Origin of the sequence: Sphingobacterium athyrii, from assembly GCF_003071065.1 — a bacterium.
GTDB lineage: Bacteria > Bacteroidota > Bacteroidia > Sphingobacteriales > Sphingobacteriaceae > Sphingobacterium > Sphingobacterium athyrii.
On sequence record NZ_QCXX01000001.1, the window covers coordinates 678,971 to 794,313 of the forward strand.

Sequence of the window (115,343 nt, forward strand, 5' to 3'; positions counted from 1 at the left end):
GCATCTTTTGAGTGACATCATCATTCTGTCGATCCTTGGTGTACTTTGTGGTGCTGAATCCTGGGATTCCATTGAGGCTTTCGGTAAAACCAAGCTTGGTTTTCTCAAAGGTTTTCTCAAACTGCCTCATGGGATTCCCTCACACGACACGATCAATCGTGTCTTCAGCGGTCTTCGGCCCAAGTTGTTTGAAAAAATGTTCGTAGAATGGGCAGGTAGCCTGAAGAATGAGTCGATCAAAAAGGAGGTCATCAGTATAGATGGGAAGAGCATTAGGGGTTCAAGGGATAGTTTTCATTCCCAGAGTCCAATACACATGGTGAGCGCATGGGCATCCAGTAATGAGCTGGTATTGGGACAATTGAAAGTCTCTGATAAGAGCAACGAGATCACCGCAATCCCCCTTTTATTGGAACTGCTGGACATAGAAGGGAGCATCGTGACCATAGATGCTATGGGTACCCAAGTCGATATTGCACAGAAGATCGTAGAGAACAAGGCGGATTATATCCTATCGGTCAAGGGAAACCAACAGGAACTATCGGATCAGATAAAGGGTCGATTTGAAAACCAGCTTCCAGCAGACGCAGATCTCGCCCAGGAGAAAGGGCACGGACGCATAGAAAGCCGTAAATGCGAGGTGATCACCGACCTTACCTTCATAGACAACAGTATTTCATGGGCTTCAATAAAATCGGTGGTACGCATAAGTTCCACAAGGGAGATAGGAAACAAGGTGACCACAGAACAGCGCTATTATATCAGCAGCTTGAGTGAAAAAGCGGCACATTTCAATAGTTATATCAGGTTACACTGGGGCGTGGAAAACAAGTTGCACTGGTCACTGGATATGATATTTAATGAGGACAGGCAAAGAAAGAGAACAAAGAATGCGGCCGACAACTTCTCATATATTAGAAAAATAGGACTTAATCTGCTCAAAAAGGATACATCAAAGGGCTCATTGGTCACAAAGAGACTCAAAGCGGGATGGGATGATAAGTATCTAATGCAAATTTTTAATCAAATTTAAATGCGTTGACCCTGTGAAAAAAACAGTTTAAATTGAGCGTATCATTAATATTTACTACCTTTGCAGACTCAAATTTTAACTATGTCGAATCAAGTACCAGAAGACGGAACACGATTACCTTTGATGGAAGAGTTCTACACCATCCAAGGGGAAGGTTTCCACACCGGGACTGCTGCTTATTTCATCAGATTGGGTGGCTGTGATGTGGGCTGCCATTGGTGCGATGTAAAAGAAAGCTGGGATGCATCTATCCATCCGCTTACAGCGGCAGATTCAATTATTGAAAATGCCAAGAAATATCCCGCTAAAACAGTTGTTATTACAGGTGGAGAGCCATTGATCTATAATTTGGATTACCTCACTAAGGGGCTGCATGCTGCCGGAATAAAAACTTTTATCGAAACATCCGGCGCATATCCTCTAAGTGGAGAATGGGATTGGATCTGCCTGTCTCCAAAAAAATTCAAAGCACCAAGAAAAGACGTACTTGATGCAGCCGGAGAGCTCAAAGTGATCGTTTTCAATAAAAGCGACTTTGCCTGGGGAGAAGAATATGCACAATTGGTCGGTCCGAATTGCAAATTATACCTTCAGCCGGAATGGTCCAAATCCAAAGAAATGACCCCGTCCATTATTGACTACGTCAAAGAAAATCCGAAATGGGACATCTCCCTACAGACACACAAATTTCTGAATATTCCTTAAACAGAATATAAAAATAGTGATTACAAAAAAAAGCATTCAATCATCGACATCGAATGCTTTTTTTGTCATAACTGACAGCTGTTTATCTCAATAAACTCTAAATTATTTCACATATTCTTTTATAAATGCATCAAATTCAAGCGTTTTTGTCTCCTCTCCTTCCTTATCCCGTACCAGAACTTTACCTGCACTGTCTACATCCAAAAACAACAGGTTAGGCTGAACAATAATTTTTCCATGCTCATCCAATAATCCTATTTTTCCTTCTTCTGAAAACATCAAATAATTACCCAAAAACTTGCTTATGTTTTCTTTTTTATCCAGTAAAACCTTCCCTTCTTGTGTAACGAGTCCAAAATTTCCATCTTTCTGAAAAATAGCCAATCTTTCCGTTGCCGGAGTGAGCCAGTCAAACCCTGTTTTGTTCACTTTGTTCCCCTTTTTATCCAGTAGCCAGAAGTAATTATCCTTATCTGAAACGATGGCAGTCTGATCATTAAAATAAGCCAAGGAAAAAAGTGAACAGGATAGCACTTCCTGTCCCGTTGTGCTCTTTATCCCATAATATTCATCATTCGTTTCCTTATCTTTCACCATGACCCATTTAAGCGATCTATCCAAAGGAAAAGTATCTTCAAATAAACTCACATCGTCGCCACCCTCCACAGGACCATCACCTGAAATATCAACAACTTTAATATCCTGAGGCAATCGGAAATCTTTTGTACCGGACACGTTAGCCACTTTAGTTGTCTCGAAACCCAAATCAGCATTTGCACCTAACGACAATTTTAGCACAGCGCCCGGAAGATCATTGACAAACGAAAAAGCGGTCATATAATAGGTAGGTACCGCTTCCGAATACCAAACGGTGGCTTCAGCCGAATCTGCCTGATTTTTGATAAATAATTTTGCTTTTTTACAGGTCACTCCAGCTACATTTTCAATCTCACCTAGATCTTGCATCCATACATAGGGACCTTCAGATTCTTTCAATCTATTGCTCACAATTTTATAGGATGGGTGATAAGATTCCGCCGTGACAATATCGTCCCCTGCCGAAAAAGAATATGTTTTTGCCAATTTTCTATTCAAAATAGCATGCTCCTTTTGATTAATCACAGCAGAAGAATAATCGGCATCGGCTAAGATCTCAACATTCTTATAAGCCATCTTTCCTTTTAGAAAAGGCTCATAAAACTCTTTCGCAAATTCAGGAATCTCATTTTCAAATTTTTCAGGAGAAATCTCCCCTTTAAACACCAACTCCATCTGCCATTGCTTATCCTGTCCATGTACTATAGGAATGGACAAGCCGAACAACAACGCTACTTTGAATAAATTCTGCATAAGACTGATAAATATGTAGCTAAATAACAAAAGATAGACCAAAAAGCCTATCCTTCCTTTATATTTTTTATTTATTTGTTTTTTATTCCGCTATTTTTTGCAAAAGGGGTAAAAAAAGAAATACACCTAAATGAAATGAAAACTATAATATTACCGTTTGCTGGGTTTTCACAGCCTCATCGCAAGCGAGCGCGATGCGTAAACTATTGATGGCGTCTTCCATGGAAGAAGACAGGTCAAGATCCGCTAAAATCGCCTGCTGAAAGAAGCGTTGCTCCCTGTTACACAATTCCTGATGATCTGGTTCATCAGACAAGTTTATCCATTCATCTCCTTTGATAAATTCATTGCGTTGATCTAAATCAGCATAATGCACCCTTAAACTTTCTGTTTGCGTATGCGATGCGACCGAATCCGATTTGCCTTCGTCACTAGCTTTGTTTGCTACAATGGACACCGATCCCCGGGGGCCGAAAACGTCTTTTACAAAAAATGCATTTTGGCTCACCATAGGGCCCCATCCAGCTTCGTACCAACCGACAGACCCGTCCTCAAAATGCAACTGGAGCTGACCATAATTATAGTTCCACGCCGGAATATCGTCAGTGAGTCGGGCACCTATCGCCGAAACACGTACCGGCTTAACGCCTGCCATCTGACACATCACATCAATGTAGTGAACACCACAGTCAACAATTGGACTCAGACTTGACATCAGATTGCGATGAACATTCCACATGTAACCATGGCTTTGTTGATTGAGGTTCATCCGCATGACCAAAGGTTTTCCCATAGTCTTTGCGACCTCGATAAACTTAATCCACGAGGGGTGGTAACGCAGAATATATCCTACCACCAGTTTTTTACCATATTTTATGGCAGCATTCACGACTTCTTCGGCTGAGCTTACATCCTCCGCCAAGGGCTTCTCAATGAAAACATGAGCGCCTGATTCGAAAGCCTTAATCGCGTAGTCCTTATGGGTATCCGGATAGGTCGCAATACAGACAGCATCAGGTTTTGTTTGTTCCAATGCGGACTCGTAGGATTCAAACAAAGGGTATTCGGAACCTAATTCTGCATTAAGTCTATTTTTGCTATCACCTCTAGCAACCAGACCAACGATCTCAAATCCTTCTAGATCATGATAAGCCTTGGCATGAGAAGCACCCATATTACCACAGCCCACCACCAATATTCTAATAACTTGCATCAATTATTCGTTTAAACAAATTTCTATTTTATTTTCTTAATCCATCCAATGCAAAAGCAGAGCCTGCTCCCAACACCGCACCAGCCAGTACATCTGTAGGATAATGCACACCCAAATACATTCTGGAATAGCCAACACTAGAAGCCCAGAGTAATGAAGGAGCAACAACATACCATTTTGAATAGGCACGGGATAATGCGGAAGCTGTCGCAAATGCTGATGAGGTGTGCCCGGAAGGGAAAGAATAGCCGCTGGCTGTGCGAACGGATATAAAGTTTGGATATTTTTTAAATGGCCGGCTCCGTTTGATCAAATGTTTTATTCCCACATTAACTAATGCCGTTACAGCGGTACTACTCGCTACGTAAAGTGCATTTTGACGCATTGCTTTGTCATTATTAATAGCTCCCGCAACTAATAGACCTACGGGTACAGCCACCTGCACATAGTTATTGATATCAGAAAGCACCTTAAAAGTTTGTGTCTGGGGCTCGGTTCTTGTTTCGGCAATAGACTCCAAAATACGGATATCTAATGTAGAAGCTGGCCTCTCCTGAGCCAGCGTAAAACCAGACAGACAGGTCATCCAGCTTACTAAAATAAATGCTATTCTTTTCATCTATACAGATTCTTTATTATACTTTACTTCATTTAACACAGTAAAACTATGCATGGCACTATAACTATTGAAGTCATCATATCGCTGATACTTGCGGTTCCTTACCCAGCTCGGCCTATAGGCAATGGAAACTTAAAAAGACTTCATTTGTTAAAAATAAGGAATTTTCTAAGAGTTGTCAGTCTATGTTTCAAACTTTATAGAAAACAGGCAGAAATTTTAGCGATTTAAACCGTCACAGCCTGGATCCTTAAACTTTTTAAAATGATATTTTTGTATTTCCCATTAATTTGCTATACATTTGCTATCAGTTATTAATACAAACATGGTCTATACCTACGTACATCATTTTCATTTGCATCATCGCCATTGTGGCGATATGTTAATTTAATGTGTTCTTACGTAGAATACCTTCCCTCTTGTTTGATTTCTTATTATTAATAATTTACTGCTAACATTTATAAAGCGTTGAAAAATCTTAAAATTGCTATCCAAAAATCGGGTAGGTTAAACGAAAAATCTGTTCAATTACTGAAAAACTGTGGTTTAGATTTCGAAAACTACAAAAGCTCCTTAATTACCACTGTGGGCAACTTCCCCCTAGAAATATTATTTCTCAGAGATGATGATATTCCGGGTTATGTCGAACAAGGAATAGCTGATCTTGGTATTGTAGGTGAAAATATCATTGATGAAACCGAATCAAAAGTAGAATATATTAAACGCCTTGGCTTCGGAAAATGCACCTTAAAACTAGCGATACCGAAAGATAGTTCCATTCAGGACATCAAAGACCTTAACGGCAAAGCAATCGCAACCTCTTACCCTAATATTCTTAAAAATTTTCTTGACGATTACAAAATCAACGCAGATATACGATTGATATCCGGATCTGTTGAAATTTCACCCGGTCTGGGGCTTAGCGACGCAATATGTGATATTGTTTCCACAGGTGGAACATTGAAAAGCAATGGTTTAAAACCTTTTGCAGATGTCAAAAATTCGGAAGCAATTTTAGTTGGACGAAAAGGACTCGAAGGAAACGAAATCCTGACCGAATTAGTTCAACGCATCGAATCAGTTCTGCTTGCCAAGGAGACCAAATATGTGGTTTTGAATGTAGAGAAGAAAAACCTTCCCGCAATCACTTCACTATTACATGGTGTAAAAAGTCCAACTGTAGTTCCATTGGCTGAAGAAGGCTGGGTAGCCGTACACACCGTTATTACGGAGGACGATTTTTGGGATAAAATCAACAAATTAAAAGCTGAGGGTGCGCAGGGTATTGTTGTGATGCCAATCGAAAAAATCATTCTTTAAACTTGACCGATTCTGACGACCATGTTAAAAAAATATGATTACCAATCTTTAAAAGAAGAGGAACGACAACAGCTGGTTGCCCGGAATACAGACCCGAACAACGCAATTCAGGATGTCGTCCAGGATATTATTCAAAAGGTACGCATACAAGGTGACACTGTACTTCGTGAGTATGCCGAAAAATTTGACAAAGTACAGCTTGACAAACTCTTTTTGGATGCGGATGACATAGATGAGCTAGCGGCAACCATACAGCGCGACCAACAGCGCGCTTTGGAAATCGCATTCCAGAATATCCACCGATTCCATAGCACGCAGCTTAAAAGAGAACGCACGGTCGAGACAATGCCGGGCGTAAAATGCTGGCGGGAAATACGTCCAATTGAAAAAGTAGGCCTGTATATCCCCGGAGGTTCTGCAGTATTGCCGAGCACATTATTGATGCTGGGTATCCCGGCTCGCATCGCGGGATGTAAGGAAATCGTAGTTTGTTCACCGCCACAATCCAATGGAAAGATTAATGGATTTGTCGCTTATTGTTTGAAATTACTCAATATAAAGCGGATCTACCTTGTTGGTGGCGCGCAGGCGGTGGCAGCCATGGCGTTCGGTACGCAATCTATTCCGAAAGTCGACAAAATCTTTGGCCCTGGCAATCAGTTTGTCACCAAGGCAAAGTCAATCATACAAGGATTAACGAATGTTAGTATAGATATGCCTGCCGGCCCATCTGAGGTACTTGTCATTGCTGACGAATCCGCCAACCCCGCATTCGTAGCGGCGGACCTCCTCGCACAGGCAGAGCACGGAGCAGACAGTCAGGCCGTATTAGTTGCGACTTCCACGGCTATAGTAGATGCCGTTAATACGCAAATCGAGACACAATTAACGGTTTTGCCACGCAAGGAACTTGCCTCAAGAGCAATTGAAAACTCCTATGCTGTCACGGTTGGCAACCTCCAGGAGGCCATTCAGTTTTCAAATGAATACGCTCCGGAGCACCTTATCCTTGAAACGGATCAATGGGAATCCCTGACACGTCATATCAGTAATGCAGGCTCGGTCTTCTTAGGACACCTTACCCCAGAAAGTGCCGGTGACTACGCATCAGGCACGAACCATACATTGCCGACATCCGGATACGCGCGGTCCTATTCCGGTGTTTCCGTGGATTCTTTTGTAAAAAAAATAACATTTCAGCATATCAATGAGACCGGACTTCAACAAATCGGATCTACGGTCGAAATACTTGCCGAGCTCGAAGGACTACAAGCACATAAAAATGCTGTTTCCATCCGCACCGAACAGGTATAATTTTGTGGAATTGAAAAAATAAAAAAAAGCGGCCGCACCTTGTACGACCGCTTTTTTACGCTTCTGAATCAGACATAAAATCCATAGGAAAATTACCTTCCGAACGTATCATAATTATCGGTCGCATACTTCTCAAATCTCGTGAGAAGAGCAATATTATCTTTTTCCAACGGACTCAGTTCCGCACTTACATCTTTCGAAACCGGCACGTACCAATCTACCGGATCAAAGAACTGACGAATAGAAGGTTTAGTAAATGCATAACCATGCCGTGCAAAAATCGTATTTCGGATAATCTCCAGATCTAATTTTTTTAAGTTTTTCAAGTCTTTCTCTGCCAATTTTTGTTTAGAGGCATTTATACTGAATACTGCCGGGGATGCAGACCGATAATATTCCATCACATAGGTATAAGTCGAATCACCGTCTTGATCTGTCGCTTCTTTCTTTTTCGAATTGATCCAATCGACCAAAGTTCCATATTCTTCATCTTGATTATTTAACATCAGATTGGGATTATAGGCAAACTGTTTCTTTAATAACTTGAAATTTCTTTTTTTAATTTTCACGCTCTGGTCATAGGCAACCCAGTTACCGATCAATGTATCATCCCTCAGTTTTATTTCAAAACGACCATCTGATTTTTTATCCCCAGGTTCATCTAACAGTAGCTGCATGGCATTCCCCTCGCCCTCAAGTTTCCCCGTCAGCGAACGTAGATTCCCTTTGACCACATTCTGACCAAAAACATTCCCTTTATCGGTAATTTTTTTTATGGTCAGGTTTATTTTTGGATTATAATCTGTCGTTGGAAGGCCCTCTCCATCTTCAAGTAAATTTTCATCGATCACAAAATCGCCCACCCAATTGCCATAAAGCTCCTGATGCGCTTCACGCTCGAGAACAACGGAATCTTTTGCTTTAGGCTCAAGGGCCTTCTTATTTGTTCTATCCTTACAACCGATCAGGGCAGAAAGCGCTAACAATAAATAAATATTCCTTTTCATTTTATTATAATTTGTTTTATTAAATAAATGAGTTCATGCCATTTATAAGTCGGGTAGACCATAATGGTTTTGTAAATTATGATTTTTTCGATAAATAATAAACTCTACAAGTAATAAATTAGGAACCCAGCCCAACCAGGCGATAATCTGATAAAGATCCATCGGATTGGGATGAAAGAGATAGACCAGAATCACCTTCCAAAAGCGTAATGTAAGTGCTGAACAGGTCAGGGCAAAACTCCGCAGCATAAAATCACGGTGAAGATTAATTTTTCTCTGAACTGCCAGACGCACTGCCTGCCATGTAAAATAGAACCATCCCAGTGCGAGCAACTCAAACGAAATGATTGCAAATACCCCGCCGTTGGCGACAGAGCCAATCAAAGCACCAGAAGGTGCTGCAAATCCCAAAATACTGACGACATACATGTAGCCGATCGTCCGGTGTAGTCGGGGGCGTTTCTTCAGTAAGCCTAAATTAAATTGGGTAAAACCAGCGGGCAAAGCAAGGATTGCGGTGCAGACATGGGTGTAAAAAGCATACTTGTACCACCAAAGCTCCTCAATTTCAGTTTGTTTGATCATGAGAAAATTTGCATCTAATGCAAAACTGTGGTAGCGCCAAGTAATTTCCGCCATCAGCGTACAGCTGTAAGCAAAAATCAAAAGCCAAAATCCATTCAATATCGAAATTTGGACTTTTTTTTCCATGACGAGTTTATTTACTACGAATTGCTTCGACAGGATCCAACCGCGAGGCCATTAAAGCCGGAACTATCCCTGATATTAGGCCAATAAAGGTCGAAAGAGAAACCGTAAGAATAACCATCTTTAAGCTGACAACAATGGCCACGCCAGTCGCCAATTGAACGATAAAAGCCAGAAAATAAACAACGACAAGACCTATCCCGCCCCCTAGTAAACAAAGCACGATAGACTCAATGAGAAACTGCGATAAGATGAAGAAGTTTTTAGCGCCTAATGCTTTTTGGATTCCAATAATATGTGTTCGTTCCTTGACGCTGACAAACATGATATTCGCGATACCAAAACCACCAACTAAAATAGAAAAAATACCAATGGAAAAACCAGCAAGATTGATGATACCAAAAAGCTGATCCAAAGCGCCCGTAATCATCGTTGTCTGGTTAATGGAAAAGTTTTCTTCACGTTGCGGGGCAATGCGACGGATCGAACGCATCAATGTTTTTGCTTCACTTTCCGCCTCCCCCAAGGTATAATTCGACTTGATCACCATGGCTATACTCGGCGAGAAATTATCATAATTGACAAGATTGCGGGCCAATTCAAAAGGAATAAAAGCCGTATCATCAGGCGATGTATTGATCAATACGCCGTTACCTTCTTTTTTTAACACACCGATAACCTGAATCTTCCTGCCCAACATACTGATATACTTCCCTACGGGCTCCTCATTTGGAAAAAGACCCTCTGCGATGTTGGCTCCTAATACCGTTACAAGAGCGCCACTTCTGGATTCACTTTCGGCAAAGTATCGACCGTCAACAATATTTAAGTTTTGGATATATAGATTTTCATAGGTAGCTGCATTTACGGAAGAGCCTTGGGCCGAATTGTTCTTATATTTAATCGTCGTATTGCCGATATTGATCATATACGCCATATACTCGGCCGTGGTCATACGACTTCTTAAATCCTGGTAATTATTATAGGTAGGTTCGGGCCTATTCAAATATTTCCACCAAGGGTAATTGGGACCGCCATCCCAGGGCCATTTTTCGATATAAAGCGTCTTACTGCCGATTTTCTTGACAGATTCCTCAATATTATTTCGTAAGGTATCTACCGCTGAAAACACACCTATAATGGTAAAAATACCGATGGTCACGCCCAGCAAGGAAAGCAAGGTACGTGTACGATTGTCCTTTAATGCCGAAAACGCAAACTGACAACTTTCCAATATTAATCGAAGGAATAACATAATTGCATTCTAAAATACAATATAGTTTTGATTTAATGTCAAAATCAATAAAAATATATGTATAAATTAGAAATAAGGCCTTTTGATACCCAAAAAAGTTATAACTTTGTATGCTTTTTGCAACCTAGTATTTAGTGCACTGTAATGCACTGAAAGGCAGACATTAATATATATATCATTAAAGATGAAGTTATCTCAATTTAAATTCAACTTACCAGAATCACTACTTGCTTCTGAACCTTCTGAAAATCGTGACGAATCGCGTTTGATGGTCTTACATCGGGATACTGGTAAAATTGAACACAAAATTTTCAAAGATGTATTGGACTATTTTGACGATAAAGACGTCATGATATTAAACAATACAAAAGTTTTTCCAGCGCGCCTATATGGTAATAAAGAAAAAACTGGAGCTACGATTGAAGTTTTCTTGTTACGCGAATTGAACAACGAGCTTCGTCTTTGGGATGTATTGGTTGATCCCGCACGTAAAATCCGTGTTGGCAACAAATTGTATTTCGGTGATGATGACCTATTGGTCGCCGAGGTTGTTGACAATACGACTTCACGTGGACGTACAATCAGATTCCTATTCGAGGGTACCGACGAAGAATTCCGTCGCAACATTGAGATTTTGGGTGAAACGCCACTTCCTAAATATATCAAACGTAAAGCAACTCCAGAGGACAAATTCCGTTACCAAACTATTTATGCCAAAAATGAAGGCGCTGTTGCAGCACCTACAGCCGGTCTTCACTTTTCCCGTGAATTAATGAAGCGTTTGGAACTTAAAGGTGTGGATTTCGCCGAAGTTACATTACATGTGGGTCTTGGCACCTTCCGTACTGTCGAAGTGGAAGATTTGACTAAACATAAAATGGATTCGGAGCAATTCATTATTACAGATGAAGCTGCAAAAGTAGTGAACAAGGCAATTGACAATAAACGTCGCGTATGTGCTGTTGGAACTACATCCATGCGTGCGATTGAATCCTCTGTGTCCGCAGATCATCACTTAAAGGCTGCTTCAGATTGGACAAGTAAGTTCATCTACCCTCCTTATGATTTCAGCATTGCAAATTCAATGATTACCAATTTCCATACACCGGAATCTACGTTATTGGTAATGATCGCAGCATTCGCGGGATATGAGAATGTAATGAATGCCTATGAGGTTGCTGTAAAAGAAAAATACAGATTCTACAGCTACGGGGATGCGATGTTGATCATCTAAACAGAATAGATTAAAAATAGCTTGAAACGTGGGTAGCTTGTAAACTATCCACGTTTTTTTAAATAAAAACACGCCATATCTGTCTATGAACTTTGTCATTATCGTTGCCGCCGGAACCGGAAGTCGTATGAACAGCGACTTACCGAAACAGTTTCTTGATTTAAACGGTGTACCGGTGATTATGCATACCATCGATCATTTTCATCAGTCATCAACGATTTCGGAGATTATCTTGGTCATCAGCAAAGAAATGGAGCAATTCTGGACAGATTTATGTCTAAAACAGCATTATCGCACGCCAGTTCATTTGGCTTTTGGCGGTGATACTCGTTTCGCAAGTGTAAAAAATGGCCTTGCATATATCCAGGAAAATTTTGAATTAGGAACAAATGATTATATTGCCGTCCATGACGGTGCCCGTCCCATTATCTCTAGTTCTTTAATTGCTCGGGCATTCCAGGGGGCATACGAACATCAAGCCATTGTCCTAGCGCAAAAGAGTATTGAATCGGTCCGGACCGGCAACAGTACATCAAATAATGCCGTCGATCGAAATCAGGTTTGGTTGGTACAGACCCCTCAGGTATTCCATGCTGACTTGCTAACACGAGCCTATTGCCAAAAAGAGGATCCTTTGTTTACGGATGATGCCTCAGTGGTCGAAAAACTGGGCAATCGCATTGCTATTGTTGAAGGCGATGCAAAAAATATTAAAATCACCTATCCACAAGATCTACAAATTGCCCAGTTTTATTTGAACCTGATTAAATAGTGAATTGATTATGCGTTACCCCGAATGACGCGCAACAGCACGACAATAATGGCAATGACCAAAAGGATGTGGATAATGTTGTTTCCGGCTGCATAACCTCCAAAAAAACTGATCGCCCAGATGATCACTAAAATAACGGCGATGATGTACAATAAGTTTCCCATTTCTTTATAATTTAATACCTTATTCTGTTTTATATAGGTATAACAACAAGAAATGCACTAAAGTTTTATATTAAATGGATTCGTCAAGATTGATCTGCAATCGATCGTAAGCGAGGTATATATTGGGCGGTAGTTCTTCCGACACCTCCGCATGTAACCCCATCCGATGCCCAATATGTGTAAAATAGGTCTTATCAGCATTAATATCCTCTGCAAATGTTATTGCCTCCTGCAGGGTTAGATGGGAAATATGGGATTCTTTTTGGAGTGCATTGACGACCAAAATTTTTACACCTTTCAGTAACTTCCTGGATTCTTCGGAGATAAATTTTGCATCGGTAATGTAGGCAAAATCATCTATCCTAAATCCAAGCACAGGCATTTTATAATGCAATACCTCGAGCGGCATAATCTCTTTTCCAAATAGAAATAATGGCTCCCCTGCTTTTATTTCTTCTAAATCCAATCGCGGAGCTCCGGGATATTTAATTTCAGTAAAGGCGTAGTAAAATTCACGTTTTAGGGCTTCATGAAGTGCTGCTGTCCCATAAATAGCAATGGAAGAATGCTGCTGATAATTAAACGCCCGTACATCATCCAGCCCGGCTATATGATCTTTGTGCGGATGTGTCATCAATACGGCATCCAGATGCAGTACTTTTTCACGCAACATCTGATAGCGAAAATCAGGACCGGTATCGACCACAAGCGTATGATCATTATATTCAATAAGAATAGAAGAACGTAATCGCTTATCATGTTTGTCCTGAGATTGACAGACCTGACATTGGCACGCAATAACGGGTACCCCTTGTGATGTTCCGGTTCCTAAAAATGTTATTCTCAAACTATTGTCTTTGATTTCAATACCTCTTCATAAATCGGGAAAAGTTTTTCAGAAATAACCTCTGAATCAATTTCCACTTCCAATAAAATATTCCATAAGGACTGGATTTTTATCTCCAGATTGGAAAACTTATTCACGACTACAACCTTTGTCGCCTGCAACATGCAGGCCCCGGTGCGGAATGAACCTTTTTCATACCTTACTTTAAAGCCCTGTTCTTTAAAAAACTCCTCTATCTTTGTTAAACTACTCTGTGTAAACGGCAACAAAATCTCTCCTTCTTTTTAGTTTTTTTCTCAGTATTCCAAACTTAGATAAATTTGCCTTTATATACAAATAAATTCACTTACACACATTTTTCAGGTGTTTAAAATGCGATTTCAAAAACAGCAATAGCACGGGATATTTTCGTTATTTCCGGGTATCAATCGACTAGTTTAAGAAGCTCATTTCCAAAGGTGTCCCAGCTATATTTTTTCTTTTCGTCTAGAATGTTTGTCCGGAATTGAGCTTCCTTATCGTGACGATAGAAAGATACGATTCCATTGACGATACTGCCCACATTGGGTTCAACGACATAACCTACGCTGCCGTCCTGTACCAGTTCGGGCAAACCGCCTACATTGCTCACGATCATGGGTAAATCAAAGTGATAGGCAACCTGCGTAATTCCACTTTGTGTTGCAGTTCGATAAGGCAACACAACACAATCAGCAGCCGAGAAATACCGGCCAACCTCCTGATTGGGAATAAAATCAGTATGCATGTAAATCACATCCTCCAAATGATATTTTTGGATAAGTGCCAAATAAGGTGTTGGGTCTCCGTAAAACTCCCCGGCCAATAGTAACTTGATATTTAGTTCCCGAACCCGAGGGTCCGCTAAGGCTTCCAGTAATAGATCCAGGCCCTTATATTGTCGAATAAACCCAAAAAATAGAATAACACGATCCTCCTGTTGAATATTGAGCAACTTGCGGGACTCAGCTTTACTCATGTGAAGACCATAATTATCATATAAAGGATGAGGTGTATAAACAGCTGGCATCTGTGGACTAAACATCTTTAAGTCAGCGAGTACACTTTTGCTCATGGTGACACAGGCATCCACAGATTTCAAAAAATAGCGGATCAGAAATTTATCTCCAAAACGCTGTTCATGCGGAATAATGTTATCCGCAATACAGACGATCTTGGTGTATTTATTTTTTCGCACCTGTCGTTGAATTGTACCTAAGCAGGGACCAAAAAACGGCATCCAAAAACGGACGATAAGTAGATCATATCGAGCCTGCCGGAGTTCCCTTCCTATCCTAAACCAGTTCAAAGGGTTGATCGAATTAACTTTCGTTTTAATATTCAGATCGGGTGGCGCCGGTTCATCGGAGAATTGGGATTTGCCCGGAAACAGAAAGTTGGGATATTGTAAAGTGAATGAGTAAATATCCACCTCATGCCCCAATTCTTGAAAGTGGGATGCCAGTCGTTCGTTAAAAGAAGCGATCCCTCCTCCCCTTAAAGGGTATGCGGACCCAAGAATCACAATGCGCATAGGAATTAAATGACTTTTTCGATTTGATACTCATTCCGGTCCGAACTACTTCTCGAAACCAGCTCGGCCAAAAATCCTGTCAAAAACAATTGGGTACCTAAAATGATCGCCGTCAGCGCAAAGAAAAATAATGGCTGATCGGTTATATCCCTAAAGGGTGTACCACTAGCTATACTCATCAATTTGTGGCAGATCAAATAGATTGAAATAAATAAACCTGCGAGGAAACTTATAACCCCCATAACGCCAAAAAAATGCATCGGCCGTTTGGCAAATTTTCCGACAAAGAATATCGACAGCAAGTCTAAAAAACCTTTAACAAAGCGTCCCGGTCCAAATTTTGTTGTACCGTATTTACGTGGATAATGTTGAACAATTTGTTCCTGAATATTCGTAAATCCTGCCCATTTTGCAATAACGGGAATATAGCGGTGCATTTCGCCGTAAACTTCGATATTCTTAACTACTTCTTTCTTATAAGCTTTGAGACCGCAGTTGAAATCATGTAGATTATGAATACCTGACATTGATCTGGTCACCCCATTGAATAGTTTGGTCGGAATTGTCTTTGTCAATGGATCATACCGCTTTTGTTTCCAACCCGAGACCAGATCGGCTCCCTTATTCATAATTCGGTCGTATAACTCCGGAATTTCATCGGGGCTATCCTGCAAGTCCGCATCCATGGTGATGACCACATCGCCCTGGGCTGCTGCAAATCCAACATTTAAAGCAGCGGATTTACCATAGTTACGTCTGAATTTAATGGCTGAAATATTGCCATTTTGTACTTTCAATTCTTCAATGATCTTCCAGGAATTATCCTTGCTCCCATCATCGACCAAAATAATTTCGTAAGAGAAGTGATTAGCCGTCATAACCCGGTCAATCCAGGCCGTCAATTCGGGCAAAGATTCTTCTTCATTAAATAATGGAACAACAACAGAAATATCCATGTGAATGTTAATCATGCTAAAAATGTACTATTTTAATACAAACAAAGGTATTACTTTTCTCAGCAATACCTTATGCACTATATTTTATTTTATAAAAATCTACTTGACAGGCTGAGCGAATACTGGTTTTTCTTTTTTTGAAAGCGCAGACAATAGCAATGCAAAAACAAATTGAAACAACAATGTAATGGCCAAGCCTTTAAAGATCTGACCCAAGGTTATCTTTCCAATGGCTTCGACTTGTTTTTCCAGCTCGGCTACCCTTGAATCAATCACGTTATCTGGAATATTATTCTTTTCCATATACTCAATGGTCAGATTAATGGTATGCGTTAACACTTTTTCCTGCAATTCTGTATTAACAAAATTAACATATATCTGTGTTCCAATGGTTGAAATAATAGTCGAAATAGCCAGCATCAAAAATATCGTTTTCAATGCTATTGAAAAGCTCCAGTAACCGCCGTTTGCTTTTCTTAAAGCGAAAGCAAACACCGCAGAGATAATCGCAAAGACACCTGTATTGACAACAAACTCCAGAGCCATAACTGACCAAAAGGAATCTAGCCTCGGCACAATATTCATAATGCCCAAGCCTAAAACAAAAGAAATCACGCCCAGAACGACGCCATAGATAATACTCTTTTTCTTGTCAATTACCGCGTCAAATCCGGCATTGCTGGGGTTAATTGAATCTGTCATAATTATTTATTATAATAAGTGCTAAGAACCTTATAAAGAGCCAAATCAAATGCTTTATTGTTCGATACCGCAGCGTATTCTTCAAATTGTTGATCATTTGGTTTTAACTCACTAAAGAAACTCATTATGGGATAGAACAGTTCATATACCTCACTTCGAGGATTAACTCCCTTGGCGACTTTGGCTATTTCGGCATACGGGCTATCCACTAGAATCTGATTTGCAATGATATCCTCATAGATTTCATGTTCATCCTGAAACTCATCTTCATCAACCAATAAAAACTCTTTTAAGAAATCATCCAATTCGGGTTCAATCTCGTCATCTTTACATTCACCTAAATATAGAAAAATATTCAATAATTCAGTTCCACGATCTATGGTCTCGTCTTCAATAGCTTCCCATTCTTCAGAATCCAGGTAGTCATCTTCCAGCTTGAGCACATCATTAGAAAAGAAATTCATCAATAGTAAGTCAACATAGACTTCACGAAGTTCATCAAACAAAGGATAATCGTCAAAAGACTGATCCAGAAGTTCCAATTTCTCCAGATAGGTAGCTTCAGTATTGAATACTTGAATGATTTTCGTCAGAAATTCTGGGGCCGTTTCAATCCCGTCAACTTTTCCATAATTTAAAATACCTGCTTCAACAGCAGCTTTTATGTTTGCTTCCATGGTTTAATCGTTTTTAATGATTTGATTATTATTGATGACCAATTCGACAGCCCCTTTTAATGTCTGTCCGAATAATGGGGAATTTTTTGATTTGGATTTATTTGTCTTTTCATCGAAATTCCAGGATTTCGCAGGGTCAAACAACACAAGGTTCGCCATAGCGCCTGCTTTAATTTGCGGGACAGCTAGGCCAAGAATTTGTCTTGGTCTAACAGCTAGGCTGTGTACAATTTGCTCCTCGTTTAATCCGGCACGAATTAACAAAGGTAATACAGTTTGCAATCCTATAATACCATTTTTTGCAATATGAAATTCCACATTTTTAAATTCTATTTCCTGTGGAGTATGCTGTGAAACCACTGCGTCTATGACACCATCCTTTAAACCTTTTATCAGCGCTTTCGCATCAGCTTTGGTTCGCAATGGCGGGCTCACTTTATAGTTACTGTCAAAACCAATGATATCCTCATCTGTAAATACCAATTGATGTGCTGCCACGTCACAAGTAACCCGAAGGCCTTTAGCTTTCGCTTTTTTAATTAGATCTACGGCTTCGGGCGTACTGATCGACGCAAAGTGGATCGGGGCTTCCGTATATTCCGCGAGATATAAATCACGGGAGACCATCAAGGATTCTGCAAGATTAGGAATTCCTTTCATTCCCAAATAAGTGCTCATTGCACCCTCATTCATTTTATTGCCACCCGCCATGGACTCATCTTCGGCATGCGAAAAAATCAGTCCTTCAAATCCTTTTGCATACAACAAAGCTCTACTCATCAGTCCAGCTTGTTGCACGCCCCTATTTCCATCACTGAAAGCAACAGCACCATTCTGTTTCATATCATAGAGTTCGGCCATTTCCTTACCTTCACGCTTCTTACTAATTGCGCCAATGGGATGTATATCGACAATATTTCCCTTTGCGGCATTGACCACGAGTGCCACTTCGGACCGGCTTTGGATAGCAGGCTCAGTATTGGGCATTACGGCCACGGCAGTGAAACCGCCGGCAGCGGCAGCAGCCGTTCCCGTCCGGATATCTTCTTTGGTCTCTAAACCCGGTTCCCCAAAATTGGCATGTAAATCGAAAAATCCAGGCGATAAAATCTTACCTGTTCCATCGATGGTCTCTACGTTTTTATCAGCTACTTTGATGGTATTTCCAATCTGTGCAATCTTCCCCTTTTCGATAAGTACATCAACAGTCTGCTGATGGTATTCGTTACCCGGTAAAATTACTTTAACAGAAGTAATCAATAAGCTTTTCATATATGAATGTGATTGAAATTAATAGGATACAAATTGTCTGTTGAAGCATGTAGCGTGTTCTCTAGCAACAAACAAAAAACGAATTTATCACTATAAATTGTATAGCCATAAACAGATTTTTCGCGTGATGCTTTTGATTGCTTCATTTCGAGAAACAAAGTTACAAAATACAATTTTATTATAGAACACTAAAAATAGATTTCAGTGAACATTCATTAGGAATTTTCTCCCCATTGATAATGCTTAAAATCAAATCCGGCTAAACTCAAAATCCGATCGACCACAGTCTCAGCCAACTCCTCCAAAGTTTTTGGTAAGCTATAGAAAGACGGAGAAGCCGGACAAATGATTCCGCCTGCTTCCGTAACCAGTTTCATGTTCTGAATATGAATAATACTTAATGGTGTCTCACGTGTAACTAAAATAAGCTTCCTTCGTTCCTTTAACATAACGTCCGCCGCACGGGTAGTAAGATCTGAAGAAATTCCATAGGCTATTCTGGACAAGGTTCCCATAGAACAGGGGCAGACAATCATGGTATCAAAACGCGCTGAACCCGATGCAAAAGGGGCAAAAAAGTCATTTTTATCGTAGAATTTGAAAGGTACGTCCTGGTAACTCTCATCCCCCAATTCAGCCCGCCATACATCCTTCGCATTATTTGACATCACAATACCCACCTCAGTAAGCTGAGATTTTAGCGAATTCAATTTTTCCAGCAGTAACTTCGCATATATAGAGCCACTCGCTCCCGTAATAGCAACAACAATCTTTCTTTTGGACATTTCTTTTAAATATAAAAACAAAGCTATAAAAAAAGGGTCGAAGTGAGAAACACTCGACCCTACATCTACCTATGAAAAACATGCCCTTGGGAGGGGCTTAACAAAAGTACATCTACTTTTTAATTTTCAAAAATATTATATGAATTACTACACATTTGTGTATATAAATTTTAACAAAATACCTTTTTTAGCCCTGATCTCATCCAAATTATTGTCTCGATTTATATCCCTTGCAATTTTTTAGGATTTTATGACAGCCTGATTTCGCAAATAAATTCGCTACTCAAACAGTTATTTTCATTAATAAAACCTATTTTAGTAGGAGAGTTATGCAATTACATTTGAAAATGAACCTTTCTGTTTTAGAACAATATATTGAAGAAGGCAAAAGTCACGACATCGACCTGCTATTGATTGGAAACCCTGAATTATTACAAGAGACGACCAGTCATGGAATTTCACCGTTGTTATTGGCATGTTACTACAATAAACCGCAAATTATCCGGATACTTCTTCAACATACCAAAACAATGACCATCCACGAGGCCTGTGCAGCGGGATTAACAGCATACGTAGAGGCGATTATCCAACAGGCTCCATCGGTTGTCAATGAGTGGTCTTCCCATGGTTTTACACCTTTGTTACTGGCAACCTATTTCAACAGAGTTGACATTGTCCGTCTATTGTTGTCCAAAAAGGTAAATCCTAATATAGCCAGCAGAAACGAACAACTCTGCTCCCCCCTACATATTGCAGCTTCAAATAATAATGAGGAAATCGGTAAAATGCTCATTGAAGCCGATGCCGATGTCAATGCGATTCAGGCTACAGGTGAGACTGCATTACATTTTGCGGCGCAACACGGCAATATTGACTTCATTGTTGTCTTGCTCGAATTCGGTGCCGATACAAAAATCTTCAACCTCGCAGGATTCAGTCCAGCGGACTTCGCTTTGGAAAAAGGATATAAGGAAATCGCCGAAATACTCGCAAATTAACCACTTCGCAAAATTTCGGCACCAATCCGACAATGAAGGCACTGTCTCTTATCGCAATACATGTTCTTCAATTGCAATATCGCCTGACTTTGGGCCGCGTTTTCGGCATGCCAGTCAAATTCTCCAAACCGTTTTATGATCGCATTTTTCTCAACAGGAAGCATTTCCAAAAAATCAATAGCCTTGTCAATATACCGCTCTATCCCATAATATTTGCCATAAGCAAAAAGAAATAGCACCACAACATTAACAATGAGAATATCAATGGTATCTTTCCCTATTCTTCCAGAATGCGCCATACGCCCCTTACCTCTAGGCAAAACACGAGATTTCCAGTACTCGCTTAACTGTTCAATACGAAACAAAGAACGTGCATCCTCTAAATTTTCCAGATCCAAAATCATTGAAAAACTTAATGACTTATCTGTAAATAAGGCTACCAACTGCGCTATCCGAAGTTCAGGAAAATTATAAGGTCGCATTCGCAGCTTTTTCCACACACCGCTCATGACCTCAATGCCATGAGCAAGCTGTTGATAAACAAACTCATGATACAGCAACTTAACATGTTCATCCTCCTCTTTACCGGACAAGAAACCAGCTGCTCCAAAAAAAATTGCTTCGATTTTCAAGGTATCCGAACGATATTTTTTCAATAACGATATAGGAAGTTTTTCTCCGAGTTCATGAAATGCCTCTGCATTCACTTTCAGTCCCATACACCTACACATCCAGATCCAAAATACCTTTTCCCAATCATTGTCATTATCAGCCAATAGACTAAAGATAGTCTGAACTTTCATCTCCAGGCGCTCATAAGATAATGCACCCAACCACATTGTCTTCTTTAGTACATCAACTGAACTGAGCTGCGACTGACAAGGAATCCAATTTGTCGTATTCATCATTGTCGAATACTGATCGAGCAAATGCTGATTTACGTACGCCGAAAGCAACATTGTTGGGATAACACTCCCATCATTGCGGTATATGACTTTATCATTTACCCAGACAACATGAAGTATAACATTATTATAAGCTGCATCATCCCGATGATGGTGCCGATCCCAATCCGATGAACGAATATGGAGCTCAATATTTCCATACCATTCTTTGTCTCCGAGTAAGATATGAGACATTAAAAAATCAGGTCCTGCATTCAGGTTATGCTGACCAAAGTTCATCAAAATCAACGGCTCTCCGTCCGTGGACCGCAATCCTATTGTATTGAATAGCCGTAGTTTCCAGATAAACTGCATTAAGTTTTCTGTCATCACCATAATTGTATACTAAGAAATTAAGCTAACCGGCTATGATTTATAATTTCTTAAATATACAATTTTATCTGCACTATTTCACATAAACCATCAGCAAATCACTGGAAATCATCCGTTTTTCCAAAATCCGTCCATTCAACTTTGGGGCGGAAACACCACGATGCAATTCCTTCTCCGATTGAAACACACGCGCTTCATCCCAAAGACCAGCGTCAATAAATGTTTGTAAAGTCTTCGCTCCCCCTTCAATGATAATGGACTGTACATCCATCAGGTACAATTGATAAAGGATACTTTGTGGTAAATACAGTCCATAATTTTCAAGTTCAATATGTTTAATATGCCCTTGCCAATCTGTTTTTTTTGCATTAAACACAATGGTATCGGCTTTTTCATCAAAAATCTTAGCTTCAGGAGAAATGACCAGATCCCGATCTATCAACACACGGATTGGATTTTTACCTTTCCAATGCCGAACAGTCAAACTAGGATTATCCAGTTGAGCAGTATGGGTTCCGACTAAAATTGCATCCTCTTCTGCGCGCCAACGATGAGTCAGTTGCTGGCTAGCGGCGTTACTGATCCACACCTGCTTATCCTGCTGACCTATCAATCCATCCTTAGATTGTGCCCATTTTAAAATAACATACGGTCGGTGCTGGCCGATTCGTGTAAAAAAACGGCGGTTGAGCCAGATTGCTTCCTTCTCCAAAAGCCCAATTTCAACCTCAATACCTGCCGCTCTCAGTATTTCAACACCTTTACCATTGACCTTTGCATAGGGATCCAGACAAGCTACAAAAACCTTCGATGGTTTTAAATCGGCGATCATATTGGCGCAGGGAGGTGTTTTACCATAGTGTGCACAAGGCTCAAGACTGACATAAAATGTACTTTCAGCCAGTAATTTTTTTGCTCTATCACCATACCGCTCCAGCACCTGGCTTACAGCATTAACTTCAGCATGAGGACCTCCGTAAGGAGAAGTGTACCCCTCTCCTATAATTTTGTCATCATGAACGATAACTGCACCCACCATGGGGTTTGGACTTACAGACCCTGCTCCTAGCTGAGCAAGATCCAAACAGCGTTGCATATATTGCCTGTGCATATTCATAATGCAAATCTATGAAAATCGTACCTTTGAAACATGAGAATACTTCAAGATTTCGAATTATCGTTTCAGCATGAATTAAAGTCCATATATGACAGTGACGAAATAAAATCCATATTTCTACTTGTGATCGAAGAATTATTGGGTATAAAAAGAATAGCATATCCTTTTAAAAAGGATATTATTGTTTCTGAAAACGAGGCTGCTCATTTCCAGAGGATTCTTCATGATCTCAAAAAAAGCAGACCGATCCAATATATTTTAAATAAAGCAGATTTTTACGGTGAGTTTTTCGAGGTGAATGAATCGGTTCTGATCCCGAGACAGGAGACGGAGGAACTCGTTGATCTGATAATAAAAACACATGCGGCCTCATCGCATCTAAAGGTGATTGATATCGGCACTGGTTCAGGTTGCATTCCCATTATTTTATCAAAATACTTAAATCAGGCGCAGGTAACTACGGTAGATATCTCTAAAGAAGCGATCCATACCGCCAGAAAAAATGCGCAAAGCTTGGGAGAACCCGTTCATTTCATCAATGCTGATATTTTAGAATGGGATTACGTCTTTTCAGATCAGCAATACGATATTATCGTTTCGAACCCGCCTTATATCACACCAAATGAAAAACAGCAAATGCAGCAAAATGTATTGGCCTATGAACCAGAACTCGCTTTATTTATTGAGGAGAGTGCACCACTGATCTTTTATGATGTCATTTCATCCTTTGCCTTAAAACATTTGGCACCAAACGGAGACCTTTATTTTGAAATTAATCAATATTTGGGACCTGAAACCAAGGATCTCATCGAGAAAAAGGGCTTCCGGCAAGTCCAGCTCATCAAAGACATCAACGGTGCCAACCGGATAATCCATGCAAAGAAAAGCATCTAGAAAAAATAATCTTTTTATTTACTAGACAGTTAACGTCGGTTAACCAAATTTTAGACCCAATTATTTGGAGCATATCGAAAGAAATTCTACCTTTGCATCACTTTCAAAAACAGAAAGGATTCCGTAGCTCAGCTGGTAGAGCAATACACTTTTAATGTATGGGTCCTGGGTTCGAATCCCAGCGGGATCACAGAGGAAAAGCTAATCGCAAGATTGGCTTTTCTTGTTTAAGGGGATTAGGATTCGAAAGAAGGGTCGGCCGGGTTCGATCCGTCGGAGGCTCAGGGATGTGCACGGGAATTGTGGGGCTGAGCCAATCCCAGCGGGATCACAGAGGAAAAGCTAATCGCAAGATTGGCTTTTCTTTTTTAAACGGTCTCAAATCTACAAAATGAGATTTATAAACCCCAGGGTATAATCGGCCAACTTTTCGGCAGAACAGAACTTTTTATTGCCGATTTTGACACCCAACAGCCAAAATCAGAAGAAAATATGGACCTAAACCCAATTAAAGCGCTATTTTAATGGTAAGCGAACACTTACCGTTGCTGAGGAGAGATGAACAAAACGTCCTCAACATTTGTTCATCTCTCCTCAACATTTCATCAAACGTCCTCAGCATTTCACCAAACGTCCTCAGCATTTCACCAAACGTCCTCAGCATTTCACCAAACGTCCTCAGCATTTCACCAAACGTCCTCAGCATTTTATCAAATGTCCCCAGCATTTCATCAAACGTCCTCAGCATTTCATCAAACGTCCTCAACATTTTATCAAACGTCCTCAGCATTTTATCAAACGTCCTCAGCATTTTATCAAACGTCCTCAGCATTTGACCAATCGTCCTTAGTATTTGACCAAATATCCTCGAGGAAACACCATCGTTGATATCATTTATACGAATGATTAGCGTATATCCATTGCTTTTGATACCAAAAGAATGAATGGAGAATTCGAATACGTAACCGATAAACGAAATATGCTTAGCGATAATATCATTCCAGGAGAATTACCTCGGAATAATACCGCTTTCCCTTGCTTTATTAACAGCAGTCAGAATATTTCCTGTTTCAAACTTGTGCAATAGTGTGGCCCGATGTGTTTTTACTGTAAGCGGGCTGATAAATAAATCCGCTGCTATTTCAGCAGATGTCTTACCTGCCGCCAATAATTGAAGTATCTGTTTCTCCCTTATGGTGAGCTCCGGAATTTCCTCTGGCTCGCTAAGCACGGCCATATCAAAATTCTCTTTCAGCTCACTGCTCAGGGTAATCTTTCCATTCAGCGCATCCTGCATACAGTTTAATATATCGCACGGATCTGCTGTCTTTAGCAGATAACCGCTGGCACCACTTTGCAGCATCTGCTTGATAATGCTCCGCTCACTCAGGTTGCTGAGCGCAATTATAACAAGATCCGGATAAGACTTCTTCAGTTCCTTGCAAATACTTATTCCGTTTCCGTCAGGTAGCGTGATATCCAGCAATACCAGGTCGACCTCGATCATCCCCAAACAATCCGATAGTGCCTTTGCGGAACCAAACTGCCCTACCAGCTCCAGCCCATCATTTCCCTGAATGACATTTTTAATTCCTTCGATAACCAGCGGATGGTCATCAACGATGATCACCCTGATATTTCTGCTATTGTCCCACATACAATTCTATATTAATATTGGTACCTCCATCTGAGCTGTCTATTTCCATTTTCCCGTTCAACAGATCCACACGGCTTTGAACATTTTTCAACCCACGGCCGTGTTTGGGGATACCATCAATCGAAAACCCCTTGCCGTTGTCTTCCACAGTAATAAAGAAATATTGGTCCGACTGGCTGCACTGCACAATAACTTTTGAAGCGTCAGCATGTTTCACTGCATTGTAAACAAGTTCCTGTATAATACGATAGATCATGACCTTCACTTGAGGAGCAAAATTTCCCTCCAAATCAAAAGCTTTGAAACTGATCCTAAGTCCGGGAAGCATCGCTTCATCACAGAGATCTTTCAACGCCACTGCAAGTCCCGATTGCAACAGGGACTCGGGCATCATATTCCTTGCGATCCGTCTCAGCTCATTTACCGAATGTCCCAAGCGGTCAATACTCTGGTCCAGATCCCTTCGCTCCAATTGTTTTTTTTGGGACATAAGCTGTGAAAGATTAAGTTTGATGGCGGCCAGCATACCACCAAGCCCATCATGAAGATCCCGCGCCAACCGGCCGCGTTCGTTCTCCTCTCCTTCTAGAAGAGCCTTACCAAGCTCAATACGCTGTTGCTGCTTCAGGTGCTCAATTTCTCTGGCAGTCCTCGCTTTTTTATTACGGAACCAGAAATAGAAAAAAAACAGTATAAAAATCAATGCCGATACTGTTATATATACAATGATCCGTTGTCGGTTTGTACGCTCCCGCACCAATATCAGTTCCTTTTCCTTTTGTACATAATTGTACCTCGCTTCCAGATCAGCTATTTTTGCTTTTGTTTCCTGTGCGTACATTTCCTCAGAAACATCCCTCTGCTTGCGCATCCATGTGTACGCTTCCCTGAAATTGCCCATAACTGCTTCTATTCCGGCCAGATCGTCAAAAAGAACCTTCTTATCTGTTATCAATTCTATAAAGCCGCCATTATACATGCCCAGCAATACTTCTTTGGCTTCTTTCCACTTGTGCTCTGCTTTGAAAAGCTCAGCCTTTTGATAAAGCAACAGCCTGATATCATAACGGTTTCTAAGTTTTTGTGCAATTTTCAATCCCTTTTCTATTGTCTGCCCAGCCTCATCCCATCGTTTGAGCCTTATCAAGTACATACTTTCAATCGCATGAAAGTTGGGCGCATAAAGTGACTGTGGATCCTGTTGTAAAGCGTTGGATGCGGCCCTAATATTGTTTCCTGCCTCTTCAAGCTTTCCCTCCAAGAGATAAACCTTTGCCAGATGGCAATAAACATCAACTTTTCTGAGATCCTTTGGCGCCAACCTTTCAAATATTTGTGCAGATTTTTTTAAATAGAGAATTGCCTTTTCATATTCGCCGTAATTCATGAAAGGCAGTGCCACATTCGTATATCCGTCAGCCACGCGTAGGCTATCACCTCCTTTTGCTGCAAGAGGAATTGCTTCGTTCAGAAATAGCTCAATATATCGCCTATTGTCCCCCTTTAATTGTGCCAGCACGCCTATATTCGCCCAAGAGCGGCTTTGGTAAATATAGGATTCCGAAGTGCGTACCTGTTCCAGTCGCTGTATAGCGGCGTTAAAGGCCTTTGCTGCATTTATCGGTGAGAAGTCCATATATACCCGACCCATGTAAAAATATCCTATGCCTTCCAGAAGCGGATCGCCCGAGGCATATTTCAGCCCCTGCCGGATGACTGTTATTGATCGTGCTGTATCGGAAACAGCGAGCTGATCACCCCATTCGTAAAGCAGTGTGGCTTTTTGCCTATCGGAGGTTGATTTTTCCAGCTGCTGACGGATCCTGTCCGCCTGAACAGAAGATTGCCCATGTAGCCGTACCCCAAAGACAAAAATTATGAACCAGAAAAATAAGCTCCTCAATGACATACGCATCAATAACAGTCTCCGTGTAATATTAATAAAATATTCAGATATCCAACCACCTGTAACTCAAAAATACTCCTTAAGGAGTATTGCTCCGAAAACAAATTGGAAATAATTTTGATTATAGAATATCTTTAGCGAATAAACCTTAAAAAGCATAGATATGGAAAAGAAATTTTTCGTTGTTTTATTGATGTTGATAGCTAGTCAAGTGGGAATTACACAGGTTTTTTCTGATCAGCTTATGTTTCTTCAAAGCCAAACGCAGTTTATGACGATTCAGAGCCAGATATATAGTGATATGTCTAGGCAGAATATCGAACGTGACGAAGCGAATAGAAAAAAAACGGGCACAAGCAGCTCCTCCAACGTTGATAGAAGCAAAAGCTTTTCTTACACAGGCAATAAGGCTATCGTTGATAGGGTGGAAAAGGAGATCATATCTCGACTGAACATAAAAAACCCTGTGTCCGGAAAAAACCTCGAAATAGCATTAAACGGTACCAAGCCATATTCCAAATATATTGCTGCATTTAAAGCGCTGGGGCTTGACCCTGAACACGACTATGCAGATGTATTCACAGGTTATATGTTAGGCATGTGGCGGATCGCAAAACGTATGTCGAATAATCCCACAAAAGAGCAGATCCTCGCTGTACGTAATCAGGTTGTCAACCACCTTGATATTTCGGGACTGAATAACCGGGAGCGACAGGAAAAAGCGGCCTACCTCATTTATGACCTGATTTTTGCTAATGAGGCATATGAAGGTTCAAGAAAGACAAATAATCGCAAGCTATTGCAACAGGATTCTGATGCGGTACAGCAGCGCTTCCTCCGGGAAAATAAACTCGACTTACGAAGCATGACCATATCCGCAAATGGATTAACGAATAAGAATTAGAACGATTAAAATTTATGGCTATGAAGAAGCTATTCTATATCGGGGCTGCAATTACATTTCTGTTGAGCACATGCAATAAAAGGGATCATACTCCAGAACCTGATGGAGGTGGTTCATAATCCCTGCCGATGGAATAGTTTACAAAGTTTGAACCGATCAAAAAAATAGATACCATGAAGACCAAAATTACAGCAATACTTATTGCAATCTTTTCCACCCTGTTCATAAGCAATAAAGCAACTGCACAGATAGGCAATCCGGGGCTTATGTATCAGGGCGCTTTTAACAATGCCATGTTCCTGACAACAAAAAGTGCTATAGAACGTGGCATGAAAAATAAACAGTACAATGATACCCCTGTAAAAAGTCGCCCGTCGGGTAAGGCTGCTTCCGGGATGAATTTTGTTTCATCTGCTACGGTACAGGAAAAGGTGCTAGGGCTCATCGCATCAATAACCGCCAATGGAGACAACAATAAGGCCAGGTCCGCAGCAAAGACGATAAAGGACGCAGACTTTATGGGGCAGTTCGAAACCATACTCCAGCCCTACGGGTTTAGCAGATACAATATACCGGATGTCTTCACCGCCTTCATTTTACTTTCCTGGCAGGCAACCAGTGGTAAGGAGATCGGAAATTACCGCCAAGGAATTGAGCTTTTCAGAAACCAGATACATGATGCTATGGGTAATAATACCAAGCTCGTGCAGCTCACCAATGACCAGAAACAAGAGATCGCAGAAATACTGTCCTATATGGCCATGTTTTTTACATACGCCGCCAAGGAACAATCTAAAAATGGTGATACTGCTTCTTTGCTGACAACCAGACAAAATATCAGGCAGGCTGTTATTCGTGTATCTGGAATAGATCTTTCACAATATACCTTTAACAATAATGGCCTAATTGAAAAATAGCTTATTATTTCTCTAAGCCAGTTAGCAGAATCGGGCGATTATAGGGCGTTTTCCAAGCTTATCTCCCTTACCAAATTATAGCTTCTACGGACGCTTTATAACAAATAAAATCTCCAAATGAAATTAAATCCTTTGGAGATTTCAAACCAAAATCTTTTTGATTTTACCTTTACATTTTTTTGTCAAGTGCTTTGTTCAAATCTCGATCGAATTGTATAGCTAATTTTTCGCGCTCGATGTCGAATGTTTGTATCCGTTCAGTATTTCAGTGGTATGGAAGTTTTTTTATCAATTCTTTGAGATTCCTAATGATTGTGAACTACGCATTTGCGACTAATTTTCTTATGCCCCGGATTTGAATTACCCCAGAAATATTTTTTTTTATCTTATCTTTATAATTTAATAATTCATCATCTGAATACAATTAGACCTGCAAAGCAGCATGCATAAAAACAATTCGATCTCTATTCCGTAGTGAATGGAGCGGGAACGATTATAAGAAACGGAGAGGAAAGAGAACATGAAAAGAGTCACCTTAAAAGAGATTGGAAAGCAATTAAACCTTTCACCGGGCACCATTTCCAAGGCGCTTAACGATAGTCATGAAATCAGTGCGGAAACAAAAAGAATGATCCTAGCTTACACCAAAAAGATTAACTATATACCAAACTTTTCTGCCAAAAGCCTGAAAACAGGACGTTCAAATACCTTGGCTATTATTGTCCCTTTTATTTCCAGCTCATTCTTCTTTGATTTTTATGAAGAAATCTCACTTATCTTATCACAAACAAATTACCAATTAATTTTATTACAGACCTTCAACGACGAGAAAAAGGAAAAAGAAGCATTGGAACTCTGTGTGCAGAATAATATTGATGGTATCATTATTTCTCCTGTAAAAAATGATTCCAGCCTATCGTTGTTAATGTACATCATGGACCAAATATGTCCGATCATTATATTTGACCGAATAAATCACCAACTTGATACCTTTAAGATCGGTATACAGAATAACAAAGTGATTTATCAGGCCACGGCGGAAATGATAAAAAACGGTCGCAAAAACATTATTCTGTTACTCTGTAAAGATATCGGAGGAAATGCCACTAGAATTAAAGGCTACAAAGATGCCCTTTTTAACAGCTCTATTCCCTACAACGAAGATAATATTGTTGAAATATCCTATTCAAGCCCTAAAGATGATATTGATGCGGAACTCGAACGAAAAATAAGCGCTTTATTAAGCAGCCCAGTCCCTCCAGAGGCACTTCTATCTACCACCGACACGCTATCATTAAAGGTCTTACATATTTTAAATAAACTTAAGGTAAAGATTCCTGAAAACATGAATTTAATCGGATTCAGCAACACGCCCTTTGCGAATAGCCTGAACCCGTCTTTGACAACGATTGCTCAGCCCACACGCCTCATGGCTGATAAATCAGTGGAACTGTTACTGGAAATGCTGAAAAAAAGAAACAAAAAAAATTATTTTGAGTTTGAGACTTATTTTTTGGACTGCCAAATAGAACACCGAAAATCAACCTCTGCATCCCGAGAATAAATAACAAGATTTTTACATCAATTGCATAAAACAGTCTTGTAACAAACACTTTATCTTATTATAATTATATTCATAACCATAAAATATAAAAATGTCACTTCATTCGGATAACCACCCAGAACACAATTCAAGAAGGTCCTTCCTGAAAAAATCCAGTATTATTGCGCTCGGAACTTCACTACCGACCTCTACCCTGCTATCTTTTACGGATCAATCCAAAGATCAGGTTATTAAAGTAGGATTAATAGGCTGTGGCGGCAGGGGTACCGGTGCAGCCATACAAGCTTTACAGGCCGACCCGAACTGCCAGATTACTGCAATGGCAGATGTTTTTCAGGATCGCATGGATGAATCTTACGCTGCTTTAATGGAAGTCCGTCCGAAACAGGTAAAAATAGACAAAGGAAACAAATTTTTGGGATTCGACGCATACGAAAAAGTCATCAATAGTGATGTGGATGTCGTCTTGCTAACCTCGCCCCCAGCATTTAGACCACTTCATTTAAAAGCTGCCGTTCAAGCAAAAAAACACATCTTCTGTGAAAAACCGATGGCGGTCGATATCCCCGGATTACACAGCGTCCAACAGTCGGTAAAAAAAGCTAAGGAATTAAATTTATCGCTTGTCTCTGGTTTTTGCTTCCGTTACGACCTCCCAAACCGGGCTACATTTACCAAGGTACTGGAAGGAGCGATAGGCCAGGTAAAATCAGTCAGCACATTTCGGTACGGTGGCGAAGCAACTTATATCGAACCTCGTCCGGAATGGAATAAAATGACACAGCAAATGAGAAATTGGTTTTATTACAACTGGCTTTCGGGTGATTTTATTGTAGAACAGGCGGTACATAGTCTAGACATGATGTCTTGGGCCATGGGCGATGTCATGCCCATCTCCGCAATGGGTACAGGAGGCCGACAAGTCCGCATAGATCCAAAGTATGGAAATATCTATGATCATTTTGCCATTGAATTTAAATATGCAAATGGCGCAATCGGAACGCACTTCTGTCGACAACAAGCCGGAACCACGCCAAGGAACTCGGTAAGTATGCTCGGAACCGAGGGTGTCGCTGAAGTCGTGATCGGCGGAAAGCATACCATATCCGGGAAAGTAGGCTGGGACTACACCGGCACAAAAAACAACATGTACCAGACACAACATGATGAGTTGTTTGCGTCAATACGAAGTAACAAACCAATCAACGATGGCGAATGGATGAGCAACAGCACCCTCTTGGCGATATGGGCGCGAATGGCCGGCTATACAGGCCAAAATTTGACTTTTGACCAAGTAATGAATTCAAAAGAAAACCTTGGTCCTGAATTAGCCTCCTATAATTGGGAACTCAATGTCGATGGTCCGCCAATTGCCATTCCGGGGAAGACGAAATTTAGTTAAGTAATAAAACCTGATGAAAAGACTCATTTATACTATTTTCAGCATCTTATTGCTTAACAATAGCAACCTCATAGCGCAAACCAAAACCTTATTCGATTTTGGTCAGGAAATCCAATGGGAAGATTGGATATCAAATAAGAAAAACTCAAAAACAATACATTGGATCAATGTCAATACGGATCCGGACACTTGGCTTATCAAGAAAGATCTGCTCATCTGCAAAGGAAAACCAATAGGTGTTATACGCTCCACAAAGCAGTATGAAAACTTTATGATTGAGGTTGAATGGAACCATCAGTATGCGGGCGGTAATTCAGGAATTTTCGTCTGGTCAGACGCAAAACCCGACCCGTCGGGTAGACTTCCCGGAGGCGTCGAAGTACAAATGCTCGAATTAGATTGGGTAAATCAAAACCTTATGGATGGAAAACAGGCACCGATCGCCTATGTACATGGCGAGCTTTTTGGCGTAGGCGGTGTCACAACAGTTCCGGACAATCCCAGAGGCACACGCAGCAAGTCCATTGAAAATAGAGCTAAGGGAAAAGGCGAATGGAACAAATACACCATTGTATGTATTGATGGCACCATTAAATTAGCGGTCAATGGAAAATTTGTCAATGGCCTACGTAATTCAACCATTAAAAAAGGCTACCTCTGTCTCGAATCTGAAGGATCAGAGATTCACTTCCGTAATTTCAAACTCATCGAACTGCCCCCCGGTGTCACAAGTGATCAGCAGGTTGTACCGAGCGTCAACCCATAATCGTTAATACAAAAAAGGTCAACATCCCCACGGAGGGAATGTTGACCTTTTTTACCAGATACCTACAACAAAATTAGAAAATCTTGCTATTTGATCAGACCCCGTAGCGCATGCACGGGCAAATCTATTTTCGTATCGTTTGATAGATTTCCTTGCAATGTGTTCCACTGCAAGCTATCCAGCCGAACAGAAGATACCCCTTCCGTCTTGATATCCAACACATCAACTTTGGACTTATCCCCCTTTCTATTGAAATAGATCTCCGAATTCTTAGCAAAAATATGAGCTGTCTTGTAATCAACACGTGGCAATCCCAGCATCGTATTCGTTGCCTCAACGAATAAATGATTGACAGGAGCCGTATTTTTGTCATCGCGGTATCCAAAATCTTCGATATGCGAGTTTGTCAAAATCAAATTAAGCGTATTTATCGCAGTTTCTCCGCTTAATGAAAGACTTTCAATGCTATCACCGACAATGGTAATTTTATCCAGCTTCGCCGAGAATTCATTCACACCGGTATTTTGCAATTTTAATAGGCTCAGATCCGGCGCAAAAACATAAACAGATTTGTAATATCGATCACCACCTTCCAAAAAATTCAGGGTAAGGAACCCGTCTCCATCCACCTTTGCCTTTACAAAATCAGCCTGGCTCTTATTGATCTTTACCAGAAACTTATCGCTTTTTACCAGGTACAGATTTATCCCCCTCGCATCCGAACCGAGTAGCTGAAGCTTGTCAAATTTCCCGACTGGGAAGGATCGAAAATAAACATCCTTTGCATCTGCGCTTGACACTTCTTTGTCCATCTCCGCATGATAGACGTTTGTATCTACCCGATTGGTCCTGACAATATAAGAGGCCACCAATGTTGGAACGGCAAAAAGGATTATTGCGAGCCCTATCAATAATTTAGTACTTAATTTCATGATTCATTTTGATTAAAATTCTGTTCAACAAACTGTCTGTAACGTTGCTCCAATTCACTTAGACCAATTTCCAATAAATAGATATTCCGAAAGAAAGGTGGAAGATCCTCTTCCAAAAAAATGGTCTTCCTGTAGGATTTAACCTTTTTGACAGAATCTTCGGTCAGGAAGAAACCGATCCCGCGTTTATTCGCGATAATCTCCTTCTGCTGCAGTAGATCGTATGTCCGCATAACGGTATTTGGGTTCACCTCCAGCTGAACGGCCAGTTCCCGTACGGATGGCACCTTGTCATTCGTTTTCCAGGTCTCCATTAAAATATGATCACATACATATTCCGCAATTTGTAGATAAATCGCTTTGTTGGCATTAAATTCCATATTAAATCTCCTTCTCTTTTAGCCTTAAAAAGGCAAGCCCCCAGAACATCACTGTGAGCACTATTCCTGCAGCGGTGATTAAACCAAAAATGTGATAGACATCTGACCAATAATTATCATCCATACGCTGCACGGTGTTCTCCGTTTGCGTTTTCATCAGGTACACAAAAAAGCATATCCAGATCACGCAGTAAAGAACGAGTGAGATGGCTGTTTTGATATATTGATAATTCTTAAAGACAATACCACCCAGTAAAAATACCCCATTCAACAAGAATGGTAAAAAACATAAATAAAAAACTCCTCTTGGGTAATCCATACTAAAATAATATGACCAAAAATCCACGGTAACCTGCTCACCAAGCGAATTTACCTCGGTTCTTATGGCTGGGCCAAAGCCACGTAAATAAGAGACAAAGGCCAAATCGATCAGGTAATAGATCAATAAGTAAGAACTGATGCTAACGACCACCGTATAGAAAATCCCCACCAGAAATTTTTCCAGTCGGGAGGCCGGTATCATCAATTCAAAAATTGCTTTTGTCTTGCTTCCGAGATCCGCAAAATAGCTACTCGAGATTACGGTCACAAAAAACATCCCTAAAACACAAAACAACGGTGATCTAAAGTTCAACACCGAATAAACTTGGACAGATTCAGTTTTTATATCATTATAATTTGCACCGATATTGAACGCATAAAAACAAAATATAATGCCTGCTATCACCCCAATTGCCATCAGATAAATTCGTCCAAAACCGATCCATTGCCTGCGGATCAGCGCAAAAAAACGGGCTGTATTAAATAGGTTTGACATATTCATCGACGTTAATAAGATTTGTAATTTTTTCCTTCTGCGCCAATACGGCATTGAACAGCAACTCCAGATCTAGTTTGGAATCCTCCCCCAGTGTATTTGGAAGAATCGCATTGAAACCTCCAAGCGCTTCTTCCGCATGGAGCACATCAAAAGACAGCTCTTTCATCTTTTTGAAACAGAGTTTATCAGTAATCAGGTTAATGGGTGCATTCAACGCAACCTTATGCTCATCAAGCAAAATGACCGCATCAATCAAGTTATCCAGATCACGCACCTGATGGGTCGAGATAATTACACAACGGTCGTCTGTAATAGCCGAAGCCATAATTTTACGAAATTGTGCCTTAGAGGGAATATCCAGACCATTTGTGGGCTCATCCATGATAATGATTTTCGTATTGGAAGCCAAACCAAAGGAAATAATGTATTTTTTCTTCTGGCCATAGCTCATCTCCGCCAATTTTTGTTCCACCGGAATTTCAAACTCATTGATCAGGCGATAAAAATATTCTCGGTCAAAATTTGGATAAAAACCAGCATTGGCTTTTAAAAATTGTTCCGACTTTACTGCGGGCAAATAAAACTCCTCGGGAATAAAACTGATCTCCCGCAACAGCGAAGGTTCCCGTCGATTTGGGTTATGCCCCAAGACCTCGACATGCCCCGAAACAGGAAACACCAGACCGGCCATGTTCTTAAGCAAAGTAGACTTGCCCGCCCCATTCTTTCCAAGTAATCCGTAAATATGCCCCTGCTCCAATGTGAGATCCATATGAAGAAAGAGTGGTCTGGATTTACTATAACTGAAATTTAGATTTTGGATAGTAATCATACTACTGTATTATTTAATTAATACACTAATATAGACACTAATTTCCCAAGTTTCCAAAAATTATTTTAAAAAAAATAACGCTTTCAAAGTTTAAGGGGATCGATGGCGTACTTCCTATAAAACCCAAACTCACGAAGAAAAAACAAAACAAATACTTTATATAAAACAATTTATAACAATGAATAATAATGTATTAAATATTAACATTGCGAAATTCATAATGAAAAAAATAGAATAATCACACTTGATTTGGCTTACGAGCTAAAGTACATTCATCGAAAAAAAACTCATATAAACCCCGTAGAAAGCGTTCGTATTTTTTTCAACAAAACACCCACATGCGTACTAAAAATAGCTTAAAACGCTTAAAAAGCACGTAAAACAGCCATAAACACCTCAACCCTGTCTCCTTAGTTACAATTTGAGATATTCAATAGGAATTTTGAGTCGAACCGTTCAATTTGCAAATACAAAAAACACATTTGTAAGCCAAAAAACGACATTAACCTTAAGTTAATAGGAGGCACTATTAAAATTTAAAAAATTAAAAATCAAATGAATAAAAAGATTATATAAACATAAAAATCACCATACATCTATCCTATTTACTTCCCTATTTCTTCGACCAATGTTAACACCGGACACACGCTTTATTTCTCAGACCGATCTATTTACCGCGGTTAAATTCGGACTACTGATGTGATTTTTTTCATTTTATACGCATCTTTGCCATGTGATGACTTCGATTTACCCTTTCATTTTGGCACTGCATTCCACCTGGCGATGGATTGTTTTGATTATTTTTATAAGTAGTTTACTACGTTTTACTTATCAAAAAAAGAACAAGCGTAGCTTCACCCCTACTGATAATCTCCTAAAAAATTCGGTTATTTTCACGTTTTATACACAGGCATTATTGGGTATCATACTCTACATATTAAGTCCGATCACACAGTATTTTCTGACTCATTTTAACACAGCCGTACACTTGAGACAGATTCGTTTTTTTGGAATGGAGCATAGCAGTATGATGCTTCTCGCGGGCATATTTCTACTCATCGGTAGTCTAAAAAGCAAAAACGCCGATACGGATGATCGACGTTTTAAAATACTATTAATCTGGTTTGGCCTTGCTTTACTGATTGCCCTGAGTTCTATCCCCTGGGAATTTTCCCCGTTGACCAGCAGACCAAGCTTCCGTTCGTTTTGATTAGCTATTCTTCCAATGCCCTTTTCGTTTATCGCGCATTGCTGCCATTCCTTCCTGGAAATCGGCTGTCTCGCGAAGCTTGGCGAGCTCATCCAGCAGAAAGGCATAGTTATCCGCCTGCGGATTTTTTTTCAAGTGACGAAGCGCCTCAAAACCCCTTGAAATAGCCAAGGGTGCATTCGCTACAATAGCGTCTTTCAAGACTTCCAATTCAGCTTCCCCAGGTTCCAAAACTGCATACAGCAACTGCTTTTCCAAGGCTTCCGCGGCGGAGAAGGATCCCCCACGGATACAAAGGTCCATTGCTCTCCTTTCGGGCATATATTCTAGCAGCAAAGCCAGCACCTGAAATGGAAAAAGCCCAATCTTCACTTCAGGCAGTGTAAACCGCACATCTGGCGTAGCAAACAAATACGTACAGGACAGTGCTATCAAAAATCCGCCCGCAATAACGTCACCCCGAACCACACAAATGGATGGCTTATTTAGCTGCGCAAACAATTCGGCCAGCGACTTCCCTACTTTTGGAATACCGGGATTTCCGATATCTACCGTAGGATCTTCGAAAGCCTTTAAATCCATCCCTGCGCAAAATACCGGCCCCTCAGCTTCGACCTGTACCAAACGAACCTCTGGATCACTGTTAGCGACTTCCAGGGCGTAAGCAATCTCACTGACCATTGTTGGACTAAAGGCATTCCTTTTCTCTGGCCGGGCAAGGATCAATATAAATACATGCTGTTCGCGACGTATCTTTATGAAGTTTAATTTTTCCATGATTTATCTACAAGATCATTTGTCTGAAACTGTCTTCCAAGCGTGCTCTTTCGGTCAGGCTACCTCGACCGAAAAGATCCAGTAAAATTTCAGAAGGGATATTTCCAACCAGGTCATCTTTGGCAAAAGGGCATCCACCATATCCTAATAAGGCCCCTTCAAACTTACGGCAACCGGCATCATAGGCCGCACGAACCTTCGCAAGACTATCTTCCCGTTTTGCGTGAAAATGTGCACCAATGGCTAACTGCGGATATCGCGTCCGAACAAGACCATAGAGATCGGTAATCTGTGCCGCATTCGCCTCAGAAGTTGTATCCGCCAAGGAGAATTCCGTAATACCAAACTGCATGAGCTTATCAATCCATTCCTCAACCAGTACCGCAGACCAAGGATCGTTATATGGATTGCCAAACGCCATACTGATGTAGACGACCAGTACCTTGCCATGGGCATCAGCCAATGCCTTCATTTCCTTCAATTGCTGATAAGATTCTTCCAGTCCTTTATTCGTATTCCGCAACTGAAAGGTTTCTGATATCGAAAATGGGTAACCTATCAAATCTATTTTTGCCTCCTGAACGGCATCCTGAACTCCCCTCAGGTTGGCGACTATTGCCAATAACTTTACGCGATCATCTTTTTTAACTCCGGCCAGCACTTCTTTGGTGTCAGCCAACTGGGGTACTGCCTTCGGAGAAACAAAGGAGCCAAAATCTATCACATCAAACAGACCACTCTCAATCAACCTATTGATATGTTTAATTTTCTTATCCGTTGCAATAAAATTATGCAATCCCTGTATAGCATCCCGCGGACAATCGACCAATACAACCTGATCTTTCATACGGTATAATTAAATATCTTTTTCAATTTCCCGGGCAATCACCATCTTTTGAATGCTGGAAGTCCCCTCTCCTATTGTACAGAGTTTGGCATCGCGAAAGAACTTCTCTGCGGGATAATCTTTCGTAAACCCATACCCTCCAAAAATCTGCACAGCTTCATTGGAAACGCTTACTGCTGCCTCCGAAGCATATAATTTGGCCATTGCACCAATTTTAGACACACGTTCGCCATGATCTTTGAGATAACCAGCCTGACGGGTCAGTAGTTCACTGGCCTCCACTTGAGTAGCCATATCTGCCAAGGCAAATGAAACGGCCTGAAAGTCGTAAATCTTCTTTCCAAATTGCTCTCTTTCATGTGCATATTTTAGCGCACATTCATAGGCTCCCCGGGCAATACCCAGCGAAAGCGCCGCAATAGAGATCCTACCACCGTCTAAAAGTTTCAATGCCTGCACAAATCCTTGCCCCTCCTCACCAATCAGCTGATCGCGGTGTATTCTACAGTTGTCAAAAAACAGACATGCCGTTTCTGAAGCACGCATGCCTAATTTATTCTCCTTTTTTCCTGCCGTAAAGCCAGGAGTGTCTTTTTCAACGATAAATGCAGACATTCCCTTTTTATCGCCCTTTTCCCCCGTGCGTGCAATCACAACGGCAACACTCGAGCTAATGGCGTGCGTAATAAAATTCTTTGAACCATTCAACACATAGTAATCCCCATCCCTTTCGGCAAAGGTGGTCATACCACCGGCATCCGAACCGGACCCCGTTTCCGTAAGTCCCCAGGCACCGATCCATTCTGCTGTAGCCAGCTTTGGAAGATAACGTCGCTTCTGGTCTTCATTGGCAAAACTCAAAATATGATTGGTACATAAGGAGTTATGCGCCGCAACCGAAAGTCCAATCGATCCACAAACTTTGGAGATTTCATCCAACACCGTGATATACTCCTGATACCCCAGGCCCGAACCTCCGTATTCCTCGGGAACGATAACGCCCATGAAACCATGTTCACCTAATTTTTTAAAAACTTCTATTGGAAATATCTGGGCTTCGTCCCATTCCATCACATAAGGTTTGATATGATGCTGTGCAAAATCACGTGCACTTTGTCTGATCATATCCATTTGTTGTTTATTTTCAATAAACATAAGCATGAATATTAAATTTACAATCGGTAATACAATTCAAATATATCAAAATATTTAGGAATAAAATTGCAAATATTCTAAAATTTTATTTTAAATTTATCTAAAAATAAGAAATTCTTAATTATATCGCTTTTTAAACCAGAATTATAAACTATGAAGGAGCTGCTCGCATTACTTCACCAAAAAAGAGAAAATCTAAAGCTCGGTGGTGGCATCGATAAAATCAAAAAACTAAAAGAAAAAGGTAAACTGTCGGCTTGGGAAAGAATAACCTACTTACTGGATGCTGACCGCGAGTATCTTGAGATTGGCATGTTTGCAGGAGAAGGTATGTATGTTGAGCATGGCGGATGTACCAATGCAGGCTGTGCCGCCGTGATAGGTTACGTTAAATCCAAACTTTGTGTTATCGTCTCAAACGATGCGACCGTCAAAGCCGGAGCTTGGTTTCCCATTTCAGCCAAGAAAAATCTGCGCGCACAGGAAATCGCCATGGAAAATAATCTTCCGATTATCTATCTCGTGGATTCCGCGGGTGTCTTCCTTCCGATGCAGGATGAAATTTTCCCTGACAAAGAACACTTTGGGCGGATATTTCGCAATAATGCGCGTATGTCCTCCATGGGCATTCCGCAGATTGCCGCTATTATGGGTAGCTGCGTCGCTGGAGGAGCCTATTTACCCATCATGTCGGACTACGCTTTCATCGTCGAAGGTACTGGATCGGTCTTCTTAGCCGGCCCTTATCTGGTTAAATCGGCTATCGGTGAAACCGTAGATGCAGAGACACTGGGTGGAGCTTCCACACATTCTGAAATATCGGGTGTTACAGATAATAAGTTCCCCGACGACCAGAGTTGTCTTACAGCCATTAAAAATGTTATTGACAAAATCGGTGGTCATGCAAAAGCGAACTTCAACCGAAAGGAAAGCCTTCCGCCAAAAACAGATCCCGAAAAAATTATAGAAATTCTTCCGGAGGACCGCACCAAACCCTATCGGATGCAAGATATTCTCGAGGCAATTGTTGATGCGGACACACTGGAGGAGTATAAACCCGATTATGGTAAAACAATTGTCTGTGCGCTTGCACGTGTAGATGGCTGGGCAGTAGGTATTGTCGCCAACCAACGGGAGATTATCAAAGCTAAGAAACCCGGTAATGCGATAGAAATGCAAATGGGTGGTGTTATTTATAGTGACTCAGCAGACAAAGCTGCACGCTTTATTATGAACTGCAACCAGCAAAATATACCCCTTGTCTTCTTTCAGGATGTCACTGGATTTATGGTCGGCAGTCGGTCCGAGCAAGGCGGAATCATTAAAGATGGTGCTAAAATGGTCAACGCGATGGCAAATTCCGTTGTCCCTAAATTTACTTTCATCGTAGGCAATAGCTATGGCGCGGGAAATTATGCCATGTGCGGGAAGGCCTATGATCCACGCTTGATCTACGCCTGGCCAACGGCCCAAATGGCTGTCATGAGCGGTGCTGCAGCTGGTAAAACGTTATTTCAAATTCAGGAATCAGCATTAAAAGCCAAAGGGAAAGAAATCAATGAAGAAGAAAAAAACAGCCTTCTCAAGTCTATCGAAGATCGATATAATGAACAATTAAGTCCTTATTATGCTGCTGCCAGGCTCTGGGTGGACGGCATTATCGCACCGCAGGAAACCCGAAAGGTAATCAGCATGGGCATAGAAGCCGCTAATGAAAAACCTATAGTCGAGCGGTATAACGTCGGTGTAATTCAGGTATAACTATAATACAAAAAACGTGCAGAAGATAATAGCTGCCCTAGTAATTAATAGCCCTCCTATATCATTCGATACAGGAGGGCTTTATTTAAAGGGTTCCACAAACCTTTTATTGTTTATATCTTCGCCATGTTTTACTGATGATTTCAAAATCAGCCAGCCCCCACTTTGTTTTACTGTGCTGCAAATCCATTTAATTGTAGCATTTTTTTACTTAAAAAACCATTTCGGGTATATTTTCATCGGCAATTAATTTTCCAGCGGTTGCAGTTCTTATTTCATCAACACTTACACCTGGAGCTCTTTCTAAAAGCTGGAAACCTCCCTCTGGTAGAATTTCGTAAACGCCTAATTCAGTGACAATTTTTTTTATGCACTTTACGCCTGTTAATGGAAGTGTACATTCGGGGAGAAGTTTGCTTTCACCACTTTTATTAACTTGTTGCATGGCAACGATAATATTTTTGGCAGAGGCGACAAGATCCATCGCACCACCCATTCCTTTTACCATTTTTCCCGGGATCTTCCAATTAGCGATATCACCGTTTTCGGAAACTTCCATAGCACCTAAAATGGTTAAATCTACTTTTTGGGCTCTAATCATCCCAAAACTTAGCGCTGAATCGAAAACTGCCGAACCTGGCAATGTGGTAATGGTTTGCTTGCCCGCATTAATCAAATCTGGATCTTCACTGCCTTCAAAAGGAAAAGGCCCCATCCCCAGAAGTCCATTCTCGGATTGCAAAACCACATTAACGCCTTCTGGAATGTAATTAGCTACCAAAGTTGGAATTCCTATACCTAGGTTAACGTAACTATTATTTTTAATTTCTTTTGCAATACGTTGTGCAATTTGTTCTTTAGATAGTGCCATAATTTAGTTTTTAGGTCTTACGGTTCTTTGCTCGATTCTCTTTTCGTAATGTTCTCCCTGAAAAATTCTGTGAACATAAATTCCTGGAGTATGAATTTCGTCTGGATTTAGTTCGCCAATCTCTACCAATTCTTCAACTTCGGCAATGGTTATTTTACCAGCCATAGCCATTACAGGATTAAAGTTTCTAGCTGTAGAACGAAAGATAAGATTGCCTGCTTTGTCGCCTTTCCACGCTTTAACAATAGCAAAATCGGCATCGAAAGCATATTCCAAAAGATAATCTTTGCCTTTAAAGTTTCTCACTTCTTTGCCCTCACCTATTTCGGTTCCAACGCCTGCTGGCGTATAAATGGCAGGCATCCCGTACCCTGCAGCCATACAACGTGTCGCCAAAGTCCCTTGCGGGATTAGTTCTACTTCCAATTCTCCACTTAGAAGTTGCCTTTCGAATTCGGCGTTTTCGCCAACGTAAGATGAAATCATTTTTTTGATTTGCTTTTTTTGTAAAAGTAAGCCTAAACCAAAATTATCCACACCCGCATTATTAGAAATACAGGTTAAATCTTTCACTTCTTTTTTTACCAGCTCGGCAATAGAATTTTCGGGAATGCCACAAAGCCCGAAGCCACCTAACATTATGGTCATTCCGTCTTCGATGCCATCGCAGGCTTCTTGTACATTTTTTACTGTTTTATCTATCATTATTAGCGTTATTTGGTTAAAAGTATCTCAAACTGATGTTTGGTTTTATCATTAATAGGATTTCCTAAATCAACTGAATACATTAGGCCACATCTCCTTTGCTCACCATCTCCACCGTCGTATGCATGTAGCGTAATGGTGGTGAAATTAACGATGAAGGAACCCATAGGAATGGGCAAATGTGTTGGTATCTGTACCCGTTTCACGGCGAAACACATGCTCTGCGTAGTTTAACGTCGCTCCACTGAACCATTTCGTTCCGATAAAACTAGCGCTGCCCGCGGGGCGGGTTAATATATGTGCGGTTGACCATCCCCAGAGCTCGTGATAAGACGCAAAGGATAATTGATATCGCTGTTCGACATACTGTTTGAATCTATTGATCTCCGATTGAGATTGCTGCTCTTCTGTCGGGCTCCAGAGTAATTTTCCCATAATAGTTGGATATAAAAAACGGTTATATCCAAACTTAGCTAAATTTGCTTTGAAATGCAATTTTATTTGGACTCAAACAGAACAAATAGACAACATCAATTACTTTATTGAAATATTATTCTGAAATACCCGCAGTTCATCAAATAAACGAGGTAAAGATCCCCCTTTAAAGCACCTCGATCTCGGTTCCGTCCACAAGCGGGTGACCGGTACACAGCAAGATTCGTCCATTCTCCATTTCACGGTCTGTTAGCACTTCGTTGTAATCCATTTTAACTTTTCCTTTGGAACATTGTGCAATACAGGTACTGCACATACCAGACTTACAGGAATAAGGCAGTTTTATTTTATGTTCAAGTCCTACATCCAAAATAGATTTATTGAAGGGAATCTCCAGATCGTAGGTTTCACCTTGAAAACGCAATTTGATCCGATAGGAGGTCATATCAACGACCCTTTCAGATTCGTCGTCATCATCTTCCTCATTTTCGGGCAATAAGAACGTTTCTCTTTTGATCTGATTAGCATCAAAGCCCATTCCTAAAAGTGTGAAACGACATAAATCCATATAAATCACCGGCCCACAGGTATAGCATAATGCATCCTCTTTTGGCCCCACGAGATGATCCCTGACAATGGAAAGAATATAATCCCTGTTCAGCCGGGCTTTCATCAGATATTTACTGTTGGAATAAATCCAGACAATCGTTAAACGATCCGGGAACCGCTTGGCCCATTCCTCCAATTCCTCCCGAAAGGGTGTCTGATCAGCAGATCGATTACTGTACACCAACACGACCTTAGACTTCTCTTCAACAAGGAGTGCCGTTTTAAGAATCGAATACAAAGGCGTTATACCAATACCGGCAGCAAAAAGAAATAAAGTCCTTATTTTATATTGTTCGGGCTCATAGGTAAATAACCCCTGCGGCTCCATGGCCTGAACGATATCCCCTTCGGCAACAGTGTGATGAAGCAACCTCGAAATTTCGCCATTTTCCACACGTTTTACAGTGATGCTTAACGGCTCTTTATAATCCGGGGAACTATTAAAAGAATAAGAACGACGCACCTCCCGATCACCAAATAAAAAGGAAAGCGTAATAAATTGACCAGCTTTATAAGGGGGATAGTCGCCATCAGGAGATTCCAGCTGAAAAGTAATATTATTATTGGGCTGAGGAATTATCTTTGCTATTCGTAATGCGTACATAGGCCAAATATACTGTCGAATTTTGGCTTACACAAATGAAAAAACCGGATTCGAAAGCGGCTTTTTAGGATGCACTATATAACAATTTTGTTGTATTACAATTGACAGACAATTCTCGTACAATAATTGTAGAATTTCACGTTATATTTATATAAAAACTAATCATAATAAGATTATATGCAAACACGCAGAAACTTCCTTCAAAATGCAGCAAAAGCCACATTGGGTATTGCTGTATCTGGATCAATATTACAAGATATTGCTTCCGCGAAAGAAACTGAATTAAATGCCGCTACTTTAAAGTTTTCCCAAATCAAGTTACCTTTCAGTTATGCCGCATTGGAGCCCAATATTGATGCCCTGACGATGGAAATCCATTATACAAAGCACCATATGGCCTATATTAATGCCGTCAACGAGGCCATTGTTGCCGAATCCATCAAAGAAACTTCAGAAGAGCAGCTTTTAGCTAATATATCCAAATATTCCGCGAAAGCCAGAAATAATGCAGGTGGTGCCTGGAATCACAATTTCTTTTGGGAAAGCCTCTCCGACAAAGCAAGCCAACCTTCGGAAAAACTGTTGACCATGATCAACAAGACCTTCGGTTCAATCGACAAATTCAAAGAGCAATTTGCCGCAGCAGCAACCACGCGTTTTGGTTCGGGATGGGCATGGTTGATCCTCGACGATTCAGGAAACCTGAAGATAACGTCTACGCCAAATCAGGACAATCCATTAATGGATGTTGCGGAAGTAAAAGGTATCCCAATGTTGGGTCTCGACGTTTGGGAGCATGCTTATTACCTGCATTATCAAAACAAAAGAGCCGACTATATCAAAAATTGGTGGAACGTCGTCAACTGGAAAAAAGTAAATGAGCGAATAGCATAACATAAAAAAAGCTCGATCTAACGATCGAGCTTTTTTTATGTTATAATCGGTCACAAGACTTACTATCCCAGCACTGCTTTCAGTTTGTTTACCTGAAAATCGATCAGCTTTTGAAGCGGACCTGTAGCGATCATTTTCATCATCATATTTAAATCGGCATCAATCACAAAAGTCGCTTTGGTCACCGTATCTGATATGGCCTGCAGTTCCCAGCGTAAGGTAACCTCAAATGGTGCCTTTTCGGAAGGGATGAGCTTAATCAATTGATTGACTACCCGTTCTTCAACTTTTAATGCCAATTTCGCCATATTTTGAATGGTAAATCGGGCTTCGTCTGCTGTTGAAGACCAATTATAAATATTTTCAGGCATTAACTGTTCGTGATTATTGAGATCAGTCAAAAAAGCAAATACTTCGCCTACATTCCTGTTGATTTCTGTGGTATTCTGAATGGTAGTCATAACGGTAAATTATTGATCTTTATTGAAAGTTTTCACCCCATCCCGCAGGGTTCAATCGCCACTTTTTCAAAATTTCAACATCCTCTTCCAATACGTAGCTATTTTCGGCTGCGACCTGAATTAGTGCGTCGTAGTTACATAGACTGAAATAAGGACATTTTGCATCTGCAAAATTATCTGTCGCCTGTTGCAACCCATACGTAAATATGGAAACCAATCCAACAACATTGCAACCTGCTTCGCGCAATGCTTTAACAGCGATCAGGCTACTTTTACCTGTTGAAATTAAATCTTCAACCACAACGACGCGTTGACCACTAACAACTTCGCCTTCAATCATATTTTGACGGCCATGATCTTTCGCTGAGCTTCTAACATAAGAAAACGGTAGGCCTAAATCCTGCGCTACCAGCACTCCCTGTGGAATACCTGCCGTAGCAACTCCAGAAATCATATCTACTGATCCAAACTCTTCTTGAATAAGCTTAGAAAGCTTCTGACGAATATACGTACGTATTGCTGGATGAGATAAAGTGATACGGTTATCACAGTAAATTGGAGACTTCCAACCCGACGCCCAAGTAAAAGGACTTTTAGGTTGCAATTTTATTGCTTTAATTTGCAATAAGGATTCAGCAACTTTTTGTTCAACCTCATTTAAATTATTCATGGCGCAAATTTATAAAATTTATATGAACGAAACCGTGCTAATTTTAGCAGATTTTGTTCCTTCGAAAACCGAAAACACGCAAACAATTAGTATTCAAGACATTGAACTTCAAAAACTTTTCAAACAATCTGAAATTGATAAAGCTCCAAAGACCTATCTCTACGTCAACAAGGATTTCGAGACCGTATTTCAAAATTTAAAAAGCAAGCTTAAAATCATCAAAGCAGCTGGCGGACTGGTCAAAAATGGTGATGGAGATTATCTTTTTATTTACCGCTTGGGCAAATGGGATCTCCCCAAAGGCAAGGTTGAAGATAATGAAAAGATGAAAGAAGCCGCCGTACGTGAAGTAGAAGAAGAATGTGGTATTAAAATAAATTATTTAGGCAAGAAGATTACCACATCATACCATACTTACTATTTACGCAATGGCGAGTTTGTATTAAAAGCAACAAACTGGTATGAAATGGGCGTTAATAAAGTTCCGAAATTGATCCCTCAAACAGCCGAAGATATTACAAAAGCAGAATGGCGTCACGTGGACCAATTTGATGAAGTGCGGGCCAATACCTACCCCATTATCGAAAACCTCATCAAAAAGCTTAAATAGGCTGTCTTTTGAGGTTCATCTGACAGTAATCCGGCAGATCATTCTTATTTTTATCGTATGGAAAATATAACAGGAAAAAGGGCTTTAGTTACAGGTGGGGCCAAAGGTTTGGGCAAGGCCATTGCCATAGCATTGGCTAAAGAAGGGGTCCACGTAGCGATTACAGGCAGAAACGAAACTGCATTGAAACAGACCGTTGCCGAACTGGCGGAATTAGGGACCGAGGTTACCTACGCAGTATTTGACGTGGCTGACAACACTGCCGTGCAACAGGAAGTTAAAAATCTCAATGATACCTTTGGCTATTTTGATATTTTAATCAACAATGCGGGTATATCTTCCTTTTCCTCGGTGATGGATATGGACGTTAATGACTGGACGGCGATTATCAATGTTAATCTGCTGGGAACCTATTTTGTTACAAAGGCTATCCTGCCACAACTTATTGAAAAAAATCAAGGCGACATTGTGATGGTGTCTTCTACCGCTGGACTGAATGGCGCGGCTACCACATCGGCCTATAGCGCTTCAAAATTTGGCGTTATTGGATTTGCTGATTCCTTGATGCGTGAAGTACGTAAAAACAACATCCGGGTATGCACCCTGATGCCGAGTACCATCGCTTCAGATATGTCTAAGGATCTTGGCCTCACGGATGGAGACCCTGAAAAGGTATTGCAACCGGAAGATTTTGCGGAGTTAATTATCGCAAATTTAAAATTACCACGAAGAGCAATGTTGAAATCAGCCTCTTTATGGTCCACAAATCCATAAGAAACAAAAAGACGAATAAACAAAACATGATGAGTCAACTATTCTCTGCCATAGACATCGGTCCTTTAAACCTGAAAAATCGTTTAGTCGTTTCCCCGATGTGCCAATATTCAGCTGAAGAAGGCTTTGCAAACAACTGGCATCTTGTTCATCTTGGCCAATTTGCAATCGGCGGTGCTGCGGCAGTCATCCAGGAAGCAACCGCCGTGACACCCGAAGGTCGAATCAGTTACGGAGACCTCGGGATATGGGATGACCGGCATATTGACAAATTAAAAGAGATAACAGCTTTTATCCGAGCAAATGGCGCTATACCCGGTATTCAAATCGCACATGCAGGCCGTAAAGCCAGCAGCAACAAACCTTGGCTTGGTCGTGGTCAATTTGCCCCATCAGATCCGCTAGGATGGCAAACAGTCGCTCCGTCTGCACTGACTTTCCATTCTGGAGATTACGTCCCTCAGGAGCTTAAAACAGCTGAAATCGAGCAGCTGATCGAACAGTTCGGTCAGGCAACCAAAAGAGCCATTCAAGCTGGTTACGAAATCATCGAGCTCCACGCTGCCCATGGCTATCTTATTCACCAGTTTCTCTCCCCCCTGAGCAATATACGAACCGACAGATTTGGTGGTACTTTTGAAAATAGAATACGCTTCCTGCTGGAAATCATCAAACGGGTAAAACAGGAAATATCGACGCAAAGCTTATGGGTACGTATTTCTGCCACAGATTGGGCCCCGGATGGCTGGGATCTGGATCAATCCATAGCCTTGTCTCAGGTTCTGACCGAGCAGGGAGTCGATATCATCGATGTATCGAGTGGCGGAGCGGTTTCCCATCAAAAAATTGATCTTGGCCCTGCCTATCAGCTTCCATTTGCACAGGCGATCAAAGAAAAAACCGGAAGTAAAACTGCTACTGTTGGACTCATTAAAACAGCGGCTCAAGCCGCCGATATTGTCGCTCATGGCCAAGCCGATCTCATTATGATCGCAAGGGGCTTTTTGGATGACCCGCATCTTCCATTGCACTTTGCCAAAGAATTATCCGTAGATATCCCTTGGCCAAAACAGTACGAAAGAGCAAAATAAGATGAAATTAAGCTTAAACAAAATACACCATATTGCCATTATATGCAGGGATTATCAGCGGTCAAAAAAATTTTATACCGAAGTCCTGGGACTGGAAATTTGGCAGGAGCATTATCGGGTAGAACGCGATTCCTATAAACTGGATTTAAAACTTAACGATACCTACATCATCGAGCTGTTTTCCTTCCCCAATCCTCCGGCCAGACCTAGTTTTCCCGAAGCGGCTGGTTTAAGGCATCTCGCTTTTGAGGTCGATAACCTGGACGCGGAAATACTTAAATTAGAGCAGGCAGGCATTACGCATGAAGGAGTAAGAATTGACGAACTGACACAAAAAAGGTTCACTTTCTTTACCGATCCCGATCAGCTTCCGATAGAACTGTACGAGCGTTAGAAACAAAAAAAGCGTTGACAAAAATCAACGCTTTTTTTATGCTGTCGTAAATCGGAGTATTACAATTTACGTTTTACTTCTACTTGTTCGTAGGCTTCCACAATATCCCCTACCTGAATGTCGTTGAAACGGTCAATATTCAAACCACACTCGTAGCCTTGTGCAACCTCTTTCACGTCGTCTTTAAAACGTTTCAGAGATGCCAATCGACCTGTATGGATAACGACACCGTCTCTGATTATGCGGATATCATTATTTCTATTGATTTTACCTTCTCTAACCATACATCCGGCAATGGTACCCACTTTAGAGATTTTAAATGTTTCTCTGATTTCAACCTCAGCAACAATTTTCTCTTCAAATTTCGGAGCCAACATACCTTCCATCGCAGATTTGATCTCTTCGATCGCATCATAGATGATAGAATATAAACGAACGTCGATTTGCTCATTCTCCGCCAATTTACGTGCATTTTGTGTTGGACGTACTTGGAAACCGATAATGATCGCATCAGAAGCAGATGCCAATAATACATCTGATTCGGAGATCGCACCAACCGATTTATGGATAATATTTACCTGGATCTCATCCGTTGACAATTTCAATAATGAATCCGATAATGCTTCAATCGAACCGTCCACGTCACCTTTTACGATAATATTAAGTTCCTTAAAGTTACCGATAGCCAAACGACGACCGATCTCATCCAAGGTAATATGTTTCGTTGCACGCATGCCTTGTTCACGTTGTAACTGAAGACGTTTGTTTGCTACCGTTCTAGCCTCAGATTCACTTTCAAGAACATAAAGCTTATCCCCTGCTGTAGGCGCTCCGGCCATACCTAATATCTGTACCGGCACTGACGGGCCTGCTTCTTTAACGCGTTCACCTCTTTCATTGGTTAAGGCTTTTACCTTACCAGAGTGCGAGCCCGCCAAAATCGGATCTCCGACACGAAGTGTACCACCTTGGATCAATACTGTAGTCACGATACCACGGCCTTTGTCCAAGGCTGCTTCGATCACCGAACCGACTGCACGTTTTTTCGGATCAGCTTTCAAATCCAACATTTCAGCTTCCAAAAGAACTTTTTCTAAAAGAAGATCAACATTTTCTCCGGTTTTTGCGGAGATCTCTTGCGCTTGGAATTTACCACCCCAATCTTCAACCAGGATATTCATTGCAGAAAGCTGCTCACGGATACGGTCCGGATTCGCTCCCGGTTTATCCACCTTCGTAAAGGCAAAAACAATCGGTACACCTGCGGCTTGAGCGTGATTGATTGCTTCTTTCGTTTGTGGCATGACTGCGTCGTCCGCCGCAATAACGATAATAACGATATCTGTTACTTTTGCACCACGTGCACGCATTGCCGTAAAGGCTTCGTGACCCGGTGTATCTAAAAACGTGATCTTACGATTGTCATCTAACTTCACCGCATAAGCACCGATATGCTGTGTGATACCACCGGCCTCACCTGAAGTCACATTTGCTTTACGGATATAATCCAACAAAGATGTCTTACCGTGGTCAACGTGTCCCATTACCGTTACGATCGGAGCTCTAGGCACTAGATTCGCCTCAGTATCCGGCTCTTCCAGTTCCGCAGTTTCCTCATCTTCAGGTTTAATAAATTCAACCTGATAGCCAAATTCGTCCGCCACAATAGTCAAAGTCTCTGCATCCAGACGTTGGTTGATTGACACAAACATTCCTAAACTCATACAAGTAGCAATGATCTGCGTGACCTGAACGTCCATCAAATTTGCCAGCTCATTCGCCGTAACAAATTCAGTGACGCGCAATACCTTCGCCATCAATTCTTGCTCCATTGCAGCTTCTTCTGCATGTTGTGCAACATCATCACGTTTCTGGCGTCTTAATTTCGCACGTTGTGCAAATTTACCAGATTTACCCGCACCGCTTAAACGGGCAAGTGTCGCTTTGATTTGATCTTGGATTTCCTTTTCAGAAGGTTCCTCCTTATTTTCAACAGGTCTTCCTTTTCCTCTATTGTCAAAACGACCATGTTGTGGTCTTGCACCACCTTGTCCCGGTCTACCTTGGTGCTGGTTGTTCCCACCCTGCCCCGGTCTACCTGGATGCTGATTGTTTTGTCCCGGACGATTGTTCGGATTATTGTTGTTCCCTGGATTTCCAGCTCGGTTACCTTGTTGGTCACGATTGTGGTTGTTATTTCCATCGCGAGGACCACGGTTCTGATTGTTGTGCCCCTGACCTTGTCCCGCATTCGGATTTACTGGACCATTTGGATTCGTGCGCTTACGCTTACGTTTCTCATTGTTGTTTCCAGCATTTGAAGAGGATGCCACAGGTTTGTGGGAAGGTCTAGCAGATGGTAATTCAATCTTACCAATTACTTTTGGACCAGTCAATCTTTCTGCACGTGCAGAAATAATATCATCGCCTTCTTTTTTCACAGGCTCCACTTTTGGAGTTACTGGTACAGCAGCTTTAGGTGCTGTTTCGTCTTTTTTCTTTTCTTCTACCTTCACAGGTTCGGTTTTTGTCTCTACAACCGGAGTTGCTTTTACTTCAGTTTTATCTACTTCAGGTTTGGGAGCTTCTACCTTAGGTGCAACGACTTCGGTTTTTTGCTCAACAACCTTTGGTTCTTCTTTTTTTGCTTCGATAACAGGCTCTTTGACTTCAGCTTCTTTCTGCTCTACTACTTTCTCTACGACCTTAGTCTCTACAGGTGTGTCATGCGTAACTTTAGGTTCTTCCTTGGAAGGCTCCTCTTTTTTAGGCTTGTTACCACCTCTATTCAGGGCATCAAGATCAATTTTGCCAACCACTTTCATACCACCTTGATGAACAGGTTCCTCAGGCTTGGCAGGAGTGACTTCTTTGACAGATGGGATTTCTACGGTATTCTTAACCAAGATTTCTTTTGGTTCCTCATGTTCTTCAAAATCCTCATTTCTAGACGATTCTTTAGGAGAAGTGGACGGCGACTCCTCACGACGAATTTTGCCAATAACAATTTGTTTAGCTTCATCTTTCAGTGATTTGTCTCCCTGAAACTCTTTTAACAGCACACCATACATCTCTCCGCTCAATTTAGTGTTAGGCTTTGCTTCTACATCATATCCTTTTTTCACTAAACATTCCACGGCAGTATGTATCCCGATGTTGAGTTCCTTTGCTGCTTTAAGCAAGTTTGTTCCTTTTCCTTCAGTCATCTATAATATAAACTATTTTAATATAATTACAAAAATATGTTTTTTTCCATCCATAAACAATTTATTCCGAATGTTAGATGGAAAAAAATTAACAAGCTGAATTTTATTCAAATTCAGCCTGCAATATACGTACGATATCACGAATGGTATCTTCTTCCAAATCGGTACGTCTAACGAGCTCTTCCTCACTGAGTGATAAAACAGATTTTGCAGAGTCTAAACCAACGCGTTTCAACTCATCGATAACCCAGCTCTCAATTTCGTCGCTGAATTCCTCGATATCCACATCCTCATCAAATTCATCATTCTCACGGTAAACATCGATCTCGTAACCGGTCAGCTTACCAGCCAGTTTAATGTTGTGTCCACCACGTCCGATTGCCAGGGATACCTGATCCGATTTTAAGTATACAGCAGCAGTTTTATTTTCTTCGTCGATCTTAATTGAGCTGATCCGGGCAGGGCTCAGTGCACGGGCAATATATAAGGAATGGTTTGTCGTGAAATTAATCACATCAATGTTCTCATTACGCAATTCGCGAACGATACCATGAATACGTGATCCTTTCATACCCACACATGCTCCAACTGGATCAATACGATCGTCGTAAGACTCTACAGCCACTTTAGCACGTTCCCCTGGTTCACGGACAATTTTCTTGATGGTAATCAGACCATCAAAGATCTCAGGAACCTCAAGCTCAAATAAACGTTGTAGAAACGCAGGTGCCGTACGGGAAATAATGATTTTCGGATTGTTGTTCATCATATCCACTTTATGGACTACTGCACGGATACCATCACCTTTTTTGAAATAATCAGCAGGGATCTGTTCCGACTTAGGTAAGATCAATTCATTACCATCCTCATCCAATACCAGGATCTCTTTTTTCCAGATCTGATAAACCTCACCAATAACCAACTCCCCTTCTCTATCTTTATATTTCTTGAAGACTTCATCTTTCTCAAGTTCCAATACTTTAGAAACAAGCGTTTGACGGGCTGCCAAAATAGCACGGCGTCCAAAGCTTTCCAAAGTGATCTGCTCGATAAAATCATCGCCTACTTCCAGATCCTCATCGTGTTTTCTCGCTTCTGCCAACTCGATTTCAAGATCATCATCCTCAGAAAATTCATCTTCAACAACGACACGCGTTCTCCAAATCTCCAAATCTCCGTTATCTGGATTTACGATAACATCCACATTTTCATCCGTACCGAAACGACGACGGATCATACTACGAAAAACCTCTTCCAATACTGTAATGACCGTAGGTCTGTCGATATTCTTAAACTCTTTAAACTCCTGAAAAGAGTCTATCAGATTGATGTTGCTGTTACTCATTATTTTTAAAATGAAATTACCACTTTTGTTGCTTTTATTTGATCAAAAGGAAGTTCTTTTTCCACCTCTTGCGCTTTTTTACCTTTTTCTTTTACTTTTTGAAGAATGCTGACCTTTGTCTCGTCAACAGCCAATAAAGTTCCTTCAATTTTAGTGTTATCGTCCAGTTTAATCTGCACGGTACGGCCTATATTTTTTTGGTACTGCCGGTTATTGACAAAATTAGAATCTATGCCCGGAGACGAAACCTCCAGACGATAAGCATTATCGATGACATTTTCTTCCTCTAAATGAAAACCAACATGACGGCTCACCTGTGCACAGTCATCAATATTAACCCCGTTGTCCCCATCCAGGAGAATTTCCAAAATCTTATTTGGGCGCATCTTTACACTAACAATAAACAAATCCTCGCGATCTGCTATTTTTTCTTCTATGAGTTCAATGACTCTTTTTTCTACATCTTGCATTGTTCTACTGCCTAGAATGCTAAATTAATTGTATTAAAAAAAGGGGGCAATACGAGCCCCCTTCCTTTCAGATATGCAAATATAGTATTTTATAAAATAAAAAACAAATCCCCAAACAACTGCGAAATTATTTTTTCTATTATTTCGAATTGTCAACAACTGCATTAATTGTTTTTTGCATCTGCGCCATCATACTGGTCAATGTTTCCATCGTCGGTTCAGGTGTTGGCTCCGGCAGTTGTGTGCTAATAAAAGCCTTCGCTTTCCAAACTTCAAGAATATCAGAAGTCTCCACCCAGTATGGTTCATATGTTTTATTATCAGAAACAAGCTTTAAGCCTTTGTCCTCCTTAAATTTAAAAGCGATACGCTTGTAAACTACCCCCTCCTCGCGCGATACGACCACATAGGTATGACCGGGCTTTATATCATGCCAATTTTCGACATATTCAGCGACAATAATGGATCCCGATGGCAAAGGCAACATCGAATCTCCTTTAATCTCAAATGCCCGAAAAGTCCCCTGCCCGAACATCGGAAGCGAAAACTTCGGAAGCTCAGCCACATACTCAGGATCGCCATAGCCATTTAAATAGCCCGCGCTCGCCTTAACCGGCACAAGCTCAATGTTTTCACGATCACTACCATCAACAGTTACACTCAATACCCTGAGATTAGAAGCATTGCTTTTAGGCACCGGCTTCCACTTATCATCAATCACATCATTTGCCAATTCATCCATGGTTAGCCCATAAAACTCGGCAATTTTTTTTAGCAATTCATATTTAGGCTCTGCCCTATCTTCTTCATAAGCGCCGACAGAAGCTCTTTTAATCTCCATGATATCAGCAAATTGCTGCTGCGTAATTTTCTTTCCTTTTCGAAGGAATTTCAAGTTGGATGAAATATTTGACATATTATTTTTTCAAAAAATATTTTGCAAAAACTAAATTTATTAGTAATATTGTGCCAATAAAATTAGTAAATAAAATTTAAACATCCAAATAATTTAGCATTATGAGCAATTTTATTGTATATATATTAACTGACAACAACAGAAGATACTTTGAAATCGACTTTACTTCCAATATACTCAGCACTGTAGTAGAGCTTCAGCAAGCGAATAGTTTCACCTTTCAACAGGGGGCCAATTTAAACAGAATCATCTATTCCGAAGCTTTTTCGAAACTGGCATGCGCAAAAAAGAGAATGAACGAGTTGCAAAATTTCACACACCTACAAATCGAACGAATTATTCGCAAGAATAACCCGAACTGGAACAACCTCTTCCCACAGCAACAGCAGTCTTACGCCAAGAGAAACAGTAATTACGCCGCCTGATAAAATACAATAAAAAAAGCCACCTAATTTTTAGTAGGCAGCTATTTATCATAGATCCAGAACAGGATAACCATTAACTAATTTTACATGAATTAAGGATTCTCCGATATACCCGTATTTTCGCCAACACCTCCTTCGTTGTGATTGCGCTCAGCGGATCCTTCTGTCGATTCCTCTTCCGGCCCAATAAATCCTTCATCCGTCTGCTCATCAACACTTGTTGAATCACTTTGTTCAGGCTCCGGATCACTATAACGCGGTGTCTCACATTTATACGACTTTGTGATTTCGACCGTAGGTTCAGGAAATTTCCCCTGTGTATACCCCAATCGCTTATCTTTATAGACGGATTCCAAAAATACACCAAATATAGGTAAAGCTGTTCGGGAACCTTCTCCGGTATGCGAATTCTTGAAGTGTATGCTTCTTTCATCACATCCAACCCAGATTCCGGTAACCAGATCCTTCGTCACGCCCATATACCAGCCGTCAACATATTCGGAAGATGTCCCGGTCTTACCGCCAATTTGATTCTCTTTATCAAAAAGGTCCCACTCCCACAATCCCTGCGATGTACCTCTGGGTTCTTCCATCCCGCCACGCAACATATAAGTCATCAACCAGGCATCTTGCTTATCGACAACCTGTTTGCGTTCTGCCTGAAAGGTAGCGATAACATTTCCGTCATGGTCTTCAATTTTAGAAACCAGTAGCGGTGTGACACGCTCGCCATGATTCATCATCGTCGAGTAACCGTTAACCATTTCAAAGACCGACACATCATTCGGCCCTAGCCCAACAGATGCTACCGGATTGAGCCTGCTCGTAATGCCGCAACGCTGCGCCGCATCAACAACTTTCGCCGGAGTAACCATATCGGTCAGCTGAACAGTAACCGAGTTAATAGATCGGGCCATCGCATGACGCAACGACATTTCACGATATGAAAAATTCCAATCTGCATTTTTCGGTTCCCACACTTCTATAGAATCCCCCTTGTCAATCTTTATGGTAACAGGCTTATCGGTAATCTTATCACAAGGTGACATCCCGGACTCCAGGGCAGCCAGATAAACAAAAGGTTTAAACGTCGAACCGGCTTGTCGTTTCGCCTGCATCACGTGATCATATTTAAAATATTGATGATCTATACCGCCTACCCAGGCCTTAATTTCACCCGAATATGGATCCATTGACATCATCCCGGCATTCAACATCATGGCATAATATTTTAAGGAATCCATCGTGGACATCTCTTTTTCAATCTTACCATTATCCTTCCAGTTATAGACTTCCATTTTTTTCTTTTTATTCAGAAAGTAATTAATGCTGTCCGGACTATTTGCATATTTCTTACTGAGGAATGCATAATAAGGGGTCTTCTTTGCCAAATTCTCCAAAAAGTTCGGAATTACTTTTCCGGAAAGATCACGCCAAGGCTCCTGACCATCCCAGGTATTATTTAAGCGCTGCTGCAACTCAGCCATCTGTTTCGCCACAGCTTCCTCAGCATGTTTCTGAAGTTTTGAATTGATCGTTGTATATATTTTTAAACCATCCGTATAGATATCGTAATTATTTTCCTCTGACCATTTTTCCAACCATTTAGCCACAGCGGTACGCAGATAAGAATCCCCACCAGCATTCACATCCTTATTATTGGCATTCAAGACAATCTTCTCTTTAACTAAAGCATCATAAGCTGCTTTCGTCAGAAAGCCACTCTTATGCATTTGACTCAACACGGTATTTTTTCGATCAAATGCCTTCTCAGGATTTCTGATCGGATTATACAAAGTTGTTCCCTTCAGCATACCGATCAACACCGCTGCTTCATTTTGATTCAGCTGATTAGCTCCTTTTGAAAAATAACGTTTTGCAGCGGTTTCTATACCATAGGCATTATTACTAAAAGAAACAGTATTCAGATACATTTCCAATATCTGGTTTTTACTATACCGCTGCTCTAGCTTATAAGCCGTCATCCACTCCTTAAATTTGGTAATGACCAGTCCGGCAACAGGCAAACGGGTCAACAGCCCTCCGGCTTTGTTGTAACGCGTGCGGTAAAGATTCTTGGCTAACTGCTGTGTAATCGTACTTGCACCGCGCTTATCTCCTTTTAACGTAGAGATAATACCCGATCCCAAACCTAAAAAATCAACGCCATTATGCTGATAAAAACGCACATCCTCAGTCGCGATAAGCGCATTAATCACCGTTTTAGGAATGCTATCAAAAGGAACCGGGTTCCTATCTTCATCAAAATACCGACCGATCAATACGCTATCAGCGGTATACAATTCAGTCGAAATATTTAGGCTGGGCATAATGATATCTTTTTTTGTGGGGGAATAGCCAAACAGCCACAAAAAATTAAGTTGTATGGCACAAACCAACACAATAACGAAATATATTGCAATAACGAGATAACGAAGAATCCGATTCTTTATACGTCTAAACATAAATGGAAATTTATCTTATATTCAACATATTGAATCAGCAAAAGGTTTTACCCCTGCTCAATATGCGCCTATACGTGTTTCAGGGGCTAAATATACAACTAAATACATCTCCCTAATTAACTATTTACATTTTTTAACAATAAAAAATAAGCATTTATTCGAACACGGTCAATAGGTAAAAACACATTTCCCTGACCTTGTTTTGCTCACTATCGCGAATTAAAATGTAAAAAAAATTGAAGAAGGACTTTGTTGAGATCAATAAGTTAGCTAACGCGTTCCGCAAATATTATACCTACTTTTAATATATTATCTATTTTATTTTAAAATAATAATGATATTTGCTTAAATTTAGATGTAAACTAGTCAACTATTAGCATGTTAAAACAGACATTACAACAAAAGCTATTACAAAAACTGTCGCCACAACAAATTCAATTTATTAAATTGTTGCAGGTACCAACAGTTTCATTAGATGCCAGAATAAAAGAAGAATTAGAAGAAAATCCTGCATTAGAAGATGGTAGCTTGACTAATATGACCGATCCAATCGAAGAATATCCGGATAAAGATCCGGATGACAATTTTGATAACGAAGAAGGTTTCGATTCAGATGATTTCAGTTTGGAGGACTATATACAAGAGGACGATTACAAAGATTATGGAAATGGGTATGATTACGGTGATGATGACGAAGACAGAAAAGAAATGCCAGTTGCCATCCAGCACTCTTTCTACGAACAACTGCAACAACAGCTAGACCTTCTGGCTTTGGACGATAAGCATTTTTTAATCGGCCAACAAATTATCGGAAGTCTGGACGACGATGGTTACCTGCGACGTCCGATCATAAATTTAGTAGATGACCTGGCTTTTGGTCAAAATGTCATGACCGAAGAGCATGAGGTATTGGATATGCTAAAAGTAATCCAGGATTTTGAACCTGCAGGGATTGGCGCCAGAGATCTCCAGGAATGTCTTTTGATTCAACTACAAAAAAAAGACATTAACAACCCTACAATAAAACTGGCAATTAAAGTCGTTGCCAATTATTTGGATGAATTCACAAAAAAACATTATGATAAGCTCGAAAAATCTCTGGGAGTTTCGTCTGAAGATTTGAAAAATGTGGTGAATGAAATCCTAAAGCTTAACCCAAAACCAGGTGATTCAGGAGCAGTGGCTGGCAAACAGCTTCATATCATTCCCGATTTTCATATCAGCAACAACGATGGCATCCTTCATCTGACCCTGAATGGACGTAATGCGCCCGAACTCCGCATAAGCCGTGACTATCAGCACATGTTTGAGCATTACGAAAAATCCGATCAAAAGGACAAAAAAATGAAGGAAGCGGTACAGTTTGTCAAACAAAAACTTGATTCGGCCAAATGGTTCATTGATGCAATCAAACAGCGTCAACAAACCTTGCTCAAAACCATGAATGCCATCATGGAATATCAATACGATTATTTTCTTAGCGGTGATGACCGCAAATTGAAACCGATGATATTAAAGGATATCGCCGATAAAATCGACATGGATATCTCGACCGTTTCCCGTGTGGCAAATTCAAAATATGTACAAACTGAATTTGGAACATTCCTGTTAAAATCATTTTTCTCCGAGGCAATCCAAACTGATTCCGGTGAGGAAGTTTCGAATAAAGAGGTCAAAAAAATACTGGAAGAGTGCATTGCCAAAGAGAACAAGCGCAAACCATTGGCCGATGAGAAATTAACCGAAATTCTTAAAGAGAAGGGTTACAATATCGCACGCCGAACCGTGGCAAAATATCGGGAAGCATTAAACATACCCGTCGCAAGATTACGAAAAGAGCTTTAAGAGCTCTTTTTTGTTTTTCCCAACAATCAAATCTAAATTAAGAATAGTATCTTTGTGCCTGAATTAAATAAGCATTAAGGAATGAGCAAAGTAAAAGTTGGAGTTGTACAGATGAGCTGTACCGCAAACAAACAAGAGAATCTCGAAAAAGCAATCGCTAAAGTAAAAGAAGCCGCTGCAAAAGGTGCGCAAATTGTGTGTCTGCAAGAACTCTTTACTTCTTTATATTTCTGCGATGTCGAAGATTATGACAATTTCGCCCTAGCTGAATCTATCCCGGGTCCGTCTACAGACGCCCTATCCGCTGTTGCGAAAGAAGCAGGAGTCGTTATTATCGCCTCATTATTTGAAAAAAGAACTGAAGGCCTTTATCATAATACGACGGCTGTGTTGGACGCTGACGGATCCTATTTAGGCAAATACCGTAAAATGCATATCCCTGATGATCCGGCATTTTACGAGAAATTCTATTTTACGCCGGGCGACCTGGGTTATAAAGTATTCAAAACAAGATTTGGCAAAATCGGCATATTGATCTGTTGGGACCAATGGTATCCCGAAGCATCCAGGATCACCGCATTAATGGGTGCAGAAATTCTTTTCTACCCAACGGCAATCGGCTGGGCGACAGATCAGGATGAAGAAACCAACAAGGATCAATACAACGCATGGCAAACCATCCAACGTTCCCATGCTGTAGCAAATGGCGTACCTGTGGTATCCGTCAACCGTGTCGGATTTGAACAGAATGGCGCCATGAAATTCTGGGGCGGTAGCTTTGTGACAAATGGACAGGGTAAGATATTATACCTCGCCTCCCATGACAAAGAAGAAATTGAAGTCGTCGAACTGGATCTAAGTGAATCTGATTATTTTAGAAAACATTGGCCTTTTCTACGTGACCGCAGAATAGAAACCTATTCTCCGATCACCAAACGTTTTATTGACGAAGACTAATAGCAAATCATATTGGCCATTTTAATTTTGTGATTCATACGGAAGAACGAATTAAAATGGCTTTTTACATTTTAAAGCATGGAACAAGAAAGCACTTTCACACAGGCGTATTTTAATAATTCTCCAAAAAAACAAGGTTTTTCATTTCCCCCTGAATGGGCAAAACAAGAAGCGTTGTGGTTGAGCTGGCCGCATAAAGAGGAATCTTGGCCTGGGAAAATTGAAACCATATACAAACCTTATTGCGAATTCATTAAAGCTGTTGCGTTTGGACAGAAAGTCAGAATCAATGTCGCGAACGAAGACATGAAGGCTTTTGCGATCGCAGAACTAAAAAAAATAACAGTAGATTTTAGCAATATTGAATTCTATTTTAATCCAACCAACGACGCTTGGTGTAGAGATCATGGCCCTGCTTTCCTTATCAATCAAACTTCGGGCGCAAAAGCAGTTGTTGACTGGGGATACAATGCCTGGGGAGGCAAATATCCGCCCTTCGATCTCGATGATGTTGTCCCTACGCGTATAGCCAAAGAGTTTGACCTTCCTCTATTTACACCTAATATCGTCATGGAGGGTGGTTCTGTCGAATTCAATGGCGCCGGAACTGTTATGACAACAACAGCATGTTTACTCAATGAAAACCGAAATCCTAATTTTACAAAAGAGCAAATTGAGACATATCTCAAAGAATTCTATGGGCAAGAGCAGGTGCTGTGGTTGGGCGACGGAATCATTGGTGACGACACAGATGGCCATATTGACGACATTACCCGTTTTGTAAATGAAAATACAGTTTTAACCGTTGTCGAAGAAAATCCTGAAGATGAAAACTATGCGATCTTACAGGAGAATCTGGAAACGCTCCGTTCTTTCAAATTATTAAATGGAGAGTCACTTCATATTGTCGAACTTCCAATGCCTGCACCAGTAATCTATGAGGACACTAGGCTTCCGGCATCATACGCTAATTTCTATATCGCAAATGATGTCGTCATCGTGCCTATTTTTGATGATGCTAATGATCAGAAAGCATTGGATATCATCCAGGGTTGTTTTCCATCACGAAAAGTTATTGGGATCAATTCAGTGGACATTATCTGGGGACTGGGAAGTTTTCACTGCCTGAGTCAGCAAGAACCCGCACTCGGTTAACGATAAATTACCCATAAACAGAAAGGCTTACTGACGATGTCAGTAAGCCTTTCTGTTTATGGGCCTATAGCCCCTATTGCTCCAATCCACCGCCACCGGAAAGCAAGCTATACAACAACAACGTGAACACCAGATTTTTCCAGCGACTCAACAAATCCGGCGCTCACTTTATCATCCGTAATCAATACATCAATTTTATCAAATCCACAGATCCGCCCAAAACTACGTCTTCCAAATTTAGAGGAATCAGCAAGGACAACAACCTTCTGGGCAGTATCTATCATGATACGATTCAATTGGGCTTCCTGTGCACTGGAAGTCGACACACCATATTCTAGATCTATCCCATCCACCCCTAAAAACAATTTACTACAGTAAAAATCATGCAATAGATTCTCAGCATATTTTCCAGTGACGGAAGTAGACGTTTTTCGCAAAGTGCCCCCCATCTGCATAATTTCAACCGACGGGTATTTAATCAATTCCATGGCTACATTCAACGCTGAAGTTACCACGGTGATATTCCCCTTAGGTACAATCTGTCTGGCCAACGATTGCATGGTTGTACCGGAGGCAATAATAATCGAATCATTCTCTTCGATCATCTCAGCAGCCTTCTTCCCTATTCTGCTTTTGTCATCGGAGCGAAGTTTCTCCTTTTCAAATACCGTTCGGTCCGTTGTATACGGATTATATTGTGTCGCTCCACCATGGGTGCGAAAAAGTAGACCGCTTTCCTCCAATAGGGTCAGATCCTTTCGTATGGTAACAGAAGATACCCCCAGTTCCTCACAGAGATCAATTACCTGGACTATACCCACTTCTTTTAATTGCTTTAAAATATATTGATGTCGTTCTACGTTTGTCATGGCTCTTTATATGCGCTAAAATATTAAATTCACTAGTGATTTACTCATATGAATAGTGCTGTATATCTAAAATATACTCCACATCACTATCCAAATTTTAGTGGACAACTATTCTATACGAATTTCTCTAGCAGAACTGACGTTAAAATAATGAAATTATTTAATTATTTACACCCATTGTGCAAATTTAAGTTTATTCGAAAAAGATAAGTGTTTGCCGTTTTATATACACTTAAAAATCTAGCGGATCGGGCCGGATGTAATGATAATCCAATTCCTTTTGCAGCAGGCTTCCACTGACTACTTTCTGAAAAGAATCCCCTTTTTCAAATTTTATGGGCAAATCGAAGCCATATTTTTGTGCAGAAGCCAATATAACCTCCTTTTTCTTAGGGTGCATTGGTGCAACTACATTGTAAATGCGGTGACTGAAATCTTTTACGGTAGCTAAAGTAATTAAACGTACGGCATCATCGCTATGAACAAAATTCGCAAACTGTTCGCCTGTGCTACAGACACGATTCGCAAAATACTTGGCGAAAATTCGATTTTTACCAAATAACCCACCAAGGCGATATATATAGGTATTCGGTAGCTGCAACATCAATTGCTCCGCTAAAAGGAGTTTTTCGGAAAACTCGATTCCATCAGCATTCAATTCATGGTAAACTGCATCTTTATCCGGATAAATTCCGATAGAACTCAGAAACAGCTGTTTGGTCCATTGAATATTTTCAAGAAATCTTGAAACATTCGAAAAACGCTTTTCTAGACCAGAAAGACTATTTTTTTGGCTAGCAGGAATACTATTTAATACAAAGTCGAATTTGTTCGGAAAAAGCATGTCGGGCAATGTACTAACGTTGTCAAAGTCAGCAATAAACGAAAAAATACCATCAGTTTTAAGCCGATGGTATTTTTCATATTGTGTGGTACTTGCCCAGACCTCATGTCCTTGATGTTTCATATCCATGGCAAACGATTCTGCCAGCCATCCGCATCCTAAAATGAGTATCCGCATAAGATCAAAAGATTAATAAGCTTTTGCAAATAAAACGCGTCTGCTGGAAGGTTTGCCCGTAAAGATACAAACACCTTCCTCCTCTTTGGCGTCCAAAGGAATACAACGGATTGTTGCCTTTGTTTCCTCTTTCACACGTTTTTCTGTTTCTGTGGTTCCATCCCAATGACAAGAAATAAATCCACCTTTACCTTCCAGCACTTCTTTAAACTCATCGTAAGAATTTACTTCAGTAAAATGGGAAGTTCTAAAATCCAACGCTTTTTGGTAAATATTTTCCTGTATTGCATGCAAGAGCTGTTCAATATTTCCAGCCAATCCTTCCTGCGCCACCGTTTCTTTTGTTTGGGTATCACGACGTGCCAGTTCCACGGTTCCATTTTGCATATCTCTTGCACCAACAGCAACACGCACAGGCACACCTTTCAATTCCCATTCCGCAAATTTAAAGCCCGGACGCTGCGTATCGCGATCATCGTATTTCACCGAGATATCTTTTACCTTCAACTCATCTGTTAACCGGTTCACGAATGCGTCAATCTGTGCCTTTTCTTCATCAGTTTTAAAAATCGGAACAATAACAACCTGAATTGGTGCTAATTTTGGAGGCAATACCAATCCTTGGTCATCCGAGTGCGCCATAATCAAAGCGCCCATCAAACGGGTAGAAACCCCCCAAGAGGTCGCCCATACATGCTCCAGTTTTCCTTCTTTAGACGTAAACTTCACGTCAAAAGCTTTCGCAAAGTTTTGTCCAAGAAAATGTGATGTACCGGCTTGCAACGCCTTGCCATCTTGCATAAGCGCTTCGATACAATAGGTATCCAAGGCACCGGCAAAACGTTCGTTTTCGGTTTTGCGGCCACGTACAACAGGTACAGCCAGAATATTTTCCGCAAATTCTGCATAGACATCGAGCATACGTTCTGTCTCGGCAATAGCCTCTTCGCTGGTTGCGTGTGCAGTATGCCCTTCTTGCCATAAAAACTCAGCTGTACGCAAGAAAAGACGCGTACGCATTTCCCAACGAACCACGTTTGCCCATTGGTTAACCAAAATTGGCAGATCCCGATACGATTCGATCCAGCCGCGGTAGGTATTCCATATAATCGTTTCAGAGGTCGGACGTACAATCAGCTCTTCTTCCAGCTTTGCATCCTCATCGACCACAATCTTACCTGTACCATCGTTTTTTAATCTATAGTGAGTGACCACCGCACATTCAGTGGCAAAACCTTCCACATGGGCAGCTTCTTTAGAAAAAAAAGACTTGGGAATGAATAAAGGGAAGTAAGCGTTGCTATGGCCTGTTTCTTTAAATCTTTTGTCTAAGATTGCTTGCATTCTTTCCCAGATAGCATATCCGTATGGTTTGATCACCATACAGCCTCGTACAGCTGAATTTTCAGCCAGATCAGCTTTGATCACAAGTTCATTGTACCATTGCGAATAATCTTCTGCACGACTTGTTATTCCTTTACTCATATGAAATTGATAAATTATTGTAACATTATTACGTTAAATCTCGTCTGTATTTCCAATACAAAAAGCGTTCAATAAAAAATATTTGTATTTTTGATTACTTCGATTAAACCCCGTCGAGAAATTTGCGTCTAAGATAGTAAATAAGGCTGTATAATCGAAAATAACGATTTAGGATATTATGAAAAAAAATAGATTATTTATCGGAGCACTTGCCATGACAGGAGCATTTATGTTAGGTTCCTGCGGTACAAGTAGGCAAATCTATGGCGACGATGTCTATGGCAATAATGGACAGGCTAGACAAAAAGTCTATCAAAGTCCAGATTACTATTACACAGATGCGGATCAGGTTCAACAAGGAGGACAGACTCAAGACGGTTACTACGACGACGAATATTCAGATCAGGATTACAACAACGATTCTTATGAAGATCTTGAATATGCAAATCGGATAAACAGATTCTATTATGCCTCTCCGGGAATGACCTACTTTGATCCATTCTTCGATCCATGGTATGGTTATGGATTCGGTGGGATGTATGGATATGGCCCTTCCTTCGGTTTAGGTTGGGGCTGGGGTTCTTCATGGTCTATCGGTTTAGGCTGGGGCTGGGGTTCTGGCTGGGGCTGGGGATCTCCTTGGTATGGTGGTTATTACCCTTGGGGTGGCTGGTATGGCGGCGGATACTGGGGTTCTGGCTGGTATGGCAATGGTTATTGGGGCGGTGGCTATTGGGGTAACTCAAGACCACGTTATGCTTCTTCGCGATCATCCTATAGAGACAATTACAATGTCCGTACTTCATCTTCCCGTACCAGAACTTCAGGAACTTATGATCGTACCGGTGTTGCCCGGGATTCCAGGGGACGTATTACGGCCGTTTCCAATGGCCGGACTAGCGGCGGTAGGACAAGGAATTCTGACGGTTCTATCTCACGTGGTTCCTCTTATGATAGAACAGGCGGCAGAACGAGAACTTCAAATGGTATCTCTACAAGAAGCGGATATCCCGATGGTGGCAGAACACGGAGCTCAGACAGAACAAATGGAACATACCCAAGCATGCGGAGTTCCAGTGGTACTTCCAGAACACGGACAAGCTCAGGTGAAGTTTCCCGTCCAATGAGCCGTTCGATGGAAACGCGCTCAAGCAATCCGGGATCAACTTCTAGACCATCCTATACTCCGCCAACAAGAAGTTATGATAGCGGTTCATCACGCTCAAGTGGTGGCTTCTCCGGAGGTGGAAGTTCAAGATCCAGCGGCGGCTTCTCCGGTGGCGGCGGAAGCTCAAGATCCAGCGGTGGACGTACACGCTAGTGATAAAAAACAAATTACAGTAGCATACATAATCCTGTGTGCTACTGCTTATTACAGACGATATTTTAGCTTATGACGATCAAAAAATTACTTTTTGGAACTGCATTTTTACTAGGTGCAGCGGGAACTGCCCAAGCACAATATACGAAAGATGTACTTTTGTTTTCCCAAGGGGACAATGGCGGTACTGCTCGCTTCAAAGCAATGGGAAACGCATCTACCGCATTAGGTGGTGATATTAGCTCAATTACCGGAAATCCGGCAGGCTTAGGTTACTTCAATCAATCCGATGTCTCCGTAACAGGCAGATACCTTAACAATAAAAATAAAACAGATTATTTCGGCCAAAATTCGAATAGCAGCAAAAATAATTTCAACCTGGATAATGCCGGCATCGTCTTTCATTTACCTACTTACCGAAATGGCGGAAACCTGGAGCGAGGCTGGCTGAATTTCAATGTTGGTATAGCCTACAACCGAAATTATGTCTATAACAACCTCTTAGAGTATAGAGGTGTCAATAATACGAGTTCAATTACTGATGCCTATTCTGACCGCCTATCTTCACCCGGCGGGATGAAAGGCTGGGGACAGGAAGTTTATAATAATTCGCTGCTGTTTGATGATTTGGATCCCGACAACAAAGGAAACTATTTCCCTATTACGAGCTTCGGTAATTATGATGGAAAAGATGGTTTTAATCAAGTCAATTCCATCTTAGAAAAGGGAAGTAAATCAGAATCTGTATTATCTTTTGGTGCCAACTATAGCAACAAATTATACTTGGGAGCTGCATTAGGTTTTACTGCTTTTAGTTACGACAACTCAAGTTGGTTTACGGAATACGGTCAAACGATGACCGCTGACCAACTGACAAAAATCAATAAAGACTCTGAATATTTAAAACCGGAGGCAGCATATGCTAAAAAACGCGAGATGCTGGACAAGGATTATGAGCTATATGATGACTATGCACAAGTGACGGATGGTACAGGGGTGGATTTCAAGTTAGGTGTAATCTATAAATTTACACCGACCTTTAGTATGGGCTTTACAGCGAAATCTCCGACATTCATGAGCATCCGAGACGAGTCTTATAGCAATTCCGAATTCCGTTATTTTAAACCGAATGAAGATAAGTCCTTTAAAGAATACCGTACCAGCGATGATGCAGGGCATAGCTACCTCGAGTACAATATGAATACCCCATACAAGCTCTCCTTAGGTGCCAGTCAGGTATTCTCCAGAGGATTAATTACCGCAGATGTAGAATGGGTAGATTATGCGGCGATGCGATTTAAAGATCCCGGCGCATATAATAAAGCTTTGGAACAGGAAATGAACCAAAAGATAAAAGACTCTTATCAAGGTGCGTTCAATGCGCGCATTGGTGGTGAAGTTTTATTTGATAACGTGTTTAGTGGCAGAGCTGGTTTTAATTACAGTGGCAATCCTTACAAAAATGCAGATTATACAAACTATACGGCTTCGTTGGGTATAGGTGCTAAACTTGGCCGTGGTATGTATATTGATTTGACAGGAGCTTACAATGCCATCAATTACAAGGAAAGTCCTTATGTCATTGACGAAAACTATTGGAATGCTGCCAGCCCGGTTGCGGATATAAAAAATCAACGAACAAATGTCGTTTTGACAATCGGTTCTAAATTTTAAGAGATTCATCTCAGAAAAAAACGTCCAGCTAACCTGGACGTTTTTTATTTATTACAATCCCGACAACCATAATTTAAAAGCTTTTAGTAAATTTGTCCTCTTGGTTGAAAATCACATGACGAATCAGACAATCTCAAAAGCATTCAATGCCGTATTTACCTATCCCATCTGGCGGATCGAAATCGATGCTGAAAGTAGATTGATTGCTGTGGAGACCAGGAATCCAGCAGACACACGCCCCTATTTCAATGTCATTACTTTCGAAGGAAACGATGTACTTCAAGACTTCCAGGCAATAAGCAAAGAGTGGGTGCTTGCAGGAATTCAATGTCAGAAGCTTATTTTAAAAAAGATCTCCAGTAATTCACCCATTGATGCAGGTGTACAGATCATTGACTGTTATCAGCCAAATCAGCAAGAAACCTGGTTTAATTATCTTTTTGTTGAAATGGTCAATGGAGGAATACTACTTCGTCCCAAAATGATCGAACAAGGAATGCAGTTGTTTTTAGATTTAAAAACAATGTCCATTGAAAACAAAAAAGAGGAATCATTTAAACCTTTTGACAACCAAATAGTCTACCCAGTAATTTACAATGGTCAAATTCCCCAATTTTTGACAGATTTCAGCGCCGATGGCGAAATTTGGATCAGTGCATTGGATGACTATTTTATTTGGGCTTTCTATGAAAAAAACACAGCTAATCACTATCAAATCCGGATAGTGCAATCAACAAAAGAGCGGTTAATTGACGCTGTAATTGCAGTCGATCAGTTACCATTAAAATTTTTCAACATCTATTTTCTTGTTAACAAACAAATATTCCTTTTGACAGACAATAAACGGGAGTTTGTTTCGTATTTAGTATAATTGCAAAATATATGAAACTATTATTCGAATTAAATACATATAAAAAGGTAGTCATTTTATCGATTTCAATGCTATCAATTCAACAAGTCGAAGCGAAAAATCGCACTTCATTACGTGTAAATGCTGTTCCCGACTCCGTCGGTACTGAGGTAATCAACGGCGAAGAATTTGTCCTTTTCAAGATCGAAAAAGGCGATAATTATTATCAGCTCAGCAAGAAGTACAAAACAACGGTAGGTCAGCTCACTCAGATAAATGGTAATGGCACATTAAGCCTCGGACAGATTGTTAAAGTCCCCACTGGACGAAAACCTGCTCCTCCAGTAAATAAAAACACAGGTAACACTGCACAGCAGAATCCGCGTAACCCACAACAGGGGTTCACAGAATATATTGTTGGTGAAAAAGAAACGTTATATGCCATATCCAAGAGGTTTAGTATTACTGTTGAAGATATCAAAAAAGCCAATAACCTCAAAAACAACATCATAAGCGGTGGAATGAAATTAATGATTCCGAATCAGCCACTGCCACCGGAAAGACCAAAATTGGTTGAACCTAAAGGAATCGAAATTATTGCGCCCGATTCCACAAACGATGACGATAAAGAAGAAAATCAAATTTCAACAAACCGTTACGGGATACGCGAAAAATCCGAGCGGGGGATTGGCGTATGGATTGATGGTTTGTCTACCCAAGGCACAAGCAACCTCGCACTCCACAAAAGTGCACCCGTCGGAACGATCTTAAAAATCACCAACCCGATGACAAAAAGCGTAACCTATGCGAAAGTCGTTGGAAAATTTAATGATAATGCCGAAAACCAAAATGCCATTGTAGTGTTATCAAAGTCCGCAGCGGCAAGTATTGGTGCACTGGATAAACGTTTTCAGGTAGAAATCGCCTACGGATTACCTTTAGAAAATTAATTAAAATAAAAATAGCTCCTGCAGCGCGAAACAAGAATGAATAACAAACCGTATGTCATAGGGATTGCCGGAAGTAGTGGTTCTGGAAAAACATTTTTTTTGAATAGTTTTTTGAAACATTTTAAAACCAATGAAGCTACCTTGATTTCTCAAGATGACTATTATATCCCTGCCAATACAAAGACACAAGAGGAAAATAGACTCTATAATTTTGATATCCCAACATCCATAGACAGAGAAGCTTTCTATACCGATATCAAAGCACTTTTTAATGGAGAGACGATTTATAAAGAAGAGTATACCTTTAATAATCCTTCGCTAACTCCAAAAATATTAGAGATCAAGCCAGCCCCCATACTGATTATCGAAGGGTTATTCATTTTCTACTATACAGAAATCAACGCGCTTATTAACCACAAGATCTTCCTGAGTGCAGATCAGGATATCGCCCTCCGCAGAAGGCTACATCGTGATTTGGTCGAACGTGGTTATTTTGAAGATGATGTCATGTACAAATGGGTAAACCATGTGCTTCCTTCATATAACGAGTATTTATTGCCATTTCAGGATTCTTGTGATCAAGTTATATTTAACAATACTGACGAACCTGAACCGATTTGGGACATTACCAATCAGATTTCTGAAGAATTGAAAGCGAAACTCAATTTAGTATAATACACTAAAGACGGGCGTATGAGGACATACGCCCGTCTTTATTTAAAAGTGCTTGATTTATTGACATCAAGACTTTAAATTCTTATCTTTGCGCCACGAAACAAATCCATCATAATGAACCATCCTGTAAAGATTAAAAATACTTTGGTTTCAGTCTATTATAAAGACGGCCTAGCTCCTTTAGTTGAATTATTAAACAAATACGGTGTTACATTCTATTCCACTGGAGGGACAGAAACATTTATCAAAGATTTAGGTATACCTGTCGTTCCTGTTGAAGACTTGACAAGCTATCCTTCGATTTTAGGAGGCCGTGTTAAGACCTTGCACCCAAAAGTTTTCGGAGGAATTTTGGCACGCCGTCCGCTTGAATCGGACCAACAGCAACTTGCTCAGTATGAAATACCAGAGATCGATTTAGTTATCGTGGATTTGTATCCATTTGAAGAAACTGTTGCATCCGGAGCTGCTGAACAAGATATCATCGAAAAAATTGACATTGGTGGAATCTCATTAATTCGTGCTGCAGCGAAAAACTTTAATGACGTTGTGATTATCTCTTCTAAAAATGACTACAAAGAACTTGAAGAGATGCTAGCGAATCAAGAAGGCAATACTTCTTTGGAGCAACGTAAAGAATTTGCAAAACGTGCTTTCAACACATCATCTCATTATGACACTGCAATCTTCAATTATTTCAACCAAGAAAACCCAATTGAAGTATTTAAACAATCCGAACAAAAAGCTCAAGTATTGAGATATGGTGAAAACCCGCATCAAAAAGGTATTTTCTTTGGTGACTTGGACAACATGTTCGACAAATTAAATGGAAAAGAGCTTTCTTACAACAATCTTGTTGACGTGGATGCTGCCGTTGCTTTAATTGACGAATTTCAGGAACCTACATTTGCTATCCTAAAACACACAAACGCTTGTGGTGTGGCCTCTCGCCCAACAATCAAACAAGCATGGATCGATGCTTTGGCATGTGATCCTGTTTCAGCATTCGGCGGGGTTTTGATTACTAACGGTGAAGTGGATGGCGCAACAGCAACGGAGATCAATAATTTGTTCTTCGAGGTCTTAATCGCACCTGCTTATTCGGAGGAAGCAATTGCTATCCTTACGGCCAAGAAAAATAGAATTATCCTAGTGCGTAAAGATGTAAAATTACCTGCTCAACAATTCAAAACTTTATTGAATGGTGTCATTCTTCAAGATAAGGATAACACAATTGAAGCGCCTGAGCAAATGGTCGCCGTAACCACAGTAAAACCTACAGCTGAACAACTGGAAGATTTATATTTTGCCAATAAAATTGTAAAACATACTAAATCAAATACCATTGTTTTTGCCAAAAATGGCACCTTGTTAGCATCAGGTGTTGGGCAAACATCACGGGTTGATGCCTTAAAGCAAGCAATTGAAAAAGCAGTTTCATTTGGTTTTGACCTACAAGGTTGTTCAATGGCATCAGATGCTTTCTTTCCTTTCCCAGATTGTGTAGAGATCGCTTCAAATGCAGGTATTGCAGCCGTTTTGCAGCCAGGCGGTTCCATCAAAGATCAATTATCCATTGATATGGCCAATGAAAAAGGCATTGCAATGGTAACTACTGGTGTAAGACATTTCAAACATTAAGAATAGTCTTACTACTTCATAAAAAAAGCTACTTTTAAAAAGTAGCTTTTTTTATTTGTTGGCCTGCCAGCCCAGTCGTTCTAATTTATATCGTTCTATTTCTTCTGAAAGCTTCCGGATTGCATAGGCAACAATAGCAACATCATCTAACCAACCACCTACGGCAATAAAATCCGGAATTGCATCTACCGGGGAAACCACATAAATAATAGTCCCGATAATAATGGATAGATTCCAGCTGTTCATTTTAAACTTACCAGTAATTGCATCCTTGCACATGGCGATCAGTAATTTAAAATCGCCAACATAGCTTCCTAGATTTTTTGCCTTAGATTCCGCCTGTGACAACTCCGCTTCCGTAATTTTACGATGTCTAAAGCGCTCAAACATACCTGTTGCAATCTTTTTGATTCTACCGTTCATAACTCAAAATTATCAATATTTTTTAATTAACAAAGCCTGTGCCTTTTTTAAATGAAAGCACAAACGCGGACCAAAGTCCACTCAAATACCAACTATATTCGACAGCGCTTTGGGAATGGTTGCTGAGAAAAATATCTTCGGAGATAGCCATTATATTAAAATAAACCCCAATTTTATTATTTTTACAGCTAACTGTAGCAAAGTGTATGTCACCACCGTATAATAGACAACACAAGCGCAATGTGTTTACACAAAAAATAGATTTTAATATTACACGGTTATGAAAAACTATAGATTATTTAATTTTATTGCCATCGCTTTAGCAACATTCTTACTATCCAGCTGTTTGAAAGATGACGATGACCAACGAATTCCAGCGGCTCTCTTTACAATGGTCAATGGCTACAGTGACGCTAATGCAGTCATCTATTACGCCGATGGGGGCCCTTTACAAAATCCCAATTATCCCATGGAATTTAAAAGCTATAGACCTATAGTTGGCCTATTCACCGGAGCAAGAAAAATAGCCGTTTCTGCGGAATATAACAATATCCTTGTTGACACAACAGTTACGATCAAAGACAGCACGATATACACCTCATTTGTTTACGGTACCAAAGAGAAGCCTGTTCAGGTAATTACAACAGATAAAATTAACAAGGAAATCAAAAACACGGAATCCGGTTTACGTTTCTTTAATCTTGCGGAGGGAACAGATCAGGTATCCCTTCAGATTGGCAGTCAGACTTCTCCAACAGAATGGACGAATAGGGCGAAAGAAACACAAAATTCAGCTACTGCCCACCAAGGATTCATCGCGCAAAAAAGTGGCACTTTTGATGTCATTGCCAAAGATAAAGCCGGAAAAACAATTGCAACACGCAAAGATATCAAACTGGTAGAAAATTACTATTATTCATTGATATTGATCGGTAAGGCAAATGACGAGAAAAAGCCTTTGTACCTAGGCTTGGTAGCTCAAGCTGCAAATTAAAAATACCCCGTTTTCTATATACAAAAAAAGACCATCGTATTTCTATGATGGTCTTTCTTATTTAAGGCTTTTCTTGGGGAGCGACTTTAGATACGACGTAGATATCTTCATTCTCCTTTTTCATTTTATATTTCTCCCTGGCAATACGCTGCACTTCCTGTGGGTTGGACCGGATATCGTTAATCGTCTTTATAATGGCTGCATTCTCTTTCAGGTAAAAAGAGCGTTCGGTTTCCAAATTAGCTTTTTGCTTTTGGTAGCTGTATTGCGTAGCAAAATCATTTCTATCAAAAAATAACATCCACACCAAAAAAGCCAAAGTGGCTAATAAATACTTATTTCTTATTAAAGACCATAATCGTTGCATAGGACAAAAATACTATTTAGCTTTCAGACTACCGATATTTTCTTCCGAAGTTAAACATCGTTAATTAAAGATATGGAATAATGCCCTCAAATTCATCATATCTTTAGAATAATATTATCTTTAACAAGTCAAAACAACATGCTATTAAATAGCCCGAATGGAAGGCATAAATACTGGTAAAAAAATACTGTTTCTTCCATATAGGCATTAAATAACAAACCGGGTGCAATGGATTCATTTTTACCGATGAAAAACTGCGCCAATACATAATCACTTTTCTATGAAATACTATCTTATTGCAGGTGAAACATCAGGCGACCTACATGGTGCCAATCTGATCAAAGCGCTTAAAAATGAAGATCCCGACGCGACCTTCAACATTGTAGGTGGAGATTTAATGCAGGAAGCGGCAGGAGAAAAAGCATTGATACATACCTCAGCAATGGCTTTTATGGGTTTTGTGGAAGTTTTGAAAAATCTGGGTAAGATATCCAAAAATTTGAAAGCGGTAAAAAGTGATCTTCTAAAAGAAATGCCCGATACAGTCATACTCATCGATTTTCCGGGTTTCAATCTGAAAATTGCTGAATTTGCAAAAAAACATGGGATCAAAACATGTTACTATATTTCACCAAAAGTATGGGCATGGAATCAGGGCCGCGTAAAAAAGATCAAAAAAATTGTTGATCACATGTTCTGTATCCTACCTTTTGAAGTGGATTTCTATAAAAAATGGCGTATGCCGGTCGATTACGTAGGCAATCCCCTATTAGATGCGATTTCAACGTATCCTTTTAATCCGAAATTCAGGGAAGAAAACGGTTTTACAGACAAACCGCTTATTGCCTTATTACCGGGCAGCCGGGAGATGGAGATCATTAAACTTCTGCCGATCATGGCCGAACTACCCTATTTTTTTCCTGTTCATCAGTTTGTCATTGCCGGTGCTCCAAATTTTGACGAATCTTATTACAAGCAATTTTTGAAGGGTATTGATATTCCCGTTCTTTTCAATCAAACTTATGATATCCTCAATAATGCGGAAGCTGCCGTAGTCACTAGCGGCACGGCAACCCTTGAAACAGGGATATTGAAAGTTCCACAGGTTGTGGTTTACAAAGCTAATCTGATATCTGTCTGGATAGCAAAGCTTGTGGTAAAAGTAAAGTTTATATCCCTGGTCAATCTGATTAATAATTTTCTGTCCGTACGCGAGCTTATTCAGGATGATTGTACAGCTTATGATATTTCCTATGAAGTGGGCGAACTCATAAACAATAAAGCGCATCGGGCGAGTGTGATGGAAAATTACGATATCCTGGCAGAGAAACTTGGCTCACCCGGCGCCTCAGAAAAAACAGCTAAGTTAATTGTAAAATATCTGGGTAAAAATTAAACTCTTTGGGCTTTCAATTGTCAAACTATTAATTAGTTACATATAATTAAAGCTTTATGAAATCGAAACTTATTTTAGGCTTTCTTTTTTGCTTCGCATTTACCTTTGTCGGTAAAGCGCAGGAGACACAGCATTTTTCTAAACTTGAAATTGGAAAAAAAGCCAAGAAAAATATTGACAGCAAAGATTCCACAGCCGTTATTCATATCGACACATTGATTATGAAGGATAACGCTACACTTTCCTTTTATGGAAAGAAAAATGTTAAAATCACCGTAGGTTATGCGGAAATAGGTAACAAGGCGACTTTCTATGGTACAGACGGGAAGAATAATGGCGCCAACTTTGATATCAATGCCAATTTTCAAAAACTAGGATCATTGTATATTATTGCGAAAGGTGATGATGCTTTTAATGGCACAAAAACATTTCCCAATGGAAATGGTGGTAAAGTCAAGGTTACCTTGGCTACGGGAAGTATAAAACCACAGACAACAGACAAGAAGTCACCAAATTACATCTATGCAGATGTCGTAGCGGGTGGTAGGGCTGTCAATGCAAACACAGACCTAAGAAACATTTATGACCGCATTAAAACTGCGCCTACAGGTCTCCGGGGATTGCCACAGGGACAGATTTACTCTGGTAGTGCAGGCACGGAAGGTTCCTTTGAACTGATTTCGACTCAATAGGACAAGCGAAATGTATATAAAAAACAGCATCTTTAAGGCTGATGCTGTTTTTTTAGTTATTCATTTTTAGATAAACTTCAATGACAACCTCTCTTTTTGAGTTCATAAGCGAGCACCAATCTCGTCATGCGATCATATCTTGCAATTCCCTCTTTTTGATTGTTATGTGTTAAGTATTGGTTGTAAAACAGCCCCATCAAGTCGTTAATCCAGCCCGTATAATTGCTCCAAAATAAACGCTCCGCCGCCACATCTTCCAGTACTGGCTTACTCAATTTGATTTGATACACTTTAGAAAGCTCCGGGTACATGCCACGAAGTTCGCCAAGCATATAAAGCGTTGTCTGCAAATACGCTGAGTAACGATAAAAAGCCTGTGGATGATGCTGTAAGCGAACAAAAGCGATAAAATTGGCTTCATCCTCAAAACCTACCCCCTGTTGATGGGCAAGCTCATGCACATACGTAAACGGAAAAGATAGGGCTGGCATAGCATAATTGACCTGCGCTTCATGTGTGAACGGATTAAAATAGCCCGAAACACCAAAATAAGAAACGATCCTGCTATTTAATGGAGATTTGGCGTTGATCTGACTGCCAGACAAAAAAGAAGAAAATGTAGTATCTTTTTTCACCCAGGTCGCCAGATCTTCCCGCATATGATCCTTCCTTTGGCCCCACAGTGCAGGGTCCACCTGTCCCCGTAAAGCATTTGTACTATCCAGGTATTCGTCAAGCACCATGAGGTAATCCGCCAGCCGCAAGCTATCGACCTTCAGCTGGGTATTTATGCTGATCGGCTTCCTGTAATAATTTAATCCCCAGGAGATATAAAAGAAAATATAGAGTCCAAACAACAGGTTTAGCAAAAATAAAAAAGCTCGGCCTGCATCGGTCCATTTTCTATGCCATACTTTTCGGATGAGATTGGCCAGCCGATAAAATAAAAAAATAAGCGCGAAAGTATAAAAAATATCCCCCACACTAAAAGGAATATAGCCAAAAATATACTTCGGAATATAGCCGTAAAACCTGTAAAATCCCTGCGCATAAAAAGCTTCGATCCATGAACTATTGCTTTCGATCAGCGATAAGAAGAATAGCAGCCCAATGAATAATACCAAAGTAAGAATAGCAATTTTGTTACGCTTTACCATAAATCATCAACTTTCGTTTTCGAAATAGACCTTATAATAGTTCATCCCTTTATCTTCATCAAATCCTTTTTCAAGATATTCCCGTTTTCCATGCACGTAGATATGAAAGTTCTTATCCAATTTCAGCACGGACTTGTAAGAAGATTCCATCTTTTTGACCGCCTTGTCTGCTATTTCAAAACTCGACTGGAAGGGTGAATCAAATTCATCTTCAAACCCTGCTTTATAATCCTGGAACAGGGCGATAGCCTGGGGATTACCCAATACCTCCTCCTCAAATTCCTCCTGAACAAAAGTTTCCTTTTCCTTAAAGTAGTTCATTGACTTGTTCATCAGATCGATCTTATCGGCTTTCTCAAGTTCAAATGTTTCATCGAGTTTCTCCTGAACAAAATTCTTATAGACCTTCAGGTAATTTCCGGTCTGATTAAAATTGTCATTGCGCACGCGCAGTTTCAGAAACTCATCTTTCCAATAAACGGCTTCCTGCTGTCTATTGGTTTGATCCAGCACAAGAACCTTATAACCTTCTTCTTCCTCCACATTGATAATGATACAGCCTTTGTCCAACTTATTGATATTAATCGCTTCCTGTTCATATTCTAAGGTGAACGCACCTTGTTCAGGATATACTTTTAGGTAAGTCTCTTTGTTTTCCGATTTAAATATGCCGATCGCGTCGTGTTCCTCGCCTTCAATCTGTACATTTTTTATCGCTACCACATACACCTCTCCTGCTTTAATCTTGGGGTGGCTGGATACCTCATACAGATGCTTCGAAATCTGCTGGGAAAAATCATGAAAGGGTAACTGCTCTTTAAAGTACTGGCGAACAAAATAGAATACCTCGTTCAGGTCCAGCTCATCATTGGGATGATATAGACGATATACTTCGTTCACTTTAGCAAAGGGACTCATAAAATACTGCATCAAAAGTCCAGGTAATACTTCATCGCCCTCGAGGGATACAGGGGCGTCTGACAGGATATAAAACTCGTCCTGTGCTTTGTTTCCTACACGGTGTATGGATAATGCTTCAAAAGTTGCGTCTTGGTGAAAAAACATATTCTTATTTTATAAATGATATAAATCTATTGCTATTTTAAATGTTTGGCAATGTGCATTGACAATATCTTTGATCCGGGGCGAATACCCCCCGCCCATACTTACCTGAACAGGAATATGCAGCTGATGACATAAGCCCAGTACGAGTTCATCCCTTCGTGCACAGGTCGCTGGACTTAAATTCAATCTGCCTAGTTTATCTGTTGCTAAGATATCCACACCTGCCTGATAAAAAACAAAATCAGGCCGGATACGATCAAATAATTCCAGCAGATTTTTATTCAGGATCTCCAAATATTCTTTATCAGTTATATTTTCAGCGAGTCCAATATCCAAGTGTGAACGCTGCTTGATAAAGGGATAATTTTTCTCGCCGTGCATCGAGAAGGTAAACACCTGTTGGTGCCCTTCAAAGATATCTGCCGTTCCGTTTCCCTGATGGACATCCAGATCAATAATAAGGATTCGATCTGCCCGGTTATGTTGCAATAAATAACCTGCAGCAGTAGCTTGGTCGTTCAGCAGGCAAAAACCTTCACCAAAATCATAACCCGCGTGGTGTGTTCCACCTGCAACCGTAAAAGCCACTCCATATTTTAAGGCATAACAGGCAGCCTGAATGGTCCCATCCAAAATGTAGCGTTCACGGTCTACCAAGCGCTTACTTAAGGGGAATCCGATCCGGCGCACCATTTTTGGATCCAGGGTCAAATCGAACAGTTTTGCCACATAGGCCGGATCATGTACCAGACAACAGGTCTCAAAACTTGCCAGTTCAGGTCTGAAAAAATTAGTTTCATTGGCCAATCCTTCATGCTTTAACTGCAGCGGGATCAACTCATACTTTAACATCGGAAAACGATGTCCTTCTTTGACCGGATGGATAAATTCGGGATGAAAAGCTATCTTGAGCACTTTAAATCTTATTTTATTCATGCGAAGATAAGAAAAACTAAAGCAATCCCATTTTATCCAACAATATCAATCAGATATTTTGGAGTTGTATGGGAAAAAGGGCATCTTTGGATAAGAACAAAACCTTAAGTTGATGTCGGGCACCGTTTGGCATTAAACTTATAATTCGATCATAAATAGATACATCAAAAATAACATGGAAACGACTAATCTGCCTCAATTGTCTGCAATGGAACAGCGTGTCCTAGGCTCTCTGATTGAAAAATCAAAGGTGACCCCTGAATATTATCCCATGACTATCAACAGCTTACAGGCTGCATGCAATCAAAAAACTTCCCGCAAGCCTGTAGTTCAATATAGCGAAGAAGACATCGTCAATACACTGGACATCCTGAAAAAGAGAGGATTGATTTCAACCGTCATCGGTGGTGGATCCAGGGTAACCAAGTATAAACACAATTTTGCCATACAATTTCCGCTAGTACCATCCGAACTGGCTATCATTTGCCTATTGCTGCTGCGCGGACCGCTAACGGCGGGTGAAATTAATTCAAGCGCCGGTAGGCTCTACGAATTCGAATCATTGAGTGAAATTACTGAACAATTGGAAAAGCTGTCGCAAGGAGGGTACCTGAAATCCCTTCCAAAACAAGCCGGTCATAAAGAGGTGCGGTATATTCACCTGCTTGGCGAGGTAAATCTGGAAGCTTTTGAACATGCCAGCAGTTCACATGCCACTGTCGCAGATCAGGCGCTCTTGGAACGTGTTGGACAACTCGAACAGGAGGTCGCTGCCTTAAAGCAAAAATTTCAGGATTTGTGGGACGAACTACATTAATCAATGACGAATACAACTGATTCCAAAACAGAATTATCTCAGGCAACCTTATGGCTGATGACCATCGCCACTGGCTTGGTTGTTGCCAACAACTATTACAATCAGCCATTATTGGGACTGATTGCAAAGGATCTGGATGTTGGTGAAGCTACCGTAAGTAATTCGGCCATGCTGACACAAATCGGCTATGCCTGCGGCCTATTGTTGATTGTCCCATTGGGGGATATGTTCAAAAGAAAGAAAATGATCTTGATTGATTTTATCTTTATTATTCTTTCTTTGGCCGGAATGGCCCTCTCCCATTCCATTGTTTCTATCCTAATCTTCAGCTTTTTGATCGGTTTTACATCGGTGATACCACAAGTTTTTGTACCAATGGCGGCAGAGCTTGCCTCAAAGGAGAAACAAGCCGCTGCGATAGGCATGGTGATGTCCGGATTATTGATCGGCATCTTATTATCGCGTGTGGTCAGTGGTTTTGTCGGCTCTTACTTTGGGTGGCGCGAAATGTACTGGATCGCTACTGGGGTCATGGTGGTCACGGCATTGACTATCGCCGTTAAGCTTCCTGAGGTAGCTCCGAACTTTAAGGGTGCCTATAAAGAATTGATGCTTTCCGTATGGAACTTCGCCAGAAAACAACCGGTACTACAACTTGCCGCATTTCGCGGAGCCATGGGATTTGGTGCATTTTCGGCCTTCTTTACGACGTTGGTTTTCCACATCGAAGGTCCGCCATTTTTTGACGGACCGGCTACCGCCGGAGCATTTGGCCTTGTCGGCGCCTGCGGCGCTCTTGCTGCAGCTTTTGTCAATCGGGCGACCGTATTCATAGGTACCGCTAAAATTATCCTGTATGCTATCTTATTAATGGTATTTAGCTGGCTGCTCTTTGCGTTATTCGGAAATTACTATTGGGGGTTAATCATTGGAGTTATTCTTATTGATCTTGGACTGCAATCCATGCATATCCTAAACCAAAGTGATTTTTACGCGCTGAACCTCGGCGCCAACAACCGCCTGAACACTGTATATATGGTCAGCTATTTTATTGGCGGTTCAACAGGCACCTTTTTTGCAGCACAGGCATGGCAACACTTCCAATGGCCCGGTGTAATAGCCGTTGGAACCATGTATACACTATTGGCATTGCTCGCACATGTATTATTTGATCATAAATTAAGAAAAAAAACAATATGAAATTTGGCCAAGTAGATCATCCCGAAGAGGTAGATTTCACCCTACCACCTACTCCAAAAGAGACCTTAACCCTTTTGCAGCATTTCAAAAACGACGAACCATTTGAAGTGTATGTTGGCTGCGCAAAATGGAACAAACAAGATTTAAAGGGCTTTTATCCAAAGGGGACGAAAGACGAACTTGTCTACTATGCAAATCAGTTTAACAGTATCGAACTGAATGCGACATTTTACAGCTCACCCAGCCGAGAGCAGGTAGAAACCTGGAAACAGAAAACACCGGCAGACTTTAAGTTCTTCCCAAAAGTCCCACAGTCCATCAGTCATTTCAGCCGATTGCTGAATGCAACGGATAAGGTCAAACTATTTACAGATGCCGTTGTCCAATTTGACGAAAAGTTAGGCATGGTATTTCTGCAGATGCATGACAACTACAATCCAAAAGATATGGCCCGTTTAAAACTATTCTTACACGACTGGCCGAAGGATGTCCCATTAGCATTGGAAGTCCGAAATAAAGACTGGTTTTCAAAACCTGAAGTAACAAAAGAACTCTATACGTTATTGGAGGAGACCGGCGTGACCAATGTATTGGTAGATACGGCCGGAAGAAGAGACATGCTTCATATGCGCCTCACCAGCCCGGTCGCTTTTGTGAGGTATGTGGGCGCCAATCATCCCTCGGATTACGAACGCTTGGACAATTGGATAGAAGTGCTAAAACTTTGGCGGGATAATGGATTACAGAAACTGTACTTTTTTATCCATCAGAATGTCGAGATTGAATCGCCGTTGCTTGCGACTCATTTTATCAAAAAAATCAATGAAACATTTGATCTCAATCTCAAATACCCGAATAAAGCAACAGGAAATACCTTATTTTAATTTTATATCTATGGCAAAAATATTTGCAGCATTCTCATTTATCTTACTGGTCTTCTTATCATGCGGTGCCCAACGAGCTATAATGGAAACAGACTCAAACATAAAAAAAATAAAGCTGGGTATGAGCAAACAAGAAGTGATCAATACCATGGGAAAGCAATATAGAGTCGCTGGCGCAGACCGTCTGAATGACGACTCGGTAATGGAATTGATAACCTATGAAAATGCATATAATGAAGAATATCAGCTGTGGTTCAAAAATGAGGTACTCATGAAATGGAACAGAATACATAAATACAATCATAGTCATGATCGAAGTAGAAGGGATACAATCCATTAAATTGTAATTCCTATTCTCCTTTCCAGGATAAAACTAAATTAAAAAACAAGGCCTAATCTACAGATTAGGCCTTGTTTTATTCGCATGATAGGATAAACCTATTTTTTTGCATATTTAAAGTTTTTGCCGATGAAGCGAGCATTACCACCCAATTCTTCTTCGATACGCAACAACTGATTGTATTTAGCCATACGGTCAGAACGGGAAGCCGAACCTGTTTTGATTTGGCCACAGTTTAGCGCAACTGCCAAGTCGGCAATCGTTGCATCTTCGGTTTCACCTGAGCGGTGAGACATTACTGAAGTGTAACCAGAATTTTGCGCCAAAGTAACCGCGTTGATCGTTTCAGTCAATGAACCGATTTGGTTTACTTTTACCAAAATAGAGTTTGCAGTATGGGTATCTATACCTTGTTGAAGACGTTTTGTATTTGTTACGAAAAGATCATCACCTACCAATTGAACGTGATCACCAATTTTGTCAGTCAATGTTTTCCATCCTGTCCAGTCATCTTCAGCCATACCATCTTCGATAGAGATAATTGGGTATTTAGCTGTCAATTCTGCTAAATAGCTTGCTTGTTCTTCGCTAGAACGTACCGCTCCTTTATCGCCTTCAAATTTAGCATAATCATATTTACCATCTTTGTAGAATTCAGAAGAAGCACAATCCAATGCCAAACAGATGTCTTGCCCCGGTTTGTAACCTGCAATTTCAATCGCTTTCAATACAGTCTCGATTGCATCTTCTGTTCCTTCAAACGTTGGCGCAAATCCACCTTCGTCACCTACAGCCGTAGAAAGACCTCTATCGTGTAAGATTTTTTTCAAGGTATGGAATACTTCTGTTCCCCAACGTAATGCTTCAGAAAAAGAAGGAGCACCTACTGGCATGATCATAAATTCTTGGAATGCGATAGGCGCATCAGAGTGAGAGCCACCGTTGATGATGTTCATCATTGGGATAGGCAATGTATTTGCGTTGACCCCACCAATATAACGGTACAAAGGTTGACGTGACTCTTGTGCAGCTGCTTTTGCTACAGCCAAAGAAACACCAAGGATAGCGTTTGCACCTAAATTACCTTTATTTTCACTACCGTCTAAATCAATCATGATTTTATCGATGGCATTTTGCTCGAAAACATCCACGCCTTCCAAAGCTTTCGCTATTTTGGTGTTTACATTTTCAACAGCTTTCAAAACACCTTTACCCAAGTATTTTGATTTGTCGCCATCGCGCAATTCTACTGCTTCGTGAACACCTGTTGAAGCACCTGAAGGAACAGCTGCACGACCAACAAAACCATTTTGTGTAGTAACATCTACCTCAATTGTAGGGTTACCGCGCGAATCCAAAATTTGACGCGCATGAACATCGATAATTAAACTCATCTCTTTATTAGACTATAATTTATTTTCATTACTTAGTGTAAATAAGACACACTCTTATCTACAGACATTTTTCACAACCAAATATAACAAAAAATGTATTTAATCCGTCATTTATTGTGAATAAAATATGACCAATCTGAATAATTGGTTCAGCAAATACCATAAAAAACCCTCCACAATAGGGAGGGTTTTTTATGGTATACTACGTTTGCTTAGTTTTTGATCATTGCAACGAAATCATCAAACAGGTAACGTGAATCGTGTGGACCTGGAGATGATTCAGGGTGATATTGCACCGAGAATGCTTTTTGTCCTTTAATACGGATACCTTCGATAGACTGGTCGTTCAAATTAACGTGTGTAATCTCCACATTTTCGGAATTTTGGATATCCTCTGCTACGACACCAAAACCATGGTTTTGTGAAGTAATTTCACAACGGTTAGCGATAATATTTTTGACCGGGTGATTGATACCACGGTGTCCGTTATGCAATTTACTGGTGCGAATACCATTGGCTAAAGCTAAGATCTGGTGCCCCAAACAGATACCGAACATCGGCTTCTGTGCATTCAAAATAGATTTTACCGTTTCGATGGCGTAATCCATTGGAGCAGGATCACCTGGACCATTTGAAATAAAGTAACCATCGGGATTCCATTTTTCCATTTCTTCAAATGTAGTCTTAGCAGGGAAAACCTTTGTATAAACATCACGTGCTTCAAAATTGCGCAAGATATTTTTCTTGATCCCCAAATCCAACACTGCGACGCGTAAAGATGCATTTTCATTTCCAAAGAAATAAGGTTCAGCAGTAGTTACTTTAGAAGACAGTTCAAGTCCATCCATGGAAGGAACTTTTGCTAATTGGCTTTTTAATTCTTCCACATCAAGTGTTTCGGAAGAAATAATTGCATTCATTGCTCCTTTATCACGGATATGCCTTACCAATGAACGTGTATCCACATCGGAAATACCCACCAAATTTCCTTCTTCAAAATAGCTTTGAATAGATTCATCGGCCATTTTACGGCTATAGTTGATGTTGTAGTTTTTACAAACTAGTCCCGCAATCTGAATTTGATTTGACTCGGTATCATCCTCATCAATACCATAGTTACCAATATGTGCATTGGTTGTTACCATGATTTGTCCAAAATAAGATGGATCTGTAAAAATCTCTTGATAACCGGTTGTTCCTGTATTAAAACAGATCTCACCAGTAGTCGTACCAATTTTACCAGCGGCTTTACCGTGATAAACTGTACCATCTTCTAAAACTAAAATTGCAGGCAATTTGCTGTAGTTGGTCATTATCGATGTAATATTATAAAATGTGTATCTCTTCTGTTCTGAATTTTAAAACCGTTCCTATTGGATATAAAAAAAGCCCTCAAATGGGCTAAAATATTAATTAACAATGCATTACCACGATTGACAAACCGTTTCCTAAGGCACCTACCAATAAAGACTCTACTTTAATTTTCACGGGAGACAAAGTTACGACATATCAGTTAAAAGTGAAAAACATTTTTCAATTATTTTAGTCCGCATGTGACAATCGACGTTTAAATCGCCGAAAGTCTTTCAAAATCAAAAAAATAAATACCGGGATAAGGACAAAGATCATTGGATTTGCTGACCAGGCATCCCCCCATTTCATGTGCAACAGCGCAATAAAAGCCGTTGTGAGTCCGCAGCCCGGGCATTCATGTCCTGAGATCGCCTTCCAGAGACAAGGAATAAGGATATGAATGTCCGACACCATATAAAGCCCTATAGCGATACTAAAATACCCCATTGCGATGGAGTAGATCCAATGCAACCGAAGGTATTTTAGTACGAGAAAGACCATTAATTATTGTTTATCGGACTTTTAATGTATTGGCCATCCGCATCTTTGTATTTACCAACAACGATCATGATCAGATCAATCAGCCACCAAATTCCACAGCCCCCTAAGGTGACCAATTGGATCACTGCCGTTCCGATCTGCCCCAGATAGAAACGATGTGCCCCGAACGAGCCTAGAAAGACACAAAACAATAAAGCGGGCAGCCAGCGATCATCCTGCAGGCTACGGTTCTGTTGCTGAAAGGGTTGATTCGCATAGAATATAGGTTGTCTCACCCCACAAAAAGGACAAACCTCTGCCTTGACATGAATTGCCTGACCACATTCTACGCAATATTTTTCATCTTCTGCTTTCATTTTAGATTAATTTGTCAATGAAATTAGTAAAAAACTCTGAAAGATTATACATTTTATCCCGATATCACCATCCATGCTGAAAACCATTTCACAGCTTCACGAACCTACGTTGAGCAAGAATAACCAATCTTTGCCCGTCTTCCTAAAAAATAGGACGTGGATCCCATCTTTTTGTGAGTACAACGACCTTATACCTCGCGTGGCATTTTATTTCCCTCAGAACCGCCTTATTTTTTTTAAACCAGATAGCGATCCTAGGACGAAAAACGGGAGCAATAAAAAGTGATTTCAAAAAAAACGCTTCATAAATGAAGCGTTTTTATAACATGTTCCTTTGCGATCAGGAATTGATTGCTTTCCAGATCATATCTTTCAATGGCAAAATATTCTTACCGGCAACAGACGAAATGAAAATATGGGGAAGCCCTTCGGGAAGTTCCTTTTCCATTTCCCTTTCAAGCTCATCATCAAGCATATCCGATTTTGTGATTGCCAACAACTTGGGTTTATCCGCCAATTCGGGATTATATGCTGTCAGCTCATTCAGCAAAATACCATACTCCTCGGCTATTGTCCGATCGGTATCAGCTGGCACCATAAATAATAACACTGAATTCCGCTCGATATGTCTTAAAAAACGATAGCCGAGCCCTCTGCCTTCCGAAGCCCCCTCAATGATCCCCGGAATATCCGCCATCACAAACGAGCGGTTATCGCGGTAACTCACCATACCGAGATTGGGCACCAAAGTGGTAAATGGGTAATTGGCAATTTCAGGCTTTGCGGCCGAAACGACAGACAATAAGGTTGATTTACCAGCATTTGGAAAACCTACCAGACCGACATCTGCCAGTACCTTCAGTTCGAGAATCATCCATTGCTCTTTGCCAGGCATTCCGGGTTGCGCAAAGCGGGGTGTCTGTTGTGTAGGCGACTTAAAATGCCAGTTACCTAAACCACCCTTTCCTCCCGGAACCAAGATCTTCGTCTCCCCATCTTCGGTAATATCAAACAACACCTCTCCGGTCTCCGCATCCTTTGCAATGGTACCCAAAGGTACTTCCAATATTTCATCCTTGCCGGTAGCACCAGTCCGTAAAGAACTGCCCCCGGACTCCCCATTAGAGGCAATGATGTGTTTGCGGTACTTCAAATGGAGCAATGTCCAGATATTCGTCGTTCCCTTTAGGATGATATGTCCTCCACGGCCTCCGTCACCACCATCCGGACCACCTGTAGCGGTATGCTTGTCACGGTGCAAATGAGCCGAACCTGCCCCCCCATGTCCCGAACGACAACACACTTTCACATAATCAACAAAATTCGATCCTTGCGCCATTACAATGTATTACTGTCTAAAAAAGTATTTATTTCAATTAATAATTATCGATAATATCCGTTAGGCTTTTGAAGATTGTATCAATCTCTCCAATGCCATCCACTTTGGATAATTTACCTTGCGCTTCATAATAAGGCAACACATGAATAGTTTTTGTAAAATACTCATCAATGCGTTTCACCAATTTATCAGCATCGTCATCCGAACGTCCAGAAATCTCTTTGCGTTTGGCGATGCGCGCTTTCAATTCGTCTTCATTTACATCCAGTGCGATTACGACGGAGATTGAGGTGTTGATACCTTCCAAAAAAGCATCCAATGCCTCTGCTTGAGCAACAGTACGTGGGAATCCGTCAAAGATAAATCCCTTTGCATCAGGATTTTTTTTCACTTCTTCTTCCAGCATTGCTATCGTAATCGAATCTGGCACTAAATTTCCCTCAGCAATAATCTGGCTTACTTGTTGACCAAGTGGCGTTTGACCTTTAATATGTGCTCTAAAAATATCACCAGTTGAAATATGTATCAATTGATATTTTTCAATAAGCTTTGCAGATTGAGTTCCCTTACCTGCACCCGGAGGGCCAAATATTACAAGGTTTAGCATAGTTTTATTTAAGAAATTAAAACGAGTTAAAAAATAAAAGCCTAATCACAGATGATGACTAGGCTTTTCAGTCGTGCGCTCCAAGGGAGTCGAACCCCTAACCTTCTGATCCGTAGTCAGATGCTCTATCCAATTGAGCTAGGAGCGCAGTAAACCATTACGTTTAGAACTCTGTCCCATTTGTTTTGGTGACGCAAATATAGTCAGAATTCATTTTTTTACAAACTTTTTTTTAAAAGAACTTTCCATATCTCCCTCTAATACCATGTACAGCACCTTCTTTCAGTAAAAAAGCCAATCCTTAAGATTGGCTTTTGTGCACTCCAAGGGAGTCGAACCCCTAACCTTCTGATCCGTAGTCAGACGCTCTATCCAATTGAGCTAGGAATGCCTCTTTTTAAGTATACAGAACCTGTATATTGTGCGCGCCAAGGGAGTCGAACCCCTAACCTTCTGATCCGTAGTCAGATGCTCTATCCAATTGAGCTAGGAGCGCTAGGCAACCAAAACAGATCTTTATTCTTTTCCGTTTTGGTGATGCAAATATCGACATATTTATGGATTTAACAAACATTTTTTCTCTTTTTTCAACTTTATGAAACAACATTTCGTTTATCTCGTTGATAATATTATATTTAAAATATCAACTTTTTTTTTCAGACACTGACAAATGTTATTATTCATGAGCAAAAGAGAATTAAAACTCAGCAAAATCCGCATTGGAGACATCAGCATCTCGTATTATATCCGCCACAGTAAATCATACCCCGCCCCTAAAACCGTCCTATTTATCCATGGATTCCCTTTCAACAAGAATACATGGAAACAGCAATTGCTGGATCTTGACGAAGAATACACCGGGATAGCCATTGATGTCAGGGGACACGGCCTCAGCACAAATGGACATGGTTTCTTTTCGGTTGATGTGTTTGCCAAAGATCTTGTTGAATTTATACGCAAACTGGACCTCAACCATGTTGTGCTCTGCGGCATCTCCATGGGTGGCTATATCGCCCTACGCACCTATGAGCTGATCGGCCAACAGTTAGCAGGATTGATTTTATGCGACACCAACTCCCTTGCGGACGACAATAAAGCCAAACAAAAACGATTCGATTCGATACAGGCATTACTCAAATATGGGAGAAGACCATTTGCGATTGGTTTTACGGAAAATGTATTCTACGAAAAAACTATTCAGGAAAACCCAGAGGCTGTCGAACTCATCAAAAGCTGTATTCGTAGAAATGAACTTTCCAGTATCTGTGCAACACAACTTGCACTTGCTACCCGTACAGATACAACGCATTCTCTAAAAACGATTATTATCCCGACCCTGGTGATCAAAGGTAAACATGATAAATTGATGAGTGAGGAGCAGACAAATATTCTCATTGAAAATATTCCTGATGTTAGATTCGTGGAATTTGAAGAATCAGGACATTTACCAAATCTCGAAGAACCCGAAAAATTCAACAGGGTACTGAACGACTTTTTAGCCATCATTTAGCATACATTCGGACCAATAGAATATATTCAAGCCAAGTGCATACTGCCTTGGGCCATAAAAAAAAGCCACGCGAGTGGCTTTATTTCTTTTTTCATTGAGATTTCATTCTACAACACGTTAGAACGAAAAATCATCTTTTGAACGACCATCAGCTTCCTCAGCATATGCATCGTCAAAGTTAGGCTCATATCGTTTTTCGATTACTTCCTGATTAGACTTAATGTAATTTACAACATCCGTCAAACCTTCCGCAAATTTTTCAAAATCTTCTTTGTATAAGAAAATCTTATGCTTAATAAACTGGCCATCCTCAAAGCGCTTCTTGCTTTCTGTGATAGTAATGTAGTAATCGTTCGATCGAGTTGCTTTTACATCAAAAAAATAAGTTCGCTTACCTGCTCTCACCTTTTTTGAAAAAACCTCTTCACGCTCTTTGTTTTCAAAATCTCCCATTGGTTGTTATTTAAGTTTAAAGTAATCTTAATCTTTGATAAATATATAATAATTCATTTTAATACACCAAATAATATTAAAAAAAAAGACAATAAACCGCAAAAATGATATATTCGTTCAACCGACATCGGATAAAAATTAAACAACAATATTTTTTACCGACGAAATCAGTACATTTACCGAAAATATAAGTTGTATTACCTAAAGCGAATATGTATAGTTTATTTGTGCCTCTATCTTTGAGTCATAAATAGTAAAAACATTATGGAAAAAGAACCTATCATACCAAACAGCAATAACAGCCGCAATATCGTGGGGGCCATTGTGATCATTGTAGGTATATTCTTATTATTGAATAACCTCAATCTAGGAAACTGGTTTCCGAACTGGTTATTTAGCTGGCCAACGATATTGATCATCATCGGCCTTGTTATCGGCGTCAATTCCCAATTTCAGAAAAAATCGGCAATCATCCTATTAATTATCGGCGGAGCCAGCCTTATTTCAAGGATGATGCGTACTGACTTTGGTTCCGTAACCGTCCCTATCATCATCATTTCGCTTGGGATTTATTTTATCATGAGTAAACGGAAACCTCCGATGGTGCCGCCTACCTTCCCCAATCCGCCGCAAAATCCATACGATTGGGATAAACGGGTCAATATACCGACGGATAGTCCCGCTGATACAACGGCCCCGGATGCTGACGCAAAACCTTTTAACGAACAATACGGATCAAGCCAACAAGCCTCGCCCAACGCGCAGGCTTTTGGCGACAAAGAGAACACTTCATTTCATCAGTCTTTTGAAGACAGCCTTAATCTGAACACGATTTTTGCAGGCCAAAAGAAAGTCATCTATTCCAAACATTTTAGAGGCGGCAATTTGACCAATGTCTTTGGCAGTATTGAACTGGATCTAACAAAAGCAGACATCCAGCAGGCAATCGTCATTGACACCTTTCAATTATTTGGCAGTGCCCGTATTATTATCCCTCCACATTGGACGGTATTCAGCAATGTGGCTTCTATCTTAGGATCTGTCGATGACCGAAGGTTCCAGACAATCTACAACCCGGATACGGATAAAAAGATCTACATCACCGGCACTTGTATTTTGGGTAACTTAACGATAAAAAATGCTTAATCGATGAAAAATAGGCTGACGCTCAGTATTAAAAGTCGTTTAATAGGCATTATTTGTATCTCCGTATTTATCGGATATCTTGCATTACAATATTTACTGATGCTACGCTCAGGCTTTGATTCGCAACTGGCGTTTAAAGATTCATTGATCAATAGTGCCGTGATGATGTTTTGCTGCTACGGTATGTCCTCCGCGTTAAACTTCTACACACCACAACCGCGGGAGATATGGAAGGTATTGATCATAGGCTTAATTATGGCCGCCATTAGTACTGGATTGAGTCGTTTTTTAATGAATTATTTTATCCAGCCAAATTTTATCACACTTTTGGATTTGACGCTACCTTTTCGGGGTATAGTTAACTTCCTTATCCTCACTTCGGTCGCTATTATTAATATCGTCTGGAATATTCAGGAAGATAATATTAATAATATTAAACGAAAACAAGAATCCGAAAACCTGCTTCGCGAAGCAGAACTTTATAATTTGCGGCAACAGCTGCAACCACACTTTTTATTTAACAGCTTGAATTCGATCATTGCCCTTATTGGTGCTAATCCGGATGAAGCCCGTAATATGACATTTCAACTGTCCGATTTTTTACGGGGTACGATGAGAAAGGAAAACAATCAGATCATTACACTGGAAGAAGAACTAGACCATCTGCAACTCTACCTTGACATTGAAAAAGTGCGCTTTGGTCATCGTCTGAACACTTCCATTTCCTCCTCTGAGGAAATATTTACGAGTAAATTGCCCGCAATGATTATCCAGCCTTTGGTAGAAAATGCCATAAAGCATGGATTGTACAATATTACCGACCAAGTCGACATACAAATAAAATGCACCTCACATGAGGGCCAGCTTCACATCCAAATTACCAACCCTTTTGATGTAGAAGAACAATCAAAACCGAAAAAAGGAACCGGATTTGGGCTTTCCAGTATTCAACGTAGATTATATCTGCTATATGGCAGAAATGATCTTCTGGAAACTCAGATTCAGGACAATATATTTACTAGCACCCTAAAAATACCTCAATATGATTAAAGTCGTTATCATTGATGATGAACCCCTAGCACGCTCCATTATTGCGGGCTACTTAAAAAATGAAGCTGATGTGAGCGTTATGGCTGAGTGTGGAGATGGTTTTGAAGGCGTTAAAGCAATCCAGACATATGAACCGGATTTGGTTTTTTTGGATGTACAGATGCCAAAATTGACCGGTTTTGAAATGCTCGAACTGGTCGATAACCCTCCAGCTATTATTTTTACAACTGCATTTGATGAGTATGCCTTAAAAGCTTTTGAGAAGAATGCCCTGGATTATCTGCTAAAACCTGTATCTCCGATGCGTTTCAAAAAAGCTTTGGAAAAGTTTAGGTCCAGCTATTCCGCTCCCGAGAAAAAGGTACAACCCAACTACGAGGTTCTCGCTGCGCAAGACGAAACAAAGATCGACCGTATCGTTGTCAAAACAGGTACACAGATCAAAATAATCCCTATTGATACAGTCAAATACCTGGAGTCTTATGATGACTACGTAAAGATTCATACCAAAGATGGCATGTACCTCAAGAATAAAACCATGGCATTTTTTGAAAAATCCCTCGACCCAAATCAGTTTGTACGTATCCATCGTTCGTTTATCATTAAGGTCGATCAGCTGGCTAAATTGGAGCCTTACGAAAAGGACTCTTATATCGCTGCATTGGTCTCCGGTGAGAAGCTCAATATCAGTAAATCAGGCTATGCCCGATTAAAACAATTGATTGGAATTTAAACATTCCGTAGATTTGTGCCTAACAATGGTTATGAAACATTTTTATACAGCAATATTGTTGGGCATCACTTCTTACTCCTTTGCCCAGACAAATCAAGCGGAACAGGTCAACAAAGGAGTTTATAACAAATTGGAATTTTTTATCAATTCCCAGATGACAGACTCTGCCTATAATCTAGCGAGCGACTCCTATAAACAGCAATACAGTCTTCCGAAATTCACACAGATGTTGCGGCAGATCTACCCTTTGGGTAGGGTAAAAAGTTCTGAAATCACTAGTTTTGAAAAAGGAGCGGCAACCTACCGCCTGGATTTTGACAGTCAGTCTTATGAGCTATTATTTGCCACAGATTCAACACTTAAGTTTAACACCTTACACTTTAGCCAGCTGAACCAACCTGCTTCAGATAAAAGCAGCCCAGAAAAAACGATAGAGACAGTCACTCCGTCAAAAACCGTGGACAAAGATGACTTTTTCATCGACTCTGTTGCAAATTCTTACCTAAAGCAACAAAATGCCCAGTCTCTTGCCATAGGCATTATTAAAAACGGGCAGTCCAAAACCTATTTCTACGGCGAGACAGCAAAAGGCAATCAAACATTACCAACAACAACCTCGCTTTACGAAATCGGCTCGCTCAGTAAAGTCTTTACAGCCATCTTATTGTCCAATCTCGTTGAAGAGGGCACAATAACGTTAGATCAACCCATATCCTTATTCCTTCCTGATACACTCCAAAAGAACGAAGATCTGGCTAAAATAACGTTTCAGATGCTAGCCAACCACACATCAGGATTTCCGAGGCTGCCAGACAACTTTGAAAAAGTAAAAGGATACAGCGGAAATGACCCTTACAAGGCATACGATAGAAAAGCACTCTATAACTATTTATCCGGTTTCAAAAATCAAAAGACACCGGGGCAGGAATACGAATACAGCAATCTTGGTTACGCGGTACTTGGGGATATCATCTCTAGCATCTACAAAAAATCGTATGATCAAATTGTCCGCGAAATAATCTGTAAACCACTTGAAATGAATAATACCTTTCAGGTATTAGATCCAAAAAGAAAAGATACTTTTAAAGTATACGATAAGAATGGGCAGGAAGTAACGGCCTGGTCTTTCGATGCTTTCAGTGCTGCCGGCGGGTTAAAATCCTCCTTGGAAGATTTACTTAAATTTGCGAACGCACAGTTTAAGATGCCGCAGAGTCCGCTGGAAAATGCAATGGCCAACACTAGATTGTTTACCTTCTTTCTTCCGCCCGACACTGATTTGGGGTTAGCATGGCACATGAACCTACTTGATGATCTTACTTTTTATTGGCATAACGGAGGGACAGCCGGAAGCAGTTCTTATCTGGCTTTATCTCCGGATAAAAAAAGTGCCGTAGTCGTCTTGTCCAATGTCGCAATTTCAGTCGATAACCAAGGAAAAAGCATTTTGGATTATTTGCTTCATACAAAATAAAAAAGCAAAATATCATTATCAAAGCTATATCGAAACAACGATATAGCTTTTTTTGTTCTAATAAAAACGATTTGTTTTGTTGTGACCAAAATGATTAAAAGTTAACTTTGATTACAGGCCATATAAAACGGGCCCTCTTAATTTTGTTTTACAACAAGCTATAGGATAACACAACATTTACATGAAGATATTTATTACGAAACGAATTCCGCAAAAAGGTATAGATTTATTACAAGCTGCCGGACATCAGGTAACAATACATGACTCATCCATTCCGCTCTCTCCTAGCGAGCTTATTCAAGCCGGACAACAGTGCGACTATGTCCTGAATGGCGGTATGCAAAGGTTTGATGTGGATTTTTTCAAAAACTGTCCCAATCTTAAAGCGCTATCCCTAATGAGTGTTGGTTATGATAACGTTGACGTTTCTGCAGCAACTCAATACCGCATCCCCGTAAGCAACACTCCGGGCGTGCTGTCTGGAGCTACGGCCGATGTTGCCTTCTTGCTGATGCTAGCTGTTTCCAGAAAAGCTTTCTTTAACCATAAACAGATTCTTCGGGGACAATGGAAAGGCTTTGACCCAACTGCTCATTTAGGTATAGAACTTAACAATAAAACATTGGGTATCTATGGTCTCGGAAGAATTGGTTTCGAATTTGCCCGAAAAGCAAGAGCGGCGTATAACATGGAAATCATCTATTATAACCGTGGGCGCAACGCGGAAGCCGAGCAGGTCCTCGGGGCAAGATATGTCAACTTTGATGACCTGTTGACACAAAGTGACGTTCTTTCCATTCATGCCGCACTTACTGCGGAGACAGCCAATAGATTCAATCAGGACACATTTAAACGCATGAAAAATACGGCGATTCTGGTCAACACTGCACGTGGAGGATTGGTGAAAGAAGAAGACTTAGCCAAGGCGCTGCTTGAGGGGGAGTTATGGGGAGCCGGACTCGATGTGACAAATCCCGAACCGATGGCAGCCGACAACCCTTTGTTGAATCTTGAAAATGTCTGTATTCTGCCCCATATCGGATCCGCAACCGTCGAAACCAGAGACAATATGGCCTTGATGGCGGCAAGCAATTTATTGGCAGCGATCAGAGGCGAAAAGATGCCACAAACAATTAATCCAGAAGTCTATACATGAAACGACATTTTTTTCAGTTCCTAAATAAGCTCAATAAAGCAATTCTTCCCAAATATGGGAAGAAGGATCCGCTTAAACTAAAAAAGTACCAGCAAGCCATAATAGCCTACCGGTACTTTATTCTTATTCGTGCTCTGGCAGATGATTAAACGTCGACCTTAACCGGACTTCCTTGGTCATTTGCATTAGGGACAATGCTAATCTGTGTAGGATTGGGTGCAACACTGATTTCATTCCGTTCCAGTTCCAGCATAATTTTTTCCTGCATCGAATTGCGTGCAGCCCAATAATGCTCACGCTTTGTCCATGCTCTTACCGTTAATATGATTGAATTATTTCCCAATTCTTTAACAAATACTGTTGGCTCAGGTGCAGTCAGCACAGTTTCATTAGAACGAAGCACCCTAAGAATAATGTCCTTTGCATCCTTCACATTCTTATCGTATGATATGCTCACCGTGTATTCAAACATCCGTTGAACTATTTTTGTATAGTTCTTGATCACCGAATTGGCTAACGGACCATTCGGGCTGAAGATTCGGACACCATCGTCGCCGATCAATGTCGAGTATAAAATATCAATGCGCTCTACTGTCCCCGAAGTACCGTTGGCACTTGATATATAATCCCCGACTTCAAATGGTCTAAACATCAGAATCAATACACCTCCGGCAAAATTGCTCAGGCTCCCTTGAAGTGCCATACCAACGGCCAAACCAAAAGCAGACAAGGCTGCAATAAATGAAGTGGTCTGTATGCCAATTTGGCTTGCCACGGTCAATAGCAACATTACCCACATTACGATCTTTATAATGCTGGAGATAAATGTGCGGATTGAGGGATCCACATTTCTCTTCTCAAAACGTTTGTGCAGCAATCGGTTGACCAAAGCTATAACATATTTACCGATAACCAATAAAACAATACCACCAATAATACCCGGTATCGAATCGATGACGATATCAGTCAATCGTCCAAATCTAGTTTCCAAACTATTTAAATTACTTTCCATATGAATTAAATATATTTCTACGCCTTTTGAAACAAGTATTGTTCCAACATCCTTGCCTGATGTTCAAAATATTAAAATCGTTGAAAAATACCATAAAACAACAAATTAACACCACTAAATAAAGATTATTAAAGCTAACTTTGTATTATGAATAGAAAAAATACCATTCCCATCATAGATAGTTGCAGTCTGGATCTCAACAACAAAACAACTATCCATATTGATGATTTAAGTGAATACGTCATCAAACATGATAATATGGTGTTTCCTCACAAGCATAATTTTTTTCATTTTGTACTATTCACGAAAGGTTCAGGTAATCATATTATAGATTTTAATCACTACAAAATTCAGCCATTTCAGATTTATTTCATGGCTCCCGGTCAAGTGCATACATGGAACTTTGCGGGTGATGAAGCGGGTTACGTGGTTAATTTTTCGATTGATTATTTCCAGTCCTTTTTATTACGGACAGATTATCTGGAGCGCTTTAGTTTCCTACAGGGTAAAATCGAACATTTAATTTTTGAACTGGAAGAACCTTGCCGTGCGCAGGCGACAAATATCCTTGACGAAATCTTATCGGCCAAGTCTGTCGGATTATCCGAAGATTATATTCGTACCCTTCTGCTTCAATTTTTATTGTTTGTTTCTATTTGTTCAGAAAAAGAGCAAAAAGAGGGCAGCAACCCGTATAATCATAAAATATTCAATAGTTTTCAGCAATTGGTAGAGCAACAGTTTAAATCCACCAAATTACCGAGCATATATGCCGATCAACTGTTTATCACCCCCAATCACCTGAATGCGATCTGTAAAGCCTATATCGGTCAGTCCGCGGGTGAGATCATCCGCAACCGAATTGTTCTGGAAGCGAAGCGACTCTTGATCAATCGAAATTTAAATATCACTGAAATTGCAAATGAATTGCAGTTTAAGGACAACTCTTATTTCACCAAATTTTTTAAAAAATACACTGATCTCACACCTGAAGAGTTCAGAAAACAATTATAACTATGGAAGAAGTTAAATACGAATTATCCGAATTTAAAGCGGCATGGCAAGCAAAATGTCCAAGGTGTAGAGTCGGTCATGTATATAAAGGTCCGGCCTATGGTCTAAAGGTTCAAAAAATGAACAGTCACTGCGAATATTGTGGCCTTCGTTATGAGCGTGAACCAGGCTATTTCTATGGTGCCATGTACGTCACCTATGCATTTGCCATTGCGGAGATGGTCACAGCCTGTATGGCAACTTATATCTTTACTGGAAATGATTCATCCTTCATTCTTTATGCGACTGTTGCTATATTAAGTGTTGTATTAATGTCTCCCTTCAATTACCGGTATTCACGTATCATTTTGATGTACTGGCTGACCCCGGGATTACGCTATGACCCCAATGTCAAAAAGAAGGAAGTTGATGTGAAAGCTTCTGCATAAACAGCATTATCCTTATCTTTATACTGATGAAGGATACCATATATTTGGACAACAATGCAACCACCCGAATTTTGGATGAGGTATGGCAGGAGATGACCCCTTATTTCATCCAAAATTACGCTAATGCGTCCAGTGTTTACCACCAGATGGGTAGAGCAGCAAATGCAGCGGTCCAACAGAGCAGAGCACAGGTCGCCAAGGCTTTAAATTGTACGCCAAAGGAAATTTTTTTCAATTCCGGTGCTACGGAGAGCATCAATACCGTACTGCAGGGCGTATTCGACAGATACCGGTCCCGGGGAAATCACATCATTACAGCTGCTACAGAACATAAAGCGGTATTAAGCTGCTGCGATCAGCTGACCAAACAGGGTGCCCTAGTCACCTATCTCCCTGTTGACGAACGAGGGCACATTTCGCTAGATGATCTTAAAAGTGCCATTACAACCAAAACCATACTAATCTGCCTGATGGCGGCGAATAATGAGACAGGCGTACTTTCTGAGATCGGACAGGTGGCCTCCATCTCGCAAGAAGAAGATATTCTATTTTTTTGCGACGCCACACAAGCAATCGGGAAAGTTGCGATTGACCTGCAGCAGCTCCCCATCGATCTCTTATGTTTAAGTGCACATAAAATTCACGGCCCAAAGGGAATCGGTGCGCTGTACATTCGACGCAAGTCAAAGCCAATTCAGCTTACACCATTAATTTTAGGCGGCGGTCAGGAGAATGGTTTTCGGGGCGGCACCTACAATGTTCCGGCTATCGTCGGCTTTGGAATGGCGATCTCCATGCTAACTCCGCAAGTCTATGCGACCGTTCAGGAGTATCGGGATCTGCTGGAAAATGAATTGGCTGATATCCCTGAAATCACGATACATGGGCAAAATACTCCCCGACTCCCAACGACAAGCTATATCAGTTTTAAACATGTGCTCGCAAGCGAGATTATGACCGCCTGTCCTACTTTGGCCCTGTCCTCAGGCTCCGCCTGTGTAACCGGATCAAGGGAGCCCTCGCATGTACTGCTGGCCATGGGTATATCCAAAGAAGATGCGCTTTCTGCGATCAGATTTAGCTTAAGTATTTTGACTACGCGTGAAGAAATTCTACAATGTGCACAATTGATCAAAGAAGCCGTACAAAAAATAAGGGATCAATCGCCAATATGGCAACTTTATAAAGCGGGTTTGATCAGTTAATTTATGACATTCTAAAAACTTAAGAGCAGACGAAATATAGCGAGATTGTATGTATCTTTGTTGTAGACAAAGATAGAACTATGATTACAGTTACTGATAAAGCAAAGACTCGTATCGAGGAAATCATGAAGGATGAGCAATATGACAGCAATTACTTTGTGCGTGTTGCTGTAGAAAGTGGTGGTTGCTCAGGCTTAAGCTATAAACTGAATTTCGATAATGAGGAAAAAAAGGGTGATCAGTTTTTCGAAGATAAAGGAGTGAAAATCTGTTTAGATATTAAATCATTCCTCTATTTAGCGGGAACGGAACTTGACTACTCCGATGGACTGGACGGAAAGGGATTTGAATTTCATAATCCAAATGCAAGCCGTACCTGTGCCTGCGGAGAAAGTTTCTCGGTATAACCTGATCCCATCCAATAGAACAGAAAAAGCCCTGAAATAATTTCAGGGCTTTTTTTTATCACGGCCAAGGTTAGTTGCACCGACAAATTAATAGTTTTATAATTACATATTGGCCTATTCGCTTTTTCTTGTAATATTTGTATTTTTTCAAGATTTTAATGGATAAATATCAAAAATCACAACAAAACATATTAGCAGATGTTATTTTCATATTTTTGTATCAAATAACTGAATAAGAAAAAATGATGCGATGTACAACGATCCGTACATTGCTTTTCAATTGACTCATATGGAGGGAAGAAAACTTTTAAATACCGAAGTTGCTATCAGCTTCGTTAAAGATACATTTGTCCAAGAATTAAAAAACAAGCTAAATCTGATTCCAATTTCATCACCGTTGGTGGTTCTGGATGGCACAGGATTAAACGATGACCTGAATGGCATCGAGCGCCCTGTTTCCTTTCCGATCAAATCCCTAAATGAAAAGCGGGCCGTCGTGGTTCATTCGTTGGCGAAATGGAAAAGAGTTCGGCTAAAAGAGCTTGAAATGTTACCGGGTGAAGGTATTGTCACAGACATGAAAGCCCTTCGTCCTGATGAGGATTACACCCCCATACATTCCATTTATGTGGATCAATGGGACTGGGAAAAAGTGATTGCAAAGGATCAACGTAATTTGGTTCTCTTGAAAGATACTGTACTCCATATATACGAATCACTTCGATTTACAGAATTGCAGGTAGAACGTAAATACCCTCATATAAAAGCGATCCTACCGGAGACCATCACATTTATCTCCTCGGAAGAGTTACTGCAAAAGTACCCCGATTTAAGTGCCAAAGAACGAGAAAATGCCATCACAAGAGAATACGGGGCAGTATTTCTGTACGGCATTGGCGGCGCACTGAGCAATGGGGTAGCACATGACGGTCGGGCGGCAGATTACGACGATTGGAGCACCACTAACGAAGCTGGATACAATGGTTTAAATGGTGATATTCTTGTTTGGAACCCGATTTTAAATTCAGCATTCGAACTTTCATCCATGGGTATCCGTGTCGATAAAAAAGCATTAGCCCATCAGATGGCAATCAGAAATTGCAGCGAAAAGTCCAAACTCACGTTCCACAGTATGCTTCTTAACGATGAACTGCCCGAGTCTATGGGCGGCGGTATTGGCCAGTCGCGTGTATGCATGTTTATGCTAAAAAAACAACATATCGGCGAAGTACAGGTCAGCATCTGGGAAGAGGATAAAAAACAAGCTCTACGAGAAGAAGGTATTGACATATTATAAACCGATACTTATAAAGTATTATAATTCGGATCTTAAAAAGCATTCATTTGCAATAAAGGCCAATACAAAAATCTAATAAAGGTAATCCATCTGAAAGAGGTGGATTACCTTTTCGTTTTAATTCGTACTTTTGTTGCCATGCAGCTAGAAGCTATTCTAAACAAATTAGGTATTTCATCCCTGAATGAAATGCAACAAAAGGTATTGGACGCCTATCAACAAGATAAAGATCTCATCCTACTCTCCCCTACGGGGTCAGGAAAAACATTGGCCTTTTCATTATTAATACTACAACAGCTAAAAGATATTGCCCGTGAAGTACAGGTTCTGGTTTTAGTGCCCACCCGTGAACTTGCTTTACAGATCGAGCTGGTCATCCGGAAACTGACAACAGGATACAAAGTGACCTGCGCCTATGGTGGCCATAGCACACGAATCGAAAAAAATGCTTTCAAAGAAGCGCCATCTATTCTCATCGGTACCCCCGGTCGAATAAAACAGCACCTTGAAGAAGGAAATTTTGATCCGACACAGATCCATACCCTAATACTGGATGAATTTGACAAGTCATTGGAACTTGGATTTCATCAGCAAATGGATTTTATCATTCGGCATATGCCCCAAATTAAGTCGCGCATATTGACATCTGCGACAACAATGGAAACGATTCCGGCGTTTACACAGATTCAGGCCCCCATTACAGTCGATTTCCTAAAAAATGCAGACAATATCCCACGGATCACGATAAAAAAAGTAGTCGCAACCAGCCAAAAGAAACTGGAAGCGCTATTAAAACTTATCTGCAAGATCGGCACGAAAAAAATGATTATTTTTTGCAACCACCGCGATGCTGTAAACCATATCAGTGACTTATTGGATAATCGCAATATTATTCATGACATTTTTCACGGAGGCTTGGAGCAGCAGGACCGCGAACTAGCGCTGCTAAAGTTCAGAAACCACTCCAACAATGTCTTGATTACAACAGATCTTGCTGCCCGGGGGCTGGATATTCCCGAGGTGGATGCCATCATTCATTATCAACTTCCGCATAAAGAAGATGACTTTACCCATCGTAACGGACGCACTGCACGTATGCAGGCCAAAGGTGATGTGTATGTGATATTAAAACCCGAAGAAAATTATCCCTACATTTCCGCTGATACAGCTGAAGAAGAATTCCCGGATTTTTATGATCTTCCCGAAAATTCTCCCTTTGCGACACTTTATGTCAGCGCAGGAAGGAAGGATAAAATCAACAAAATTGACATTGTTGGCTTTCTGTTAAATCTGGACGGAATCGAAAAAGACGATATTGGCATTATCGAAGTCAAAGACAAAGTTGCTTATGTTGCGGTTAAACGCAAACTTGCTTTAACGATCATTAATGCCGCAAATGGACAGAAGGTCAAAGGCCGAAAAGTGAAAGTTGGCAGAACTTAGAAAGCATAACGACGTGTATCTACGTGTAAAAAAAGAGGTTTGCTGGCAAACCTCTTTTTTTATTTGGCACGTTAAGCTTTACTTGATCAATCCAGATCTTTTAAATAGCCCAGATAACGTTGTACAGCTTCCCGTTTTTTATCCGTTAGGTGAAAGTCAAGATGTGCCGTTAAATATTTTGTATAGTCAAATCCTTCAAATTCAGGCAGTCCCTCAATGACATCGGTCGCATGAGCTACGCCATAGGCGAGCGCATCATTGAAATCTTTCACAAATGATTCGGGCAACTTTTTATTGCTTACCCATAGTGCAAACGCAAAAGGCAATCCAGTAAAATCAAACCATTCCTTTCCCAAGTCATAAACATAGGGTACGGTATTCTTTTTACCGAAGGTGCGGTCACCGATCAGGACATAAGCATCTGGCTCCACCCCGTCGTCAGTAATTAACTGAACATCTCTTTTCCAATAATTTTTTAGCAGCACACGGGCCAGACCATTCGATGTACGCGATTGCTTGTCCAACTTGAGGGTCTTCACCTCGTTAATGGGCTTATTGGAAAAAATAAACACCGAATCAACGGCGCCTTCAGTTCCAATACAAAAATCCGTATTGATGTAATATTCGGGGAGACTTAATAGTGCGGCCGTTGGAATAATTCCCATATCAGCCTCGTCATCTATTACTTTTTGTGCGCAGGCACTTGGATAATCGACACTGAGATCAATCTGATCCATAACCTTTGATTTACGTATTCCGTTCAAAAACGGATAAGTGTTTGTGTAAGATACGGCTGAAACTCTAATTTTATTCATTCATTAATGCTTCTAAGTGATCTGTATTGTAATGATCTATAATTTCAAATTGACCATTATCGTACAGCAATTTATATAAAGCAGTATTTGTGTGCGGAAAATCGTCCATATATCGGGCATCAATGCCAGTCATCAGGCAAAGCATAATACGTAATGCACGACCATGCATGCAAACAAGGATATTTTGCTCATTTGTTTGGGCCAGCATATGATCCAGTGCAACTTGCTGACGGTTCATCAATGCGTTAGGAGACTCTCCATTTTCAATACTGACATCCAATTCTCCGTTACGCCATGCAGCAACCAATTGTTCAAAACCAGTCAACAACTCGGGCGTCTGCTCCTTTCCTTCGTAGATTCCCCAGCTAATTTCGTCCAATCCGACGAGCTGTTCCCAAGGCAAGTTAAGATCAATAAAACCCTTTACCGTCTGGTGGGTACGCAATAAAGTTGAAGTGTATACTTTGTCAAAAGGCACTGTATTGTACCGTTCAAAGAAAGCCTGAGCCTGAGCCATTCCGGTTTCATTTAATGGAGAATTAACCCCTCTCCCCTGCACAATGCCTTTTAAATTTAGATCAGTCTGTCCGTGTCGTATAAAATAAAATGTCTTTTTCAAAATGGGTATAGTCTAATTTATGAGTTCACAACAGGTAGTGCGTAATAACTTTTCTTTTTGGAGTCTTCGTCAAAGACAACATCTTTATAGTCTGTTACCACATTATATAATGTATCCCGTTCGATGGGATGACGTCCTACCTTTTTGATTAATTCCACGACCTCTTGCGTTGTCATCCCGGGCTTTTGCTCCTCGGCACCGGCCATGCTGTAGATTTTGGTTGTATCGTCCAAAGTGCCATCAATATCATCCACACCGAAAGCCAACGATAATTGTGCAGTGTCTCTCGAAATCATGGCCCAATACGCTTTGATATGGTCAAAATTATCCATGTAGATCCGCGCAACCGCATAGTTCCTTAAATCTTCGATAACCGAAACCTCGGGGATGTGCGACATTTGGTTTTCCTTATTCCGAAATTTCAACGGAATAAATGTTTGAAATCCGCCCGTTTTGTCTTGCAGCTGTCTCAAACGCTCCATGTGATCCACCCGGTGCCAAAACTGCTCAATGTGACCATATAACATCGTTGCGTTGGTATGCATCCCCAGACGATGCGCCTGCTCATGAATGTCCAGCCATTGTTCAGCGGTACATTTGTCGTGCGCAATCTGTTCCCTGATTTCCGGATGAAAGATTTCTGCTCCACCGCCGGGCATTGAGTCCAGGCCACAAGACTGCAAATACTTCAGGCCATCATAATGGCTCAACTTTGCTTTCTTGAAAATGTAATAATATTCTACTGGCGTGAGTCCCTTAATATGTAATTCTGGTCGATGTGCTTTACATCTTTTAAAGAAATCCGCATAAAACTCCAGATTCTGCTTCGGCACAACACCACCTGTAATATGCACTTCGGTAACGGCTTCATTGTCATATTTCTTCACAATATCCATCATGCCATCGACTTCCATTTCCCAACCTTCGGCGCGCTCTTTTATCAGCCTGGAATAGGAACAGAATTTGCAGTCATATACACAGACATTGGTGGGCTCTATGTGAAAATTGCGATTAAAAAAGGTATGGTCTCCATGACGTTTCTCACGAATGTAATTGGCTAAGACACCAAGATACCCCAATTCACCCTTTTCATATAAAAGAACTCCCTCATCAAAAGTGATACGCTCCTCTCGCAAAACTTTCTCCGCTATATTTCTTAATTCAACGTCTAAATTTTTATCATTGATCAAGAAATTTAATTTATCTAATGCGTTCATTAATGTATCTCCTATCTTAAACAAATGTACCGAAAAGGCAACAAAAGTTATAATAAAAATGTGACAACACTTATTCAGCAGTGTATCTTTTTCCTGTTATAAAGACGATGAAAACTCTGTCAAAACAATACCTTTAATCTGTAAATTGCTGCATTTCGATCAACTTCTTATATAAGCCTTCGTGTTGCAATAATTCACTATGGCTCCCTGCCTCAACAATCTTTCCCGCTTCGATCACAACGATCTTGTCCGCATTTTGAATCGTACTTAGACGGTGGGCGATGACCACTGTTGTCCGGTTGTCCATCAATTTATAGAGTGAATCCTGTACCAATTTTTCAGATTCGGTATCCAAAGCCGAAGTCGCCTCATCCAGTAGCATGATCGGTGGATTTTTCAGCACTGCCCGGGCAATACAGATCCGCTGACGTTGTCCACCGGACAATTTCCCCCCTCTGTCGCCAATATTCGTTTGGTATCCATGATCAGTCTTAAGAATAAATTCATGTGCATTGGCGATCTTCGCTGCTGCTTCAATTTCTTCCTGACTGGCAGAAAGGTTGGCAAATGCGATATTATTGGAAATGGTATCGTTAAATAAAATCGACTCCTGATTGACCACACCGATCATATTACGCAAAGAATCCTGATCCAGATCTCTTAAATCAATGCCGTCAAAAAGGATCTGACCATCGGTAACATCCATAAACCGAGGGATGAGGTCAACCAATGTTGATTTACCACCACCTGAAGGACCAACCAAAGCCACTACTTTTCCCTTTTCAATCGTCAGGTCTATCCCCTGTAGTATTTTCTTATCCTTCGTGTAAGCAAAATTCACGTCCTTAAAAACAATATTTCGTGCAAAACTTTCAACTTTTTTTGCATTAGGTCTGTCGGTCACTTCACTCCGCTCATCGACCAGTTCCAATACCCGTTCTCCAGCCGCAAGACCATTATGAATACCACTAAAGGCATCAGTCAATGCTTTTGCAGGACGCATAACCTGTGAAAAAATAGCAATGTAGGCGATAAATGCGGGAGCAGTCAAACTCTGATCCCCTGAAAGCACCAGATGGCCTCCATATAACAAGATGATGGCCACCATGATAACCCCCAATAATTCCGAGACAGGTGAACTCATTTGTTGCCGTTTAGCCATCGCACGCCCGATATTAGCATAGCGTTCATTCTCGTTGTGAAATCTATTTTTGATAAAAGAAACTGCATTGAAGGCCTTGATGATTTTGACACCTGATAATGCTTCGTCCAGATAGGAAATCATGTTTCCATAGGACTCCTGTGCCGAACGCGCCTGACTTTTCAGATTCTTTACAATCCGGGCAATAAAAAATGCAGAAATAGGAATAACCAACAACGAAAAGAAGGTCAGTCTTGCTGAAATATTAAACAGCATCACGATATAAGCGATCAATTGCAAAGGTTCTTTGAATACTACTTGCAATGTACCCGTGACCGAATACTGCACAACTTGTACATCGGATGCCACCTTTGAGACGATATCTCCTTTGCGTTGCCCTGTAAAATAGCCGACGTGTAGGTCCATTACATTATCAAATACAGCTCTACGGAGTTTTAACAAGGTGTGGATCCGAAAATTCTCCATAATCCGCTGGCAGAAATAGCGGAAAAGATTGCTTATAAATACAGAAATTACAATAACAATACAAACGTACTTTAATGCGCCATAAGCACCCAATTGTTCATTTGCCATACTAGCGTAGTAATTAAACCATGCTAAAATATCAGTGTAAGTATCAGGTTTTACTGTTTCGACGGTAGCTTCCCCTGTATTAAAAAGTGTATGAAGTAATGGAGCGAGTAATGCTAGATTTAATGTGCTAAAAACAACCGTAATCAAGGTGCAGATTACATACGGAATTGCAAATTTCTCAATGGGTTTAGCAAATGATAAGAGCCTAAAATATGTTTTCATTTATTTTGAACTAAGACAAATTAATTTTATACAAAAAAGTAATTTGCCGATCTCTCCTCTTCCGTTAGGATTTCTTTTAGCGAGGAAATTGAACAAAAATAACAAATTAATCAAGAAAAGCACTCATACACTTCTTTTCAATAAAATTGTTGCACCTCAGTGATAAATACAGAGCGGCGCATTAAATTGAAAAAACGACAAAAATAGCTGCTTTTTATAGATAATTCCCTAATTTAGCTTCATTCAAATACCAAAATTATTAAAAACAAAATGCAAATAGACGTTGCCAAAAGATTGCAGCACACTGAAGAATATTATTTCTCAAAAAAATTAAGAGAAATAGATGAGTTAAATAAACAGGGTGCACGTGTAATCAATCTAGGAATTGGAAGTCCTGACTTGCCTCCTCATCCGGAGGTAATTGCGACATTGAATGAGAATGCCCAACTTCCAAATGTACATGGCTATCAAAATTATAAAGGAGCTCCAGCTCTAAGGCAAGCTGTTGCAGATTGGTATCAACGCTATTATCAAGCTACTTTTAATCCGAACACCGAGATCTTACCGCTCATTGGATCGAAAGAAGGAATCGTACACATTTGCATGACTTACCTCCAAGAAGGAGATCAAGCGCTAATTCCTAATCCCGGTTACCCGGCCTACGCTGCGGCCGTAAGATTAAGTGGAGCAGAAGCAATTACCTATAAGCTTACGCAGGAAAAAAATTGGCTGATTGACTTTAACGAACTTCGTAAACAAGATCTGTCTAAGGTCAAGTTGATGTGGATCAATTATCCGCACATGCCTACGGGTGCCTCGGCCTCGGATGCATTTTATGGTGAATTGATTGCGTTCGCAAAGGAATACAACATCCTCATCTGCCATGACAATCCCTATAGTTTTATCCTGACAGATAAACCACGTAGTATCATGAGCATAGAAGGCGCTAAGGATGTCGCGATCGAGTTAAATTCTTTAAGCAAATCATCCAATATGGCGGGCTGGAGAGTCGGAGTATTGGTTGGTAGTGAGGAGCGTATCAATCAGGTACTACGTTTTAAAAGCAATATGGATTCCGGAATGTTTCTTCCCGTTCAACTAGCCGCAGCGAAAGCCCTGCAGCTGGACGCATCCTGGTACCAGGATTTAAACAAAATTTATGCTGATAGACGTCAGAAAGTTTATGAAATCATGGACCTATTAGGCTGTTCATATCAAAAAGATCAGGTAGGCTTATTTGTCTGGGCCCAGATCCCGAACACCTATGCTGACGGTTATGCGCTGAGCGATGCGGCATTGAATAAAGCACGTGTGTTTATCACACCGGGAGGAATCTTTGGAGATGGTGGCAATCAGTATATCCGCATCAGTCTCTGTGCCACGGTTGAAGTTCTTGATGAATCCATCCAACGTATCAAAGAAAGCTTCTAGCAGCAATTTTCAATGTTAACATTTCAGTCAGATGAATTAGCTCCTGATGACGAAAAACAAAACAGCTATTTCATCTTATGCTAAAAAAGACGGGACTTCAAGAGCCCATAAAATAAATGTGAAGCATTTATACATACAATAAACACGAATTAATAATTATTCACATATGAATATTGCCATCGTAGGCGTAGGCTTAATTGGCGGCTCAGTTGCCATTCGCCTAAAGGAAACAAAATTCTGCAGTAAGATTATTGGTGTAGATAAAAGCGAGAAAAATCTTGACAAAGCGAAGCAGATCGGCTTTATCGACGAAGCAATGACCTTGGAAGAAGCAATAAAAACATGTAAGGTACTTATATTGACTATTCCTGTTGATGCTATTTTGCAGGTCGTTCCACAGATTCTTGATCAGGTCACCGATCAAGTAGTTATCGATATGGGATCCACCAAAACAAACATACTTAACAAAATCAAAGACCATTCAAACCGAGGACGCTATATTGCGGCTCACCCTATGGCAGGTACAGAATATTCTGGCCCAGAAGCTGCTGTTGCGGGTCTTTTTAAAGGAAAGATGATGGTTTATGTCGAGGCCTTCAGGACAGATGAAGACGCTTTCGAAATTACGGATGCGATCACGGATCAACTGGAGATGCGCACTTGCTTCATGAACGCTGACGAGCACGATGTGCATACAGCCTATGTTTCGCATATCTCCCATCTTACTTCATTTGCCTTAGCATTAACAGTATTGGAAAAAGAGAAATCGCAGGGACGCATATTTGAGCTTGCAGGATCAGGCTTTGAATCCACCGTGCGTTTGGCCAAAAGTTCCCCCGATATGTGGACACCCATCTTCAAACAAAATCGGGAAAATGTGCTGGAAGTGCTGGAAGAACATATCAAGCAACTACAGTCGTTACATGATTCCATTGCTAGCGAAGACTATGACAAATTGCACAAACTGATCAAGCGTTCAAATAAAATTAAGCGCATCATTAAATAGGGCGAGCATTCATAATAATAGACCACCTATCTATCGTAATGGTGTAACACAAGTCAATTGCAGCTCCAGTCAGTACTTGCCTAAAATAGAAACGGGGCCGTCCTAACTTTGGACCGTCCCGTTTCCATTTCATTCGTCCTCCAAAAAGTCTCCACTTAACTATTCAATTCTCCGGGAGTACCTTTTATTTGAATCGCTTTCTTCTTTTTACTCGTCTTCCAATTCGTTAAACTTATCTAAATCAAACTTCGCCCCTACCGTATCACCAAGCTTTTCTTTGATAGCGGCACGATAAGAATATAAGTCCGAATAATAAGGATTCAACTCAATAGCCATTGAATAATCAGCCAACGCCCCGTGCATATCTTCCAGTCTTTCCTTAAGATCTGCCCGTAGAGAATATACATAAAAGTCCTCCGGATTCAGTTCGACCAATCGGTCGAAATCAGACAATGCTTCAGGTAGACAACCTAAGCGCTCAAATAAAGAAGCCCGTTCCTCATAAACGATAGACGAGTTATTGTCATTTTCTTCAGCTTTAGCATAGTCCTGCAGCGCTTTTTCGGAATAACGGTATGATTCGAATACCTTCGCACGGAAAACATAGGCAGCAGTTTGATGGTCATCCAGTTCAATTGCCCGGTTAAAATCATCCAAAGCTAGCTCAAAACAGGTGAGTTTAAGATAGAGACTTCCCCTAAAAACAAAGAGATTGCTATTATCTGCCGTATTTTTGTTGATAGCTAAGGTATACAATTCGATTGCTTTCAGATAATCATAACAGTGTACATACTCAAGTCCCAACGAATTCAACTCATCCATACTGAGATCTTTCTGCGTAGATTCTAGCTCTTGAATGACGAGGTTCTCTGCTTCAAAGTAGCTTACCTCAGCTTGGTTTTCCTGCCACTCCAAAACACTATGATAGTTAAAATCCAATCTTTTGGCAATCTGGTAATCATAAAATGCGCCTTCATCTTCTCCGATAATGCGATAGACCAGGCATCGGCTTGCATAAAAATAGGGTTCTTCCTTAAAATATTCAATTGCTGCGGAATAGACAGCTATAGCTTCATCATAAGCCTTTATTTTAAAATAATAGAGCCCAAGGTAACTGTAAGCCAACACGCTTTTCGACAAAGCAATTGCTTCTTCAAAAAGCTGCACAGGATCTTCATCACCGATGATTCCAATAGAAAAGCCTCTTAACAAAAGTTTGATATCTTCTTCCTTGATATGATCAAAGTGGTCTTGGGGTAAGGAAATGATATCCGCTGGAAAAAAAGACGAAATTGGCAAAAAAGAGAACTTAGCAAGCAATACAGGTGTCGGAATTTCAAAATCCGCTTCTGTAACAGCTTTGTCCCAAAGGGTAACAGATAGATTTGATATCAGTTGCTTCATACTCAAAACTAAGCTAAATTTCACTATAAAAGAAATTTAAAGGTCTGCACCCCCTGTTTAAGAAAATAGCTTTAATTCAGTTCTCCGGTCAAATAAAGATATTTGTACCGAACAATATCTCGTGAATTGGTAAATCTGACAAGTTTTTCATGTTTAAAGACATAATTGGAAACTTTATCCTCCATTAAACGTAGAAATTCCACAAACTCCGCAAAAAAATCCTGACGTTCACCAGCTGTAAACTGACTATTTCTTACAATCCAGAAGAATTGTTCTTCATTTACATGAAAAGACACTTCATTTTTCTTCTCTTTTCGAAAAATAAAAATCGGATCATTTTCTTGGTTAATAAATAAAGCAAAACCGGTATTTCCCCCATCCAGGTTTACCACAAAAGCAGAAAAATAGACGGTACCTATCTGTAAATTTTCCAGACAAATTAATTTATGCAACATCAGGTCGACAGTTAGATCACCTAAAAGTATTAAGTTTTTATTAAAAAACAAAAAAAAGACCCACAATTATGTGAGTCTTCTTACTACGAAATAGGATATTTTATTAGAATGTAAACTTCACAGAAGCGTTCCATGTTCTCCCAAGACCGATCAATACAGTGTTAGAAGTATTGATTCCGTTCCAATATTCATTCTTCTCGCCGGCCTTTGTGTTTTCAAAAATATTCGTCGTCGCTTCAGAAATATAGAACTTATTAAATAAGTTATTGATGTTAAATCTAAAACTTATTGCGTTTTTATCACTGATATCTATTTTATAAGAAACCCCGGCATCAACAAGTTGGTACGAAGGTAATTCTAACACTTTGCCCTGACCAGCTTGTCTTGAAGAATACAAGCGATCGTAGGATCTCCAGTCTCCATCAACAGACAGACCTTTCGTGATAAAATACTTGGCACCTAAACCATAGGTTGTTTGTGCGGCATCCCCTACTTTTCCGTTCGTTAGATCGGTTTCTTCTGTTGCCAACACAACTCGGTCTTCATTACGGACAATCGTAACAGATTTTCCATCGTATTTCCAGTCACCAATAGATGCAAAACCTTTAAGGGTAAATCCGCTGAATGGACGGGCAGCGAAGTCCAACTCGACGCCTTTGTGGTTTTGTTTTACACCGTAATTTGAGAAATAAAGATAATCACCTTCCGCTAAGATGTTCGGATCATTGGTGGGATTGTATTTTTCAACATCTGCTTTTACAGCATTTTTTGAATTACCTGTCACCCTATTTTCCCAAGTCGTTTTATAGGCATTCACATTCACATCAATGTATCTTGACACGAATTTATACCCTAATTCAAGACCTAAGATCTTCTCGTTCTCCGCATAGGGGTTCACGTCATTTCTGTAGTTCATGAAGATATTGTTCTGATAAGGCTGACGTGAATAGTATCCAGCGTTAGCAAAAAGACTATGTTTGCCCAAGGTATAGCTTACACCACCTTTGGTGTTATATCCAAAATTATTGACATTTTCCGATTTTGAGTTTTCGGGTTTCTCTAGATAATATTCTCTACGGCTATTTTGCTGTTGTGAAACCGATCCTTGGAAAAATGCGGTAAAACCATTTTTAGCATATTCTAATTGACCGAATAGACCACCGTAACGGATCATTTGCTCATAATCCCATGCTAATCTATTTTCTGTTGATTTAGGTTGGCTAGAAAATGCTTTCCATGGATTGGTTGAATAAGTCTCTGTAATAAAGACATTATTGCCCAAGTTTACGTTACCTACGTTGGCAATTGATGACTGACCCAACATATCGGTCACCTGACGATAGTGCTCACCTTTATAATCGCGTAAGTCAAATCCAACATTGAAATTTAAATTCTCATTTAATTTACGGTTATAGTTAGAAACGATACCATACCATTGATGATTGTTTACATCAGCAGACAAATAAGGGCCCTTATTGGTTTTCTCTGTTCTTTTCGACTGACCACCACCACTTGCTACAGAAGCATAAACAACGGTAGATAAAGAAGACTTATCATCGATGGTCCAGTCCCAGTTAAAATTGGCTACTGGTTTATGGTAGTAATTTTTACGGTAGTTAACTTCAGTACCATTCACTATCTCCACATTACTGTTATATCTTCGTCCATTTTTCAAGTAGTTGTCCAATGTCGAAGTGAAACCTTGATTATGCCATTGTGGGGCACCAGTAACCATTAAGTTAAAGTTGTGCTTCTCGCTCGCTTTATAACCCACAGACAAGAAATAATTTTGTCCCTGCCCTTGTGTACCGTTCACATAACCATCACCGGACCAATGTGTAAACATTGCTGAAACGGCAAAACCGTTTTTCATCATTCCAGTACTATAGCCAACCGTTCCTTTCATCAGCATGTCATTACCGACTGTCGTCCGCACAAAACCGCCTTCTTTCATATCGGTGGACTTGGTTACAAAGTTAATCGTTCCCCCCACAGATGAAATGGCTAATTTGGAAGAACCCAAACCACGTTGGATCTGTACCAAAGACGCAATGTCGGTAAGACCAGACCAGTTTGACCAATATACACGACCATTATCCATTCCATTTACTGGCTGACCATTCAATAAAAATGCGGTATTGGATTGGTCAAAACCACGTGTAGTCATTGAAGATTCACCAAAACCTTTCGCCTGTCCGGTAATGTAAACAGATGGCGTATTTGCCAAAGTTGACGTAATATCTTGCGCACCTACTTTTTCTTCAATTTCAGTTTTGTGAATTGTTGAAACCGCAATAGGTGTTTTTCTACCTACAGCAATATCAATAATACCATGACCAACAACAACAACCTCATCTAAATCCGTTGAAGAGCCCTCCGAAAAAGTCGGGTTTATATTCAACGATTCGCCCGATTTCAACATAATGTTTTCAATGACAACTGGCTTTTCACCAATGTAGGTCACCTCCACTTTGTAGGGACCACCCTCCTGAAGATTTGAAATTTGAAATTTTCCTTGAGCATCAGCTGAGCCGCTTACAACTTGTCCACTTGGGATGTGGGTGATTTTAATGGTTGCTCCTTTAACTGTTTGTCCAGTAGCCTCTTTTACAACTCCTGAAACCGAACTAGTATTTGCCGTTTGTGCATGAACCGCGCCATAACCAGCAAAAACAAGTGCAAAAAAAAGTAAAGACTTTTTCATGTTAGATGTGATTGTTTTGTTTTTGTGCCGCAAAATTAGGAATTGATTGTCTTTTTAACTAATTTTAACACTAGGGTCGCTATAAATACAGCTTTTATATTCCCTTCATATTTTAATCTTCCACAGGTTAAACTCGGTTTTAAAATTAAAAAGTCAATAGACAAGCGGTACCGTTAACATAACCACAACAAAAACACCTTTTTTATATCAATACATGAAAAATAATCAAAATAAAATTTTGTCTTTTTTGAATAACTCAAATAATTCTTCCCTCTCCATATTTATCGTCAACACCACTTCTCTTGCCTGCCTTGATCGGGTTTTACGATCAACACGATCATCTTTTTCAGTGGACATGGAGCTTTCAATACGATTGAAATCGTTATATTTAAATGAATAATAATAAACTATGTTGTCCATTGAGCAAGCTTACGCAGGAATACTAGAACCTGCATTAATTGAAGAAATCACACAGATTGCACAAATCAGAACATTCCATGAAGGTGATCTGATTATTGATACCGATCAGTATATCAGAGCCATGCCCCTACTACTGGAAGGTGCGATCAAAGTTGTTCGGGAAGATGAAGCAAAAGG

112 protein-coding genes, 4 tRNA genes and 1 pseudogene (1 of these 117 cut by a window edge) are annotated in these 115,343 nt (G+C 40.5%); 53 read left to right on the forward strand and 64 right to left on the reverse strand.

What is annotated here, in order from left to right:
• Both DCO56_RS03060 and DCO56_RS03065 read left to right on the forward strand, forming a co-directional pair.
• Positions 1 to 1,033: ISAs1 family transposase (locus tag DCO56_RS03060; protein ID WP_219929294.1), on the forward strand; the 1,033-nt coding region annotated here is incomplete at its 5' end.
• An 81-nt stretch (positions 1,034 to 1,114) separates the two neighbouring features.
• Positions 1,115 to 1,738, forward strand: a complete 624-nt coding sequence (locus tag DCO56_RS03065; protein ID WP_108632265.1) for a 7-carboxy-7-deazaguanine synthase QueE — start codon at positions 1,115 to 1,117, stop codon at positions 1,736 to 1,738.
• A gap of 102 nt (positions 1,739 to 1,840) precedes the next feature.
• Here DCO56_RS03065 and DCO56_RS03070 read toward each other — a convergent pair whose 3' ends face one another.
• The 3 genes from DCO56_RS03070 to DCO56_RS03080 form a co-directional block, all read right to left on the reverse strand.
• A complete protein-coding gene (locus DCO56_RS03070; RefSeq protein ID WP_108632266.1) occupies positions 1,841 to 3,088 on the reverse strand; it encodes a hypothetical protein in 1,248 nt (415 codons plus the stop codon).
• Between the two features lie 142 nt (positions 3,089 to 3,230).
• A complete protein-coding gene (locus DCO56_RS03075; RefSeq protein ID WP_108632267.1) occupies positions 3,231 to 4,301 on the reverse strand; it encodes a Gfo/Idh/MocA family protein in 1,071 nt (356 codons plus the stop codon).
• Between the two features lie 28 nt (positions 4,302 to 4,329).
• The gene (locus DCO56_RS03080) at positions 4,330 to 4,920 is read right to left on the reverse strand and encodes a phosphatase PAP2 family protein (protein ID WP_108632268.1); all 591 of its coding nucleotides are present in this window, start codon (positions 4,918 to 4,920) and stop codon (positions 4,330 to 4,332) included.
• Positions 4,921 to 5,388: 468 nt separating this feature from the next.
• On the opposite strand from DCO56_RS03080, the gene hisG reads away from it, so the two are divergent.
• Both hisG and hisD read left to right on the forward strand, forming a co-directional pair.
• Positions 5,389 to 6,240 carry an ATP phosphoribosyltransferase gene (hisG, locus tag DCO56_RS03085; protein WP_108632269.1) on the forward strand — a complete coding sequence of 284 codons (852 nt, stop codon included), beginning with the start codon at positions 5,389 to 5,391 and terminating at the stop codon, positions 6,238 to 6,240.
• A gap of 21 nt (positions 6,241 to 6,261) precedes the next feature.
• Entirely contained in the window at positions 6,262 to 7,554 is a 1,293-nt protein-coding gene (hisD, locus tag DCO56_RS03090; RefSeq protein WP_108632270.1) for a histidinol dehydrogenase, read from the forward strand.
• Between the two features lie 92 nt (positions 7,555 to 7,646).
• Here the strand turns inward: hisD and DCO56_RS03095 are convergent, their stop codons facing one another.
• The 3 genes from DCO56_RS03095 to DCO56_RS03105 are packed head-to-tail and all read right to left on the reverse strand — an operon-like array spanning position 7,647 to position 10,524.
• Positions 7,647 to 8,561, reverse strand: coding sequence for a YARHG domain-containing protein (locus DCO56_RS03095; RefSeq protein ID WP_108632271.1), 915 nt, complete (start codon positions 8,559 to 8,561; stop codon positions 7,647 to 7,649).
• Between the two features lie 42 nt (positions 8,562 to 8,603).
• On the reverse strand, positions 8,604 to 9,272 hold the full coding sequence (locus DCO56_RS03100; protein WP_206531914.1) for a DUF2306 domain-containing protein: 669 nt from the start codon (positions 9,270 to 9,272) through the stop codon (positions 8,604 to 8,606).
• Positions 9,273 to 9,279: 7 nt separating this feature from the next.
• Positions 9,280 to 10,524 (reverse strand): ABC transporter permease, encoded by a 1,245-nt coding sequence (locus tag DCO56_RS03105; protein WP_172394580.1) that lies wholly within the window; start codon positions 10,522 to 10,524, stop codon positions 9,280 to 9,282.
• A 184-nt stretch (positions 10,525 to 10,708) separates the two neighbouring features.
• Between DCO56_RS03105 and queA the strand changes: the two genes are divergently transcribed.
• Both queA and DCO56_RS03115 read left to right on the forward strand, forming a co-directional pair.
• On the forward strand, positions 10,709 to 11,758 hold the full coding sequence (queA, locus tag DCO56_RS03110) for a tRNA preQ1(34) S-adenosylmethionine ribosyltransferase-isomerase QueA (RefSeq protein WP_108632273.1): 1,050 nt from the start codon (positions 10,709 to 10,711) through the stop codon (positions 11,756 to 11,758).
• A gap of 85 nt (positions 11,759 to 11,843) precedes the next feature.
• Entirely contained in the window at positions 11,844 to 12,530 is a 687-nt protein-coding gene (locus DCO56_RS03115; RefSeq protein ID WP_108632274.1) for a 2-C-methyl-D-erythritol 4-phosphate cytidylyltransferase, read from the forward strand.
• Between the two features lie 8 nt (positions 12,531 to 12,538).
• Here DCO56_RS03115 and DCO56_RS03120 read toward each other — a convergent pair whose 3' ends face one another.
• The 9 genes from DCO56_RS03120 to DCO56_RS03160 all read right to left on the reverse strand — a co-directional run bounded on the left by DCO56_RS03120 (position 12,539) and on the right by DCO56_RS03160 (position 19,485).
• Positions 12,539 to 12,694 (reverse strand): lmo0937 family membrane protein, encoded by a 156-nt coding sequence (locus DCO56_RS03120; RefSeq protein ID WP_104382583.1) that lies wholly within the window; start codon positions 12,692 to 12,694, stop codon positions 12,539 to 12,541.
• Positions 12,695 to 12,764: 70 nt separating this feature from the next.
• Positions 12,765 to 13,541, reverse strand: a complete 777-nt coding sequence (locus DCO56_RS03125; RefSeq protein WP_108632275.1) for an MBL fold metallo-hydrolase — start codon at positions 13,539 to 13,541, stop codon at positions 12,765 to 12,767.
• Positions 13,538 to 13,810, reverse strand: a complete 273-nt coding sequence (locus DCO56_RS03130; RefSeq protein WP_104382585.1) for a hypothetical protein — start codon at positions 13,808 to 13,810, stop codon at positions 13,538 to 13,540. The genes DCO56_RS03125 and DCO56_RS03130 overlap by 4 nt, the downstream gene beginning before the upstream one ends.
• 155 nt (positions 13,811 to 13,965) lie before the next feature.
• Complete coding sequence (locus DCO56_RS03135; RefSeq protein WP_108632276.1) at positions 13,966 to 15,093, reverse strand: glycosyltransferase; 1,128 nt, start codon at positions 15,091 to 15,093, stop codon at positions 13,966 to 13,968.
• A 5-nt stretch (positions 15,094 to 15,098) separates the two neighbouring features.
• Entirely contained in the window at positions 15,099 to 16,049 is a 951-nt protein-coding gene (locus DCO56_RS03140; RefSeq protein ID WP_108632277.1) for a glycosyltransferase family 2 protein, read from the reverse strand.
• Positions 16,050 to 16,148: 99 nt separating this feature from the next.
• A complete protein-coding gene (locus DCO56_RS03145; RefSeq protein ID WP_108632278.1) occupies positions 16,149 to 16,751 on the reverse strand; it encodes a DUF4199 domain-containing protein in 603 nt (200 codons plus the stop codon).
• A 2-nt stretch (positions 16,752 to 16,753) separates the two neighbouring features.
• Complete coding sequence (locus DCO56_RS03150; protein ID WP_108632279.1) at positions 16,754 to 17,428, reverse strand: hypothetical protein; 675 nt, start codon at positions 17,426 to 17,428, stop codon at positions 16,754 to 16,756.
• Between the two features lie 3 nt (positions 17,429 to 17,431).
• Positions 17,432 to 18,700 carry a dihydroorotase gene (locus DCO56_RS03155; RefSeq protein WP_108632280.1) on the reverse strand — a complete coding sequence of 423 codons (1,269 nt, stop codon included), beginning with the start codon at positions 18,698 to 18,700 and terminating at the stop codon, positions 17,432 to 17,434.
• A 215-nt stretch (positions 18,701 to 18,915) separates the two neighbouring features.
• Complete coding sequence (locus DCO56_RS03160) at positions 18,916 to 19,485, reverse strand: UbiX family flavin prenyltransferase (protein WP_108632281.1); 570 nt, start codon at positions 19,483 to 19,485, stop codon at positions 18,916 to 18,918.
• A gap of 329 nt (positions 19,486 to 19,814) precedes the next feature.
• Between DCO56_RS03160 and DCO56_RS03165 the strand changes: the two genes are divergently transcribed.
• The gene (locus DCO56_RS03165) at positions 19,815 to 20,483 is read left to right on the forward strand and encodes an ankyrin repeat domain-containing protein (protein WP_245935766.1); all 669 of its coding nucleotides are present in this window, start codon (positions 19,815 to 19,817) and stop codon (positions 20,481 to 20,483) included.
• Here the strand turns inward: DCO56_RS03165 and DCO56_RS03170 are convergent.
• Positions 20,480 to 21,757 carry a DUF2851 family protein gene (locus tag DCO56_RS03170; protein WP_181390437.1) on the reverse strand — a complete coding sequence of 426 codons (1,278 nt, stop codon included), beginning with the start codon at positions 21,755 to 21,757 and terminating at the stop codon, positions 20,480 to 20,482. The two genes, DCO56_RS03165 and DCO56_RS03170, sit on opposite strands and share 4 nt — an antisense overlap.
• 76 nt (positions 21,758 to 21,833) lie before the next feature.
• On the reverse strand, positions 21,834 to 22,877 hold the full coding sequence (gene ribD, locus DCO56_RS03175; RefSeq protein ID WP_108632283.1) for a bifunctional diaminohydroxyphosphoribosylaminopyrimidine deaminase/5-amino-6-(5-phosphoribosylamino)uracil reductase RibD: 1,044 nt from the start codon (positions 22,875 to 22,877) through the stop codon (positions 21,834 to 21,836).
• Between the two features lie 33 nt (positions 22,878 to 22,910).
• On the opposite strand from ribD, the gene prmC reads away from it, so the two are divergent.
• Together prmC and DCO56_RS03185 are read left to right on the forward strand one after the other, a co-directional pair.
• Entirely contained in the window at positions 22,911 to 23,771 is an 861-nt protein-coding gene (gene prmC / locus DCO56_RS03180) for a peptide chain release factor N(5)-glutamine methyltransferase (protein ID WP_108632284.1), read from the forward strand.
• Positions 23,772 to 23,888: 117 nt separating this feature from the next.
• Positions 23,889 to 23,961 (forward strand) — tRNA-Lys (locus DCO56_RS03185).
• Between the two features lie 318 nt (positions 23,962 to 24,279).
• Here the strand turns inward: DCO56_RS03185 and DCO56_RS03190 are convergent.
• The 3 genes from DCO56_RS03190 to DCO56_RS03200 form a co-directional block, all read right to left on the reverse strand.
• A complete protein-coding gene (locus tag DCO56_RS03190) occupies positions 24,280 to 24,603 on the reverse strand; it encodes a hypothetical protein (protein ID WP_108632285.1) in 324 nt (107 codons plus the stop codon).
• Positions 24,604 to 24,780: 177 nt separating this feature from the next.
• Entirely contained in the window at positions 24,781 to 25,428 is a 648-nt protein-coding gene (locus tag DCO56_RS03195) for a response regulator (RefSeq protein WP_108632286.1), read from the reverse strand.
• The gene (locus DCO56_RS03200) at positions 25,415 to 27,337 is read right to left on the reverse strand and encodes a tetratricopeptide repeat-containing sensor histidine kinase (protein ID WP_181390438.1); all 1,923 of its coding nucleotides are present in this window, start codon (positions 27,335 to 27,337) and stop codon (positions 25,415 to 25,417) included. Before DCO56_RS03200 ends, DCO56_RS03195 begins: the two co-directional genes overlap by 14 nt.
• A 160-nt stretch (positions 27,338 to 27,497) precedes the next feature.
• On the opposite strand from DCO56_RS03200, the gene DCO56_RS03205 reads away from it, so the two are divergent.
• From DCO56_RS03205 to DCO56_RS03225, 5 genes are all read left to right on the forward strand, one after another.
• Positions 27,498 to 28,238 carry a hypothetical protein gene (locus DCO56_RS03205; RefSeq protein ID WP_108632288.1) on the forward strand — a complete coding sequence of 247 codons (741 nt, stop codon included), beginning with the start codon at positions 27,498 to 27,500 and terminating at the stop codon, positions 28,236 to 28,238.
• A gap of 173 nt (positions 28,239 to 28,411) precedes the next feature.
• On the forward strand, positions 28,412 to 29,155 hold the full coding sequence (locus DCO56_RS03210) for a DUF6683 family protein (protein WP_108632289.1): 744 nt from the start codon (positions 28,412 to 28,414) through the stop codon (positions 29,153 to 29,155).
• A gap of 520 nt (positions 29,156 to 29,675) precedes the next feature.
• Complete coding sequence (locus DCO56_RS03215) at positions 29,676 to 30,719, forward strand: LacI family DNA-binding transcriptional regulator (RefSeq protein WP_108632290.1); 1,044 nt, start codon at positions 29,676 to 29,678, stop codon at positions 30,717 to 30,719.
• A gap of 91 nt (positions 30,720 to 30,810) precedes the next feature.
• The gene (locus DCO56_RS03220) at positions 30,811 to 32,121 is read left to right on the forward strand and encodes a Gfo/Idh/MocA family protein (RefSeq protein WP_108632291.1); all 1,311 of its coding nucleotides are present in this window, start codon (positions 30,811 to 30,813) and stop codon (positions 32,119 to 32,121) included.
• A gap of 13 nt (positions 32,122 to 32,134) precedes the next feature.
• On the forward strand, positions 32,135 to 32,887 hold the full coding sequence (locus DCO56_RS03225; RefSeq protein WP_108632292.1) for a 3-keto-disaccharide hydrolase: 753 nt from the start codon (positions 32,135 to 32,137) through the stop codon (positions 32,885 to 32,887).
• Positions 32,888 to 32,973: 86 nt separating this feature from the next.
• Here the strand turns inward: DCO56_RS03225 and DCO56_RS03230 are convergent, their stop codons facing one another.
• The 4 genes from DCO56_RS03230 to DCO56_RS03245 are packed head-to-tail and all read right to left on the reverse strand — an operon-like array spanning position 32,974 to position 35,851.
• On the reverse strand, positions 32,974 to 33,819 hold the full coding sequence (locus DCO56_RS03230; RefSeq protein ID WP_108632293.1) for a hypothetical protein: 846 nt from the start codon (positions 33,817 to 33,819) through the stop codon (positions 32,974 to 32,976).
• On the reverse strand, positions 33,816 to 34,199 hold the full coding sequence (locus tag DCO56_RS03235) for a GntR family transcriptional regulator (protein ID WP_108632294.1): 384 nt from the start codon (positions 34,197 to 34,199) through the stop codon (positions 33,816 to 33,818). The genes DCO56_RS03230 and DCO56_RS03235 overlap by 4 nt, the downstream gene beginning before the upstream one ends.
• A 1-nt stretch (position 34,200) precedes the next feature.
• Entirely contained in the window at positions 34,201 to 35,016 is an 816-nt protein-coding gene (locus tag DCO56_RS03240; RefSeq protein ID WP_146190967.1) for a hypothetical protein, read from the reverse strand.
• The gene (locus DCO56_RS03245; RefSeq protein ID WP_108632296.1) at positions 35,000 to 35,851 is read right to left on the reverse strand and encodes an ABC transporter ATP-binding protein; all 852 of its coding nucleotides are present in this window, start codon (positions 35,849 to 35,851) and stop codon (positions 35,000 to 35,002) included. Before DCO56_RS03245 ends, DCO56_RS03240 begins: the two co-directional genes overlap by 17 nt.
• A gap of 733 nt (positions 35,852 to 36,584) precedes the next feature.
• Between DCO56_RS03245 and DCO56_RS03250 the strand changes: the two genes are divergently transcribed.
• Entirely contained in the window at positions 36,585 to 37,061 is a 477-nt protein-coding gene (locus DCO56_RS03250) for a hypothetical protein (RefSeq protein WP_219929295.1), read from the forward strand.
• Here DCO56_RS03250 and DCO56_RS03255 read toward each other — a convergent pair whose 3' ends face one another.
• The 3 genes from DCO56_RS03255 to DCO56_RS03265 are packed head-to-tail and all read right to left on the reverse strand — an operon-like array spanning position 37,062 to position 39,840.
• A complete protein-coding gene (locus tag DCO56_RS03255) occupies positions 37,062 to 37,838 on the reverse strand; it encodes an enoyl-CoA hydratase/isomerase family protein (RefSeq protein ID WP_108632298.1) in 777 nt (258 codons plus the stop codon).
• Positions 37,839 to 37,845: 7 nt separating this feature from the next.
• Complete coding sequence (locus tag DCO56_RS03260; RefSeq protein WP_108632299.1) at positions 37,846 to 38,685, reverse strand: hydroxymethylglutaryl-CoA lyase; 840 nt, start codon at positions 38,683 to 38,685, stop codon at positions 37,846 to 37,848.
• Positions 38,686 to 38,694: 9 nt separating this feature from the next.
• The gene (locus DCO56_RS03265; RefSeq protein WP_108632300.1) at positions 38,695 to 39,840 is read right to left on the reverse strand and encodes an acyl-CoA dehydrogenase family protein; all 1,146 of its coding nucleotides are present in this window, start codon (positions 39,838 to 39,840) and stop codon (positions 38,695 to 38,697) included.
• Between the two features lie 153 nt (positions 39,841 to 39,993).
• Between DCO56_RS03265 and DCO56_RS03270 the strand changes: the two genes are divergently transcribed.
• Positions 39,994 to 41,601 carry an acyl-CoA carboxylase subunit beta gene (locus tag DCO56_RS03270; RefSeq protein ID WP_108632301.1) on the forward strand — a complete coding sequence of 536 codons (1,608 nt, stop codon included), beginning with the start codon at positions 39,994 to 39,996 and terminating at the stop codon, positions 41,599 to 41,601.
• Between the two features lie 211 nt (positions 41,602 to 41,812).
• Here DCO56_RS03270 and DCO56_RS03275 read toward each other — a convergent pair whose 3' ends face one another.
• The 4 genes and pseudogenes from DCO56_RS03275 to DCO56_RS03290 form a co-directional block, all read right to left on the reverse strand.
• A complete protein-coding gene (locus DCO56_RS03275) occupies positions 41,813 to 42,472 on the reverse strand; it encodes a 3-oxoacid CoA-transferase subunit B (protein ID WP_108632302.1) in 660 nt (219 codons plus the stop codon).
• A 3-nt stretch (positions 42,473 to 42,475) separates the two neighbouring features.
• Positions 42,476 to 43,177: a CoA transferase subunit A gene (locus DCO56_RS03280; protein ID WP_108632303.1), complete on the reverse strand. Its 702-nt coding sequence runs from the start codon at positions 43,175 to 43,177 to the stop codon at positions 42,476 to 42,478.
• A gap of 88 nt (positions 43,178 to 43,265) precedes the next feature.
• Positions 43,266 to 43,384, reverse strand: a pseudogene (locus DCO56_RS03285) (M42 family peptidase); the annotation flags it as partial.
• 394 nt (positions 43,385 to 43,778) lie between these two features.
• Positions 43,779 to 44,825 (reverse strand): ferredoxin--NADP reductase, encoded by a 1,047-nt coding sequence (locus tag DCO56_RS03290; RefSeq protein WP_108632304.1) that lies wholly within the window; start codon positions 44,823 to 44,825, stop codon positions 43,779 to 43,781.
• A gap of 177 nt (positions 44,826 to 45,002) precedes the next feature.
• On the opposite strand from DCO56_RS03290, the gene DCO56_RS03295 reads away from it, so the two are divergent.
• Complete coding sequence (locus tag DCO56_RS03295; RefSeq protein WP_108632305.1) at positions 45,003 to 45,719, forward strand: superoxide dismutase; 717 nt, start codon at positions 45,003 to 45,005, stop codon at positions 45,717 to 45,719.
• 62 nt (positions 45,720 to 45,781) lie between these two features.
• On the opposite strand, the gene DCO56_RS03300 is transcribed toward DCO56_RS03295, so the two are convergent.
• Entirely contained in the window at positions 45,782 to 46,180 is a 399-nt protein-coding gene (locus DCO56_RS03300) for an SRPBCC family protein (RefSeq protein WP_108632306.1), read from the reverse strand.
• 19 nt (positions 46,181 to 46,199) lie between these two features.
• Positions 46,200 to 46,850 carry an orotate phosphoribosyltransferase gene (pyrE, locus tag DCO56_RS03305; RefSeq protein WP_077435452.1) on the reverse strand — a complete coding sequence of 217 codons (651 nt, stop codon included), beginning with the start codon at positions 46,848 to 46,850 and terminating at the stop codon, positions 46,200 to 46,202.
• Positions 46,851 to 46,872: 22 nt separating this feature from the next.
• On the opposite strand from pyrE, the gene DCO56_RS03310 reads away from it, so the two are divergent.
• Genes DCO56_RS03310 through gloA2 form a run of 4 tightly spaced genes read left to right on the forward strand, consistent with a single transcriptional unit; the run spans position 46,873 to position 49,719 of the window.
• Positions 46,873 to 47,460, forward strand: a complete 588-nt coding sequence (locus tag DCO56_RS03310; protein WP_241254968.1) for an NUDIX domain-containing protein — start codon at positions 46,873 to 46,875, stop codon at positions 47,458 to 47,460.
• A gap of 57 nt (positions 47,461 to 47,517) precedes the next feature.
• Positions 47,518 to 48,234 carry a 3-ketoacyl-ACP reductase gene (locus tag DCO56_RS03315; protein WP_108632308.1) on the forward strand — a complete coding sequence of 239 codons (717 nt, stop codon included), beginning with the start codon at positions 47,518 to 47,520 and terminating at the stop codon, positions 48,232 to 48,234.
• A 26-nt stretch (positions 48,235 to 48,260) separates the two neighbouring features.
• Complete coding sequence (locus DCO56_RS03320; RefSeq protein WP_241254967.1) at positions 48,261 to 49,325, forward strand: NADH:flavin oxidoreductase/NADH oxidase; 1,065 nt, start codon at positions 48,261 to 48,263, stop codon at positions 49,323 to 49,325.
• A 1-nt stretch (position 49,326) separates the two neighbouring features.
• Positions 49,327 to 49,719, forward strand: coding sequence for an SMU1112c/YaeR family gloxylase I-like metalloprotein (gene gloA2 / locus DCO56_RS03325; protein ID WP_108632309.1), 393 nt, complete (start codon positions 49,327 to 49,329; stop codon positions 49,717 to 49,719).
• Positions 49,720 to 49,778: 59 nt separating this feature from the next.
• On the opposite strand, the gene infB is transcribed toward gloA2, so the two are convergent.
• The 4 genes from infB to DCO56_RS03345 all read right to left on the reverse strand — a co-directional run bounded on the left by infB (position 49,779) and on the right by DCO56_RS03345 (position 55,656).
• Positions 49,779 to 52,925 carry a translation initiation factor IF-2 gene (gene infB, locus DCO56_RS03330; RefSeq protein WP_108632310.1) on the reverse strand — a complete coding sequence of 1,049 codons (3,147 nt, stop codon included), beginning with the start codon at positions 52,923 to 52,925 and terminating at the stop codon, positions 49,779 to 49,781.
• 103 nt (positions 52,926 to 53,028) lie between these two features.
• A complete protein-coding gene (gene nusA / locus DCO56_RS03335; RefSeq protein ID WP_104382659.1) occupies positions 53,029 to 54,270 on the reverse strand; it encodes a transcription termination factor NusA in 1,242 nt (413 codons plus the stop codon).
• A 5-nt stretch (positions 54,271 to 54,275) separates the two neighbouring features.
• Entirely contained in the window at positions 54,276 to 54,740 is a 465-nt protein-coding gene (gene rimP / locus DCO56_RS03340) for a ribosome assembly cofactor RimP (RefSeq protein WP_108632311.1), read from the reverse strand.
• 139 nt (positions 54,741 to 54,879) lie between these two features.
• Positions 54,880 to 55,656 (reverse strand): XRE family transcriptional regulator, encoded by a 777-nt coding sequence (locus tag DCO56_RS03345; RefSeq protein ID WP_108632312.1) that lies wholly within the window; start codon positions 55,654 to 55,656, stop codon positions 54,880 to 54,882.
• 101 nt (positions 55,657 to 55,757) lie between these two features.
• Between DCO56_RS03345 and DCO56_RS03350 the strand changes: the two genes are divergently transcribed.
• On the forward strand, positions 55,758 to 56,081 hold the full coding sequence (locus tag DCO56_RS03350; RefSeq protein ID WP_108632313.1) for a GIY-YIG nuclease family protein: 324 nt from the start codon (positions 55,758 to 55,760) through the stop codon (positions 56,079 to 56,081).
• Between the two features lie 92 nt (positions 56,082 to 56,173).
• Here the strand turns inward: DCO56_RS03350 and DCO56_RS03355 are convergent, their stop codons facing one another.
• Positions 56,174 to 58,546: a penicillin-binding protein 1A gene (locus tag DCO56_RS03355; RefSeq protein WP_108632314.1), complete on the reverse strand. Its 2,373-nt coding sequence runs from the start codon at positions 58,544 to 58,546 to the stop codon at positions 56,174 to 56,176.
• Positions 58,547 to 58,924: 378 nt separating this feature from the next.
• On the opposite strand from DCO56_RS03355, the gene rpoN reads away from it, so the two are divergent.
• The 3 genes from rpoN (at position 58,925) to DCO56_RS03370 (ending at position 62,503) form a co-directional block, all read left to right on the forward strand.
• Entirely contained in the window at positions 58,925 to 60,391 is a 1,467-nt protein-coding gene (gene rpoN, locus DCO56_RS03360; RefSeq protein WP_108632315.1) for an RNA polymerase factor sigma-54, read from the forward strand.
• 81 nt (positions 60,392 to 60,472) lie between these two features.
• On the forward strand, positions 60,473 to 61,348 hold the full coding sequence (locus tag DCO56_RS03365; RefSeq protein ID WP_108632316.1) for a carbon-nitrogen hydrolase: 876 nt from the start codon (positions 60,473 to 60,475) through the stop codon (positions 61,346 to 61,348).
• Between the two features lie 78 nt (positions 61,349 to 61,426).
• Positions 61,427 to 62,503, forward strand: a complete 1,077-nt coding sequence (locus DCO56_RS03370) for an agmatine deiminase family protein (RefSeq protein ID WP_108632317.1) — start codon at positions 61,427 to 61,429, stop codon at positions 62,501 to 62,503.
• A 107-nt stretch (positions 62,504 to 62,610) separates the two neighbouring features.
• Here DCO56_RS03370 and agaR read toward each other — a convergent pair whose 3' ends face one another.
• From agaR to proS, 3 genes are all read right to left on the reverse strand, one after another.
• On the reverse strand, positions 62,611 to 63,372 hold the full coding sequence (gene agaR / locus DCO56_RS03375) for a transcriptional repressor AgaR (protein WP_108632318.1): 762 nt from the start codon (positions 63,370 to 63,372) through the stop codon (positions 62,611 to 62,613).
• Positions 63,373 to 63,604: 232 nt separating this feature from the next.
• Entirely contained in the window at positions 63,605 to 64,393 is a 789-nt protein-coding gene (locus DCO56_RS03380) for a Rossmann-fold NAD(P)-binding domain-containing protein (protein WP_108632319.1), read from the reverse strand.
• Between the two features lie 12 nt (positions 64,394 to 64,405).
• The gene (gene proS / locus DCO56_RS03385) at positions 64,406 to 65,878 is read right to left on the reverse strand and encodes a proline--tRNA ligase (protein ID WP_108632320.1); all 1,473 of its coding nucleotides are present in this window, start codon (positions 65,876 to 65,878) and stop codon (positions 64,406 to 64,408) included.
• 178 nt (positions 65,879 to 66,056) lie between these two features.
• On the opposite strand from proS, the gene DCO56_RS03390 reads away from it, so the two are divergent.
• The 6 genes from DCO56_RS03390 (at position 66,057) to purH (ending at position 72,989) form a co-directional block, all read left to right on the forward strand.
• The gene (locus DCO56_RS03390; protein WP_108632321.1) at positions 66,057 to 67,199 is read left to right on the forward strand and encodes a hypothetical protein; all 1,143 of its coding nucleotides are present in this window, start codon (positions 66,057 to 66,059) and stop codon (positions 67,197 to 67,199) included.
• 72 nt (positions 67,200 to 67,271) lie between these two features.
• Positions 67,272 to 68,873 carry an OmpP1/FadL family transporter gene (locus DCO56_RS03395; RefSeq protein ID WP_108632322.1) on the forward strand — a complete coding sequence of 534 codons (1,602 nt, stop codon included), beginning with the start codon at positions 67,272 to 67,274 and terminating at the stop codon, positions 68,871 to 68,873.
• A gap of 115 nt (positions 68,874 to 68,988) precedes the next feature.
• Entirely contained in the window at positions 68,989 to 69,744 is a 756-nt protein-coding gene (locus DCO56_RS03400) for a hypothetical protein (protein WP_108632323.1), read from the forward strand.
• 11 nt (positions 69,745 to 69,755) lie between these two features.
• A complete protein-coding gene (locus DCO56_RS03405; protein ID WP_108632324.1) occupies positions 69,756 to 70,673 on the forward strand; it encodes a LysM peptidoglycan-binding domain-containing protein in 918 nt (305 codons plus the stop codon).
• Between the two features lie 36 nt (positions 70,674 to 70,709).
• Complete coding sequence (locus DCO56_RS03410) at positions 70,710 to 71,348, forward strand: uridine kinase family protein (RefSeq protein WP_108632325.1); 639 nt, start codon at positions 70,710 to 70,712, stop codon at positions 71,346 to 71,348.
• Between the two features lie 114 nt (positions 71,349 to 71,462).
• Entirely contained in the window at positions 71,463 to 72,989 is a 1,527-nt protein-coding gene (gene purH / locus DCO56_RS03415) for a bifunctional phosphoribosylaminoimidazolecarboxamide formyltransferase/IMP cyclohydrolase (protein WP_108632326.1), read from the forward strand.
• 51 nt (positions 72,990 to 73,040) lie between these two features.
• Here the strand turns inward: purH and DCO56_RS03420 are convergent, their stop codons facing one another.
• A complete protein-coding gene (locus tag DCO56_RS03420) occupies positions 73,041 to 73,412 on the reverse strand; it encodes a YkvA family protein (RefSeq protein WP_108632327.1) in 372 nt (123 codons plus the stop codon).
• Between the two features lie 280 nt (positions 73,413 to 73,692).
• Between DCO56_RS03420 and DCO56_RS03425 the strand changes: the two genes are divergently transcribed.
• Complete coding sequence (locus DCO56_RS03425) at positions 73,693 to 74,406, forward strand: DUF4397 domain-containing protein (RefSeq protein WP_108632328.1); 714 nt, start codon at positions 73,693 to 73,695, stop codon at positions 74,404 to 74,406.
• Between the two features lie 61 nt (positions 74,407 to 74,467).
• Here the strand turns inward: DCO56_RS03425 and DCO56_RS03430 are convergent, their stop codons facing one another.
• A complete protein-coding gene (locus DCO56_RS03430; RefSeq protein ID WP_108632329.1) occupies positions 74,468 to 74,773 on the reverse strand; it encodes an FtsB family cell division protein in 306 nt (101 codons plus the stop codon).
• A gap of 280 nt (positions 74,774 to 75,053) precedes the next feature.
• On the opposite strand from DCO56_RS03430, the gene lpxB reads away from it, so the two are divergent.
• Entirely contained in the window at positions 75,054 to 76,169 is a 1,116-nt protein-coding gene (gene lpxB / locus DCO56_RS03435; protein WP_108632330.1) for a lipid-A-disaccharide synthase, read from the forward strand.
• A 56-nt stretch (positions 76,170 to 76,225) separates the two neighbouring features.
• The gene (locus DCO56_RS03440) at positions 76,226 to 76,861 is read left to right on the forward strand and encodes a hypothetical protein (protein ID WP_108632331.1); all 636 of its coding nucleotides are present in this window, start codon (positions 76,226 to 76,228) and stop codon (positions 76,859 to 76,861) included.
• Between the two features lie 77 nt (positions 76,862 to 76,938).
• Here DCO56_RS03440 and DCO56_RS03445 read toward each other — a convergent pair whose 3' ends face one another.
• The 3 genes from DCO56_RS03445 to DCO56_RS03455 are packed head-to-tail and all read right to left on the reverse strand — an operon-like array spanning position 76,939 to position 80,019.
• Positions 76,939 to 78,018 (reverse strand): DUF3810 domain-containing protein, encoded by a 1,080-nt coding sequence (locus DCO56_RS03445; RefSeq protein ID WP_108632332.1) that lies wholly within the window; start codon positions 78,016 to 78,018, stop codon positions 76,939 to 76,941.
• 6 nt (positions 78,019 to 78,024) lie between these two features.
• Positions 78,025 to 79,083 (reverse strand): nucleoid-associated protein, encoded by a 1,059-nt coding sequence (locus DCO56_RS03450; protein ID WP_108632333.1) that lies wholly within the window; start codon positions 79,081 to 79,083, stop codon positions 78,025 to 78,027.
• 9 nt (positions 79,084 to 79,092) lie between these two features.
• Positions 79,093 to 80,019 carry a histone deacetylase family protein gene (locus tag DCO56_RS03455; protein WP_108632334.1) on the reverse strand — a complete coding sequence of 309 codons (927 nt, stop codon included), beginning with the start codon at positions 80,017 to 80,019 and terminating at the stop codon, positions 79,093 to 79,095.
• 175 nt (positions 80,020 to 80,194) lie between these two features.
• Between DCO56_RS03455 and DCO56_RS03460 the strand changes: the two genes are divergently transcribed.
• The 4 genes from DCO56_RS03460 (at position 80,195) to DCO56_RS03475 (ending at position 83,260) form a co-directional block, all read left to right on the forward strand.
• Complete coding sequence (locus DCO56_RS03460; RefSeq protein ID WP_108632335.1) at positions 80,195 to 80,836, forward strand: YceH family protein; 642 nt, start codon at positions 80,195 to 80,197, stop codon at positions 80,834 to 80,836.
• A 3-nt stretch (positions 80,837 to 80,839) separates the two neighbouring features.
• Positions 80,840 to 82,036 carry an MFS transporter gene (locus DCO56_RS03465; protein ID WP_108632336.1) on the forward strand — a complete coding sequence of 399 codons (1,197 nt, stop codon included), beginning with the start codon at positions 80,840 to 80,842 and terminating at the stop codon, positions 82,034 to 82,036.
• On the forward strand, positions 82,033 to 82,920 hold the full coding sequence (locus DCO56_RS03470; RefSeq protein WP_108632337.1) for a DUF72 domain-containing protein: 888 nt from the start codon (positions 82,033 to 82,035) through the stop codon (positions 82,918 to 82,920). The genes DCO56_RS03465 and DCO56_RS03470 overlap by 4 nt, the downstream gene beginning before the upstream one ends.
• A gap of 121 nt (positions 82,921 to 83,041) precedes the next feature.
• On the forward strand, positions 83,042 to 83,260 hold the full coding sequence (locus DCO56_RS03475; RefSeq protein ID WP_146190968.1) for a hypothetical protein: 219 nt from the start codon (positions 83,042 to 83,044) through the stop codon (positions 83,258 to 83,260).
• Between the two features lie 98 nt (positions 83,261 to 83,358).
• On the opposite strand, the gene eno is transcribed toward DCO56_RS03475, so the two are convergent.
• From eno to DCO56_RS03520, 9 genes are all read right to left on the reverse strand, one after another.
• A complete protein-coding gene (gene eno / locus DCO56_RS03480) occupies positions 83,359 to 84,654 on the reverse strand; it encodes a phosphopyruvate hydratase (protein WP_108632339.1) in 1,296 nt (431 codons plus the stop codon).
• A 212-nt stretch (positions 84,655 to 84,866) separates the two neighbouring features.
• Positions 84,867 to 85,967, reverse strand: coding sequence for a glutamine-hydrolyzing carbamoyl-phosphate synthase small subunit (gene carA, locus DCO56_RS03485; RefSeq protein WP_108632340.1), 1,101 nt, complete (start codon positions 85,965 to 85,967; stop codon positions 84,867 to 84,869).
• A 229-nt stretch (positions 85,968 to 86,196) separates the two neighbouring features.
• On the reverse strand, positions 86,197 to 86,508 hold the full coding sequence (locus DCO56_RS03490) for a DUF2752 domain-containing protein (protein WP_108632341.1): 312 nt from the start codon (positions 86,506 to 86,508) through the stop codon (positions 86,197 to 86,199).
• Complete coding sequence (locus DCO56_RS03495; protein ID WP_108632342.1) at positions 86,508 to 86,864, reverse strand: TM2 domain-containing protein; 357 nt, start codon at positions 86,862 to 86,864, stop codon at positions 86,508 to 86,510. Before DCO56_RS03495 ends, DCO56_RS03490 begins: the two co-directional genes overlap by 1 nt.
• Positions 86,865 to 87,204: 340 nt before the next feature.
• A complete protein-coding gene (gene obgE, locus DCO56_RS03500) occupies positions 87,205 to 88,203 on the reverse strand; it encodes a GTPase ObgE (RefSeq protein WP_108632343.1) in 999 nt (332 codons plus the stop codon).
• A gap of 37 nt (positions 88,204 to 88,240) precedes the next feature.
• Entirely contained in the window at positions 88,241 to 88,810 is a 570-nt protein-coding gene (locus DCO56_RS03505) for an adenylate kinase (RefSeq protein WP_104382693.1), read from the reverse strand.
• A 74-nt stretch (positions 88,811 to 88,884) separates the two neighbouring features.
• Positions 88,885 to 88,958, reverse strand: a tRNA-Arg gene (locus tag DCO56_RS03510).
• A 169-nt stretch (positions 88,959 to 89,127) separates the two neighbouring features.
• Positions 89,128 to 89,201 (reverse strand) — tRNA-Arg (locus DCO56_RS03515).
• Positions 89,202 to 89,232: 31 nt separating this feature from the next.
• Positions 89,233 to 89,306: transfer RNA gene (locus DCO56_RS03520), tRNA-Arg, on the reverse strand.
• A 186-nt stretch (positions 89,307 to 89,492) separates the two neighbouring features.
• On the opposite strand from DCO56_RS03520, the gene DCO56_RS03525 reads away from it, so the two are divergent.
• The gene (locus DCO56_RS03525; RefSeq protein ID WP_108632344.1) at positions 89,493 to 90,320 is read left to right on the forward strand and encodes an alpha/beta fold hydrolase; all 828 of its coding nucleotides are present in this window, start codon (positions 89,493 to 89,495) and stop codon (positions 90,318 to 90,320) included.
• A gap of 117 nt (positions 90,321 to 90,437) precedes the next feature.
• On the opposite strand, the gene DCO56_RS03530 is transcribed toward DCO56_RS03525, so the two are convergent.
• Positions 90,438 to 90,773: a DUF3276 family protein gene (locus DCO56_RS03530; protein ID WP_077435530.1), complete on the reverse strand. Its 336-nt coding sequence runs from the start codon at positions 90,771 to 90,773 to the stop codon at positions 90,438 to 90,440.
• Between the two features lie 264 nt (positions 90,774 to 91,037).
• Between DCO56_RS03530 and DCO56_RS03535 the strand changes: the two genes are divergently transcribed.
• The 5 genes from DCO56_RS03535 to DCO56_RS03555 all read left to right on the forward strand — a co-directional run bounded on the left by DCO56_RS03535 (position 91,038) and on the right by DCO56_RS03555 (position 96,332).
• A complete protein-coding gene (locus DCO56_RS03535; RefSeq protein ID WP_108632345.1) occupies positions 91,038 to 91,919 on the forward strand; it encodes a LiaF transmembrane domain-containing protein in 882 nt (293 codons plus the stop codon).
• Positions 91,920 to 91,922: 3 nt separating this feature from the next.
• Positions 91,923 to 92,969: a sensor histidine kinase gene (locus DCO56_RS03540; protein WP_108632346.1), complete on the forward strand. Its 1,047-nt coding sequence runs from the start codon at positions 91,923 to 91,925 to the stop codon at positions 92,967 to 92,969.
• A complete protein-coding gene (locus DCO56_RS03545; protein ID WP_108632347.1) occupies positions 92,962 to 93,702 on the forward strand; it encodes a LytR/AlgR family response regulator transcription factor in 741 nt (246 codons plus the stop codon). The genes DCO56_RS03540 and DCO56_RS03545 overlap by 8 nt, the downstream gene beginning before the upstream one ends.
• 31 nt (positions 93,703 to 93,733) lie before the next feature.
• On the forward strand, positions 93,734 to 95,176 hold the full coding sequence (locus DCO56_RS03550; protein WP_181390439.1) for a serine hydrolase domain-containing protein: 1,443 nt from the start codon (positions 93,734 to 93,736) through the stop codon (positions 95,174 to 95,176).
• 181 nt (positions 95,177 to 95,357) lie between these two features.
• Positions 95,358 to 96,332, forward strand: a complete 975-nt coding sequence (locus DCO56_RS03555; protein ID WP_108632349.1) for a 2-hydroxyacid dehydrogenase — start codon at positions 95,358 to 95,360, stop codon at positions 96,330 to 96,332.
• A gap of 145 nt (positions 96,333 to 96,477) precedes the next feature.
• Here the strand turns inward: DCO56_RS03555 and DCO56_RS03560 are convergent, their stop codons facing one another.
• Entirely contained in the window at positions 96,478 to 97,344 is an 867-nt protein-coding gene (locus tag DCO56_RS03560) for a mechanosensitive ion channel family protein (RefSeq protein ID WP_108632350.1), read from the reverse strand.
• A gap of 147 nt (positions 97,345 to 97,491) precedes the next feature.
• Between DCO56_RS03560 and DCO56_RS03565 the strand changes: the two genes are divergently transcribed.
• The 6 genes from DCO56_RS03565 to DCO56_RS03590 all read left to right on the forward strand — a co-directional run bounded on the left by DCO56_RS03565 (position 97,492) and on the right by DCO56_RS03590 (position 103,138).
• Positions 97,492 to 98,358: a helix-turn-helix domain-containing protein gene (locus DCO56_RS03565; RefSeq protein ID WP_108632351.1), complete on the forward strand. Its 867-nt coding sequence runs from the start codon at positions 97,492 to 97,494 to the stop codon at positions 98,356 to 98,358.
• A gap of 2 nt (positions 98,359 to 98,360) precedes the next feature.
• A complete protein-coding gene (locus DCO56_RS03570; protein ID WP_108632352.1) occupies positions 98,361 to 98,786 on the forward strand; it encodes a DUF983 domain-containing protein in 426 nt (141 codons plus the stop codon).
• 26 nt (positions 98,787 to 98,812) lie between these two features.
• Complete coding sequence (locus DCO56_RS03575; protein ID WP_108632353.1) at positions 98,813 to 99,991, forward strand: cysteine desulfurase family protein; 1,179 nt, start codon at positions 98,813 to 98,815, stop codon at positions 99,989 to 99,991.
• Between the two features lie 80 nt (positions 99,992 to 100,071).
• Positions 100,072 to 100,398: a HesB/IscA family protein gene (locus DCO56_RS03580; protein ID WP_108632354.1), complete on the forward strand. Its 327-nt coding sequence runs from the start codon at positions 100,072 to 100,074 to the stop codon at positions 100,396 to 100,398.
• Positions 100,399 to 100,648: 250 nt separating this feature from the next.
• The gene (gene asnA / locus DCO56_RS03585) at positions 100,649 to 101,695 is read left to right on the forward strand and encodes an aspartate--ammonia ligase (RefSeq protein WP_245935767.1); all 1,047 of its coding nucleotides are present in this window, start codon (positions 100,649 to 100,651) and stop codon (positions 101,693 to 101,695) included.
• Between the two features lie 138 nt (positions 101,696 to 101,833).
• The gene (locus DCO56_RS03590; protein ID WP_108632355.1) at positions 101,834 to 103,138 is read left to right on the forward strand and encodes a DEAD/DEAH box helicase; all 1,305 of its coding nucleotides are present in this window, start codon (positions 101,834 to 101,836) and stop codon (positions 103,136 to 103,138) included.
• Positions 103,139 to 103,224: 86 nt separating this feature from the next.
• On the opposite strand, the gene DCO56_RS03595 is transcribed toward DCO56_RS03590, so the two are convergent.
• The 4 genes from DCO56_RS03595 to DCO56_RS03610 all read right to left on the reverse strand — a co-directional run bounded on the left by DCO56_RS03595 (position 103,225) and on the right by DCO56_RS03610 (position 107,746).
• Positions 103,225 to 103,953, reverse strand: a complete 729-nt coding sequence (locus DCO56_RS03595; RefSeq protein WP_108632356.1) for a menaquinone biosynthetic enzyme MqnA/MqnD family protein — start codon at positions 103,951 to 103,953, stop codon at positions 103,225 to 103,227.
• On the reverse strand, positions 103,946 to 104,572 hold the full coding sequence (locus DCO56_RS03600; RefSeq protein ID WP_108632357.1) for a histidine phosphatase family protein: 627 nt from the start codon (positions 104,570 to 104,572) through the stop codon (positions 103,946 to 103,948). Before DCO56_RS03600 ends, DCO56_RS03595 begins: the two co-directional genes overlap by 8 nt.
• Before the next feature lie 17 nt (positions 104,573 to 104,589).
• The gene (gene mqnE, locus DCO56_RS03605) at positions 104,590 to 105,789 is read right to left on the reverse strand and encodes an aminofutalosine synthase MqnE (protein WP_108632358.1); all 1,200 of its coding nucleotides are present in this window, start codon (positions 105,787 to 105,789) and stop codon (positions 104,590 to 104,592) included.
• A gap of 133 nt (positions 105,790 to 105,922) precedes the next feature.
• Positions 105,923 to 107,746 (reverse strand): ABC transporter ATP-binding protein, encoded by a 1,824-nt coding sequence (locus tag DCO56_RS03610; protein ID WP_108632359.1) that lies wholly within the window; start codon positions 107,744 to 107,746, stop codon positions 105,923 to 105,925.
• A gap of 270 nt (positions 107,747 to 108,016) precedes the next feature.
• Here DCO56_RS03610 and DCO56_RS03615 point away from each other — a divergent pair, with 270 nt between their 5' ends.
• Together DCO56_RS03615 and DCO56_RS03620 are read left to right on the forward strand one after the other, a co-directional pair.
• Positions 108,017 to 109,177 (forward strand): pyridoxal phosphate-dependent aminotransferase, encoded by a 1,161-nt coding sequence (locus tag DCO56_RS03615; RefSeq protein ID WP_108632360.1) that lies wholly within the window; start codon positions 108,017 to 108,019, stop codon positions 109,175 to 109,177.
• Positions 109,178 to 109,325: 148 nt separating this feature from the next.
• A complete protein-coding gene (locus DCO56_RS03620) occupies positions 109,326 to 110,183 on the forward strand; it encodes a prephenate dehydrogenase (protein ID WP_262707654.1) in 858 nt (285 codons plus the stop codon).
• A 207-nt stretch (positions 110,184 to 110,390) separates the two neighbouring features.
• On the opposite strand, the gene DCO56_RS03625 is transcribed toward DCO56_RS03620, so the two are convergent.
• The 3 genes from DCO56_RS03625 to DCO56_RS03635 all read right to left on the reverse strand — a co-directional run bounded on the left by DCO56_RS03625 (position 110,391) and on the right by DCO56_RS03635 (position 114,746).
• Positions 110,391 to 111,587, reverse strand: a complete 1,197-nt coding sequence (locus tag DCO56_RS03625) for a tetratricopeptide repeat protein (RefSeq protein ID WP_108632362.1) — start codon at positions 111,585 to 111,587, stop codon at positions 110,391 to 110,393.
• A gap of 71 nt (positions 111,588 to 111,658) precedes the next feature.
• Positions 111,659 to 112,042, reverse strand: a complete 384-nt coding sequence (locus DCO56_RS03630) for a hypothetical protein (RefSeq protein WP_108632363.1) — start codon at positions 112,040 to 112,042, stop codon at positions 111,659 to 111,661.
• Positions 112,043 to 112,145: 103 nt separating this feature from the next.
• Positions 112,146 to 114,746, reverse strand: coding sequence for a TonB-dependent receptor (locus DCO56_RS03635; protein ID WP_108632364.1), 2,601 nt, complete (start codon positions 114,744 to 114,746; stop codon positions 112,146 to 112,148).
• A gap of 409 nt (positions 114,747 to 115,155) precedes the next feature.
• On the opposite strand from DCO56_RS03635, the gene DCO56_RS03645 reads away from it, so the two are divergent.
• Positions 115,156 to 115,343: the 5' end (the start) of a Crp/Fnr family transcriptional regulator gene (locus tag DCO56_RS03645; protein WP_108632366.1), read on the forward strand. It continues 439 nt past the right edge of the window; only the first 188 of its 627 coding nucleotides appear in the window; its start codon is at positions 115,156 to 115,158; its stop codon lies beyond the right edge, outside the window.

Bases quoted from the DNA above. Each gene is read 5' to 3' on its own strand.
- DCO56_RS03525 (WP_108632344.1), top strand. From the start codon at position 89,493: ATGAGCAAAAGAGAATTAAAACTCAGCAAAATCCGCATTGGAGACATC.
- DCO56_RS03215 (WP_108632290.1), top strand. From the start codon at position 29,676: ATGAAAAGAGTCACCTTAAAAGAGATTGGAAAGCAATTAAACCTTTCA.
- mqnE (WP_108632358.1), bottom strand. From the start codon at position 105,789: ATGAACGCATTAGATAAATTAAATTTCTTGATCAATGATAAAAATTTA.
- DCO56_RS03120 (WP_104382583.1), bottom strand. From the start codon at position 12,694: ATGGGAAACTTATTGTACATCATCGCCGTTATTTTAGTGATCATCTGG.
- DCO56_RS03535 (WP_108632345.1), top strand. From the start codon at position 91,038: ATGGAAAAAGAACCTATCATACCAAACAGCAATAACAGCCGCAATATC.
- DCO56_RS03260 (WP_108632299.1), bottom strand. From the start codon at position 38,685: ATGAAAGATCAGGTTGTATTGGTCGATTGTCCGCGGGATGCTATACAG.
- DCO56_RS03080 (WP_108632268.1), bottom strand. From the start codon at position 4,920: ATGAAAAGAATAGCATTTATTTTAGTAAGCTGGATGACCTGTCTGTCT.
- DCO56_RS03350 (WP_108632313.1), top strand. From the start codon at position 55,758: ATGAGCAATTTTATTGTATATATATTAACTGACAACAACAGAAGATAC.
- DCO56_RS03265 (WP_108632300.1), bottom strand. From the start codon at position 39,840: ATGTTTATTGAAAATAAACAACAAATGGATATGATCAGACAAAGTGCA.
- DCO56_RS03105 (WP_172394580.1), bottom strand. From the start codon at position 10,524: ATGTTATTCCTTCGATTAATATTGGAAAGTTGTCAGTTTGCGTTTTCG.
- DCO56_RS03365 (WP_108632316.1), top strand. From the start codon at position 60,473: ATGAGCAAAGTAAAAGTTGGAGTTGTACAGATGAGCTGTACCGCAAAC.
- DCO56_RS03570 (WP_108632352.1), top strand. From the start codon at position 98,361: ATGGAAGAAGTTAAATACGAATTATCCGAATTTAAAGCGGCATGGCAA.
- DCO56_RS03100 (WP_206531914.1), bottom strand. From the start codon at position 9,272: ATGGAAAAAAAAGTCCAAATTTCGATATTGAATGGATTTTGGCTTTTG.
- DCO56_RS03420 (WP_108632327.1), bottom strand. From the start codon at position 73,412: ATGAACGGTAGAATCAAAAAGATTGCAACAGGTATGTTTGAGCGCTTT.
- DCO56_RS03205 (WP_108632288.1), top strand. From the start codon at position 27,498: ATGGAAAAGAAATTTTTCGTTGTTTTATTGATGTTGATAGCTAGTCAA.
- DCO56_RS03440 (WP_108632331.1), top strand. From the start codon at position 76,226: ATGAAATCGAAACTTATTTTAGGCTTTCTTTTTTGCTTCGCATTTACC.
- DCO56_RS03315 (WP_108632308.1), top strand. From the start codon at position 47,518: ATGGAAAATATAACAGGAAAAAGGGCTTTAGTTACAGGTGGGGCCAAA.
- DCO56_RS03370 (WP_108632317.1), top strand. From the start codon at position 61,427: ATGGAACAAGAAAGCACTTTCACACAGGCGTATTTTAATAATTCTCCA.
- proS (WP_108632320.1), bottom strand. From the start codon at position 65,878: ATGAGTAAAGGAATAACAAGTCGTGCAGAAGATTATTCGCAATGGTAC.
- DCO56_RS03475 (WP_146190968.1), top strand. From the start codon at position 83,042: ATGAGCAAACAAGAAGTGATCAATACCATGGGAAAGCAATATAGAGTC.
- infB (WP_108632310.1), bottom strand. From the start codon at position 52,925: ATGACTGAAGGAAAAGGAACAAACTTGCTTAAAGCAGCAAAGGAACTC.
- DCO56_RS03445 (WP_108632332.1), bottom strand. From the start codon at position 78,018: ATGGTAAAGCGTAACAAAATTGCTATTCTTACTTTGGTATTATTCATT.
- DCO56_RS03490 (WP_108632341.1), bottom strand. From the start codon at position 86,508: ATGGTCTTTCTCGTACTAAAATACCTTCGGTTGCATTGGATCTACTCC.
- DCO56_RS03630 (WP_108632363.1), bottom strand. From the start codon at position 112,042: ATGTTGCATAAATTAATTTGTCTGGAAAATTTACAGATAGGTACCGTC.
- DCO56_RS03150 (WP_108632279.1), bottom strand. From the start codon at position 17,428: ATGGAAGCAAACATAAAAGCTGCTGTTGAAGCAGGTATTTTAAATTAT.
- DCO56_RS03550 (WP_181390439.1), top strand. From the start codon at position 93,734: ATGAAACATTTTTATACAGCAATATTGTTGGGCATCACTTCTTACTCC.
- DCO56_RS03635 (WP_108632364.1), bottom strand. From the start codon at position 114,746: ATGAAAAAGTCTTTACTTTTTTTTGCACTTGTTTTTGCTGGTTATGGC.
- DCO56_RS03540 (WP_108632346.1), top strand. From the start codon at position 91,923: ATGAAAAATAGGCTGACGCTCAGTATTAAAAGTCGTTTAATAGGCATT.
- ribD (WP_108632283.1), bottom strand. From the start codon at position 22,877: ATGAATATGCACAGGCAATATATGCAACGCTGTTTGGATCTTGCTCAG.
- DCO56_RS03225 (WP_108632292.1), top strand. From the start codon at position 32,135: ATGAAAAGACTCATTTATACTATTTTCAGCATCTTATTGCTTAACAAT.
- DCO56_RS03610 (WP_108632359.1), bottom strand. From the start codon at position 107,746: ATGAAAACATATTTTAGGCTCTTATCATTTGCTAAACCCATTGAGAAA.
- DCO56_RS03320 (WP_241254967.1), top strand. From the start codon at position 48,261: ATGATGAGTCAACTATTCTCTGCCATAGACATCGGTCCTTTAAACCTG.
- agaR (WP_108632318.1), bottom strand. From the start codon at position 63,372: ATGACAAACGTAGAACGACATCAATATATTTTAAAGCAATTAAAAGAA.
- DCO56_RS03240 (WP_146190967.1), bottom strand. From the start codon at position 35,016: ATGTCAAACCTATTTAATACAGCCCGTTTTTTTGCGCTGATCCGCAGG.
- DCO56_RS03165 (WP_245935766.1), top strand. From the start codon at position 19,815: ATGCAATTACATTTGAAAATGAACCTTTCTGTTTTAGAACAATATATT.
- DCO56_RS03530 (WP_077435530.1), bottom strand. From the start codon at position 90,773: ATGGGAGATTTTGAAAACAAAGAGCGTGAAGAGGTTTTTTCAAAAAAG.
- DCO56_RS03070 (WP_108632266.1), bottom strand. From the start codon at position 3,088: ATGCAGAATTTATTCAAAGTAGCGTTGTTGTTCGGCTTGTCCATTCCT.
- purH (WP_108632326.1), top strand. From the start codon at position 71,463: ATGAACCATCCTGTAAAGATTAAAAATACTTTGGTTTCAGTCTATTAT.
- DCO56_RS03455 (WP_108632334.1), bottom strand. From the start codon at position 80,019: ATGAATAAAATAAGATTTAAAGTGCTCAAGATAGCTTTTCATCCCGAA.
- DCO56_RS03275 (WP_108632302.1), bottom strand. From the start codon at position 42,472: ATGGCACTATCTAAAGAACAAATTGCACAACGTATTGCAAAAGAAATT.
- gloA2 (WP_108632309.1), top strand. From the start codon at position 49,327: ATGAAATTAAGCTTAAACAAAATACACCATATTGCCATTATATGCAGG.
- DCO56_RS03140 (WP_108632277.1), bottom strand. From the start codon at position 16,049: ATGGATATTTCTGTTGTTGTTCCATTATTTAATGAAGAAGAATCTTTG.
- DCO56_RS03575 (WP_108632353.1), top strand. From the start codon at position 98,813: ATGAAGGATACCATATATTTGGACAACAATGCAACCACCCGAATTTTG.
- eno (WP_108632339.1), bottom strand. From the start codon at position 84,654: ATGAGTTTAATTATCGATGTTCATGCGCGTCAAATTTTGGATTCGCGC.
- DCO56_RS03590 (WP_108632355.1), top strand. From the start codon at position 101,834: ATGCAGCTAGAAGCTATTCTAAACAAATTAGGTATTTCATCCCTGAAT.
- DCO56_RS03065 (WP_108632265.1), top strand. From the start codon at position 1,115: ATGTCGAATCAAGTACCAGAAGACGGAACACGATTACCTTTGATGGAA.
- DCO56_RS03255 (WP_108632298.1), bottom strand. From the start codon at position 37,838: ATGGAAAAATTAAACTTCATAAAGATACGTCGCGAACAGCATGTATTT.
- DCO56_RS03235 (WP_108632294.1), bottom strand. From the start codon at position 34,199: ATGGAATTTAATGCCAACAAAGCGATTTATCTACAAATTGCGGAATAT.
- DCO56_RS03170 (WP_181390437.1), bottom strand. From the start codon at position 21,757: ATGACAGAAAACTTAATGCAGTTTATCTGGAAACTACGGCTATTCAAT.
- DCO56_RS03355 (WP_108632314.1), bottom strand. From the start codon at position 58,546: ATGTTTAGACGTATAAAGAATCGGATTCTTCGTTATCTCGTTATTGCA.
- DCO56_RS03280 (WP_108632303.1), bottom strand. From the start codon at position 43,177: ATGATAGATAAAACAGTAAAAAATGTACAAGAAGCCTGCGATGGCATC.
- DCO56_RS03245 (WP_108632296.1), bottom strand. From the start codon at position 35,851: ATGATTACTATCCAAAATCTAAATTTCAGTTATAGTAAATCCAGACCA.
- hisD (WP_108632270.1), top strand. From the start codon at position 6,262: ATGTTAAAAAAATATGATTACCAATCTTTAAAAGAAGAGGAACGACAA.
- DCO56_RS03405 (WP_108632324.1), top strand. From the start codon at position 69,756: ATGAAACTATTATTCGAATTAAATACATATAAAAAGGTAGTCATTTTA.
- DCO56_RS03190 (WP_108632285.1), bottom strand. From the start codon at position 24,603: ATGCTGAGGACGTTTGATAAAATGCTGAGGACGTTTGATAAAATGCTG.
- DCO56_RS03380 (WP_108632319.1), bottom strand. From the start codon at position 64,393: ATGCGGATACTCATTTTAGGATGCGGATGGCTGGCAGAATCGTTTGCC.
- DCO56_RS03270 (WP_108632301.1), top strand. From the start codon at position 39,994: ATGAAGGAGCTGCTCGCATTACTTCACCAAAAAAGAGAAAATCTAAAG.
- nusA (WP_104382659.1), bottom strand. From the start codon at position 54,270: ATGAGTAACAGCAACATCAATCTGATAGACTCTTTTCAGGAGTTTAAA.
- DCO56_RS03200 (WP_181390438.1), bottom strand. From the start codon at position 27,337: ATGTCATTGAGGAGCTTATTTTTCTGGTTCATAATTTTTGTCTTTGGG.
- DCO56_RS03095 (WP_108632271.1), bottom strand. From the start codon at position 8,561: ATGAAAAGGAATATTTATTTATTGTTAGCGCTTTCTGCCCTGATCGGT.
- rimP (WP_108632311.1), bottom strand. From the start codon at position 54,740: ATGCAAGATGTAGAAAAAAGAGTCATTGAACTCATAGAAGAAAAAATA.
- rpoN (WP_108632315.1), top strand. From the start codon at position 58,925: ATGTTAAAACAGACATTACAACAAAAGCTATTACAAAAACTGTCGCCA.
- DCO56_RS03625 (WP_108632362.1), bottom strand. From the start codon at position 111,587: ATGAAGCAACTGATATCAAATCTATCTGTTACCCTTTGGGACAAAGCT.
- carA (WP_108632340.1), bottom strand. From the start codon at position 85,967: ATGACCAACTACAGCAAATTGCCTGCAATTTTAGTTTTAGAAGATGGT.
- DCO56_RS03555 (WP_108632349.1), top strand. From the start codon at position 95,358: ATGAAGATATTTATTACGAAACGAATTCCGCAAAAAGGTATAGATTTA.
- queA (WP_108632273.1), top strand. From the start codon at position 10,709: ATGAAGTTATCTCAATTTAAATTCAACTTACCAGAATCACTACTTGCT.
- DCO56_RS03290 (WP_108632304.1), bottom strand. From the start codon at position 44,825: ATGTACGCATTACGAATAGCAAAGATAATTCCTCAGCCCAATAATAAT.
- DCO56_RS03145 (WP_108632278.1), bottom strand. From the start codon at position 16,751: ATGACAGATTCAATTAACCCCAGCAATGCCGGATTTGACGCGGTAATT.
- DCO56_RS03230 (WP_108632293.1), bottom strand. From the start codon at position 33,819: ATGAAATTAAGTACTAAATTATTGATAGGGCTCGCAATAATCCTTTTT.
- DCO56_RS03460 (WP_108632335.1), top strand. From the start codon at position 80,195: ATGGAAACGACTAATCTGCCTCAATTGTCTGCAATGGAACAGCGTGTC.
- DCO56_RS03195 (WP_108632286.1), bottom strand. From the start codon at position 25,428: ATGTGGGACAATAGCAGAAATATCAGGGTGATCATCGTTGATGACCAT.
- DCO56_RS03310 (WP_241254968.1), top strand. From the start codon at position 46,873: ATGAACGAAACCGTGCTAATTTTAGCAGATTTTGTTCCTTCGAAAACC.
- DCO56_RS03115 (WP_108632274.1), top strand. From the start codon at position 11,844: ATGAACTTTGTCATTATCGTTGCCGCCGGAACCGGAAGTCGTATGAAC.
- DCO56_RS03160 (WP_108632281.1), bottom strand. From the start codon at position 19,485: ATGTCCAAAAGAAAGATTGTTGTTGCTATTACGGGAGCGAGTGGCTCT.
- DCO56_RS03560 (WP_108632350.1), bottom strand. From the start codon at position 97,344: ATGGAAAGTAATTTAAATAGTTTGGAAACTAGATTTGGACGATTGACT.
- DCO56_RS03390 (WP_108632321.1), top strand. From the start codon at position 66,057: ATGAAAAAAAATAGATTATTTATCGGAGCACTTGCCATGACAGGAGCA.
- DCO56_RS03220 (WP_108632291.1), top strand. From the start codon at position 30,811: ATGTCACTTCATTCGGATAACCACCCAGAACACAATTCAAGAAGGTCC.
- DCO56_RS03300 (WP_108632306.1), bottom strand. From the start codon at position 46,180: ATGACTACCATTCAGAATACCACAGAAATCAACAGGAATGTAGGCGAA.
- asnA (WP_245935767.1), top strand. From the start codon at position 100,649: ATGTACAACGATCCGTACATTGCTTTTCAATTGACTCATATGGAGGGA.
- DCO56_RS03210 (WP_108632289.1), top strand. From the start codon at position 28,412: ATGAAGACCAAAATTACAGCAATACTTATTGCAATCTTTTCCACCCTG.
- DCO56_RS03400 (WP_108632323.1), top strand. From the start codon at position 68,989: ATGACGAATCAGACAATCTCAAAAGCATTCAATGCCGTATTTACCTAT.
- DCO56_RS03410 (WP_108632325.1), top strand. From the start codon at position 70,710: ATGAATAACAAACCGTATGTCATAGGGATTGCCGGAAGTAGTGGTTCT.
- DCO56_RS03565 (WP_108632351.1), top strand. From the start codon at position 97,492: ATGAATAGAAAAAATACCATTCCCATCATAGATAGTTGCAGTCTGGAT.
- lpxB (WP_108632330.1), top strand. From the start codon at position 75,054: ATGAAATACTATCTTATTGCAGGTGAAACATCAGGCGACCTACATGGT.
- DCO56_RS03545 (WP_108632347.1), top strand. From the start codon at position 92,962: ATGATTAAAGTCGTTATCATTGATGATGAACCCCTAGCACGCTCCATT.
- DCO56_RS03450 (WP_108632333.1), bottom strand. From the start codon at position 79,083: ATGTTTTTTCACCAAGACGCAACTTTTGAAGCATTATCCATACACCGT.
- DCO56_RS03580 (WP_108632354.1), top strand. From the start codon at position 100,072: ATGATTACAGTTACTGATAAAGCAAAGACTCGTATCGAGGAAATCATG.
- DCO56_RS03465 (WP_108632336.1), top strand. From the start codon at position 80,840: ATGACGAATACAACTGATTCCAAAACAGAATTATCTCAGGCAACCTTA.
- DCO56_RS03345 (WP_108632312.1), bottom strand. From the start codon at position 55,656: ATGTCAAATATTTCATCCAACTTGAAATTCCTTCGAAAAGGAAAGAAA.
- DCO56_RS03425 (WP_108632328.1), top strand. From the start codon at position 73,693: ATGAAAAACTATAGATTATTTAATTTTATTGCCATCGCTTTAGCAACA.
- prmC (WP_108632284.1), top strand. From the start codon at position 22,911: ATGAGAATACTTCAAGATTTCGAATTATCGTTTCAGCATGAATTAAAG.
- DCO56_RS03430 (WP_108632329.1), bottom strand. From the start codon at position 74,773: ATGCAACGATTATGGTCTTTAATAAGAAATAAGTATTTATTAGCCACT.
- pyrE (WP_077435452.1), bottom strand. From the start codon at position 46,850: ATGAATAATTTAAATGAGGTTGAACAAAAAGTTGCTGAATCCTTATTG.
- DCO56_RS03075 (WP_108632267.1), bottom strand. From the start codon at position 4,301: ATGCAAGTTATTAGAATATTGGTGGTGGGCTGTGGTAATATGGGTGCT.
- DCO56_RS03505 (WP_104382693.1), bottom strand. From the start codon at position 88,810: ATGCTAAACCTTGTAATATTTGGCCCTCCGGGTGCAGGTAAGGGAACT.
- DCO56_RS03295 (WP_108632305.1), top strand. From the start codon at position 45,003: ATGCAAACACGCAGAAACTTCCTTCAAAATGCAGCAAAAGCCACATTG.
- DCO56_RS03135 (WP_108632276.1), bottom strand. From the start codon at position 15,093: ATGCGCATTGTGATTCTTGGGTCCGCATACCCTTTAAGGGGAGGAGGG.
- DCO56_RS03155 (WP_108632280.1), bottom strand. From the start codon at position 18,700: ATGAAAAGCTTATTGATTACTTCTGTTAAAGTAATTTTACCGGGTAAC.
- DCO56_RS03595 (WP_108632356.1), bottom strand. From the start codon at position 103,953: ATGAATAAAATTAGAGTTTCAGCCGTATCTTACACAAACACTTATCCG.
- DCO56_RS03615 (WP_108632360.1), top strand. From the start codon at position 108,017: ATGCAAATAGACGTTGCCAAAAGATTGCAGCACACTGAAGAATATTAT.
- DCO56_RS03470 (WP_108632337.1), top strand. From the start codon at position 82,033: ATGAAATTTGGCCAAGTAGATCATCCCGAAGAGGTAGATTTCACCCTA.
- DCO56_RS03395 (WP_108632322.1), top strand. From the start codon at position 67,272: ATGACGATCAAAAAATTACTTTTTGGAACTGCATTTTTACTAGGTGCA.
- DCO56_RS03495 (WP_108632342.1), bottom strand. From the start codon at position 86,864: ATGAAAGCAGAAGATGAAAAATATTGCGTAGAATGTGGTCAGGCAATT.
- obgE (WP_108632343.1), bottom strand. From the start codon at position 88,203: ATGGCGCAAGGATCGAATTTTGTTGATTATGTGAAAGTGTGTTGTCGT.